Genomic DNA, 113,421 nt, shown 5'->3' with positions numbered 1-113,421 from the left:
GCACTTCGCGTATCTCTGGTTGCGGATGATTATTCATATACCAGAGGTGGTGACGATCGCCTGCGAGCAGATTAAACGGGGCATAATGAGACGTATCGAGCGCTTGCAGCCAGTCTTTGGGTGACCGTCCGGATCGCAGGTAATCCACTACCAGAGCGCCTCGTGAGCTTGGGTTGTCTGGTCCGGCTCCGGGGGCACGGATGTTGGTCAGTGCAGCCCAACGTTGATCTTTCGTCACCCCCAGCCAGGTGCCACCCTGCTCCAGGTCTTTCCCTGCGAACAGGCCGGCGTCATCCGGCCATTCGTGCATCGGTGCAGCCGGGCGTTGCATAAACTCATCGCGGTTGGCGCTCAGCAGCAGCCATTGAGACTGTTGCGGCTGCCAGTTAAAGACAATCAGGCACATAGGGGCAGTGTAACGGATTCTGTGCAAGGGCGAATCTCTTCATTCATAATGCCGGCCTCTGTGTGTAGGAATCCGTTATGAGTTTTCTTCTGTACCTGGCCGTCGGTGCCGCTGCCGGGATATTGGCTGGTCTGTTTGGCATCGGTGGCGGCATGGTCATCGTTCCGGTACTGATTTTCAGCCTGGCGGCGCAGGGCGTCCCTGCTGAGGTGCTGACCCACATGGCCGTTGCCACGTCCCTGACCACTATTGTGTTCACCTCCTTCAGCTCAGTGAAAGAACATCACGCCAATGGCGCGATTGACTGGATGCTGGTCCGCCAGATGGCCACCGGTATTGTTACCGGAACTGCACTGGGCGTTGCACTGATTACAGAGGTGCCGGGGGAGACGCTGCAGACGATCATCGGCGTTTTTGCCCTGTTGTTATCGGTCAAAATGTTTTCTGGTTGGGAACCACCCGGCCAGGGTGATAAGCCGGGTCAGGCAGGGTTACTGACCGCAGGGGGAATCATAGGATTCGGCTCGTCCTGGTTCGGCATCGGTGGAGGCACCTTCACTGTCCCATATCTGACATGGATGCGGTTTAGCATGCGTCAGGCTGTGGCGACTTCTGCGGCCTGCGGAATACCGATTGCGGCCACCGGGGCCGTCGCCAATGTCGTCGCGGGCTGGCAGCATGATGGGCTTCCGTTGTGGAGTACCGGATTCGTCTACTGGCCTGCGGTGGCAGGGATCGCACTGACGAGCGTGCCTTTTGCCCGGGTCGGTGCGCGACTGGCCCATAAACTCAATGCCGGCTTGCTGAAAAAGCTCTTCGCTGTGTTACTCTGCGTCGTCGGAATACGTTTTATTTTCTTCTAGGGATACAGAATGCTGACCTACCCGAATATCGACCCAGTCGCTTTTTCACTGGGCCCACTGGATGTGCACTGGTACGGCCTGATGTATCTTGCAGCCTTCGGTTCTGCTTATTTTCTGGCGACCTGGCGGGCGAGACAGGCCGACAATGACTGGACTCCCCAGCAGGTCTCTGACCTGATTTTTTACGGCGCTATGGGGGTTATCCTCGGTGGTCGCTGCGGTTACGTCCTCTTCTATAACTTCCCGCAGTTTCTTGAAGATCCGTTATGGCTGCTGCGTGTCTGGGAAGGGGGTATGTCCTTCCATGGCGGACTGCTCGGGGTACTGGTCGCCATTGCCATTTTCTGCAGAATTCATAACCGCAGCTTCTTTCAGGTGTCGGACTTCGGGGCGCCATTCGTGCCGCTCGGGCTGATGTTCGGCCGGATCGGGAATTTCATCGGTGGTGAACTCTGGGGTCGTATGGCCGATCCCGAATCTGTGCCCTGGGCGATGGTATTTCCGCGGGCCGGAGACATTGCGCGTCACCCGTCGCAGTTATATCAGGCTGCATTGGAAGGCTTTCTGCTGTTTGTTATCCTCTGGTTCTATTCCTCCCGTCCGCGTCCGCAGAAAGCGGTCAGTGCGATGTTTCTGATCGGCTATGGTGTGTTCCGCACGTTTGCAGAATTCTTCCGTGAGCCGGATGCGCATATCGGGTTTGATCTGTTTGGCTGGATGAGCCGGGGTCAGATGCTGAGTATTCCAATGATTGTCTTCGGAATTATTCTGCTGATCTGGGCGTATCGTGGCGGAGAAAAGAAAACATGAAGCAATACCTTGATCTGATGCGCCACGTGCGCGAGAACGGTGTGTTTAAAGAAGACCGTACTGGCACCGGCACCTATAGCTGTTTCGGTTATCAGATGCGTTTTGATCTCAGCGAGGGCTTCCCTCTGGTGACGACCAAGAAACTTCACCTGCGCTCTATCATTCATGAGCTGCTGTGGTTTCTGAGTGGCGACACTAACATCCGTTACCTGAAAGAGAATGGTGTCTCTATCTGGGATGAGTGGGCAGACGAAGACGGTAATCTGGGGCCTGTCTACGGTTCGCAATGGCGCAGCTGGCCCGCGGCCGATGGTCGTCACGTCGATCAGATCACTCAGCTGGTGGAGCAGATCAAAAACAATCCGGACTCCCGTCGCCTGATTGTCAGCGCCTGGAACGTCGGCGAAATTCAGAATATGGCGTTGCCACCGTGTCACGCTTTCTTCCAGTTCTACGTTGCCGACGGCAAGCTCTCCTGTCAGTTGTATCAGCGCAGTGCCGATATCTTCCTTGGGGTGCCATTCAATATCGCCAGTTATGCGCTGCTGGTACATATGATGGCGCAGCAGTGTGATCTGGAAGTGGGCGACTTCGTCTGGACCGGTGGCGATGTGCACCTGTATGCCAACCACCTTGAGCAGACCGACCTGCAGCTGAGCCGCGAACCTAAGCCGTTGGCCCGGCTGGTGATTAAGCGTAAGCCTGACAGTATTTTTGATTACCGTTTTGAGGATTTTGAGATCGAAGGATACGAATCTCATCCTCACATCAAAGCTCCTGTCGCAGTTTGATGCGCAGGGTGAGATTGTTCAGGCAAACAGACTGACTTTCTCACCCACGGGCCGGTAAAACGCCTCTGGCCTTCTACACTGACGGAATCGAAAAGGAGAACTCCGATGTCCGTCAGTCTTGCGACTTCCCCAGAAACCCCAGCGATACTCTTCTGCTCACTGAGCGGAACAGACATACGGGTGCCTGACTACGGTTACTCTCAGACCTTTACCAATATCGAAAGCGTGATCGATGCCTGGCGTGCTTATCAGGGCGTCGTATGTCTTCATTCTGTCCGTCAGACCCGCGAACTGGATATGCGGGTGGCGAAACTTGCCCGCACCATTCCTGATGCCGTGATCGTTGTGATGCTTGATCTGCTTCCCGAATCCCCTTCAGCACTGATTGAACTGGGGGCACAGGAAGTAGTGACTGCTGGCAGTGACCTCTTTACGGTTATCGAGGTCGCTCGGGCGCGTAAAAACCGTGAATTTGAGCTACAGCACTACCTGTATTTTGATGGTCTGACCCAGCTCGCAAACCGTCAGCTGTTTCAGGATCGCATGGAGCACAGCCTGGCACAACACAAGCGCTCGCGGGCCGATCTGGCGCTGATGATTCTCGACCTGAACCGTTTCAAGCGCGTCAACGATGAGCATGGTCATCTGCATGGTGATGCATTGCTGCAGGCAGTGGCCGACCGCCTGCGTGGCTGCACCCGCAGTTCGGATACGCTCGCTCGTATTGGTAGCAATACCTTTGCCGTGATTGCCGGCAATCTGGGCGGGCGGAGTGTTGCCAGTGTCGCTGAAAAACTGATGGATCAGTTCCGTCAGCCCTTTACGCTCGATTGCGGCGATGTGTTCGTGACCGCCAGTATGGGTATTGAGCTTGGCAGTGCGGTGACCTACGACGCGGTACAGATTATCCGCCGCGCGGAGTTGGCGTTGCATGAAGCGAAGCGGCGCGGTGGGAATCACTATTGTATCAACGATCAGCCACGTCCGGCCGATCGCATCCGTCTCAGTCTCGAAGGGAGTCTCTATCAGGCGTTAGAGCGAGGCGAGATCTATCTGGAATATCAGCCACAGGTCAGTATTGATGGCCGTCAGTTTCTGGGCGTCGAAGCCTTGATGCGCTGGACTCACCCTGAACTGGGAGGTGTGTCCCCGGCGATTTTTATCCCCGTACTTGAAGAAACCGGATTGATCGAAGATTACGGTATCTGGTGCCTGGAGCAGGCGTGCAGCCAGTTCAGGCAATGGCTTGAAGCCGGGCAGGTTACGGCCAGCTCACGGGTTTCGGTCAACCTGTCTGCCCGCCAGTTCCGGCAGGAGAATCTGGCAGGATGCATTCTTGATGTGTTGGATGCCACCGGTCTTTCGCCCACGAATCTGACGCTCGAAATCACCGAGAGTATGCTGATGCAGAATCACGGTCAGGCAGTGACCGTCCTGAGTGAGTTGCGTGAGGCTGGGGTGGCCATCGCGGTGGATGATTTTGGTACCGGTTTTTCTTCTCTGGTGTATCTGAAAACTCTGCCGATTGATTACCTGAAGATCGACAAAGCATTTATCCGCGATATTTCCTCCAGCCGTGACGATGAAGCCATCGCCAGCCTGATCATCGACCTCGCTCATAATCTGAACCTGAATGTGGTTGCAGAAGGCGTTGAGAGTCAGGAAGCCCTGACCATGCTTGGTCAACTCGGGTGTGATCAGTATCAGGGATTTTTCTTTGCCCGTCCGGTGGCGCCCGATCAGATCCCCGCACTGGTAGCACGCTGCCACTGACAAGCCAGCCGTGAGTCAGTATCATCACGGCAGAATTCAGCCTTAACGGAAGTCTGCCGTGAAACTCTCAATGATTGTCGCCGTTGCGCAGAACCGCGTGATCGGTCGCAACAACGCTCTGCCCTGGTATCTCCCTAACGATCTCAAGTACTTTAAACAGACAACGTTAGGTAAGCCTGTGATCATGGGCCGCAAAACCTATGAAAGTATCGGGAAGCCGCTGCCCGGACGGACCAATATTGTGATTACCCGTCAGGCGGATTATCAGCCAGAAGGTGTTAAGGTCGTCAGCAGCGTCGAAGACGCCCGTGCTCTGGCAGAGAGCGTCTGCCTGATTGATGGCCAGGAAGAAGCCATGATCATGGGTGGTGCAGAGATTTACGCTCTGTGTCTGCCGGTGTGTGACCGACTCTATCTGACCGAGGTTCACGCCGAGGTCGAGGGTGATGCCTGGTTCCCAGAATACGATAAGAGCGAATGGCATGAAGTTGCCCGTGAAGACTTCGCAGCAGAAGGCCCAAACCCCTACGACTACAGCTTTGTAGTCTATGAGCGTCGCTGATCCCGGCTTTCGCTTTGCCTGACCGCGGCTTTACGGCATCCTGTTAACAGACTTTTATCACGGATGGCCTTATGCCGCGCTTCAGCGATAAACTACTGAACACCCTTGAGCAGACGGGCAACCGTCTGCCACACCCCACTCTTCTTTTTGTCTGGCTGTGTGCCCTGGTGCTACTGGCGTCGGCTCTGGCGTCGTTTTCTGGGTTGCAGGCCACGCACCCAGTGAGTGGAGAGTCAGTGTCTGCCGTCAATCTGATGTCTGCGTCGGGTGTTCAGCAGATGCTGACGTCGACAGTTTCGAACTTTACTCAATTTGCCCCGGTTGGCACTGTGCTGGTCGCCATGCTCGGTCTTGGTGTCGCTGAACGCAGTGGACTGATTGGTGTTCTGCTCGCGGGATTGGTTCGCCGCGCGGAAGGGAAGATTCTGACGTTTCTGGTGGTGTTCAGTGGCGTGATGTCGAGTCTGGCTGCGGATGCCGGCTATGTTGTCCTGATTCCATTGGCAGCCATGATTTTTCAGAGTGCCGGTCGCCATCCTCTGGCGGGGATCGCCGCGGCGTTTGCCGGTGTGTCGGGGGGCTACAGCGCTAACCTGCTCTTAGGCCCGTTTGATGCGCTCCTGTCTGGCATCAGCACCGAAGCCGCTCAGATAGTTGAACCTGGCTATACCGTCAGCATCGCCGCGAATTACTGGTTTATGATGGCGTCTGTGTTACTGGTCAGTGTGCTCGGTACCTGGGTTACGCATCGTTGGACAGAGCCACGACTGGCCGGGCTGACTACCGGGGTGCCAGATCATGCGGAGGCGCCTGTCGACCGACCGGAACAGAGTCGCGGGCTCTGGGCGGTGGGCGTTTTCAGTCTGCTCTTTATTGTTGTTCTGCTCAGTGGCTTGCTCACGCCTGATGCCTGGTTGCGTTCTGGCCAGTCCATCACCACATCGCCGTTTATGAAAGGCATTGTGGTGGTTATCTCCCTTTATGCTCTGATCTGTGGCGTTATCTATGGCTTTGCGTCCGGGCGCTGGCGCTATGGAAGCGATGTCGTTCATGCGATGGAGCAGACCCTGGCTGGGATGGCAGGGTATCTGGTGCTGATGTTTTTCGCGGCTCAGTTCGTTGCCTGGTTTTCGTGGAGCCAGCTGGGTCTGATCACTGCCGTCAGTGGTGCAGACCTGCTGACACAGATCGACGCTCCCCCTGCAGTTCTCTTACTGGTGTTTATTTTTATCGCGGCCTTTATCAACTTATTTGTAGGCAGCGGCAGTGCGAAGTGGGCATTACTCGCCCCAGTGTTTGTGCCTATGTTGATGCTGGTGGGTATAGCGCCAGAGGTCACTCAGGTTGCCTTCCGTATTGGTGATAGCAGCACCAATATCATTACCCCGCTGATGCCGTATTTCGGTGTGGTGCTGGCGTTTGCACAGACGTACCGCAGAGACCTCGGTATGGGCACTGTGATGGCTATGATGCTGCCCTACAGCCTGGCGTTTCTGTTCGGTTGGTCGGCCCTGTTACTCGTCTGGATGACGTCGGGGTGGGCGCTGGGAGTATAGAACGGACTTTTACTGACTCTGTATTGACTAAATAGTCATTATGACGATATTGTCACAGTTGTTCTCCGGAGGATCAACTATGACAAACAACATCAGTCGTCGTGAACTTATGACAACAGGGGCGAAAGTGGCTGCCGGTGCGGGTCTGATAGCGCAGGGGCTCGGACAGACGGCGCAGGCAGGATTGTTGGGGCATAAGAAAATCGATGTTCATCATCATGCAGTGCCAGCACCTTACATTGAAGCTCTGGCCAGTATCGGTATCACCGAATCTGGCGGGGTGGCCTTCCCTGAGTGGACTCCTGAAGATTCCCTCAAAGTGATGAACCTGACAGGAATAGATACGGCGGTTCTGTCTTTATCGTCACCGGGAACCTACTTCGGGGATGCAACATTTGCGTCCGGGTTAGCGCATACCGTTAATGAGTTCCTTCACGATACGGTGCAGGCGCATCCCTTCCGGTTCGGATTTTTCGCCACGCTTCCTATGCCTCTGGTCGATGAGTCCTGTGCGGTCCTCCGACATGCATTTGATTCGCTGGATGCCGATGGCGTTTGTCTTCTGGCGAATACCAATGGGGTGTTTCTGGGAGATCCGGCACTCGACCCTATCATGGAAGAGCTGAATGCCCGGGGAGCTACGGTACTGATTCATCCTAACTCGCATCCGTTGCAGGGACAGCTAGGGCTGGAAGCACCGGTCTTCGCCGTCGAGTTTGTTCTGGATACGACCCGGGCGGTGACCAATATGCTCTGGAATGGAACGTTTGAAAAATATCCCGACATTAAGTGGATTCTGTCACATGCAGGTGGCACGGTTCCGTACATTGCCTGGCGTGTCAGCCTGCTGAGCTTCCAGTATCCCGAATTCCGTGAGAAAGCGCCGAGGGGAGTACCGCATTATCTGCGAAGGTTATATTTTGATACGGCTCTTTCACCTTCCGCTTCAACGCTGTTTCCCTTGATTGAACAGTTTGGCGCTGATCAGGTCGTGCTGGGCACAGATTATCCTTTCGCACCGGAGGCGCTTGTTCCGGTAGAGATGGCAACCCTCGCGGCTAATGTTGCGAATCAGGGGTTCCCTGACTTTACGCCTTCTGTTCTGAAGAAGATTCACGGTAATGGCTACCGGTTGTTCCCACGCCTGGATGCTCTGCATAACTGACAGCAAGCACCAGATATGCGCAGTCTGTCGGTGGCATAACCCGCTTTCTGTCCCATACTCTGTTTACAAGGGTTAGCAGAGTTCAAAGGGTCAGTACTTGGAAAGCAGACTATACGCTGAATTTACCTGGTTCCTGCAATCAGGCGGCTCGCCCGAGCCTCAGGTTCAGCAGGAACTGATCGGTTCGATCAATCACTCAGTGTCGCTGGCGGCACTGACGTCGGTATTTATACTGGCCCTGGGGCTGGTTGCGGCGCTGACGCTGAGAGAGTGGTGGGGATTTGCCTGGGTGCTGACTGAGCTGTGCTTTATGTCGTTGCGGGTATCACTGCAGTACCGTTTTAAACGGCATGGCGATCCCGGCGTCCTGTTACGGATCTGTCGCGTCTCGTCGCTGTGGTCCATGACCACCGGTCTGGCGTTGTTGCTGTGCATTATGTCCGGTGACGTCATGCTGATGATTCTTGCGAGTAATCTGATTTTCGCCATGATTGGGGGGATGTCGTCAGTGCTGATGGGCGTTCCCCGCTTGTATCAGCTGCTGATTCTTGCGGTGGCTGGTCCGACGATTATTTTCGGGCTCACGCAGGAGTCGGAAGAATGGATGCCTGTTCTGTCCGTCGCTATTGCTTTGTACCTGATGGCGATGATTCTGATTGCGCGGAAGCAGCATCGTTTATTACGCGGCAAAATAGAAGCTGAGTATCATAACCGCCTGCTCCTTAATATTGACCCCCTGACCAATCTCGCCAACAGACGTCGTCTGCGCTCTGTTCTGGCTGGACTGCAGATGGTGACAGGGCGGCGGGCAACGGTCTTTTATCTGGACCTGGATGGTTTTAAATCGGTGAATGATACTCAGGGGCATGATGCGGGCGATACGGTGCTGAAGGAAGTCGCGCGACGTCTGCTGCGCCTGAACCGGGATTGCGATCTGGTCTGCCGTCTCGGCGGGGATGAGTTTCTGGTACTGGTTGAAGGCCTGAGCCTGAATCAGGCAGAAGCGAAAGCCCAGACGATGGTGGCGGCCCTGCGCGAGCCATACGAAACGGGCGAGGGTGAGCAGGCTGTCATTGGGGTCAGTATCGGAGTGGCCAGCGTACCGGACAACAGCCGTACTGCAGAGCCGTTAATTACACTCGCTGATGAAGCGTTGTACGCTGCAAAAAATTCAGGGAAAAATACGTACCGCTTCAGCCAGGCCTGCCCTGACTGAAGCAGAGTTATCTCAGGCGGCGCTGCCTGCCGCGTCTTCAACGCTATTGTTCAGGTTGCGCTCTTCAAATTGTGCCTGGGTGATCAGCGTCTGAGCGTCCTCGTCCCAGATAATGTACTGCATGGAGCGAGGCACATCTTTCAGAGTCAGACGAGGAACATTTCTGAACAGATCTTTGTAGGCATGGTGACAGTCACGCAGCAGGTAATTCGGAATACGCGCGGACAGGTGATGAATATGATGATAGCCAATGTCTGCGGTAAACCAGTGCAGAACGCGCGGCAGTTTCAGGTAACTGGTGCCTTCAAGTGCGGCGGTGTGGTAGTCCCAACCTTCGTCACCGGACGCGTAAGACCCTTCAAAGTTGTGTTGAACGGTAAACAGGATGATGCCGGAGGCTCCTGCCAGTGACAGGGCGGTTACATACACCAGAAGGAACGCCGGGCCAAAGGCCAGGGTAGCCAACGTCCAGCACGTCAGAAGTACCAGATTATTACCAGTGATATGCCGGAATTCCTTCCAGTTATCCCAGTACGGGGTTTCAAAGCCTTCTGCCGCTGCACTGAGTGAGCGGGCGTCACCCTGTTGTATGCGTTTCACCATATGACGGATCAGCGCGACGGATCCTTTCATCCAGGTGAAGCGGGGGTTAAATACGAAATAGAGGAATCCGGCGAGAGGTCCCATCCAGATGCGACGCTGACGTGCATAGCCACGTTTCTGTTTATCGTTCAGCTGAGCGTATTCAGAGGCCGAAAGCACGGCCAGCGGGCCACGATACTTATTCCAGTTACCATTGGTGGAATGGTGATAGTCATGGTGTCTGGACCAGACGTACTGCGGCATACCGCAGAACACACCGAAAACAAAGCCCACTGCAGAATTCAGTTTCGGGTTTGCAAACATGGCATTGTGGCCACAGTCGTGTAACAGAACAAATGAGCGCAGCAGAAAGAGTGTCAGCAGGACAATGATACCCGCCGTCAGCCAGTAGGAAATGGACGTACTGGCGACGCCAGCCGCTGTGAGCAGCAGCACTGGAACCAGAGTGTTCAGCGTCTGTAATGTTGCCTTGAGGTTGCTGCGGCCGACGAAGTTGCTGACCAGTTCATTTTTCTTATTCTTCAGTGCCTGAGTGTCGCGTTCGCGGCTGTTCATGGGCCTTCCTTCGCTGGGCGAGTATGACAAACGCATTGCAGTCTAGCAGAACATAGTGTTTCGTACAGGAAATAATCAAATGTAATCCCCGTCATATCAGGCCAGAGGGCTACAGCGCCTGTTGATATTCCCCTGGGCTGGTGCCGAACCATTGGCGGAATGCACGATAGAAAACGCCCCGATCCCGGAACCCGAGCAGAAAGGTAATCTCTTCGTGGCTGAGCTTACCCTCCTGCAGATATTGCTCTGTCATATCCATCCGCAGTTGGTTGAGCAGTGCTCTGAAGGTTGTGCCTTCGTCACTGAGGCGTCGCTGTAACGTTCTGGGGGTAACGGTGAGAATATCCGCAAGCGTCTGCTTCTGTGGTTCCCCGCAATACATCAGCAGGCGTAGCAGGAAACGACAGCGGCCAGACCAGCTCTCGTCGGGAAATGCCTTGTGATTCAGAGCTTCAAACTGTTGCAGGCTGCGGATATGGGAATCCGGATCGCTGAACGCACGCCGGAAGGATCGGGGGCGGCTGAATATCAGTTGCGTATCGCTCTGGCGGAAGAAGGGTTCGCAGCCGAATACCGCACGATAGTGCTCATACTCTTCATCGCACTGAAGTGCCCGTTGATGGCGGAAGCTGACTTTGTCCGGCCGCAGTGAGAAGCAGCGATACACCGCATCCGCTACCGAGGCGGCAAAACCTTCGTGCTGGTGCACGCTGATCGGAATATCGTCGTCAGGTGTAAAGGTCAGTATCAGGTGGTCAGGTGTTTCGTCCAGAGACAGTGTCATCACCTGAGTACATATACGGATGTAGCGCTCAAGGATGAGCAGATAGTCCGGCAGCGGAAACCCCGAGGTATGAAAGAAAAAGCTCAGATGGGGGTGGTGGCGGCTGGAATAAGGAGCCAGGCGCAGGCCGAGAAAAGGTTCGTTCAGCCACTGAGCCACCAGATCCAGGTTGCGTGCAACATCGGACACAGGCACCCGGGTCATTGCCGGGCGTGCCTGAATCTGCTGCTCGATAAGGCGCTCGATACTGGTCAGTTCCGCCAGACGTTCACTGGCGCTCAGGAATGCCTTCAGGGCCGTCAGGTGGGCTTTGATGGTGGTCAGGGCCACGGTCGGTGAATTGCGCTGCACGTCCTTGTCCGTCTCAGATTTACTTAGAATTGTGCCTGTCCGTTATCACGGCTGAAATCCAATGTTACAAAAATATAATCGTGGTTCGCCAATGACTCCTGTGTCTGTCTCAAATGGTAATAACTTCGCAGAACGCTCTCACCTAGCCTGTTGATCAGCACGGCGTTGTCGTGCATCCCAAATAAAAAGGATAACAATATGGAAAGGTTACTGAGTCTGAGGAGTCTGCAGAGACCCCTCTCTGGAATAGCGATGGGTTGCCTGCTTCTGCTGGTATTGCCTGTTACGGTCAAAGCCTCGTCGCTGGCGACGAGTGCAGCAATGGGATACGTCTATGGATTTCCCATCGTATTAATGGGTGAAACCCTCGACGGCATGACCGGGCCGGAACGCTCGTGCAGTCTGGGAGCGGATATAAATACCTTCAAGCACGTGTATGAAATACCGGACGAACGCTTTAAAGCCGTTGTCCGCCCGAATGTCGATACCCTGTATTCCTCGGCAATGCTCGATCTCTCCAGCGGGCCGGTGCTGCTCGATATGCCCGCTGTTTCTGACCGGTATATTCTTATGGCATTAGTGGATGCCTGGTCGAATAACTTTGCAGGGGTGGGTACTCAGAGTCATGGAGCAGAAGAAGGGCACTACTTTATTACCGGCCCGGGCTGGCGGGGGCGTGTTCCCCGTGGCTACCAGCGGATTGATTCACCGACCGATCTGGTGTGGATTATCGGACGTACCGAAATACTCGAGGGTGAAGACCTGTCGGCAGTTCATGCGATTCAGGATCAGTTTACTCTGAGTACACGGCGGGCTTCACCGCCACCGTTTGCTGAGATCAATTGTAAGGGTGACAACGAGCGCACACCTCCGATTGAGGTTGTGAAAGACCTTTCAGGGGATGAGTTTTTCCAGCGTCTGTCCCAGCTGATGCAGGATAATCCGCCCCCGGCTGAAGATCGCTGGATGGTCAGTCAGTTACAGGCTGCCGGCTTGATTGCTGATGCTCGCGGTCAGGAGCCAAGGCGTAACAGACTCGAGAATACACAGCTCGATATCGGGACGGCCATGGCCCAGGCGAGCCTAGATGGCGCCATCAGTATGCTTGGCCTGAAGGGCTGGGGTCCTGATCCCGACGCGGTCCCTCTGGGGGATTATGGTCGTCGGTACTTTATTCGTGCTGTGGTCGCGCAGGTTGGCTTCGGAGCGAATAAAAATGAATACGCCACCTATCAGAACACGATGCGTGATGCGAACCGCATGCGCCTCAATGGTCAGAACACCTACACCTTCACAATGAATGCGGATGATCTGCCACCGGTGGACGCGTTCTGGTCCATGACGGTCTATCAGGACAATGGCTTTCTGGCGGTCAATGAGATGGCTGCAGGCCTGGGGATAGAGCGTTATGCGGTCGGAACGAATACGGGTCTTGTCGAAGACGATGGCAAGGTTACCGTTATCCTGTCGCATCTTCCGCCTCAGGGGATACCGCTGAGCAACTGGTTGCCCGTGCCCGCGGGGGATTTTCAGCTGACGCTGAGATTCTACGATCCGAGGGATGAGATTCTGAAAAATGAATGGGAAATACCGGAACTTATCCGGGAATAACGAAGTAAAGTGGTGAGCAGATGCTCACCACTTTCTTATGTCAGATATCGCGTTTTGCCTGTGTCATCGCCGCCCAGTGGTCGATCACTGTATAGGCGGTGGCATCCTGATAATCGATACCAACGGTGTCACAGATTTCCGCACAGAAAGCACGCTTGCCTTTGCGGATGCCTGCCATCTTCACCAGAGCGTGGCCGCAGAGTTTTCCCTTCACCATGATGCGGTGCTCAAAATACACATATTTTTCATCCCAGCTCATGATGCGGGTATGCACTTCGTATTTTGAAAAAAGATTCAGCTCGCGGATAAAGGTGATTTCCAGTGATGCGACCACCAGGTTCAGGCGCTTATTGAAGAAATGACGGAACCAGCCATTCTCCCGGAACAGTACCCAGCGGGAACGCTCAAGTATGTTCAGGTACTTAGCATTGTTCATGTGCAGGTTGTAGTCTATCTGGTGTGGCAGTACCCGACCTGAGACAACACTGGTGCCGAGTGGAGCAATGGTTGCCGGTTCGTTACGTTTGATGATGGACGTGATGATCTGGGACAGCATAAACAACAAAGCTTCCGGTTAGTGGGTTCACATTCAGGGGCGCGATGGTACCCGAATGTGCTCCGTACGCATTGGCAGCAGTGACGAGGCTCTGTTGCAGGGCTGCAACAGAGCGGATTGTCTGTTCAGGCGGTAAGTGGACGCTTACGTACCCAGAGAGTGAACAGCGTAGCGGTAACAAACATCAACAGGCTGTAGATGCTCGGGGCGACAGCCATTTCTGGGCTCTGGAGAATCGTGGTGATAATCATCAGTGCCAGAGTACCGTTCTGCAGACCGACCTCAATACTGATCGTACGCGCCTGATCTTCATGATGCAGCAGCGCATTACCGGCCACGTAGCCCAACGCCATGGTAATCAGGTTCAGTAGCAGAGCTGCCGGACCTGAGAGCAGGGCAAATTCGATCAATCGGGCACCCAGGCTGACGCATATTGAAGCAATCACCAGAGCCAGCACGATAACGGAAAAACGTGACACCCAGGGCTCGGCCTTCTGAGCGAATCCTGTCGCATAGTGGCGGATGATCATGCCAATAATCACCGGAAGGACCGTCACGATAATCAGGGTTTTCCAGGTATCAAATAACGGTAATTCGAACGTCTGCCCGGCCACACCATAGTGCTGTAGCGCCCAGGCGCCGAGGATTGGAATGGTGAAAGGGGTAATAAATCCAATGACTGCCGTCAGAGACACGGATAGGCCGACATCGCCCCGCGCCAGCAGGGTGTACATGTTGGAAGTGGCGCCACCCGGGCAGAGAGCCAGAATAAACAGGCCAATCGCTACCGGGCCGGTAAGCCCTGTGAGGGCAATAATTCCAACCGCAATAAGAGGAAGCAGCAACATCTGACAGACAGCACCGACGAAAAAGGCTTTCGGTTGCTGAATTACCCGCCGGAAGTCTGCGGTCGTCAGGCCCATGCCGACGCCGGTCATGATCAGAATCAGGGCGATGGGGAGTGCGGTACGCACCAGAGTTTCAAACATGAGATATATCCTGAACTTTTTATCATTATCGCTGGCGAACGCTACCCGAGGTCGGTGTCACAGGCAAGCGATGGTGTACTTGACCTGATCATGGATACACGACATCTTGTGGTCTGTCTCACTCGTTTCTGGTTGCAGTATGAAAAAAATAATTACCAGTCTATCGCTCGGAGTTTTCCTGGCAGCACCTTATCAGGCATTGGCAGATACCTCGCAATATATCGGAGGGGGTATCCAATACGGTGTCTTGTCGACCGATGGTCGCTCCGAAGACCGCACCACCCTGATGTATCAGGGGCGTCTCGGACTGAACCTGACCCGTAACTGGGTACTGGAACTTGAAGCAGGTGTGTCGCCTGATTCTGAAGAAACGGTGAAAGCCGTGTGTATTGAGGGCAGAGTGACGTTTCTCAATCCGGAAGGTAACGATCTGGTCTGTAGCTACAGTGACAGCTTCAGCCGACAGAGTGTCCGGGTAAATGCGATGTATCGCCTGCCGCTGAGCAGTGCCATTGATATTTTTGCCGCCGTCGGTCTCGGTGTTATCCGGACGGACTTTGATTTCACTTTTACATCTGCGCAATTCGGAGACAGGACATTAACGCCGAGCCAGATAAATAATAATCTGGCTTATTATAATATTCTTGTATCAGGGACAGACAATGATCTGGCTCTGAACAATGTCGGCGATGAAACGGGTGCTTCCGTTGATTTTGCCTATTCACTGGAAGTCGGTACTGTGATTGCCGACCAGCATCGTATTGGTGTGTCGTACGTGCCTGAGTACGGCAATGACAGTATCGGCAACTTTTCTTACGTCGGTATTTCTTACGCCTGGCTTTACCGCTTCGATCCTTTCTGAATCAATGGCGGAAGAAACCTCTGGCAGCCTGCCAGAGGTTAAAGCCCAGAGAGGCACTGAGTCGCTTAGCTTGCTGCCTGATCTCTTTTTTATCCATCGTGATCTGAGATTTATTCGCCCAGACAATCCAGTTGCCGTCCATCGTTGTGGCATGCAGAACGGTTGCAAAGTGATGGCGCAGCAGCGGCAACATGCGGCCATCTTCGCGATGTTCTTTCCACAGATTCAATACCAGCCAACCGTCGTCCGCGAGAGCACTTGCGCAGAGCTGCAGATAATCATTGCATAGCTGGCTCTTATCCAGCCCTTCCGCGAGGTACAGATCACTGAACAGCACATTGAGTGAACCCGGAGATGCCTGTTTAAGATAATCCGTGGCGGGCAGGTGGACAGCCTGAATGCGGAGGTCCCGCGGTAAGCCGAAATGTTGCTGGGCAATCAGAATGACTGCGCGGCGAAGGTCGACGGCATCTATATGCAGAGTATGAAAATAACTGAATAATGCGCGGATCAGTACGCCGCCACCGACCCCGAGCACTGCGGCCCGCTGTGGTTCATTGAGCAGTGTAATAATGGCGAACATCGCGCGGGTATATTCGTGCTGAGGCTGATCCGGCCGTGAGCGGAGCTGGCAGCTCTGCTCATCGGCCGTCCCGAAACTCAGATAGCGTTTATTGCCATCGTCAAATACCTGAATAATACCCAGCTCATCGTAGCGACGATGCACTTCCTTGCCGAGGTGGCTCAGATCCATCATGGTCAGTTACAGGGTTTTAAAAAATACCTTGGAATTACGCTGGTAGTTATACAGCTTCTGTTTTTCCTGCGGCAGCTCACTCACCTGGCCCGCTTTAAAACCGTGCTCTACAAACCAGTGCGCGGTCCGCGTCGTCAGCACAAACAGTTGTTTCAGATTGCGACGGCGGGCTTCCTGTTCTATCTGCTCAAGCAGGCGTTGTCCGCGGTTGCTGCCCCGATAGTCACCATGAACAGCCACGCAGGCCAGTTCTGCCTGATCTTCAGAATAGGGATACACCGCTGCGCAGGCGGTAATCAGGCCATCGCGCTCAATCACGAAAAAGCGATGAATTTCATTTTCCAGTAGTTCGCGCGAACGTCGTACCAGCACGCCCTGCTCTTCCAGCGGGCGCAGCAGATCAAGAATGCCCGCAACATCGTCGATATTGGCGGCCCGTAACTGATCATAGGCATCCTGGCTGACCAGCGTACCTTTACCTTCACGGGTGAAGAGTTCCTGTAGCAGTGCCCCGTCGGTTTCGTAGCTGATGAGATGGACGCGGGGGACACCCTGACGCACACATCGCATTGCCATATCGGCCTGCCAGCGCTGACTACCTTTTAATTCTGGCAGATGCAGCTCCAGCTGACGGCAGGTCAGCTCTTTGATCGGCTCACCACTGTCATCCAGCAGTCCTTCGCCGGCATTGAAAGCAATCAGCTTGTCGGCGCGCAGGCTGGTGGCCGCGTGGTAAGCGACATCCTCAACGCCCAGGTTGAACATTTCTCCGGACGGTGAGTACCCAGAGCAGGATAAGAGAACAACGTTCTGCTGGTCGAGCAGACTGTTGACCGCCTGATGTTCGACTCTGCGGACTTCCCCCGTGTGCTGGAAATCAACGCCATCGATGACCCCGAGAGGTTTGGCGGTCACGAAATTGCCACTCACGACACGAATCCGTGAGCCATGCATAGGAGAGCCCGGGATACCGAGTGACAGACGCGATTCGATATCTGCTTTGACCATACCCACCGCCGCTTTTACTGCGCGCAGTGCTTCGCTGTCCGTGATGCGCAGATCGTTGTGGAAGTTACTGGATATATCCAGGCGTTCCAGTACGGCATCGATCTGTGGACGGGCGCCATGCACCAACACGAGCCGGACTCCGAGACTGTTCAGCAGCGCAATATCCTGAATCACAGTGTCAAAATTCGGATGCATCAGTGCATCACCATCAAACATGATGACGAATGTCTTTCCCCGGTGTGCGTTGATATAGGGTGAAGACTGGCGGAACCATTGCACGTAGGCGGTGGTGTCGTTCAAAGCGGGAGTCCTTTGTGTTAACTATGCCGATTTAATCATGAGGTTCCGCCAGACAGAAGGGAAAATACATGGAATAGTCCGGAGGCTGAGTCTGAGGGCGTGTCTGTGAGCGACTTGCGCCATACTGGGGCTTCTGACGAGCCTCTGCACTGAGATGTCACAAACTGAAAAAAAGAAAGGTGGTGAGGCAGGTATATATGCCGTTCAGAGCTGCCCTATAATTAAGTGGCATAGAAAATGCCACTTAAATGCGCCAACCATGATAATGAGGGAGACAACAATGGAACAGCAAACGATTGCAACCGTTCAGGACAGTTTTAAAAAGGTAGAGCCGATTGCTCCACTGGCGGCGGAGTTATTTTATAAAAAACTGTTCGAGCTCGACCCGGCCCTGAAAAGCCTGTTCAAAGGGGATATGGAAGCGCAGGGGGCGAAGCTGATGAAAATGATCGGAATCGCCGTGAATGGCCTGAACAACCTGGATGCAATTGTACCTGCCGTGCAGGAACTGGGCGTGCGCCACGTAGACTACGGCGTTAAGGACAAAGATTACGAAACGGTCGGCAAGGCGCTGCTCTGGACCCTGGAGCAGGGCCTCGGCGATCACTTTACTCCGGATGTGCGCAATGCCTGGGCAGAAGTGTATGGTCTGCTGGCAGGCACCATGCAGGCGGCAGCCAACGCGGCACACCCTGCCTGATATAATTTTAGCTGATATAAATAATACCGATTACTGATTAGATTAATATCATGACGTAGCTCATCCTCCTCATACACGCTTATGAGGAGGCATTATGCATTCAATTATCTGGCCAGCAGGCTACCTTCCCGGCACGACCGATAACTTCGTATCCAATGAAGTGATCTCAGCCAACGCGAATCTTGATGAGGTATGGCGCCACTTGTCGACGCCTTCGCTCTGGCCGTCTTACTACCACAATGCCTCGCAGCCTTTCATATACGATGCGCCTGAACAGGCGGGTGTTGCCCTGACGGCGGGTGCCCGTTTCCGTTTCGTAACCTTTGGCTTCGATGTCGAGGGGGAAGTAACCGAGCTCACGCCTCCGGGCGATGGCCAGCCCGGACGTATTGCCTGGCACGGTTGGGTTGAGGGAGATGAGGAGCAGCGTCTGGATGTTCACCATGCATGGATCGTCGAGGCGCTTCCCCATGGCAGGGTGAGGGTACTGACTCAGGAGACCCAGAACGGCGTGCCTGCACAGCAGCTTGCGGCGGAGCAGCCGAATCCGATGCTGAATGCGCATCAGGCATGGCTGGATGGACTTGTTGCAGCAGCCGGGAGGGAAGCGCTATGACAAATACTCTGTTTTCAGAATTCCGCTTAAAAGACGTGCAGTTGCGTAATCGTATCGCGGTGCCGCCGATGTGCCAGTACATGGCGACCGACGGGTTTGTGAATGACTGGCATCTGTCGCATTACGCGGGCCTGGCTCGCGGCGGTGCGGGGCTGGTGATTGTCGAAGCAACCGGCGTATTGCCCGAGGGGCGGATTACGCCCGCCTGTCTGGGGCTGTGGAGTGACGACCATATCGAAGGGCTGGCTGGCGTCGCCCGTCAGATCAGAAATGCAGGAGCTGTGCCCGGTATTCAGATCGCTCACGCGGGGCGCAAAGCCAGTGCTCACCGTCCCTGGGAGGGCGACGATCATATTGATCCGGCCGACCCCTCAGCGTGGACGCCGCGTGGGCCGTCAGCGGTTGCGTTTGGTGGTGGACTGCCACGCGTCCCTGAGGCTCTGAGCATCGAAGATATTGCGGATGTGCGGACGGCGTTTGCCAATGCTGCCCGGCGAGCCGCTAAGGCGGGTTTCGAGTGGCTGGAATTACATTTTGCCCACGGTTACCTGGCTCAGAGCTTCTTTTCTCCGCATGCAAATCAACGCACAGATGCCTACGGCGGTGACGAGGCTGGACGCGGACGTTTTCTGCTGGAAACTCTGGATGATGTCAGAGAAGCATGGCCGGAGAATCTGCCTCTCACCATTCGTTTTGGCGTTGCCGAATATGATGGCAATGATGATGTCACGACCCTTGAGTCTGTCCGGTTGATCAGGCAGTTCAGAGAGCACGGCGCAGACTTCATCAGCGTCACCCTCGGATTCAATACTCCGATGGCGGAGATTCCCTGGGGAGCCGGCTTTATGTTGCCTCTTGCAGAGCGCGTGCGTCAGGAAACAGGCATGCCTGTCGCGACTGCCTGGGGGCTGGGCGCTCCCCGACTTGCCGACAAGGGCATCCGTGATGAGCAGATTGATCTGGCCATGATTGGCCGGGCTCATCTGGCGAACCCTTTCTGGCCTCTGCAGGCAGCGCGGACTCTGGGGGTTGAGCGCCCTGAGTGGGTCTTGCCGGCTCCGTATGCGCACTGGCTGGAGCGGTACCACGAGGTGCCGGATCTGTCAGCCGAAGAGGTTGGCTAACCGTTCCCGTATCCAGACATGCGCCGGATCGTGCGCAGTGCGAGGGTGCCAGACCATGGTCTTGGTGAAGCCGGGAATCTCCAGCGGTGGCGCAGAGACTGTGATGCCGCTGGAGTTACGGAAAATACGGGAGGGCGCCACAGCGATGAGATCACTGTGGTGCAGTACCTCACAGAGCACCAGAAAGTTGGGCACGGATACGGCGACATGGCGGGATCTGCCGAGTTTTTTAAGCGCGTTGTCGGTATCCCCGGACAGCGCGCCGTCAACGTAAGACATCAGCGCCTGTGGCGCCGCGCAAAAGGCATCCAGCGACAGAGGAAGGGCCTGCTCCAGTGGGTGCCCTTTCCGCATCGCACAGAGATAGTGCTCAGCAAACAGCGCCCGGGCATGGCAACTGGCAGGCGCAGTGACTTCTGTCATCAGAGCGATATCAATATCCCCACGTTCGAGCTGTGTCTCTATCAGTGTGTCGTCGATAGGCAGCATCCTGAGCTGAATGCCCGGAGCTTCCTGTCGCAGGACACTGAGAAGCGGCACCAGAATATTACGCATTGAATAATCGGTGCCGGCGACGGTCAGAATCATTTCTGCGGTAGCCGGGTCAAACTCCCCGGGGCTGAGCATCGCCTCGGCATCCGCCAGCAGTCGCTTGACGGACCCCGCCAGCGCTTCCGCCCTGGGGGTTGGCACTATGCCCCGGCGGGCGCGGATAAAAAGGGGGTCGTTAAAGTTTTCGCGCAGGCGGTTCATCATGCCGCTGACCGCAGGCTGACTGACGGCCAGGCGGTCGGCTGCGCGGGTGACGCTGCGTTCGTCCATCAGCACATCGAACGCTTTCAGAAGGTTAAGATCCAGATGCCGGAGGGAAGACATGCCTCAACTCTGTGCTGGTGTCTGGCAGAAATGACGGATCATGTCGCGGATCAGATCAACGCAGGGAGTGATCTGATCCAAGGCCAGATACTCGTCCAGTTGATGAGCCTGATCGATATTGCCGGGGCCGAGGATAATGGTCTCCATCCCCAGCTTCTGCAGGAAAGGCGCCTCGGTCGCGTAGTTCACCGCATCGCTGGTATGGCCTGTCAGTTTTTCTGCCATCTGCACCAGTTCACTGGTGCGGGCTTCTTCAAATGGGTCTATCCCGGGAAACAGTGATTCGTAGGTCAGTTCAACGCGGTTCTGCTCGGCAATGGGCGTCAGTCTGCGGCGGATTTCGTTACGCAGATCATCGTTGTTCATGCCGGGCAGAGCGCGCAGGTCAAAGGCCAGTTCACAGGTCGCGCAGATGCGGTTGGGGTTATCCCCCCCGTGGACGCAGCCCAGGTTCAGCGTAGGTGTTGTCACTGCAAAGTGAGCATTTTCATACCGTTGCGCCAGATCCAGCCGCAGGTTTTTGAGTTCACCCATGACATCGTGCAGTGCGTCCATGGCACTGATGCCCAGCGCCGGGTTGGATGAATGTCCGGCCTTTCCGGTCAGGCGGATGCTCTCCATCATAATGCCTTTATGCATCCGGATCGGTTTCAGACTGGTAGGCTCACCGACAATGGCGTAGCGGCCATGTGGGCCGGTATCACGGGTCAGAGCGCGGGCTCCGCACATGGAGCTTTCCTCATCGGCGGTGGCGAGAATAATCAACGGCTGATGAAACTCGTGTTGCAGACATTCTTCTACCGCGTCGAGGACTAAAGCGAAGAAGCCCTTCATGTCACAAGTGCCAAGGCCGTAGAAACGACCATCACGTTCGGTCAGGGTAAAGGGGTCAGACTGCCAGCGCTCCGGGTTGCAGGGAACAGTATCTGTGTGGCCACTGAGTACCAGTCCGCCGGACCCCGTGCCCAGAGTCGCAAGCAGATTGAACTTACCCGGATTGCCTTCGACCGGCATAATAACCACTTCAAACCCAAGATCCCGGCACCAGTTGGCCAGCAGATGAATAACGGCTTCGTTGCTCTGATCGTATTCCGGCAGCACAGAACTGATGCTGTTGCGGCTGATCAGAGCAGATAATTTTTCGATGGTACCGGGGAGACGCATGATGACCTCAAAGACGGGATGTGTGCCGGTGACGGCATGGCAATGACAATAGCGCGATGGCAAAAGAAATTGAACTGAAACTGCGGCTCACACCGGAAAATACTGTCCCCCTGGCGCACTGGCTGGACCAGCACCTGACTGCCTCTGGTGAAAAGCGCCTGATGAATGATTACTACGACACTCCTGACCTGCTGTTGCAACGCAACCGCGCAGCGATGAGGGTCCGTGCAACGGGGGGCGGTTATGAGCAGACACTGAAAACCCGGGGACGTTCGGTGGCCGGAATGCATGTCCGTGGTGAATGGAACTGGCCCCTGGCAACCGGCGAGCTGGATATCTCTTTGTTGCAGGATCCGGAAGTCGCAGAGTGTCTGCCATCGGACAGTGATCTGAGCACACTGGAAAAAGTCTTTGGTACCCATTTCCGTCGCCGGCGCTGGTTAGCCGGAGAGGGCACAAGCCGGATTGAAGTCGTGATCGATGAAGGTGAGGTCGTTGCGGGGGGCACGACTCAGCCTTTGTGTGAAACAGAGCTTGAGCTGCTGAGCGGTGACCCCGCAGATCTCTGGCAGCTGGTGTCTCAGATGCAGCAACAGGCGCCACTCTGGCTCAGTGATATTTCCAAGGCAGAGCGCGGCTACCGTCAGGCGGGTAAAGCCGGGCAATGGTTACCTCCTCAGGTGGATGACAGCGACTGGTCAGCGTTTCTGTCTTCCAGTCTGACGGTGCTGCAGCGCGCGGTCGAAAGCCGCCTGTTTGATCCGGCAGGAGGCGCCGCTGATGCTCTCTGGCGGGCGGGTTACCCCCTCTGGTGCGTATTGAACGGGCGTCCGGCAGAGTGTCTGGCCCGGCTGTTACCGGAGCTGACTGACGGAGTGCCAGATGAGACGCTGAGCGCGGCACAGTCGCTGACTGAACTGTCCCGCTTACTCTATGAAATGTGTCAGAGTTCGCAGGATTCTCCGGCAGACTGGCAGTCTCTGGTCCGGGAGGCTCGCAGCACTCTGGCGGATATGATTGAATGCGGGAACGGCTTCACTACATTGATCAGGGAATAAGCGCATGCAGGCTACCGCCGAACGAACGTTAACGCTCACTACACTGGTAGAAGAGCTTCGCCGTGACGGCCTGCTGAACGATGACGATCACCACCTGGCTCAGACCATCCGCCGTAAGGCCGACGAGACTGGCCTGCATGCTCTGACCGTTCTCGCCCGCCAGGGGTATCGCGATTCACGCGCGACCGGCAGTAAGGTGCTGACAGAGCACGCGCTGGTGGATTGGCTTGCCGAACGCGAGGGCATGCAGAGCTATGCGATTGATCCGCTGGAAATCAATGTGTCGGCGGTCACCGATGTTATGTCCTACGCCTTCTCAGAGCGCCATCAGATACTGGTCGTAAAGGTCGGTGTCGATGAGGTCACGGTTGCCTGCTCCGAGCCACACGTCACTGCCTGGGTGTCCGATCTGGAACATGTCACCCGTCGTCGTGTGACCCGGGTGCTCAGTAGCCCGGAAGATATCCGCCGCTATCGCGTTGAGTTCTATCAGCTCGCCAACTCGGTGTCCCGCGCCCGTAAAGATCACTCAGGTATCAGCTCGGTTCAGAATCTGGAATCCATGCTGGAGCTGGGCAAAGCCAAAGCCCCCGACGCCAATGACGAACATATCGTCAATATTGTTGACTGGCTGCTGCAATACGCGTTCGATCAGCGCGCCAGTGATATTCACCTTGAACCCCGCCGCGAAATTACCCACGTGCGCTTCCGCATTGATGGGGTACTGCACAATGTCTATGAATTGCCTGCTGAAGTCGGTATGGCCGTAATTGCGCGGGTAAAGTCACTTGGCCGGATGAACATCGCAGAAAAGCGTAAGCCTCAGGACAGCCGCCTGAAAACGAAAACGCCCGAAGGCGATGAAGTTGAACTGCGACTATCGACCTTGCCCACTGCGTTTGGCGAGAAAATGGTGATGCGGGTCTTTGACCCTCAGGTGCTGATGCGCAGTTTCTCTGAAATGGGATTTGCCAAAGAAGACCGTCGCCGCTGGGCAGAAATGACCAGTAACAACCACGGCATTATTTTCGTGACGGGCCCGACAGGGTCAGGTAAAACCACCACGCTATATTCGACCCTGCGCCAGCTGGCGACACCGGAAGTGAATGTTTCTACCATCGAAGATCCGATTGAAATGGTCGAGCCTGCGTTTAACCAGATGCAGGTAAATCCGGCGATTGATCTGTCGTTTGCGACGGGTGTCCGGGCCCTGCTGCGTCAGGATCCGGATATCATTATGGTGGGTGAGGTGCGTGATCTGGAGACTGCAGAGATTGCGGTGCAGGCTGCACTGACGGGGCACCTGGTATTGTCTACACTGCATACCAATGATGCGCCGTCGGCGTTTACCCGTTTACTGGAGCTGGGCTTGCCTGCGTACCTGATTCGCTCCAGTGTGATCGGCGTCATGGCGCAGCGTCTGGTGCGTACGCTCTGTCCTCACTGCAAGACACAGCAACCGGTGGATGAAAAAGCCTGGAAGCAGCTGACGGCGCCCTGGCTGGTAAAAACGCCTGCACATATCTACGGCCCCAAGGGTTGCCTCGAGTGTCGGGGCACTGGCTATCTTGGACGTATGGGCATTTATGAAGTAATGCCCATGTCAGAAACCGTTGATGTACTGATTACAGAAAACACAGATCATCAGAAGCTCAGGCAGGCGGCGATGAAAGAAGGGATGCACAGTCTGCGTCTCAGCGGTGCGCATAAAGTCGCTGCTGGAATGACAACCATTGCAGAAGTTATGCGCGTCGCTCCGGCAACAAAATTGAATAATCATTCCTGACTTGCCAGAATGGCGGGCCTTGACCCCGCTGGTCAGTCAGTCTGCGGTCAGACTTCACAAGAGTCGCCGCCTTTAAAAAGAGAAGTTGTACCTGTGAGTAGAGTAGTTCCGGCCATTATCGACGTAGAAGCCTCGGGGTTTGGCCGCGGCAGCTATCCGATTGAAATAGGATTCGCGCTTGAAGACCGTGAGGTTAAGAGCTGTCTGATCCTGCCCGCCGATAGCTGGACTCACTGGAGTGATGAGGCTGAAGCCATCCACGGCATTTCCCGTGATCAGTTGCGTGAAGAGGGTCTGAGCGTGCGCGACGTTGCCTTGTTTCTCAACGAGGAGTTACGTGGCAAAACTCTCTATTCCGACGCCTGGAGCTTTGACAGTTCCTGGATCGGTCGCCTGTTTGAAGAAGCGGAGCTGGTTCAGCGCTTTCGTATTGAGACCATCAATAAACTGCTGACCCCAGACCAGATGGAAAACTGGCAAGGCACGAAAAAAGATCTGTGGCAGGAGTTCAGCCTCAGTCGCCACCGTGCGGCCAATGACGTACGGGTCTTACAGGAGACTTTCCTGCGTGTTATTACCGCCTGAATTGTCGTGCCAGGAAAATTTTCTGGCATTTTCCCACCTTGTGGCAATTCGGGACATTCCTTCTTTTTAATCTGATTAAAATCAATTAATTCCGCCATTTTTGGCGACTTTTTCGCTCTGTGTCGCAGTGTGCCCCATTCTTCTGTTAGTCCAGGATCTGTGAAAATTTACCGTGTGTCGTATTTGGTCTATACCAATTGGCAGGATCGGGCCGGGTTTGTCACTCCTTTCCCGAAATGACATCTTTTTTGTAATAGACATATGTTTCACTCCTTAGCGGTCTGGAAAGACTTAAAACAACAAAAATGAAGGAGACACTATGAGTATCTGGGTAACCTGGCCCGGCCTGGTGAAATTCGGAACACTGGGAATCACCGCCGGTCTGCTGACGCTTGCTGTTGAACGTAACGAACTGTTTAAAAACAACCTGTTTGATTTTGAACGTTGGGACGAATACAACGCAGATATCGAATGTGACGAACGCAGTCTGACAGCCCGTCTTGAAGACGGTACCTGTAACATTCTGGAAAACCCTGCGGAAGGTTCTGTAAACCGCCGCTTTGGCCGTAACGTAGCACTCGATGCTGCACACGGTGAAACTGACACCTTACTTTCCCCGAATCCACGCGATATCAGTAACTCACTGATGGCACGTGACGAGTTCAAGCCTGCAACCACTCTGAACTTCGCCGCTGCTGCATGGATTCAGTTTATGACCCACGACTGGTTCAGCCATGGCGATGGTTCAACTGATGACTACATCGAAGTTGAGCTGCCAGAAGGCGATGCCCGTGGTACCGGGACTATCTCAATCCGTCGTACCCTGCCTGATCCGACCCGTATTGCTGCGGAAGATGAAGCAGGTCTGCCGGACGCATATCTGAACGAAAACACTCACTGGTGGGATGGTTCCCAGATTTACGGCAGCAACATTGAAACCACGAACTCACTGCGTGAGTTCCAGGGCGGTCGCCTGACGGTAAACTCCGATGGCTCACTGCCACGCGAGTTTTTCTCTGGTCTGCCACAGACTGGTTTTAACGACAACTGGTGGCTCGGTCTGAGCATGCTGCATCAGCTGTTTGTGAACGAACACAACACCATCGCGAACATGCTGGCGGCTAACTACCCAGACAAAGACGATCAGTGGCTGTTCGATAAAGCACGTCTGATCAACGCGGCCCTGATGGCGAAAATCCACACTGTGGAGTGGACGCCAGCCATTATCGCTAACCCAGTGACTGAGCGTGCGATGTACGCGAACTGGTGGGGTCTGGCAGGTAATCAGGAAGCGCGTGACAAGTACGCTGGCGAATTCGATAAGCTGGCAGAAGATCTTGCGAAATCTGATTCCTGGGTACGTACCATCCTGGGCTTTGATCCTAAAATGGAAGAAGCTCTGGACAGCGGCGCTGCGCTTGAGTGGGCTCTGACTGGTCTGGCAGGTGCGCGTAACTCAGATAACGCGGGTGTTCCTTTCACTCTGACTGAAGAGTTTGTGGCGGTATACCGTATGCACCCACTGCTGCGTGACACGGTTGACGTGTATGACGTGGGCTCGAACGTGGTGGCTGAGTCTATTCCTCTGACCGATACCCGTGATGCGAATGCTGAAGACATTCTGGATGATCAGGGCGCTGATCGCCTGTGGTACTCCTTCGGTGTGACTAACCCGGGTGCTCTGACTCTGCGCAACTACCCAGAGTTTATGCGTAACCTGTGGGTACCGGGCCGTGGTCTGCTGGATATGGCAACCATCGATGTTGTACGTGACCGTGAGCGTGGTGTGCCGCGTTATAACGAGTTCCGTCGCCAGATTGGTCTGAACCCGATCAATGACTTCACTGATCTGACTGATGATGCTGAGCTGGTTGCAGAAATGCGTCGTCTGTACGACAACGATGTTGAGAAGATTGATGCTCTGGTTGGTCAGCTGGCTGAAACCGTTCGTCCGGAAGGCTTCGGCTTTGGTGAGACTGCATTCCAGATCTTCATCATGAACGCATCACGTCGCATCATTACTGACCGTTTCTTCACTGAATACTACACGCCGGAAGTGTACACGCCAGAAGGTTACGACTGGGTTGAAAACACCACTATGGTCGACATCCTCAAGCGTCACTTCCCAAGCCTTGAGCTGTCTCTGGCGGGTGTGGATAACGCCTTCAAACCATGGGGTCTGAACATCCCGGCTGACTACGATAACTGGGCAGCCTGTGACAAGCAGTCTCTGCTGTGGACCAACGGTGTTAAGCGTACTGAATACGAAGCCGGTGAGCTTCCAGCGATTCCTGAAGTCGATATCGGTGGTCTGATCAGCAGCGTAATTTCTGACAAAGTGAAGTACGTTGGTGACGTAGCCCCTGCGGGTCACTCCAAGCCGATTCACCCTCACGGTGCAATGGCCAAAGTCAGCTTTAACTCTACCGGCAGCCACCCATACACAGGTGTCTTCGAAGGTAATGAGTGTGGTCTGCTGCGTCTGTCTGTGACTGGTGATCCTGCTGACCGGGGTTTCGCGCCTGGTTTCGCCTGGAAAACTCTGATCGACGGTAAGCCTTCAGAAAACATTTCTGCGCTTTACACACTGTCTGGCCAGGAAGATAACTACGACATCTTTGCGAACGAGCTGTCTAACTATGTCAGCCTCGAAAGCAACGATACTCTGGGTTCCAGCCTGCTGTTCTCATTCGTTACCAGCAAGCCAACCCTCGTAGTTGCCAACGCGATGTCCGAAACTCAGTCTGACGGTACTACAGAAGCTAACCCTGTGTCTCCGACTCAGGTGTACTTCGTACCAAGTGCTGAAGTCTCAGGTATGTTTGCCGAAGGCGAACATGACTTCCGTGACGACCTGCTGAGCCTGCCTGCAGGCACTAAACTGTATGACGTGTACGCGACCGATATGGAGATCAAGTCTTCTATCTGGGCGTCTAAGCAGCAGCGTCTGCAGAACGAGCGTCGCGCTGACGCCGTTAAGATCGGTGAGCTGGTAATGAACTCTGAGTTCACTACCTCGGTATTCGGTGATTCCGGTGTGTTCTTCAAACACCAGCGTTACGAAGACCGTTAATATTCAGAACTGAAATTTCTGAATAGTAAAAGCCGGGGCATGTCCCCGGCTTTTTTATGTCTTTTTGCTGCCGATGTGTTTTATTGGATAATCACGGAAATCAGGGAGAATATTCGTGGATATAACCGTTTTAAACGGAACAGAAATTCTGTCGGTGCTGGATGATCTGGCTGACCTCAGGATCAGAGTATTCCGTGATTTTCCGTATCTTTATGATGGATCTGCGGACTACGAAAAGAACTACCTTCAGACCTATCTCGATTGTGCTGACAGTATCGCCGTGCTGGCCTGGGATAAGGAACGTCTGGTGGGAGCGTCGACGGGCCTTCCTCTGGCTGCCGAGGTTGAGGCCTTCCGGCAGCCATTTGAGCAACAGCAGAAGGACGTCGGACAATACTTCTATTGCGCGGAGTCCGTTCTGTTGCCTGCCTATCGTGGTCGTGGCGTCTATCGCGAATTTTTCAAACAACGGGAAGGTCACGCTCTGAAGACGGGCGCATCGTACTCGGTGTTCTGTGCGGTAGTTCGTCCCGATGATCATCCGATGCGCCCTGAGGGGTACACCCCGCTCGACGGTGTCTGGCAGAACTTTGGCTATGCCCCGATGGTTGAGTGTCAGGCCGGGTTTGCGTGGCTTGATATCGGTGAGTCGGCAGAAAGCACAAAGAAGATGCAGTTCTACCTGAAGGCACTGTGACTGTGCGTAATGGTGCTTCCATGCTTGTAACTGGTGCGGTGCTTCACGCGATGGTATCCCTTGTTACATCTTTCTCTTTGTAAAAATTTCATCATTAACAATGGCTTACCGGTAATTCAGCCATCCTGTTCAGAACTGGCATACCTGTCGCTTACTAACTTGTATACAAGGTTGAATTCATTGGCGACGGGTTATGACAGCAGACACAGACACGATTGGATGGAACATCAGAGACTGGTCGCGCGCCTATCGAAACGGGGCTAGCCCTGAGCAATTGCTCGAACAGCTGCGCCGGCAGATAGAGCTTGATGAATTCAGCGACGGCGTACTCCGCCATGGCAGTGCCTGGATTTCACTTGTCAGTGACGTTGCTCTGCGTGATCAGCTTACACGGCTGTCTGAGCTGAAGCAGGAGGGCACGGAGCTGCCTCTGTACGGTGTTCCCTTTGCGGTAAAAGACAATATTGATGTGCGGGGGATGGCGACCACCGCTGCCTGCCCTGAATACAGTTATCAGCCCGATAGTGATGCCACTGCCGTACGCCTTCTGCGAGAGGCCGGCGCCATCGTACTGGGGAAAACAAATCTCGATCAGTTTGCGACAGGCCTGGTAGGAACCCGTTCCCCGTATGGTGCTGTCGCTAATGCGTTTAATGCTGACTACATTTCCGGGGGCTCCAGCTCTGGGTCAGCCACGGCAGTGGCTATGGGGCAGGTGGCTTTTTCTCTGGGGACCGACACCGCCGGATCAGGCCGGGTGCCGGCCGGTTTCAATCATATCGTCGGTATGAAGGCATCGGTGGGCGCGATCAGCACCACTGGCGTTGTGCCAGCCTGTCGCAGTCTGGATTGCGTTTCTGTTTTTGCACTGAATGCTGCAGACGCTGATGTGGTTCTGCAGGTGTGTGCACAGCCTGATCCTGCGGATGCATATTCCCGCAGTCGTACTATGGTTCCGAATAAAAGAATCCGCACTCTCGGCATTCCTGCTGCGCCTTCCTGGTTCGGTGATGAGGTGCAGGAATCTGCGTTTCAGAAAGCGTGTGAGCGCGCAGAGGATGCGGGGTTTCAGGTAAAGCAGATCGACTTCTCACCGATGACCGAACTGGCCGAACTTCTGTATCAGGGCCCCTGGGTTTCAGAGCGCTACGCCGCTGTCGGTGAATTTCTCCAGCAGGATCACCCGGGCATTAACCCTGTGGTGAAAGCGATTATTCATTCAGGCGCTGAGCCCACGGCGGTGTCGGCGTTTAAGGCTGAGTACCGACGCAAGGCTCTGCAGTCAGAAATTCATGCCATGTTCAGCACGGTGGACGCGTTTCTGGTGCCGACGACACCGCGTTTTCCATTAACAGCCGAGGTCGACGCTGCGCCGGTAGAGGTCAACAGCCAGCTTGGGACCTACACCAATTTTGTGAATCTCGCAGATCTCGCAGCGATTGCGTTGCCTGCAGACATGCGCACTGATGGTCTGCCGTTCGGCATTACCGTGATCGCACCGGCCTGGAGCGATCTGTCGTTGTCACAGTTTGCTGCGCACTGGCAGGCTCATCTGGCATTGCCAGAGGCACCGGTCATGCTCGGCAGGAAAAGCGACACCTCGGTGGTGGTTGCAGTCGTGGGCGCGCATCTGACCGGTATGCCCCTGAACCATCAGCTGACCAGTCGTCACGCGGTACTGCTGGAGCAGACACTGACGGCCAGAAAATACCAACTGTATGCACTGGCGAATACGGTTCCCCCTAAGCCTGGTCTGGTCAGACTCAGCGACGACGCTCTTTCTGAAACGGTGGGACACTCGCTGATTGTCGAGCTGTGGCGGATGGACGTGTCAGCCTTCGGTGCATTTGTTGAGGAAATACCACAGCCTTTGGGTATTGGTACGCTTGAGCTGGTGGATGGTCGCAAGGTGAAAGGGTTTATCTGCGAGCCGGAGGCGGTATCAAGCGCAACAGATATCAGCCACTTTGGCGGCTGGCGCGCTTATATTCAGCATCTTAAGGCGCAGGGCTGAGCTGATATGACGTCCGCAGCGCGTACGACCAATATTGCCGAGCGGATATATCAGCAACTTAAACTCGATATTTTTGATTTTCAGCTGTTGCCGGGTGACAGGTTCAGCGAAAGTGAAATTGCGCGACGCATGTCCGCTTCCCGGACTCCCGTGCGCGAAGCCCTGTATCGCCTGGAGCGTGATGGATATGTGCAGGTGCACTTTCGCAGTGGCTGGCAGGTGAGGCCATTCGATTTTCAATATTTTGAAGATCTGTACGACGTACGGATTTTACTGGAAGCCGAAGCCGTCAGGCGTTTGTGTGAAGACAAAGACAGAGAGGGTCGGTTGGCCGGATTAATGACAATCTGGTGCTGCCGGCCAGAGCAGCGCAGCCATGACAGCAGCGAGGTTGCTTTCCTGGATGAAGAATTTCATTTTGGCCTGCTGGAGTGCGGGCAAAATCAGGAAATGGCAGCGATCCATCGCAGCGTCTGTGAGCGCCTCAGGATTATTCGTCGTCTGGACTTTACTCAGAAAGGTCGGATCGAAGCGACGTACAAGGAACACAGTGAAATACTGGACGATATCTGCCATGGAAGGCGGGACAAAGTCGTTAATCATCTGAAGAAACATATCGAAATCAGTAAAAACACAGTCAGGGAAATCACACTGCACAGAATTCAGGAAGCAAGAAAGCGTTATGCGGAAGATAAAAATATGGATATGCCCCCAAAAGTGACGTAATTAAATCCATCTGAACCATTGTGGTGCACACCTTTTTCTATCTCTTCAAAAATGCAGGGATTGGCTTTCTTATGGCCGGAAAAGCGGGTTTTTGGTCTGAAAATAGCGCTTAAAACTGGTATGCCAATTGCTCACTTATCTGCGAGTTCGATACCTGGCCAGAGAGCCAATATAAATCCGGAACTTCATAAAAGAAGATAAAAGGAAATAATGATGAAAAAGACAGACCTCAACGCACTTGGGAAAGTAACTAAATTTATCGGTATGACTGCACTGGCAGCAGGTGTAAGCCTGGCACATGCCGCTGATGACACCATCAAGGTTGGTGTTCTGCACTCCCTTTCCGGCACGATGGCGATTTCTGAGACCACTCTGAAAGATACCGTGCTGATGATGGTAGAAGAGCAGAACAAGAAAGGCGGCCTGCTGGGTAAGAAACTGGAAGCGGTTGTTGTTGATCCTGCGTCAAACTGGCCTCTGTTCGCCGAAAAAACCCGTGAGCTTCTGGAAAAAGAAGACGTTGATGTGATTTTCGGCTGCTGGACATCTGTTTCCCGTAAGTCTGTACTCCCGGTGGTTGAAGAGCTGAACGGCCTGCTGTTCTACCCGGTACAGTACGAAGGCGAAGAGTCTTCTTACAATGTGTTCTACACAGGTGCAGCGCCTAACCAGCAGGCCATTCCTGCGGTGGATTACCTGATCAACGATCTCGGTGTAGAGCGCTTTGTTCTGGCTGGTACTGACTACGTGTATCCACGTACTACCAACAAAATTCTGGAAAGCTACCTCAAGTCTAAAGGTGTTGATGCCAAAGACATCATGATCAATTACACGCCTTTCGGTCACAGCGACTGGCAGACGATCGTATCTGATGTGAAAAAATTCGGCAGCGCGGGTAAGAAAACTGCGGTTGTTTCTACCATTAACGGTGATGCGAACGTTCCTTTCTACAAAGAACTCGCAAACCAGGGGGTGAAGTCTGAAGACATCCCTGTGGTTGCCTTCTCTGTAGGTGAAGAAGAACTGTCTGGTTTTGATACTGCGCCTCTCGTTGGTCACCTGGCGGCGTGGAACTACTTCCAGAGCGCTGAAAGCGATCAGAATGAAGAGTTTATCGAGCAATGGCACAAGTACATTGGCAGTGAGAAGCGTGTGACCAATGACCCGATGGAAGCGACTTATATTGGCTTCAATATGTGGGCAAAAGCGGTTGAAAAAGCAGGCTCTGAAGAGGTCGATAAAGTACGTACCGCTATGTACGGCATCGAAGTACCTAACCTGACAGGTGGTACTGCGGTCATGAACGTAAACCATCACCTGTCTAAGCCAGTGCTGATTGGTGAAATTCAGGAAGACGGTCAGTTTGAAATCGTCTGGGCGACCGATGAGGAAGTTCCGGGTGATGCATGGACCGACTATCTGCCAGAAAGCAAGAACCTGATCTCTGACTGGACGGCTCCGGTTAACTGCGGCAACTACAACACAGTGACTAAGTCCTGTGGCGGTGCAGTAGCGACTGGCGAGTAATCACGTCCTGAGGCGGAAGGCTTCTCCTTCCGCCTTTTTCGTGCCCTGATACTTTTCTATTCCGGATGTCATAATGCTTTCAGTATTCCGACAGGTAATGCTGTATCTGGCCGTTCTGTGTTGTGCAGTTAACGCCCATGCCGCAGCAGATTCCATGAAACCCGATACAGAGCTGCACGCCCTTGCGCAACAGCTGATCGATGCCGGCTTTCGTGAAAAAAAAGCGCTGACAGAAGCGCTGGTCGAAATTAACGACCCTAAAACCCTCGAATTTTCGCAGGTCATGGTGAATGGTGACCTGTACTACCGCAAAGACGATCGTGTTGTCGTCATCAAAGGCGAAGATAAGATAACGTCGTTTTTTAATGGCGAAGTGATTGAGATTGCGAGTAGCCGCGATATTAAAAAAATCAGCGTAAATAATTCATTACGTACGATTCTTCGTTCCGGTATCGCCAGGCTTCAGATTTTTTCTCCGGTCGCGTCAGTACGCAAGCAGGCGGCCGTTAATCTGTTGAAATCTGCAGACGACATTGACAGCGTTACCCTCAGCCGGGCGATGGCTGAAGAAAAAAATTCAGAAGTAAAAGATATCCTGTCGCTGGTGCAAGGCATTAAATCCCTGGAATCTGGTGACAGCGCTACCCGTCTTGCCGGGATTGATGCACTGGCGGGGTCTCTGTATCCCGACGTGCGGGGAGCATTGGCTAACTTTGTGCGTGCGGCAGAGTCTGACGGACGAGCATCTGAAGTAAAAGCCGCGACCGACGCACTGGAAAAAATTGAAGACCTGTTGCGCGTTAACGCCGTCATCGAAAACCTCTATTTCGGTCTGGCTCTCGGCGCGGTACTGTTACTGGCGGCGATTGGTCTGGCCATTACCTTCGGGGTGATGGGTGTGATCAATATGGCTCACGGCGAAATGATTATGCTGGGTGCTTACACCACTTATGTGGTTCAGCAGCTGATGCCTGATCATATCGGCCTGTCTCTGGCCGTCGCTATTCCCGCAGCATTTCTGGTCAGTGGACTGGTGGGGGTTGCGATTGAACGCGGTGTGATCCGTCACCTCTACGGACGCCCGTTAGAGACTCTGCTGGCCACGTTTGGTATCAGTCTGGTGCTGCAGCAGGCAGTACGTTCTATTTTCAGCCCGCTTAACCGTGAAGTGGCAACGCCCGACTGGATGGCAGGCACCTTTATGATTAACCCTGCTCTCGAGCTTACGTACAACCGCCTTTACATCATTATCTTCAGTCTGGTCGTACTTGCTTTGCTGGCTCTGGTTCTGAAGCGCACGCTTTTTGGTCTGCAGATGCGGGCCGTCACCATGAACCGTCCGATGGCCAGCTCGATGGGTATCAGAACGGGTTGGGTCGATGCGCTGACCTTTGGTCTCGGGTCGGGCATTGCGGGCATCGCAGGTGTTGCCCTGTCTCAGCTCACTAATGTGGGGCCAAACATGGGGCAGGCCTACATCATTGACTCCTTTATGGTGGTCGTCTTCGGTGGTGTCGGCAATCTGTGGGGGACGCTCGTGGGTGCCATGTCACTCGGGGTTGTGAATAAGCTGCTGGAACCCTGGGCGGGCGCGGTCGTCGCTAAGATCCTGGTTCTGGTATTTATCATTCTGTTTATTCAGAAGCGCCCGCGTGGATTGTTCGCGCTCAAGGGGCGTGCGGCGGATATGGGTTAAGGAGCTGTTATGTCACAGGAAATTAAAGGTGGCCCACTGACCCGCCTGATCATGAATGACAAAGCTGGCCGGAAACTGCTTCTGGTGCTGTTACTGGTATCTGTGTTGGTGCCTCTCAGTAACCTGCTGGTCCCTGAAGGGTCGCTTTTTCACGTCTCGACCTTCACTATGACTCTGTTGGGTAAATATCTTTGCTATGCCCTGCTGGCAGTCGCGGTGGATCTGATCTGGGGTTACTGCGGTATTCTCAGTCTGGGTCACGGCGCCTTCTTTGCGCTGGGTGGCTATGCCATGGGTATGTATCTGATGCGCCAGATTGGCGACCGGGGTGTGTATGCTAACCCTGAGCTGCCTGACTTTATGGTGTTCCTGAACTGGACCGAGCTGCCGTGGTACTGGCAGGGATTCGATCAGTTCTGGTTCGCCATGATTATGGTTCTGGCTGCCCCCGGATTGCTGGCATTTGTTTTCGGGGTTCTGGCATTCCGTTCACGCGTCACCGGGGTATATCTCTCGATCATTACCCAGGCACTGACGTACGCCTTGTTGCTGGCTTTCTTCCGCAATGACATGGGCTTTGGTGGCAACAACGGCCTGACCGACTTTAAAGACATTCTGGGCTTTGACCTCCAGGCCGATACCACCCGTGCGGCGTTATTCTTTGCCTCGGGCATCGCACTGATCGGCGGCTACCTCATCAGTCGTTTTATCGTCACATCGAAACTGGGGCGGGTACTTGTCGCTATCCGCGACAGTGAATCCCGTGCACGTTTTCTGGGCTATCGCGTTGAGTGGTACAAACTCTTCGTCTTCGTTGTGTCTTCCATGCTTGCCGGTGTGGCAGGTGCTTTGTATGTGCCGCAGGTCGGGATTATTAATCCGGGAGAGTTCGCGCCGATTAATTCCATCGAGATAATTATCTGGGTTGCCGTTGGTGGTCGCGGAACACTCTATGGTGCCGTGATCGGAGCGGTGCTGGTGAACTATGCGAAAACCTATTTTACAGGCGCCTTTGCCGAGCTGTGGTTGTTTATGCTGGGCGGCCTGTTTGTTCTGACAACGCTGTATCTGCCGAAAGGTGTGGTTGGGCTCTGGGCCCAGATACAGGAGAAACGGCGTAGCTCCTCTGGGGGCCCTGGCGGCGGGCAGAGTGCGACTGCGGAGGGCAAAGTATGAGTATCGCAACACCAAAACATATTGATCATCCGACCGTACTTTATATGAACGGTGTCAGTGTCAGCTTCGATGGCTTTAAAGCGCTGAACTCGCTGTCACTGTTTATCGAGCCGGGAGAAATGCGGGCCATTATCGGCCCTAACGGTGCGGGCAAAACCACCATGATGGATGTTATTACCGGGAAAACCCGACCAGACTCCGGCACGATTCTGTTCAACGATAAAGAAGATCTCACCCGGTATGACGAAGCTCAGGTTGCCAATATGGGGGTGGGTCGGAAATTTCAAAAACCGAGTGTGATCGAAAGCCTGACTGTCTTCGAAAATATCGAAATGTCTCTGAAGGGCGGACGTTCTGTCTGGCAGGCTCTGGTGCATAAACTGACGCCGGCACGCCAGGAGAAAATCGACGAGATTCTCGACCTGATCGATCTGAAAGATCGTCAGCATGAAGAGGCCGGAAGTCTGTCGCATGGTCAGAAGCAATGGTTGGAGATCGGTATGTTACTGGGGCAGGAGCCCGAGTTACTCCTGATTGATGAGCCTGCTGCTGGCATGACTGACGAAGAAACCATGAAGACCGCCGAGCTTTTTAAACGCTTGGCGAAAAAGCATTCACTGATGGTCGTCGAGCATGACATGGACTTTATCGAAGCTCTCGATTGTAAAGTGACCGTGCTGCATGAAGGTCGGGTGCTGGCCGAAGGGAGCCTTGAAACTGTTAAGGCAAATCAGGAAGTTATCGAAGTGTATCTGGGGCGCTGATATGTTGACCGTAAATAATCTGAACGTCGCATACGGTGCCAGTCAGGCACTCTATAACGTGGCAATGACCGCTGAGCCTGGCAAGGTGACCTGTGTGCTTGGGCGTAATGGTGTGGGTAAGACAACTCTGATGAAGTCGCTGTCAGGGCACCTTACCCCCGTGTCCGGTGATATTCTCTGGGAAGGAAAAAGCCTGCTCGCCATGGCGCCATATGATCGGGCCAAAGCCGGGATCGCGTATGTTCCGCAGGGGCGCGATATATTTCCGCAGCTGACGGTTGAAGAAAACCTTCAGACGGCTTTCTCGGCCCTGCCTCGTGCGCAGCGCTTTATCGACCCCGAAGTCTACGCCTTGTTTCCTGTGCTGCAGAAGATGCTGAAGCGACGTGGTGGCGACCTGTCTGGCGGCCAGCAGCAACAGCTCGCGATTGCTCGGGCCTTGTTACTACGTCCAAAGATGCTGATTCTGGATGAACCTACAGAAGGTATTCAGCCGTCCATCATTAAAGACATTGGTCGGGTGATTAAGCTGCTCCGAGATCGCGGCGAAATGGCCATTGTTCTGGTGGAACAGTATCTGGACTTTGCCAAAGAGCTGGCGGATGAATTTATTATCCTGGAGCGGGGTCGGGTTGTGAGTCAGGGGACGGGTGAAGAGCTTGAACACTCGGAGGAAGCGAAGGAGCTGCTGGCTATTTAACAGTAATCACAAAGCAGTCGCAAAAAAAAGCGGCCAACAGGCCGCTTCTTATATATGAATCAGCAGATCACTCCGCCTCAAGCTTCGCCAGACGTTCTTCTAACTCCGCCAGACGCGCATTGGTACGGCGCAGAACCTCGCTCTGTACCTCAAACTCTTCCCGGGTAACCAGGTTGGCGTTGGTAATCAGACTCTGCAGTTGAGACTGCAGCGCCAGCTTGATATCGGAAGACAGACCTGCAAAAGGAGTCTGTTGCAGCATCTGTTCGACTTTAGAGCGGATTGCCTCGGGTTTCATCATTCTGAATCGCCTTCATCAAAGTTTCCCGCAATGGTAACAGAAACGCGCTGAACTCTGTTGGATCAGTTTTTAACCACTAAGCCACTCTTTGGTGCACGATTTCAGCCTCTATCACCTGTTAGTTGGCTGGTTTACGCCAACTAGTCCGATGGGAATGCAACTTGGTGTGCATTATTGCACCAATATTGAACACACCCTGCTTTTGCTGTGTTAAAAAATGGTGCCCCGCTAGGCTCTGTGCCCTGTTTTGGTGGCTCGAAAAGCTCACTTTTCACTAAAAAAATCCGTAAGTCATTGATTTTAATGGTGAATAGTAAAGTTGGCACGCCACCTGCTATAGCTTTGACACAGAAATAAAACGGTGCGTTAAAGCATCGGAATACCAACAGCTACTATATAAAACCTGATAAAGGAAAAAGAACGATGAAAAAACTGACTAAAGCAATCGCTCTGGCTGGTGTAATGACTGCAGGTGTAACTGGTTCCCAGTTCGCTCAGGCTGAAGTCGAAGTGTCAGCTTCTGCTTCTGTTGCGAGCATGTACCTGTGGCGTGGTATGGACCTGGGTAATGGTTCTCCAGCGGTATCCGGCGACATCACTGTTTCTACCGGCGGTGCATACGCAACAATGTGGACGTCAAGTGGTGACTCTGCTGCTGGGAATGAGTATGACCTGGCTCTGGGATACGGCGGCGAACTGGAAGGTTTCTCTTACGATGTTTCCATCTGGACTTATGTCTATCCAAGCGCTGGCAACTTCGCTTACTACGATCCGACTGATGAAGACGACAATGACATCCCGGATATTCTGGAATCAGACACAAGCGGCAACACTTTCTCTCTGTCTGAAATGATTGTCTCGCTGGGTTATGAAGGTGCTTCCTTCTCTTATTATTACCCAGTGTCCAGCAATCCTAACGATTACAGCTACATGACTCTGGGCTACGGCGCTGGTGCTTTCAGCGGTATGGTTGGTATCACGATGGTTGAAGATGATGATGGTGAAGATGCTGGTTACACTCACCTGGATCTGAGCTACGCATTCAACGATAGCCTCTCATTCACTGCGAGCAAAGTAGTTGCTGAAGACGAAGAAGACTCTTACGACGACGATCTGAAATTCGTTGTGTCTTACAGCCTGCCTATCGAGTAATAACACGCTACAATAGCCCGTGCCCCCGCACGGGCTATCTGATACCTCATTAATAACGGAAGGGGTTTTCTATGAAACTCATTACTGCTGTGGTTAAGCCGTTCAAACTGGACGATGTGCGTGAAGCACTGTCTGAGATCGGCGTACAGGGCATCACAGTGACTGAAGTGAAAGGCTTTGGTCGCCAGAAAGGTCACACTGAACTGTACCGTGGTGCTGAATACGTGGTGGATTTTCTGCCAAAAGTAAAAATTGAAGTAGCGGTTGCTGAAGACCTGACTGAAAAGGTTATCGAAGCAATCACTAAAGCTGCGAATACCGGCAAAATCGGCGATGGCAAAATCTTTGTCACCAGCCTTGAGCAGGTTATCCGTATCCGTACCGGTGAAACTGGCGCTGACGCGCTGTAATTCGCCACACCATTGATAACAGAGCCTGATGCGGGGGGCTTAATAAATGGAAAATCAAATTTACGATCTTCAATACGCCATGGACACCTTTTACTTTCTGGTGTGTGGCGCATTAGTAATGTGGATGGCGGCAGGTTTCGCCATGCTCGAAGCGGGTCTGGTCCGCTCTAAAAATACCACTGAAATTCTGACTAAGAACGTCGCCCTGTTCGCGATCGCATGTACTATGTACCTGATCTGCGGCTACGAAATCATGTACGGCGGCGGTTACTTCCTGAGCGGCACTGACAGTGTTGCTTCTATGACTGATGAAGCAGTTGCAGGCGTTCTGGCTGCACAGGCTGACTTCCGTAACGGTGTTGAAGACGCTGGCCTGCCATACTCTGGCGCTTCTGACTTCTTCTTCCAGGTAGTGTTCGTTGCGACTGCAATGTCTATCGTTTCTGGTGCAGTTGCTGAGCGTATGAAGCTGTGGGCTTTCCTGGCATTTGCTGTTGTGATGACTGGTTTCATCTACCCAATGGAAGGTGCTTGGACCTGGGGCGGTGCTTCTGTATTCGGTATGTACGAACTGAACTACTCTGACTACGCAGGTTCCGGTATCGTTCACATGGCGGGTGCTGCTGCTGCTCTGGCTGGTGTACTGCTGCTGGGCGCACGTAAAGGCAAATACGGCCCTAACGGTGAAGTCCGCGCGATTCCTGGTGCAAACCTGCCGCTGGCAACTCTGGGTACCTTCATCCTGTGGATGGGTTGGTTCGGCTTCAACGGTGGTTCTACTCTGCAGCTGTCTGGCGTTGGCGTAGCTAACGAAGTGGCTTCAGTATTCCTGAACACCAACGCTGCTGCATCTGGCGGTCTGATTGCTGCACTGATCACTGCATACGTGCTGTTCCGTAAAGCTGACCTGACTATGGCCCTGAACGGTGCACTGGCTGGTCTGGTTGCAATCACTGCAGAGCCTGCTGATCCATCTCCGTTCCTGGCGACCCTGATCGGTGCTGCGGGTGGTGTTCTGGTTGTTCTGTCTATCCTGACTCTGGATAAACTGAAAATTGACGATCCAGTAGGTGCTATCTCTGTACACGGTGTTGTTGGTCTGTGGGGTATCTTCGCGGTACTGCTGTCTGACTCTGACGCGACCTTCATGGGTCAGCTGGTAGGCGCACTGACCATCTTCGTCTGGGTATTCGTAGCTTCTGCCATCGTATGGATGCTGCTGAAAGCCATCATGGGTCTGCGCGTTAGCGAAGAGCATGAGTACGAAGGCGTTGATATTGCTGAGTGTGGTATGGAAGCTTACCCAGAGTTCACCAGCAAGTAAGCTGAACTCTGACAGCAAGGACGCTGTGAAAAAGAAAGCCGGTCATCTGACCGGCTTTTTTTTTGCGTGTTGTTCACGTATCAGATTACATAAAGTCGCTGCGGAACATCCGGTTATGATGCTTAAATCAGTTGGCCGAAGGTATTAACTGGAGGAAGTATGGGGGCGGGTTTCAAAGGAGAGAGCCGGTATGATCTCTAAGATTCAAATGGCGTATCTGTGGCTTGTTACTGAAGTCATCGTTATAGCCGGTACCTACGTTCTGTTTGGAAGCCTCATAATTCCAGCAGTTGGGCTTTTTATCTTTTATATTTCAGGCATGTATTTTCTGTCACGGGATTATGCCTGTGAGCTCTGCCAAAAAAACATCTGGGCCAATTTTCCGGAAAAGGGGAATCCATTTACTTATGTACTTTTCAGAGGGAAATGCCCGAATTGTGAGGGGCATGGGTGATACCGTGTTCGAGTGGCATCAGACAGTTTTTCAGGGGTGACGTGTCCGAGGGATTACGACAACCCTATCAGAAAATAAAAAAACGGGGCGAAAGCCCCGTTTTTTTATTCGAAATAATAAGCTTCGAGATCCTTTTCCAGACGCTTGCGCTCAAGATGAGCTTCGATTGCGCGTCGCGCGATCAGCTTCTTCGACATATTGCATTCTTTATTCACAACAACATTGCCGTCGTGGTCAAAAGAAACGCTTTCTTCAAGTTCGATAGCTTTTGCGGTTTCCATAGTTTCTTGTTCCCGTCTGATCACTGATCCAGTGTGATTCTGCTTATTATTGTTTGCAGAAAGATGACAAATTACGGCTCGGGAGGCTACTGCCTTATGCGGCCATTGGGCAGCTTCGTCCTGCTTGGGAGAGTTATCGGCCGGGTGTTAGAAAACTTCAGTGACAGTAGAATTTCAGTGGCGCAAATCGTCTCGGAAGGACGTTAGCTTTCAATCCGCAGTGATTTGATGCTGCGTTTGATAGCGTTGAGGTGTGCTGAAAAATCCGGGCCACGTCGTTGCGTCACTGCGACAGCCAGCATGTCGATGATCATCAGGTGAGCAATACGCGACGTCATTGGGATGAATTTATCGGTGTCTTCTTCGATGTTGATAAACACTGGGATGTCGGCGGCTTCGCTGAGCGGCGTATTCTGTGGTGCGAAGCTGATTACTGTTGCGCCGTGTTGTTGGGCGAGTTCAACTGAGTGCATCAGGTCGCGGGTGCGACCGCTCTGAGATATGGCCACGACGACGTCTTCATCACCCAGGGTGACGGCTGACATTGCCTGCATGTGTGGGTCGCTGTAGGCGGCGGTGGCCACCTGAAGACGGAAGAATTTGTGCTGGGCGTCGGTAGCGACGGCACCGGAGGCTCCAAAACCATAAAATTCAAGCCGCCGGGCGGTACTGATGGCCTGGGCTGCTGCGCTGATCTGCGCGGGTCTCAGTTGGTTCTTGATCTGGTTGAGTCGCTGAATAGTGGTATCGGCGATCTTCGAGCAGATATCTTCGATGCTGTCGTCTTCGGCAATGGCGAACTGGCCGATGTTCCGGGCGACGGCCATTTCCTGTGCGATATGAACCTTGAACTCCTGAAAACCATTGCACCCGATGGCACGACAGAAGCGCACTATGGTCGGCTCACTGACCTGAGCTTCCTGCGCGAGGTCGACAATGCGCATGTGCATCACCTGTTCAGGCTGTTGTAGCACGAAATCCGCTACCTTTACCTCTGACTTGCGCAGGGTCGGGCGGGCGGCTTCGATTTCGGCGAGCACGGGGTGGTTTTTCACGGTTTGTATCTCACGGCTGGTTGTCCCGATTATACGAAGCATTTTCCAGAAGGACACTCCATTCTGGTAGACTGGCGCTCATGGATATCTCTCTACTTCTTGATGAACTGAACGAGGGTCAGCGCAATGCGGTGGCGGCCTCGTCGAAACACCAGCTTGTACTTGCCGGCGCTGGTTCCGGCAAGACCCGAGTGCTGGTGCACCGTATTGCCTGGCTTCTGAAGGTCGAGAATGTATCGCCTTTTTCTGTGATGGCAGTGACCTTTACAAACAAAGCGGCGAAGGAGATGCGCACCCGTCTTGAGCAGGTGCTGGAATCGCCATCGAACGGCCTCTGGGTGGGGACCTTTCATGGACTGGCGCACCGTCTGCTGAAACAGCACTGGCGTGAAGCTAAGCTGCCTCAGTATTTCCAGGTGCTCGACAGTGATGATCAGTTACGGGTGATCAAGCGCCTGATGAAAGATCACGGGGTTGATGACAGCCGTTTTCCGCCAAAGCAGATTCAGTGGTTTATCAACGGTCAGAAAGACGAAGGCCGTCGTGCGGCTCATGTCATTCCGTCGGCTGATCCGTTCAGCCGGCAGATGCACGAGATTTATCATATCTACGAAGAGCACTGTCAGAAAAACGGCCTGGTCGACTTTGGTGAGATTCTGCTGCGGGCGCATGAGCTGTGGCTGTATAACCCCGAGTTGCTGGCGCATTATCAGAGTCGCTTCCGCAATATTCTGGTCGACGAGTTTCAGGATACCAACAATATTCAGTACGCCTGGATCCGTGTTCTCGCTGGTGATCGTATTTCGGTCATGGTCGTGGGAGATGACGATCAGTCGATCTATGGCTGGCGTGGCGCAAATATCGGCAACATCCGCAGTTTCCAGGAAGATTTTGCCGGCGCCGAGCTGATTAAACTCGAGCAGAATTATCGCTCAACGGCCACCATTCTGGCGGCCGCGAATGCTGTGATCGCGAATAATCAGGGCCGCCTCGGTAAAGAACTTCGTACCGAAGGGGAAGAAGGCGAGCCGATTCAGCTCTACAGCGCCTTTAATGAGCAGGATGAAGCCCGTTATATCGCAGATCTGGTTGATACCTGGGCGCGCAATGGCCGTGCGCGCAGCGAAATGGCCATCCTCTATCGCTCTAATGCGCAGTCGCGGACTCTGGAAGAAGCCTTGTTGCGGGCAGCTATTCCGTACCGGATTTATGGTGGCCAGCGCTTCTATGAGCGTCTCGAAATCAAAAATGCACTGGCGTATCTGCGCCTGATCCTGAATCGCGATGATGATGGCGCGGTCGAGCGGGTGATCAATGTGCCTGCCCGTGCGATTGGTGAAAAAACGGTCGAGTCTCTGCGTGCGATTGCCCGCGACGAAGGCTGTTCGTTGTGGCAGGCAGGGCAGAAGGCCATTGCACACAGCAGTCTGCCTAAGCGCGCGTCTGGGGCAATTCAGGGCTTTATGGATCTGGTGGACGAGCTGTCAGTCGGAGCGACGGATCTGCCTCTGCATGAACTGGTCGATCAGATGTTGCAGACCACCGGGTTGATTGAATTTCATCAGAAAGAAAAAGGCGAAAAAGGTCAGGCGCGGGTAGAGAACCTTGAAGAGCTGGTGAACGCTGCGCGTCAGTTTGAGCCCGACTTTGCCGATGATGTGGATGAAGACATGCCGCCACTGGCGGTCTTCCTCGACAGTGCTGCGCTGGATGCCGGTGAAGGTCAGGCAGATGAATACGAAGACGCGGTGCAGTTAATGACACTGCACTCGGCGAAAGGCCTGGAGTTTCCACAGGTGGTACTCGCGGGGCTTGAAGAAGGCTTATTCCCGCACAAAATGTCGCTGGACGAAGCCGACGGCCTTGAGGAGGAGCGTCGCCTTGCTTATGTGGGTATTACCCGGGCGATGGAAAAACTGGTGATTACCTATGCCGAAAGCCGTCGTTTATATGGCAACGAGAATTTCAGCACTCCCTCGCGCTTTATCCGCGAAATACCGTCGCAGCTGGTCAGTGAAGTTCGTCTGAAGAACAGCATCAGCCGTCCGGTATCGGCGCGCTCTTCTGCCCCTGTGCGCCAACCGGATTTTGTGCAGGAGCAATACCCCTATGCGCTTGGGCAACGGGTCTTCCATGAAATGTTCGGAGAGGGTACGGTACTGCAGTTTGAGGGCCAGGGGCCGGGGTTGCGGGTTCAGGTCAACTTTGACGATGCCGGCAGCAAATGGCTGGTGGCCAGTTTTGCTAAATTAGATGCTCTCTGAGCACAGATAATAAGAGGAAAGGCAATGAAACGACTGATAGTGACTGCGCTGGCAGCGCTCGCGCTGGCAGGATGTAATAAGGAATGTGACACAGCGGCAGGCGGTCAGTCGGCAGCCGTACAGGAAACCTTCAAATGGAAACTGGTGACCTCGTGGCCGAAGAATTTCCCGGGGCTGGGGACCGCGCCGGAGCGATTTGCAGAGAAAGTAAACGAACTGTCCGCTGGGCGCCTCAAGATTCATGTGTACGGTGCGGGTGAGATGGTACCGGCCCTTCAGGTGTTTGATGCGGTCTCTCAGGGCACGGCAGAAATGGGCCACAGTGGCGCTTACTACTGGAAAGGAAAATCGGCTGCGGCACAGTTTTTTACTTCGGTCCCCTTTGGCCTGACGGCGCAGGAAATGAACGGCTGGATTCAGTACGGCGGTGGCCAGGAGCTGTGGGAAGAAGTTTACGCGCCGTTTAATCTGCTGCCGTTACCGGGTGGGAATACCGGCGTACAGATGGGTGGCTGGTTCAATAAAGAAATTAACAGTGTTGAGGATCTTAAGGGTCTGAAAATGCGGATTCCGGGTCTGGGCGGTGAAGTACTGGCTCGCGCCGGCGGAACGCCAGTGACACTGCCCGGTGGTGAGATTTTCACATCGCTGCAGACCGGAACCATTGATGCGACTGAGTGGGTTGGCCCGTATAACGATCTGGCCTTTGGTCTGTATAAAGCGGCCAGCATTTATTACTACCCGGGCTGGCATGAGCCGGGCTCTATGATGGAATTCATTATTAATAAAGATGCTTTTGCTAAGCTACCTGCCGATTTGCAGGCCATCGTGAAAGTCGCTGCCCAGGCAACTAACGAAGATATGCTGGCGGAATACACCACCCGTAACCAGAATGCCCTCGTTGAGCTGAAAACCAAGCACAATGTTGATGTGCGGGCCTTTCCTGCTGATGTGCTGAATACGCTGAAAACACTGTCTGATGACGTAGTAGCAGAGGTCGCTGCCGGTGACCCATTGTCTGGGAAAGTGTATGAGTCGTACAAGACCTACCGCGACCAGGTGAAGGCGTATCACGCAGTCAGTGAGCAGGCGTATATCAACGCAAGGAATTGATCGCGGATTTCCCTCTCAAATAAAAAAGCCCGGACATGACCCGGGCTTTTTTATGCCCGTCAGCGCATGAATTACTTCGGCACCTGCCTGATACGCCCCTGACCATCAATGGCGACATATACGAAGATGGCGTCGACGACCTTGCGGCGGATTTCTTCGCGGGGGTTACGTGTCCATACTTCGATTGCCATACGGATCGACGAGGTGCCAATTTCCAGGAGGTTGGTATAGATGCAGACTTCTGCGCCGATGCGTATTGGCGACATAAACACCACAGACTCAAGAGCAACGTTGGCGATGCGCCCCTGTGCCAGACGACTGGCGACAGACTCGGCCGCGTGATCCATTTGTGAGACTACCCAGCCGCCGCTGATGTCACCATGAATATTGCAGTCTGCGCGGGTGGGTATCAGCTTAAGGGTAAGCTCGCCCTCCGGGCATGGCTGGTTGTCTTCCTTCTTTTCCACGTTGCTCTGGCCCTGATCTTTTTTATTGTGCGCGAATTGTACCGCAATATGTGCCAGTGACCAGTCTTACCCGTAGATCTTGTCCGGTAACCAGGTGGCCAGCTCCGGGAACATGGCGAGCAGACCGAGCACGATAACCTGAATCACGATAAAGGGAATGGCACCCTTGTAGAGCATCGACGTCGACAGTTCAGGCGGTGCCACACCTCTCAGATAGAACAGGGAGAAGCCGAACGGAGGTGTCAGGAATGACGTCTGCAGATTGATGGCAATCATGATGCCAAGCCAGACGGGGTCTACGCCCATTGCCAGAAGTACGGGGGCCACAATCGGCACTACCACGAAGGTGATTTCGATAAAATCGAGAATAAAGCCGAGCAGGAAAATCACCAGCATGACGACTAGCATAGCCGCAAAGACGCCACCGGGCATGTTGCTGAACGCATCGTGAACCAGCTCTTCGCCACCGAAACCCCGGAATACCAAAGAGAACAATGCGGCCCCGATAAAGATCAGAAAAATCATACTGGTGACCTGGAGGGTGCTGTCCATGACTTCCCGCAGACGCTTCAGGTCGAACTGGCCATAAAGAATGGCCAGTACCAGTGCCCCCATGGCGCCGATGCCAGCCGCTTCGGTTGGGGTGGCTTTTCCGGTAAGAATCGAGCCGAGCACCGCAATAATCAACAACAGAGGTGGGAGCAGCCCTTTCAGTAACTCCAGCAGGAACCCCGGAGTCATGGGCTGTCTGTCGGCGACCGCAGGTGCTGCCGCCGGGCGGAATACAGCGACGCCGGCGGTATACAGAAGGTAGCCCACGACCAGCATCAGGCCTGGAATCAGTGCGCCTACAAACAGGTCGGCCACAGAGACGGTGTCTGGTGTGAAAATTCCCATTTTCAGCTGTGCCTGCTGATATGAGCTGGAGAGAACATCGCCAAGAATAATCAGCGCAGTAGAGGGCGGAATAATCTGCCCCAGTGTGCCTGTCGCGCAGATGGTGCCGCTCGCCAGTGATGGACTGTAACCATTGCGGAGCATGGTCGGCAGAGAGATCAGTCCCATAGTGACGACGGTTGCGCCGACGATTCCGGTGCTGGCCGCCAGTAACATGCCGACCAGAATAACGGAGAACCCAAGTCCGCCGCGCACCGGCCCGAACAGCAGGCCAAGGTTGCGCAACAGCTTTTCGGCGATGCGCGACTTCTCGAGCATCACGCCCATAAATACAAAGAGGGGAACAGCAATCAGAATCTGATTGCTGAGAATACCGAATATGCGGTTGGGCAGGGCACTGAGAAAGGCCCCGTCAAATGTCCCCGTCAGCAGGCCAATGCCCGCGAACAGCAGTGATGTGCCAGCGAGGGTGAAGGCGACAGGAAAGCCGCACATAAGTACCAGGCACACGACGATGAAGAGCAGCAGCGGCATGAATTCAGTCATGGGTATTCTCCGCCAGTGCGGTGTCCGCAGACACAAAGGTACGCAGCAGTTCGGCCAGTCCTTGCAGCAGAATGGTGACAGGCAGGGCCACGATCAGGGTTTTCAGCAGATAGACCAGAGGCAGACCAGAGGCTTCCTGAGAGCGCTCACGAATGGCCCAGGCGTTACCCACATAATCCCAACTGGCCCAGATCAGGAACAGACAGGTGGGTAAGACAAGCAGTAGAATGCCTGCGCGCTCAACCAGATGACGCCGCGCCGGCGTCCAGGTGCGGTAGAATACGTCGACCCGCACATGCCCCCCTTGTTGCCAGGTGTAGGCGGCCCCCAGCATAAACAGGGACGCATGGAGGTACATCACGGTTTCCTGGAGGGCGATGGACGGCATATCAAACAGATATCGCAGTGCGACAACCGCACAGGTCGAAAGTACCATCAGCAGAGCAAACCAGCGGACACACTGGCCGGTCAGGCGGGTAAAGCTGTCTATGAGTCGGATCAGGCGGGTCATGTCGGCATTCCGTGATTTGCGCGGCATTATAGCGGGGAGAGCTGCATGGGTCATCTGCCCGCCGTCTGAGGATCGGACAGTCACTAAACTGTCATCTTAAAGTAACAAATTCCAAGTTTGTCATATTTCTGTAATATAGCGCCCCAATAATGGCGACCATCCGAACAGAGTGATGTGGCTGATGCCCGGCCACCACAGAATAAGGACTGATAACCATGAAAAAAGCTCTTCTGACTGGTGCCGCTGTACTGGCATCACTGACTGGTATGAACGCTCACGCTGAACGCGACTACATCAGCATTGTGGGTTCTTCCACTGTTTACCCGTTCTCTACCGTTGTTGCAGAGCGTTTCGGTAAGTCGACTAACTTCCCGACTCCTAAAGTGGAATCGACTGGTTCCGGCGGTGGTATGAAGCTGTTCTGTCAGGGTGTTGGTGAAGCCACTCCTGATATCACCAACGCGTCACGCGCTATCAAGTCTTCTGAAATCGAACTGTGCGCTAAAAACGGCGTGACTGACATCGTTGAAGTGATGGTGGGTTATGACGGTATCGTTATGGCTGGCTCTAACGAAGCGCCTAAGTATGAACTGACCCGTAAAGATATCTTCCTGGCGCTGGCTAAGATGGTTCCTGCGAAAGACGGTTCTGCCACTCTGATCGAGAACCCATACAAAACCTGGAAAGACGTAAACCCAACACTGCCAGCGAAGAAAATTGAAGTTCTGGGTCCACCACCAACGTCTGGTACCCGTGACGCGTTCGTTGAACTGGCAATGGAAGGCGGTTGTAAGAAATTCCCGTTCATCGCTGAAATGAAAAACACTGACAAGAGCAAGTATAAAGCTCTGTGCCACGGCATCCGTGAAGATGGCGCTTACGTTGAAGCGGGCGAAAACGACAACCTGATCGTTCAGAAGCTGGTGGCTAACCCTGATGCCCTGGGTATCTTCGGTTACAGCTTCCTGGAGCAGAACGAAGATAAAGTTCACGGTTCGGTTGTTGAAGGTGAAGAGCCAACATTTGATGCGATTTCTGATGGTTCTTACCCAGTAAGCCGCTCACTGTTCTTCTACGTGAAGAAGGCTCACATCGGCGTGATTCCTGGGATCAAAGAGTACCTGGCTGAGTTCACTTCAGAGAAAGCGATGGGCGAAGATGGCTACCTCGCAGACAAGGGTATGATCCCGATGACTGAAGCTGAATATGAGAAAGTGGTTGATACTGTCACAAATCTGAAGACAATCGCAGCCAAGAAATAAAAAGAGCCTGTTTGGGTTCTCTTAAAAGGCCGGGGTGAATACCCCGGCCTTTGCCTGTTTTCAAACTACAGAAACTGACGACGACATGAACTACAGCACACTGTTGATCGCGATTCTTATAGCTCTTGGGGGTGCATACATCCTCGGGCGCAACAGAGCGCGTACGTTAGCCAGTCAGGGATCACGGATGCATTCCCTGCCCACTCACTACGGCACACTGATGGCACTCTGGACCACGTTGCCGCCGCTGCTGACGCTACTGCTCTGGGCCCTGATTGAGCCCCGGGTCATTGATGCGCTGATTGTCGCTCAGTTACCGGACGCGATCCGCGAAGCCGGTAGTGCTGAAATTAACCTCGCAGTGTCGAAGGTGCATAACCTGGCCCGGGACGGAGCTCTGATGGCTCAGGGCGAGTTGAGTGCTGCGGCTGCTCATCTGACCGCACTGGAGTCCCGCATCTCGCTGCTGAAGGGCGGTGTCATTCTGGCGCTGATCCTGCTGGGTGTGGCTCTTACCTGGCGTCGTATCGAAGCGGAAATGCGCGCCCGGACAGAAGTTGAGAAGATTGTCCGCGGCCTGCTGTTCACCAGCTCGGCCATTGCGGTTCTGACCACGCTGGGGATTCTCGCCAGTGTTCTGTTTGAAGCCATTCTGTTTTTCCAGAAAGTGTCTGTCTTTGAGTTTCTGTTTGGTACCAGCTGGTCGCCACAGGTGGCTCTGCGTGCGGATCAGTCGGGCTCATCCGGCAGTTTTGGTGCCGTTCCGCTGTTTGCCGGTACGCTGCTGATTTCTGCGATCGCCATGTTTATCGCTGTGCCTGTGGGGCTGATGGCTGCGATTTATCTTTCTGAGTATGCTTCGCCGCAGGTACGCAGCCTGGCGAAGCCCGCGCTGGAGATTCTGGCGGGTATCCCGACCGTTGTTTATGGCTTCTTTGCTGCTCTGACCGTAGCACCATTTATCCGTGGCGTTGGTGAGAGCATGGGGCTGGATGTGTCTTCTGAAAGTGCTCTGGCTGCCGGTCTGGTTATGGGCATCATGATCATTCCTTTCGTTTCTTCACTGTCTGATGACGTGATTAATGCCGTGCCGCAGTCTCTGCGCGACGGCAGCTATGGGCTCGGTGCTACCCGCAGCGAAACCGTACGCCAGGTGGTTATTCCGGCGGCTCTGCCCGGGATTGTCGGTGCGGTTATGCTGGCCGTCTCCCGTGCCATCGGCGAAACCATGATTGTGGCGATGGCAGCCGGTCTGGCCGCGAACCTGACGGCGAACCCTCTTGATAGCGTCACCACCGTCACCGTACAGATCGTGACCCTGCTGGTGGGTGACCAGGAATTCGATTCACCGAAGACACTGGCGGCATTCGCGCTGGGTCTGGTTCTGTTTGTTGTGACGCTGGCGCTGAACTTCGTCGCCCTTAAGATCGTACAGAAGTACCGGGAGCAATATGACTGATTCAACGATGACTACGCGCCAGAAAGTCGAAGCGAGCATGAAGCGCCGCCGTTCGGCGGAAACCCGTTTCCGCGTTTACGGTATGGCTTCGGTATTGTTCGGGGTGCTTTGTCTGGTGGTACTGTTTGGCAATATTTTTGGCAAAGGTACGTCGGCATTTACCCAGACGGTACTCACTACAGAACTGACGATTGATGCTGCTGAGCTGGGCGTCACCAGTGCGTCAACTGAGCAGGAATTACGTAACGCGGATTACGAAGGCCTGATCAAGGACCACTTTAAAGCCGCTTACGAGCCTAAGGGGCGCAAAGAGCGCCGTGATCTGTATAAACTGATCTCGGTGGGGGCGGCCTGGCAGTTGCAGGAGATGGTCATTGAGAACCCATCTCTGGTTGGCCAGACTCTGCAGGTGAACCTGATTATGGACGACGATGTTGACCAGTGGTTCAAGCATGAATATGGCAATGACAGCGGCAGTATCCGCCTGAGTGAAAAGCAGCTTGAATGGCTGAACAGCTGGGCGGAGTCGGGTGATCTGCATACCCGTTTCAACACGACCTTCTTTATGAATGGTGACTCGCGCGAGCCTGAGCTTGCCGGTATCCGTGGTGCGATCACCGGCACCTTCCTGACGCTGCTGGTGACCTTCCTGCTGTCGTTTCCGATTGGGGTCGCGGCCGCGATTTATCTTGAAGAGTTTGCTCCGAAGAATCGCCTGACCGAAATTGTAGAAATTAATATTAATAACCTGGCGGCAGTCCCTTCGATTACTTTCGGTCTGCTGGGCCTGGCGATCTTCATCAATATGTTTGGTGTTGCCCGCTCAACGCCGCTGGTCGGTGGTCTGGTGCTGACACTGATGACCCTGCCGACCATTATTATTTCCGGCCGGGCTGCTATTAAGGCGGTGCCGCCTTCCATCCGCGAAGCGGCGCTGGGTCTGGGTGCGTCTAAAATGCAGACGGTTTTCCATCACGTCCTTCCTCTTGCACTGCCAGGGATGCTGACAGGTACGATTATCGGGATGGCTCAGGCACTGGGGGAAACAGCCCCACTGCTGATGATCGGTATGATCGCGTTTGTTGTTGACGTACCTGGCTTTATTAATGACCCCTCAACTGTGCTGCCTGTTCAGATTTTCCTCTGGTCCGACAGCCCTGAGCGTGCATTCACGGAACGTACATCTGGCGCCATTATGGTACTGCTTGGCTTCCTGATTATTATGAACACCGCCGCCGTTATGCTGCGTCGCCGTCTTGAGCGTCGTTGGTAAGTGGCCGTAACGAACTGATTTATTGGATAGAACTATGGCAATCATTGAGAATCATAAAACGGTCGGCAACCCGCTCTGTGACAGCGCAAAACTCAGTGCGCGTGATGTCTGCGTGTATTATGGTGAGAAAAAAGCAATCCACGACGTCAGTCTGGATATTGGTAAAAATGAAGTTATTGCTCTGATTGGTCCTTCAGGCTGTGGTAAGTCGACGTTTCTGCGCTGTCTTAACCGCATGAACGACACGATTGATATCTGTAGCGTGACGGGCCAGATCCTGCTGGACGGCGATAACATTTACGATTCAAAAGTCGATGTTGTGCCTCTGCGTGCGACCGTGGGCATGGTATTCCAGAAGCCGAATCCATTTCCTAAGTCTATTTATGACAACATCGCTTACGGTCCACGTATTCATGGCCTGGCGTCATCCCGCGTAGATCTTGATGAAATTGTAGAAAAGAGTCTGCAGCGCGCCGGCCTGTGGAGCGAAGTAAAAGATCGTCTGCATTCTCCGGGTACGGGTCTGTCAGGTGGTCAGCAGCAACGTCTCTGTATTGCCCGTACGATTGCGGTCGATCCGGAAGTGATCCTGATGGATGAACCATGTTCTGCATTGGATCCGATTGCAACTGCTAAAATTGAAGAGCTGATCGACGAACTGCGTGATAATTACACCATCGCGATCGTTACTCACTCCATGCAGCAGGCCGCTCGTGTGTCACAACGCACAGCGTATTTCCACCTTGGCCAGCTGATCGAAGTGAATAGCACAGATAAAGTGTTTACTACGCCACAACACCAGCTGACTGAAGCCTACATCACCGGCCGCTTCGGATAAGGAGGCAACCATGGAAATGAATTTTAACCAGCATATCTCAGGTCAGTTTAACGCTGACCTCGAGGGCATCCGCAATCATATGATGAGCATGGGTGGACTGGTCGAGCGTCAGGTAGCTAATGCTATCGAGGCGATCTGCAACGGCGATACACGTCTTGCCGATGAAGTTATCCGTCGCGAAGATGATGTGGACAAAGCAGAAGTCACCATCGACAACGAATGTACTCAGATTCTGGTGCGTCGCCAGCCAGCAGCATCTGACCTGCGTATGGTTCTGGCCGTTTCCCGCGTCGTGCGTGACCTTGAGCGTATCGGTGACGAAGCGAGCAAAATTGCGATTCACACGCTGGAAGTGACTGACAGCAAAGCGCCGCAATATTGCCAGCAGGCGATCCGTTACATGGGTGAAGAGGTTGTAAAAATGATCTCGGGCGCCCTGGATGCTTTCGCCCGTCACGATGTGGATGGTGCGGTTGAGGTTGTTCGCACCGATAAATCGGTCGATAAGCAATACGCGTCGGCCTTGCGTGAACTGATCACCTATATGATGGAAGACCCGCGCTCTATCGGCCAGGCGATCAGCATCCTCTGGATTCTGCGTGCGATCGAACGTATTGGTGACCACGCACGTAATATTTCTGAGCAGGTAATTTATCTGGTGAGCGGTACTGACGTCCGTCATAGCTCACTGACTGAGATCGAAGAAACTACTCAGAAGTAATCCCCGACAGGAAGCGCCCTGATAGCAATCAGCGGCGCTTTCTGACGCTGTCTTTCCCCGTTTTCCTCACTTTCTGTGCTGATTATTTCGTACAGGTCACATTTCCCGACTAGGCTTATCGGCGACAAAGTTCGTGTGCGCACTCATGTGACACTTATATTTCATAAATGTGACGCGCTGTCATATTTCTGAAATATTACGGCAACATAATCGTCGCCATCCTGTAATAAACAACAGGCAAGAACTTAACCGGGTGGGTGGACCACCACGAATAATCACCTCAGATGGATGATAACAATGAAAAAGACTGCTCTCGCAATCGCACTGACTTCAGCAACCGCATTCGCTAACGCTCAGACCGTTGAAGTTAAACTGCCTACTTTCTACGGCAAAATGAACGTGACTCAGGAATTCGTTCAGCAGGAAAACGATGGCAGCTACAGCCGTCTGCAGTCCAACGCTTCCCGTCTGGGTCTGAAAGGCGATTTCGCACTGAACGACGAACTGACTGCGTTCTACCAGGCTGAGTACCAGATCGACGTTGATGGCGATTCTGATGACGCTTTCTCTATGCGTAACACTTTCCTGGGTGCTAAGGGCAGCTTCGGTAAAGTACAGGCTGGCTTCTTCGATACCGCACTGAAAGCGGCACAGGGCAAAGTGGATCAGTTCAATGATCTGCCAGGCGACATCAAAAATATCGTAACAAACAGCGAAAACCGCGAAGCAAACGCTGTTCGCTACAGCACCCCAAGCCTGTCAGGCCTGGTGTTGACGGTTGATCACATCAACGCTGAAGAAGAAGGCGCTCACAACGGTCTTTCTCTGTCTGCTGTCTATAGCCGTGATGCTATCTATGCTGCCGTTGCACACGACAGCGAAGTAGAAGGCGAAGGCGTTTCTGTGACCCGCGTTGTTGGTCAGGTGTCTCTCGCGGATCTGACTCTGGGCGCACTGTGGGAAACTCAGGATGATAACGGTGAGTCTGCCGACGGATTCATGGTGTCTGCAGCACTGAAAGCAACCAGCAAGGTTGCACTGAAGGCTCAGCTGGCCTCTTCTGATATCAAGGCAGAAGGTAGTGAGCAGATGTCACTCGGCGCTGATTACAAGCTGGCTAAGAACGCCAAGACGTTTGTATTCGCCACGATGGGTGAAAACGATGCAGACGATTCAGGCGTTCAGGTATACGGCGCTGGTGTTGAGTACAAGTTCTGATCACAGATCAGGCTGAAGAGAAAAGCGCCCGATGGGCGCTTTTTTTATACCTGGCGAACGCGGAAAGACGGAATCACGAATGAGAAAGTACTGCCTTCGCCTTCGGTAGAATCAATCTGTAGTGTGGCGTCATGATGCTCAAGGGCGTGTTTTACAATCGACAAGCCCAGACCTGAGCCTCCGATTTCGGATTCGCGACTTTCGTCGACGCGATAAAAGCGTTCAGTCAGACGGTTGATATGCTCTGGTGGGATGCCCGGGCCATGGTCTCTGACCGATATTTTCAGCCCCTTGAGTGAGTGCTCCAGCGAAATCATGACATCGCCATCGTCACCGTATTTAAGCGCATTGGTAATCAGGTTGGTCAGAACCGAGCGCATTTCCTGCGGGAAACCTTCAATTTCTGCTTTTACTTTTCCGTTGATACGCAGATGGCTGTCTTCGCGATAGCTCTGCAGCTGGTCGACAATTTCATGGCAGAGGGTATTTATGCTGAACCATTCGCCACTGCGTTCTGAACTCGCGCTTTCGAGTTTAGAAAGCTCAATCAGATCGTTAACAATCCCTGTCATCCGACGGCTCTGGCTTTCCATCTGTTCGAGTGCGCGAGCCATCGGAGCCGGTGTATCCATTCCCGTGAACATTTCCAGGTAGCCGTTAATCACGGTGAGTGGCGTACGGAGTTCGTGAGAGACGTCGGCAATAAAGTTCTGCCGCATGGTTTCGACGCGCTTCTTCTCAGTGACATCCCGGATCAGCATGACCTTCTGTTCAAGTCCGAACTCCGTGATCTGCAACTGCAGGCTGAGCATCCGGATATCAAACTGCAGTGGTTCTGAATAATCGGCTTTATCGAAATAGCGCACAAACTGCGGCGCGCGGATCAGGTTCTTAATGTGCTGGCCGGCATCGTCTTTACGCAGCCTGAGCATTCTGACGGCGGCTCCGTTAAAGGTGGTGATATGACCGTTCTGATCAAGGATGATGACGCCGTCCTGCAGCGATTCGATCCCCTGGCTGTAGCGTTGCAGTTGAGTCGCCTGTTTCAACAGGCGATTTTTAAGATTCTTTTCGCGCAGCACCAGGCGGTCAGCACTGTAACCGACCAGGCCGTTGTCCTGGGGAGCTTCACCCTGGCGGTGTGCCCAGCGATACAGTGTCGTGGCAATACGGACACTGATGATCTGAGAGACGATAAGCCCTCCCAGTAAGCCAAAGAGGGGCTCTCCGACCGACAGACCGGCGGCTAACCCCAGTGCACAGATAACAATGATGCGGAAAACTTCCCGCTGAAAAGCACCCTGACGCAACGACTACACCTCTGATTTAAAGTCGGGTGAAAAACGATAACCGGCTCCGCGCACGGTTTGTATCATACGTTCGTGGTCATCGACGGAAATGGCTTTACGAAGGCGACGGATATGCACGTCTACCGTCCGGTCGTCGATGTACACGTTCCCGCCCCAGACTCTGTCCAGCAACTGACTGCGGGAATACACGCGATTTGGATGACGGAGGAAGAACTCAAGTAAGCGGAACTCTGTCGGGCCCATAGTCACTGGCTGATCATTAATGCGGCAGACCAGATTTGTTGGGTCAAACTGCAATCCTGAGGCCTCAAGTGGCTTCTCTGTATCGCTGCCGCCACTGCGGCGGAGCACCGCCTTTACGCGGGCGGTCAGCTCACGGGGGGAGAACGGCTTGACGACATAGTCGTCTGCACCGGCATCCAGGCCCCGGATTTTGTCATCTTCTTCCGCTTTCGCCGTCAGCAGAATCACTGGGATATCCGACGTCCGCTCGTCTCTTTTCAGACGAGTGGTCACTTCGAGTCCTGACAGCATGGGCATCATCCAGTCCAGAATGACGAGATCGGGACGATCGTTGATCGTCATCTGTAAGGCAATCTGGCCGTTGGCAGCACGTCGGGTCTGAAATCCGGACATTTCCAGGCTGGTACAGATCAGCTCACTGATGGCTGGCTCATCGTCTGCGACCAGAATGAATCCACCGCTCATCGCAGGGTCCTCAGTTTAATGGCTTCGTGAAGGCGGTATTGTGACATTTTTATGAAAGCGGGTATCCCCCTGATTTATAGGAGAATATTCGAAAAAGTAGTTGACGACACCGAGGGGCATCAGTACTATCTGTGCCCACTTAGCCGGTATAGCTCAGTCGGTAGAGCAACTGACTTGTAATCAGTAGGTCCCGAGTTCGACTCTTGGTGCCGGCACCATACAAAAAAGCCCGCATTTATGCGGGCTTTTTCTTTTTCCGGGTCAGAAAAACAGCCTGACCTCCACCTGATATCCTTCATTGTCATGGGTCTGCAGACGACTGACTGCATATCGCCACTCGCCTTTTTCTGGCGCGCCCATATAAACATCCAGTGCTGTGCTGATCAGACGTGTCGCCTGAGGGGATTCACCGTTGTGGCTTTGCCAGTCGTTGTAGAGGTCCCACTGACTGGAATAAGCCTGATACTGTTCTTCGTTGGGTGTCTGTTCGGGGTCGTAGGCGTAGGTGAAACTGAAAGGTGACATCAGAGCGAAGCATGCTGCGCATGGGCGCAGCCATTTCTGACGACGCAGTACCCGCTTGAGTATGGATTCATCGATGGCTCCCAGAGCCACCAGTGCTTCACCCAGGCGACAGTGATGCTCCTGCTGGTAGCGCAGCGCCGCCTGCAGTTGCGACGGAGTGATGGACTCGTTGTTCAGTAACAGCTGGCCGAGGCGGTGTTGGACTGGCGGATTCATGATGGAACTCTCTGTACCTTTCTCTGAACAATAGAATGGCACGCTGGTTACAAAGAACCACAGGAGTCTGGTTACCTATTGCAACCTGATTGTAACTGTCTGGGGGAATGAGGAGTGATTTGCAGGGCCCCAAAATAAATCGGGCGGTCAGGACATCCTGTCCTGACCGCCACAGCACCCTATGCCTTCCTGGCAAACTTCATCCGTGAGCGAGATCCTCTCTGGTCTTCCGTGTGGCCTCCTGGCCGACTTGTCCTGACTATCCGTGATCTTCCTTTGGCATCCAGCCCGGCTTCCAGCCGATCCTACATCCTGTCACCGACTCCGTCGGTGTCTGTGCTCCTTGCGCTAGTAAAGATAGCAAAACTGGCCTGCTCTCACAGAACCCGGTGAGAAAAACTGGCGCATCCGATCTCATGGGTCGCAAAAAATCTTATTTAAAATCAATGAGATAGGGGTTTTCTGTAGCCCGCTTGGATAATAACCCGTACTTCAATTACTCATATATCGCACTCCTTTGTGAGATATATCTCACAAAGGAGTGGGTTAATTACTCACAGCTTGGAAACGGAAGGTAAACAGGGCGTTACACGAATGGAACAGTAGCCCCTTTAACCGGCGGTAATTTCATTATAGAGGCGTGAAAACCCCTGAGGATCGACAAGCTCGCCGTCTTCCCGCAGTGCCGGATAGGCAAGGTTGTGTTGACGGCATAACTTGCTGATCTGCGGCTGGCACCACTCAAACAGCAGACGCTCGTACCACTCGGCAGGGAGTCGCGCAGACTGGTACATTCCGGCTTTCTCCCGCTGATAGCAGGCTTCGTTGAGGATAATGGCTGCAGCAACCGATACATTGAACGACTGCACCATGCCGTACATCGGGATGATCAGATGTTCATCCGCTAACTCAGAAGCTTCGTCGCTGACGCCTTCTTTCTCTGTGCCCATTAGCAGGGCAGTGGGCTGAGTGAAGTCATAACTGCGATAATCAATCGCCCGGTCAGTGAGGTGTGCTGCCACCACTTTCATCCCCTGGGACTGAAGCTCACGGATGCCTCCGGTGATTTCACTGTGCGTCTGAACTTCGATCCATTCTGCGGAGCCAGCGGTAGAAGCCGTGCGGAGGCGGTACTTATCTTTCGGCCAGATGCAGTGAATTTTGGGGATGCCTACGGCATCGCAGGTACGCGCGATGGCGGAAAGATTATGAGGCTTGTACACCTCGTCCGTGATCACGGTAAGATCTGGCTGTCGTTTATCCAGTGTTTCCCGGATTCGGTCGTAACGCTCTGGCGTCATGCGGCAGACACCTCCTGGGTGAATATCAAGGGGGCGGGATTGTATAAAAAATATGCGGAGGAATCATGCGCGGTAATCCACTCATCGGAATGCAATATGTCTGGCGGGGGTTTCAGAACCTCAGAACACCGGGGCTGAGGAAGTATGTTGCCCTGCCATTGCTGTTGAATATTCTGATCATGGGCTCAGCGACGGTATTGGGTGTTCGTCAGATCGACGAATGGATGGGGGCACTGTCAGATCTGCTGCCTTCGTGGCTCAGTTTTCTTTACTGGATTCTGATGCCGCTGGCGGTGGTCGCACTGGTTCTGGCACTGGTGTATTTCTTCAGTGCGGTACTGATGATTATTGCGGGTCCATTAAACGGGCTTCTGGCGGAGAAGGTCGAGACGATGCAGGGCGGCACTCTGCCGGATGAGTCACTTGCCAGTATGGCTGTCAGGACGCTGGGCCGTGAAATGGTGAAGGTCGCCTACTACCTGCCCCGCTATCTGGGCATTTTTATTCTCGGGTTTATCCCGTTGTTGCAACTGGCGGCGGCCCCGTTGTGGATCTGGTTTGGTGGCTGGATGATGGCAGTGCAGTACGCGGATTATTCGTTTGATAACCACACCCGCCCGTTTGCTGACGTCCGCTCTGCGATGAGTGCAGACCTGTTCACTGTGATGGGGTTTGGCCTTCTGGTGGCTCTGTTACTGACGATCCCGGTGGTTAATCTGTTTGTGATGCCCGCGGCTGTGATCGGTGCCACACTCATGCGTATTGAACGTATGCCTTTTGAGGGTGAAGAGGGGAAACTTGTCTATGCTGAATCAGAAGAGACGATTCACAGGCTTTCCCACGATGAAACTCAGGATTCTGGTCGTTGATGATGCGGCTTTCGTACGCGACCTGGTAAAAAAAGCGGTCCGGGATACCTATCCCGGCTGCGAACTTCACGAAGCGATTGATGGCCGCAAGGCGATCACTCTGCTCAATCAGCGCGAAATCAACCTTGTGCTCTGTGACTGGGAGATGCCGGAAGTCTCGGGCATTGAGGTTCTGCAGTGGATGCGTGCAGATGAGCGCTATAAGAAAACCCCGTTTATGATGATCACCAGCCGGGGCGATCGGGATCACGTGATGAAGGCCGTCGAGGCGGGGGTGTCTGATTATATTGGTAAGCCCTTCACCCGTGAGAACTTCGTGGCGAAAATGGCGAAAGTGGTGGCGAAGCATCACGGTGTAAAGCCCGGTCAGGGCGCTCCCGGGCCGTCTGCACATGCCAATCAGTCTGCTGATGTACTGACCGCCCGGCCGGCGTCACCTCCTCAGGCCGATCTGGGGGGAGCTTCTGTACTCGTCGCGGGCCAGGCTGCAGGCAACGAGACACCAGAAAAAAGTACCCCAGAACCAGCCCGCGGCAAAGCAAAGCCGAAAGCAAAAGGCGTCGCCAGTATCCGCTTCGGTTCAGGTGGCACGGCGAAAGTAGTGCTCAAGGATATTAATCTTCAGGAACTCATCGGCGTATTCCGTCGCGAAGGGGCACTGCCTGCGTTACTTGAGCCGGTTGTTCTGGATATTGTTGATCAGGACTCAGGCGATGTCGCCCGTATCAACGGCTATGTGCGCATGATGCAGGCTCAGGAACCACATCCCGATGCGGAAACAATCCAGATTCTGATCCGCTATGTGGATGATGATCAGGACAAGCTGGATGTGCTTTCGCGCTTTATTGCGAAAGTCCGCTGAGAGGCAGGATCGGGTGAGAAGCTCGCGATAAAGCAGCTGCCCTGGCCGGGGGTGCTGGTAATGTCCAGCTGACCATTGTGGCGCAGCAGTACGTGTTTCACGATGGCCAGCCCGAGACCGGTGCCGCCGGTTGCTTTGCTGCGGCTGGGGTCCGCGCGATAAAAGCGTTCTGTCAGACGCGGGATATGATGCTCATCGATGCCGATTCCCTGATCGCTGACACTCATGTGTATCCCCTGATCGTCTTCATACCAGCGGATGTCAATCCGGCCACCATCGGGTGAGTATTTCACCGCGTTTACGATCAGATTAGTGAAGGCGCTGCGTAGCTCTGTTTCGAATCCTGTTAGGTCGTGGTCGCATTCAATACTGAGCCGGATCTGGTGTCGTCCCTCGGACAGGGCCAGGGCCTCTTCGGTGATCTGTTCAAGCAGAGTCACTACATCGACCGTCGATGCTTTGTCGGCAGTTCGTGTTTCCAGCCGTGACAGTGCCAGAAGGTCGCGCACCAGCGCATCCATACGCGCTGCCTGTTCTTCCATCTGACGCAGAATCCTCAGATTCCGCTCGGGCAGTTCGCCGCAGAGCTGATCGAAGGTTTCAAGGTAGCCTCTGATCACGGTCAGCGGTGTACGGAGTTCGTGACTGACATTGGCAATAAAGTCTTTCCGCATCTGCTCCAGCCGGTGCAGCCGGCTGATGTCGTGGATGACCAGAAGACGGTCATTGCGTCCGAACAGGGTGATATTAAATTCCAGATGCAGGTCGTGCCGTACTGGTGACGACATGGTAAACGGGGTTTCGTAATCACAGGCCTCAAAATAGCGCGCAAACTCAGGGGCACGGATCAGGTTGGTGATCGGCTGATTGACGTCCACAGGTGAGCGCAGCCCGAGAAACTTTTCTGCGGCCAGGTTCCACCATTCAAGGCTGCCATGCCTGTCGACCATGATCACGGCATCCTGAAGAACGGAGGTGGAATCCTGAATCCGGTCTGTGATGGCCATCAAGCGGCGCTGATAACTCTGACGTCGACGACGCTGACGCAGAACCAGGCGGTTGATACTGTCCCAGAGATTGTAGCGGGAGTCGTGTCCTTCAGGATCTTCGCGGCAGAGGTCGCGGTGTAGTCTGCGAGCCAGCCAGAGCTGGCGGGTGAGTAGTCCCAGTGCAATGACTGCCATAGGCAGGAACGGCCACGGGCTCCACCACAGGCCGCTGACACCCGCCGCCAGAAGCAGCAGGAACAGTGTGCGTTCCCGTTGCCAGGGACGGATCATCTCACGATGCTTTCGTCGAGAAACGGTAGCCTGTGCCGCGCACCGTCTGAATCAGATGCTCGTGAGTGGTACCCAGCGCTTTTCGCAGACGGCGTATATGGACGTCAACTGTACGTTCTTCGACATACACGTTGCCTCCCCATACCTGGTCCAGCAGCTGCGAGCGTGAGTACGCCCGCTCCTGGTGGGTCATGAAGAACTGCAGCAGGCGATATTCAGTCGGGCCGACATCAATCGGGCTGTCGTGTGACATCACTCGGTGGCAGATGGGGTCGAGAATCAACCCGTTAACTTCGATCGCTTCTTCGACACCGGGTGGTGTTGCGCGCCGGAGGACGGCCTTCAGGCGTGCGACCAGCTCGCGGGGAGAAAATGGCTTAGTGATGTAATCGTCGGCACCACTTTCGAGGCCCTGCACTTTGTTCTCTTCCTCACCTTTCGCAGTGAGCATGATGATCGGCAGTTCGGCGGTGGTTTCTTCACGCTTAAGACGTCGGGCGAACTCTACGCCACTGACGCCGGGCAGCATCCAGTCGAGCAGAATCATATCCGGGCGCTGATCCACAACGATCGAGTGCGCTTCCTGTACGTTTGCAGCTTCCATGCACTGGTAGCCAGCCATTTCCAGAGCAACGGCGATCATTTCACGGATCGGTGCTTCGTCGTCGACGATCAGCACTTTTTTACCAGCTGTTGTCATAGTCCTGTCACGGTCTGATTAGTTATTACAGACCTATTACACAGAATCAATGTTACAGGGATGTGACAGTATCAGAGGAATGACAGCACAATTCCGGCCCAGACGATGACGCCGAACCAGTGGCTCTGACGGAATACCCGGAAACAGGATTCCCGATCCCGGTCACGCGCCTGCCAGAGCTGCCAGGCCAGGAACAATGCACCGGCGAGCAGGCTCAGATAGTACACGCCGCCCAACTCAAAGCGGGCACCGGCGAGAGCGAGGCAGGCCAGCGCCATGACCTGCAGCAGGCCGATCATATGAAGGTCGAGATCGCCGAACAGGATGGCGGTGGATTTCACGCCTATTTTCAGATCGTCGTCACGGTCGACCATGGCATAGTAAGTGTCGTACGCGATGGTCCAGCACAGGTTGGCGGCGTACAGTAGCCAGAGTGCTGCAGGCAATCCGGAGCTTTCAGCAGCGAACGCCATAGGGATTGCCCACGAAAAGGCAGCGCCGAGAAACAGTTGTGGCAGGTGGGTGTGGCGTTTCATAAAGGGGTAGATGAACGCCAGAGCGACCCCACCGAATGACAGCAGAATGGTCATTCTGTTGGTGAGCAGGACCAGCAGGAAGGCCACCAGACACAGCAGGGCAAACCCGGTCAGCGCCGCGCGGGAACTCAGGGCGCCGGTTGCCAGAGGGCGGTCACTGGTCCGCTTTACGTGGCCGTCCACCTTACGGTCAGCGAAGTCGTTGATCACACAGCCCGCCGAGCGCATCAGAAAGACACCCAGAGTAAAGATGATCAGGTTCGCCAGAGAGGGCGTACCTGCGGCTGCAATCCATAGGGCCCAGAACGTTGGCCAGAGCAGCAGATAGGAGCCGACGGGCTTATCCAGACGGGTGATCTGTATCCAGGGACGCCATTGCGGCCACAGGTTATCCAGGCGGGTTGTCAGTGTTTTCATACGGCTCAGATAAAGTCTTTCAGGTCCGGACTGAACGCTTCAGTCACCATTAACGGCTGCTGGTGTATGTAGAAAACCGAGCGCCGGCACCATGTTAACCCGTCAGCCTCCGGACTGCAGCGGGAGGCTTTCAGTGGTGTGCGTCTGAGACTGGGCTGACTGAAGAGAAAGCCGCCCAGGGAGCGGTTGCCCAGGTGTTGCAGGCGCTTCACCGGGCCACGCAGGGATCGCAATGGCACGGCAGTACGGGCATGAACCAGTTCATGCTCGCCCAGCATCAGCACGACTTCACGATACCAGACGCGGTCGCTGCCAGTGAGTGACAGCTCTGCCTGCTCGAGTGCGGTCGGGAATCCATAGCCTTCACGTTGACAGCGGACACGGAACTGTCCCGGCCGCAATGCGCTGAGTCGCGCAGTCAGAGAGCCCGGGTCAAACAGCCAGCTGCGCCAGAATGTCGGGATCAGCGCAGGTATCAGGCGTGCCCGGCACGACCATTTCGGGCTGAGCGGATGCAGAACAGGAGAGACAGAGGGCGCGTGCTTCATGGCGCGGAGCATGCGCTAATTCTGCCTGTCAGGCAAGCCAGACGGGAAAACTGCCCGGAATTGACCGTTGATTTTACAGGGCTGCATGAGTAGTTTTAGCGCCTCATAAAAAAGTTAACGTTTATAGGTTACTGGTATGAAGAAGTGGCAATGCGTGGTTTGCGGCTGGATTTATGATGAGGCTGCTGGCGCTCCTGAAGAAGGCATCGCGCCGGGCACACGTTGGGAAGATGTGCCTGATGATTTTATCTGCCCTGACTGTGGTGTAGGTAAAGAAGATTTCGAGATGGTTGAAATCTGATGTCTCCGGCCACCGCGCCCGGTGGCCGTACTTCCCTGCTTAATTCTCCCCCTCTCTCCTGATCATCGCGGATACAAATATGACGAATTCTACAGCCCCTGTGGTAGTGATCGGCTCCGGACTGGCCGGATATAACCTTGTAAAAGAATTGCGTAAGCTGGCACCAGAGCAGGACATCCTGGTCATTACGGCAGACGATGGCCGTAACTACTCCAAGCCAATGCTGTCGACTGGCTATGGCAAGAACAAAAGTGCCGATGAGCTGGCTATGTCCAGCGCAGCCGACATGGCTGCTCAGTTTAATATCACTGTCCGCAACAACACCCGCGTGACTCATATTGATACCGATGCGCATCGCGTTTTTCTCGGTGAAGAGCCGGTTGAATACAGCAAGCTGGTTCTGGCCTGGGGTGCTGAAGCGGTATCTCCCCGTATTGAGGGTGATGCTGAAGACCGTATTTTCTCCATCAACGATCTGGAAGACTATGCGGCATTCCGCGCGGCAGCAGATGGTAAGAAGCGCGTGCTCATCATGGGTGCTGGTCTGATTGGTTGTGAATTCGCGAACGATATGACCGTCGGCGGTTTTGAGTGCGAAGTCGTGGCTCCATGTGATCATGTGTTCCCGACTCTGCTGCCTCAGGATGCAGCCAACGCGGTTCAGCGTGGGCTGGAAGGCATCGGTGTTAAATTCCACCTTGGTCCACTGGTTACGCGCGTCAGCCGTGATGGTGACGGCGTATCTGCTGCCCTCAGCAATGGTGTTGAAGTAAAAGCTGATGTGGTCGTGTCTGCAATTGGCCTGCGTCCACGTCTCGACCTGGCCGTAAAAGCAGGTATTCAGGTGAATCAGGGAATCGTCGCTGACCGTCTGTTGCAGACCAGCGCTAAGGATGTATACACCCTGGGCGATTGTGCGGAAGTGGAAGGGCGTGTCCTCCTGTACGTTCTGCCTCTGATGTCTGCGGCGCGTGCGCTGGCCAAGACTCTGGCAGGCACTCCGACCGAGGTCAGCTACGGCGTGATGCCGGTGACGGTGAAGACGCCTGCCTGCCCGGTGGTCGTGAATCCACCTGCTGCTGACGCTGCCGGTCGCTGGATTGTTGAGCAGGAAGGCAACGATGTTCAGGCCGAATATCGCAATGAAGCCGGTGATCTGCTGGGTTACGCTTTGACCGGAGCCAAAGTAGCTAATAAAGTAGCGCTTAACAAAGAATTGCCGGCTATCATGCCCTGATTCTCTGTCACCCTGTTCACACGAACAGATTGTTAACCGGAAAAAAGGATCAACTCATGCGTAAACCAGAACTGGCCGCAGCTATCGCCGAACAGGCAGACCTGAGCAAAGAAAAAGCAGCGGAAGTGATTACCGCTTTCACTGACCAGGTTGCCAAGGCGCTGAGCGCAGGTGACTCTGTGACTCTGATCGGCTTCGGTACCTTTGAAGTACGCAACCGTGCAGAGCGTCAGGGCAAAAACCCACAGACCGGCGCGCCAATCACCATCGCTGCGGCGAAGGTTCCTGCATTCAAGCCAGGTAAGGCTCTGAAGGAGTCCGTGCAATAAGTTCGTGCACAGACAAACGCAGGGCGGAAGACCTCACTGTTGAGTGGGTCCGACGCCTTGTGATCGGCGAGGGGCTTTGCCCCTTTGCCAGTCCTGTGTTCAGCAGGATGCATACCGAGGTTTACTCAGGCAACGACGCCAACGAGGCAACCTCAGCCTTCATGGACCTTCTGCAGAAGGTCGCGGAGGCCGATCCGGACGAGCTTCCTACAGCTCTGTTTGTCACTCCCCGCCTGTTCAGCGATTTCGATGCCTACTGGAACTGGTTTCTGGTGTGCGACAATCTGCTCGTCCAGCTGGGTTATGAAGGCAGGCTGCAACTGGCGACTTTCCATCCTCACTATGTATTTGAGGGTGAGGAAGAGGATGACCTCAGTCATTACACCAACCGCTCACCGTACCCTATGCTGCATATCATCAGAGAAGACGATATCGAAGAAGCACTGGCGTCTGTCCGTTATCCTGAACGGATTCCGGAGCGCAACCGTCAGCATATGCGTCGCCTGGGCCGGGCAGGGCTACTGGCTAAAATGCCGGAACTCGCGGATACTCCCGTTTTTGAATCAGAGGAACCAGAGAAGTGATCAAATTCCGTCTGTTACTGTGGCTGATGGCCCGGATGATGAAAAAAGCTGCAAAAACCAACGCCGAATTCCGTGCGCAGCTGGAAGGCCAGGATTTTGTTTTCCAGATCCAGACCGAAGACAAGCAGACCGTTCGGCACTTTGTGGTGAAGGATGGTAAGGTAAAGAGCAAAGGGAAGGCGCACGCCGATCCGGCGTTTACGATCAGTTTTGTGAGCGCCCACAAAGGCCTGAAAATCATGACCGCGAAGGATCGTAATGCCTTTATGCGTGGGATTCAGGAAAAAGACATACTGCTCAGCGGTGATCTGACCAAGCTGATGTGGTTCCAGGGTATTTCTAAGTATCTGAAACCCTGAATGACCTGAAGGAGGAACACCCCGTGAGTCTGACCGCGCGTATTCTGTTGTCCATGGTGGCAGCGGTAGTACTGGGAAAAATAACCCACGAGGTGCTTGCCCTTCCTGATCTGAACGAGACCATCCGGTTTATTCTGGATGATGTTCTCAGTGCTGGTCTGTTCACGCTGATCGGCAAAATCTTTATCGCCAGCCTGAAAGTGCTGGTCGTCCCTCTGGTGTTTGTGTCGCTGGTCTGTGGTGTCTGTCATCTGAGCGATCAGAGCAGCCTGGGCTGGATGAGCCTGCGAACCATCGGGCTCTATCTGGTGACGACCAGTATTGCGATTTCACTCGCGCTGGCAGCAGCGACCCTGGTCGGCCCGGGCGTCGGTGCGAATATGGAGTCGGAGGCTGTGTATTCCGCGCCTGAAGCGGTTCCGTTTCTTGATGTTCTTGCCAATATTTTCCCCAGTAATCCTTTCCAGGCCATGGTTGAAGGCAACATGCTGCAGGTGATTGTGTTTGCCATGCTGGTGGGCCTGGCGATCGGTCGTGCAGGCGTTGAAGGTGAAAGGGTGGGTAAGCATTTTTCAGACTGGAATGAAGTCATCATGAAAATGGTGGGGATGCTGATGCAACTCGCACCGTACGGCGTCTTCAGCCTTCTGTTTACCCTGCTGGCTTCTAAAGGTCTGGGGCCAGTCGAAGAGCTGATCGCCTACATGCTCACCCTGATTGGTGTATTGCTGGTGCACGGCCTGGTCGTGTATCCGCTGATTCTGAAACTTCTTACCCGTCTGCCGGTAAAGATCTTCTTCCGCAAAATGTGGTCCGTACAGCTGTTTGCTTTCAGTACAGCGTCCAGCAGCGCGACTCTGCCAGTCACGATTCATAACGCCGAAGAGCGCCTTGGCGTCGGCACTAAGGTGGCCTCCTTTGCTCTGCCTCTGGGAGCAACGATTAACATGGACGGTACCGCCATCATGCAAGGGGTGGCAACGGCGTTTATCGCACAGGCGTTCGGTATTGATCTGACCCTGGGAGACTATCTGTTGGTGATTGCGACAGCGACGATTGCATCCATCGGGACTGCCGGGGTGCCAGGCGTCGGACTTATTACACTGGCGATGGTGCTGCAGCAGGTTGGGCTTCCGGTCGAGGGTATCGCGTTAATCATCGGTGTGGACCGTCTGCTCGATATGATCCGTACGGCGGTGAACGTGACCGGGGATGCCATGGTGTCGGTGGTGGTGGCTGACGCTGAAGGCGCGCTCGACCGGAACCGGTATCTGAGTGACAAGGTGCAGGAGAAGCACGGCTGAACATTGTACGTACACTGCTTCTGAGCCTAGCTCTGCTGGCCCTGCCGGTTTCGGCTGATACTGCGGATGAGATTATCCGGCTGAGCGGAGTCAGCGGGGTGTCGCAACAGGTACATCAGCAGATTCAGCAGCTGCCGCAGGAAGCTGCGCGCGAGCGCGCGATGATTGCGCTCTCTGCCTGGGCTCCCAGGGTACTGGAGTATCGTTTCCGCACTATTCTGGAGTCTTACTCCGGAAGCTCCGCAGAAGAACTTCGCGCTCTGTTGGTTTCAGAGGAAATGGTGGCCGCCCGACAGGCGGAGGCCGTTGCGTTAAAAGCACAGGAATCTGCAACGTATCAGGCATACCAGCAGCGGCTGCAGACGTCCCCGCCCGTGGCCTCCCGGGTGACTGCGATTGAAGAGTTGGACCGCGCGATGCAGTTCAGTCGCTGGCTGGTTCTGGCTGATGCCGCTGTCAGTCATGTGACGGGCAGGGCGCCCGATCCTGCACACACAAAAAAGGAAGCGCTGGGCTTCCTTATGTATGCGTATCGTTTTATCAGTCCTGCTCAACTGACACAGCTTACCGCTCAATGGCAGGCGCCGGCTCTGCAGCAATGGCTGGCCGAAGCCAGCGCCGCTTTACCTGTTATCCGTTCTGATTCAGCAGAGCAACAAGATCCCCAAGGTCGTCCAGCCGCTCCAGTAGCGCCTGAGTAACTTCTTCGGCGTCTTCTTTTTTCAGTCCGAGCCCCTCAAACATAGTGTCTGGGATTGCTTCAAACGGCCCGTCACCAAAGCCGTGCTGGCGCAGCAGGCGTGAGGCAATAAACAGCAGGTTGGCGTAGACCGCATGCTCATCATTGCAGGCGGGGTTGTGTTGGTGACGTACTGCGCTGACAAGCTCAGCGGGCATCTGCCACTGAAACATCAGGCTGGCGGCACACTGCTCACGGGTCATCCCCAACAGGTAGTGCTCGATGTACAGGCGGTTAATGTGTGGGTTCGCCTCAATATGCCGGTTTACCAGTGAAAACTGCGGCGGAAATATCTGCCCGAGAATCAGAAAACCGAAGTTGTGCAGCAGTCCACAGAGGTAGGATAAGCCCTGACTTGGGCGCATATCGAATGGGATTTTACGCACCAGCTCGGCACAGAGTGTCGCGGTAACCACGGCCTGCTGCCAGAACGGAGCGTAACCGTGCGGACCTTCTTTGGGCACTGACAGGGTGCGACCCAGTGCCAGCCCCAGCGCCAGATTGATCACCAGATCAAATCCGAGTACGCGGATCACCGCCTCTTCAACGGTTTTTACCTCACCTCGGGTGCCGTAGTAGGGCGAGCGGGCCCAGCTGAGTACCTGTGCGGACATGCCGGGATCGAGCTCGACGGTATTCGCCAGTGCTTTGGTATCGGCGTTCGGATCGACGCGCAGTTCAATAATCTTGCGGGCAGTTTCCGGCAGCGGTGGCAGATCAAGCGTCTCTTCCAGGCGCTGGCGTATCCGCAGGGGAGTAAACTGGCGAATGGCCGAGTGCACATCTTCCAGGTCGAGATCGGCCCCCTGTTGCGGAGAATCAGGACGAAGCGGTGCGGTATAGTTGCCAATGTGAGAACTGGTGGTAAGGGTTCTGAACTGTTCCATCGGAATGCGGAGCCACTCGTGTCCGGCACCCGATACTATGTAGAGTTCAGTCTCTTCCAGCAGAGCAGCATCGACCATGCTCTCCATGCCGGTAATCTGTGGCAGAGCGGGAAATTCGCTCAGCTGATAACGGGTTTTCAGAGCACTGAGTTCTTCTTCCGCAAGCGCGGTGAACTGGCGCCCGAACGAGTGCGACAGGCGTGTGAGGTCGAGCATGCGGTTGCCGGGAATAACAACCTGAATCTGCCCCATGTCGTCCTTAAGAAAAACGACGTTTGCTACTTTGGCTGAATAAGACGCCGGGGTATTGCTCTGCATAATCTCAAACAGCTCCTGATCATCGGCGGCTGTGTATGGGATACGCCAGTCGTCGAGGATTTTCATTACTACTGCAGGGATGGCGGACATGTGCCAGTCCTCGTTTATCAATCGTATCCATCCAATATAGTCGACAATTCAGGAGTTGCTGGCTGCTCAGGCCAGTATTTCGATGTCCGCGAACAATGTGGCCGATATCAATTCAGACGTTGGCAAAACGGCCGGCATTGCCCAGCCAGCGCTGTACCAGAGGGCCGACGGTTGCAGGGTGCTTCAGCCAGAGGTCCTGAGCCATGGCCTGTACCTGTGGGAGCATATCCGCATCACGCTGAAGGTCTGCGACACGCAGCATCTGCAGCCCTGTCTGGCGGGTACCCAGGAGTTCACCCGGGCCGCGTATCTGCAGATCCTGTTCGGCAATGTAAAAGCCGTCCTGGCTGTCGCGCATGACCTGCAGTCGCTGTTTGCTGGTGAGAGAAAGTGGCGCCTTATAAAGAAGCACGCAATGACTCTTTGCGCTTCCCCGGCCAACCCTGCCGCGTAACTGGTGCAGCTGCGCAAGCCCGAGGCGCTCCGGGTTTTCGATAATCATCAGGCTGGCATTGGGGACATCCACTCCGACTTCAATAACGGTAGTGGCCACCAGGAGGTCGAGTTCGTGGGCTTTGAATGCGTCCATGATGGCGGCTTTTTCTGCGGCCTTCATTCGTCCATGGACGAGGCCGATGCGCAGCTGAGGGAGCGCCGCGCGCAATTCTTCGGCGGTGTTTTCTGCCGCCTGACACTGCAGGGTTTCGCTTTCTTCAATCAGGGTACAGACCCAGTAAGCCTGTGCTCCTTCGCTGCAGGCTTCCTGTACGCGTTGAATAATCTCAGGTCGCCGCTGTTCGCTGATGGCGACTGTTGTAATCGGGCTGCGACCGGGGGGAAGTTCATCAATGACGGAGGTATCCAGGTCGGCATAGGCGCTCATCGCCAGTGTGCGAGGAATCGGTGTTGCGGTCATCACCAGCTGGTGCGGGGCCATGCCCGAGTGTTCGCCCTTCTCTTTCAGAGACAGTCGCTGGTGCACACCGAACCTGTGTTGCTCATCAATGATCACCAGCCCTAAGCGGGCAAAATGCACATCGTCCTGAAACAGCGCATGAGTACCGATCACCAGCTGAGCATGGCCGCTGGCAATTTCCTCCAACGCTTTTTCCCGGGCTTTGCCTTTCACTTTGCCCGCCAGCCAACCGGTGCGGATCCCGAGAGGGGCAAACCAGCCGTCGAGGTTTTTCAGGTGTTGCTCTGCCAGAATTTCTGTCGGTGCCATCAGGGCGACCTGATAGCCAGCCTGCAGCAGATCACAGGCCGCGAGTGCGGCGACCAGCGTTTTCCCCGACCCCACATCGCCCTGCACCAGCCTCAGCATCGGGTAGGGCTGTTGCAGGTCGGCGGTGATTTCGTCAGTGACCCGCTGTTGAGCGCCCGTGGGGGAAAACGGCAGTTGTGCGAGCAGTGATTTCCTGAGGGCATGGTCACCGAGAATGGCGGGTGCGGAATCGCGCTGCACCTGCGCACGAAGCTGCAGGAGAGACAGTTGGTGTGCGAGCAATTCTTCCAGAATCAGGCGTTTCTGTGCCGGGTGTTGTCCGCTCTCCAGCTCGGCGAGATTGACGTGCGTTGGTGGCTGGTGCAGAAACAGCAGGGCCTCACTCAGCCCGGGCAAACGCCACTGCTCCCGCCATTGCTCAGGCAGCAGGTCGGGCAGCAGGTCGGGCAGCAGGTCGGGCAGGTCTACGGCGTGGTTGCGCAGCAGCTCCTGGGTCTGTTCGTGCAGCAGGCGCAGGCGTTGTTGCGTGATGCCTTCAGTGGCCGGATAGACCGGGGTCAGGCGCGGCTCTGATTCATCATCGAGGCCGTCTTCCATCACGCGGTACTCCGGGTGGTACATTTCCAGACCGCTGGCTCCGCGGCGTGGCTCCCCGTAGCAACGCAGCTGGGTACCGACCGACATCTGGTTTTTCTGTGCCGCGTTGAAGTGATAGAAACGAAGGTTGATCAGGCCCGAGTGATCCTGCAGCTTGACCAGCAGACTACGACGCTTACCGAAAACGACGCTGGCACCCCGTACTTCCCCCTGAATGACCGCGGGTCGCATCGGGTGTAGTCCACCGATGGGGATGACCCGACTACGGTCTTCATAGCGGAAGGGCAGATGGAAGCACAGGTCGGTGAGGGAGAAGATATTCAGCTTCTCCAGCTGCTGCGCCAGCTTTGGGCCGACGCCTTTGAGATCGGTGAGCTTCTGCAGGTGAGCCATGGGCGTCAGCCGTGCAATTTACACTGACGGGCGTTAGATAGAAGCAGATCAATCGCCTGCCCGCGTGGGAAACTGGCGCGCCACGCCATGGCTACTGTGCGGTAAGGCGCGGGCTCTTTGAACGGGCGGATGCAGAGCAGGCTCTCATCCATGTTGCCAATCGCAGATTCGGGAAGGACGGTAATTCCCAGACCGGTGGCGACCATGTGCTTAAGGGTTTCCAGTGAGCTGCCTTCGAGCACGCTGCCCAGGCGGCTATGATGTTTACGGTGCAGTGCAGGACAATGTTCGAAGACCTGATCGCGGAAGCAATGACCTTCGCCAAGCATCAGCAGGTCTTCATCGACCAGTTGCTCCGCCGCCACAGACTCCTGTTTGCTCCACTTGTGATCGCGCGGCAGGACGACGACAAAATTCTCTTCGTACAGCGGGTGAGTGACAACGTCCGGCTCTGTAAATGGCAGGGCAACGATGATGGCGTCCAGCTCGCCATCGCGCAGTTGTTTGCGCAGAACGCCGGTGTAGTTTTCTTCCAGATACAGCGGCATTGTCGGTGCCTGCTTGTGCAGTAACGGCACAAGGTGTGGAAAGAGATACGGCCCGATAGTGAAAATCGCCCCCAGCTTGAGGGGAGACGATAACTGATCCTGCCCTGCGGTAGCGATGTCACGGATGGTGCGGGATTCTTCCAGAACGCGCTGAGCCTGGGTAACGATTTTTTCGCCCAGTGGCGTTACCGTCACAGAGCTTTTGCTGCGTTCAAAAATTGCCACGCCCAGCTCGCTTTCCAGCTTTTTTATCGCTACGCTGAGCGTCGGTTGACTGACAAAGCATTTTTCAGCGGCCCGGCCGAAGTGGCGCTCCTGCGCGACAGTGACGATGTATTTGAGTTCTGTCAGCGTCATAATTGCTACCTTGAATGAGAGTGGCAGATTTGATTTATTTTACCTATAAATGGGCGAAGCGGAAGGCCGTACTACAATAAAAGAAACGGTGTTGTGAGAAGCAGCACTTTAATGCCTGAAATGTGGAGGTAAGGCATGGCTCGAATCCTGGTTGTGGGAACCGGAGACATTGGTGGACACCTGGCGGGGCAAATGGCTGCAGAAGGGCACGAGGTATTCGGTGTTCGTCGTTCTGATAAGCCGGTTGCCGAAGGAGTAACAGTGATATCTGCGGACGTCGCAGACCCCGAGACTCTGACAGGGCTGCCCGATAATGTAGACATTCTGGTGTACAGCGTGGCAGCACCTGTATTCTCGAAAGAGGGCTATCACAACTATTACGTAAAAGGGCTGAAGAACGTTCTTAAGTCGTTAAAAGGCCAGAACGTAAAGCATGCATTTTTTGTCTCCAGCTCCTCGGTGTATCACCAGATGGACGCGGAGTGGGTCGACGAAACGTCTGAAACCCAGCCTTCCAGCTTTGCTGGTAAAGAAATGCTGGCTGCTGAAGACGCTCTGCTGAAGTCTGATATTGCCGGTACCGTGGTTCGTTTCACCGGCATTTATGGGCCGGGTCGTACGCGCATGATCGAGCAGGCGCGTCATGGCGGCTACTGTGATCCTGAGCCTGCGGTCTGGACCAATCGTATTCATCGGGACGATTGCGTCGGTGTGCTGCATTTCCTCATTACTAAGGCGTTGTCTGGCGATAAGTTGGATAACATCTATCTGGCCACCGATGACGAGCCTGCGACACTGTTCGACGTTCTCGAGTGGATGAAAGACCGCATCGGTGATGTCGATCCCGATAAAGACGTCGGCGAAGTATCCCGTCGTGCTAACCGCCGCTGTTCGAATAAGCGCCTGCGCGCACTGGGTTACGATTTCCGTTACACCAACTATCGTGATGGTTATGACGTGATGCTGACTGAGATGGGACTGATCTGAGCGGCACCTCCTGTTCGCGGCAGAGTCTTCTGCCGCGTATCACTACCTGATTTCTTCTGTCCTTTTGCCTTTGGGGCCACCGCCAGCTATACCTTTATAACTGGTATGCAATCTGTTGCTTCCGGTCTGAACGAAGGAGCACGGCATGGCGGGCAGCACCCAGGAAAAAATGATACTGATGGCGCAGATGGCGTCAGAAGGCGACACGCCCGGTAAACTGCTTTTCATTCAGAAATATTTCCCGTTAGCGTTCTTCTTTCTCACGGCCAGTGTTATTTCGTGGCTGACGGTCGTGTATACGCAGGAGTGGGAAGCTCAGCTCGAAGAAGAAGTTGCGGTGAGCCTTTCCAGCGCCTACAGCGCCGATCTTAAGGCATCATTTGATCAGCTTATTCACGATGCTCAGATTGTGAAGGGACTGGTCGATGCATCAGAGTTTGTCAGTGACGAAGAGTTTGATGTCTTCACACAGGCACTGTTAAGCGACAACGTCGCTACAGAAGTCAGCGCCATGCTGAATTACCGGGGGCTGAACTACATCACCAGCCTGGGGCGTGCAGACAGTACTGCCCTACTGTCTTTGCTCAGAGTGCCAGAAAACGGTCAACAGGTGACTCAGATCGTCCGTCGCCAGGCCGGACTGCTGGATGACTATGTTATTCGTTATTTTCCTCTGAATGACGCTCAGAGTTATGTCGCCACAGCAGTCTCTGCGAGTCGCCTCGAACAACTCTTCGACAGCAGCCGTGCTGACGCTGTGATCTTTATGACATCGTCGGAAGGTCATCAGGGTTTTACACTCGGAAATCAACATCTGATTCCGGATCACTTCTTTATGGTTGACGATTTCGAAGTCGGGCTTGGCGTCAAACAGAAAGTCATCGAACGGAACTGGTTTCAGAATTTCCGCTGGTTCGTCGTCCTGGCCAGTATCGGTGTCTCTATTATATTTCTGGTGCAGTTTATTCAGGCACGAATTTCGGTACGCCGGTTTATTGATCTGACGATGCAGCGTACCCAGGAACTTACCTCGATTAACGGCGACCTCGTTGACGAGATTATGCAACGGGCTAAGCTGCAGGGAGAGCTGTTGAGTAAAAACAGCGAACTTTCTTCGATGAACAGCGAGCTGGAGAAAGCCAGAGACCAGTTACTTCAGAAAGAAAAGCTGGCGTCCCTCGGGCAGATGTCCGCAGGTATTGCGCATGAAATTAATAATCCGGTCGGTTTTATTAAATCCAACCTGAATATGCTTGGAAAATACTGTGATCGTGCACTTTCACTGGCAGATGAACTGGACAGGGTAAAGTCCGGCGTGCCTGAAGGTGAGATGGTTGAACATATCAATCAACTTCAGAAAACCTGTAAATATACGAACCTGAGAAAAAATGTCGATGACGTTATTTCGGAATCTATGGATGGTATTGAACGCGTACAACGGATCGTAAGTGATCTGAAAATGTTTTCCCGACCGCAGGAGGACAGATTTCAGGTGGCTGATATCAATCGTTGTATTCTGAGTTCGGTCAATATTGCCAAGTCTCAGATACCCGAGGGTGTTCAGGTTCATTATGAGCTGGGAGAGTTGCCAGAGCTGGAAATGGTCGAGAGCCAGATCAGTCAGGTTATCGTCAATCTGGTAGTGAATTCCGCACAGGCAATCTCATCCGATGGAAATATTTATCTTCGCTCTTTTATCGACCGTAATGACATTATTATCGAGGTAGAAGACGATGGCTGCGGTATCGAGGACGCAGTTAAAGAGAGAATCTTTGATCCCTTTTTTACGACCAAAGATGTTGGAGAAGGAACCGGACTTGGTCTGTCTCTTTCTTATGGGATCATCGAACAGCATCAGGGACGAATCCGGGTGGATTCCGAAGTAGGTAAAGGTACCTGCTTCCGGATTGCTTTGCCTTTCAAAGACTCTGAACAGGATAAAGACGATGACTACTCATGCCTGTGAGGTACAGGAAACTGTGGACAATATCCGTTGCCGTATACTGCTGGTGGATGACGAACCTCATATTCTTTCGAGTCTTAAACGTTTGCTGGAAGATGAAGATGGCATTCAGGTGAGCACCGCAGAAAGCGCAGAAGATGGCCTTAAGGTTCTTGAGGCCGGGCCCATCGATCTGGTGATGTCTGATATGCGGATGCCGGGTATGGATGGTGCTGAATTTCTGACTCAGGTAGCGAATCGTTGGTCGCATACGGATCGTATACTGTTGACCGGATACTCAGATGTGACGTCCGCAATGACGGCGATTAATTCGGGGCGTATTTCTCAGTATCTGACCAAGCCCTGGGATGATGAGGACCTGATCCGTCGCATCAACGATATTATTTCTGTGCGCTGTCTTAAAGAGCAGAATCGCCGACTCATACAGATACAGGAAGATCAGAACAGGCAGCTGAGAGAGCTGAGTGAGCAGCAGGAGAAAACGATTCAGCTGCGGACTCAGGAGCTGCAGCAGACAGCGGACCAGCTTGATCTTGCATATCAGGATCTGAAAGAGAGTTACATGCAGTGTGTTCCTCTTTTGTCCGCGCTTGCAGATCTGAACGAGAAAACTAAAAAAGGGCATGCCAAGCGGGTCGCCGCGATTGCCGATCTTATCAGTGCTCAGATGGGACTGCCGGTTACCGAACAACGCCTGATTCATATTTCTGCACTGGTACATGATATCGGTAAAATCGGTATCGATCAGGCGACGTTACGGAAAAGCCCCGGAGAGATGAGCCGTGGTGAGCTGGCCATATATAAGCAGCATTCGATGTTAGGGGAAAGTGCTCTGATGGCGTTTGAGCCCATTCAGGAGGCGGCTTACATCGTTCGTTGTCATCACGAACGTTTTGATGGGGCGGGCTTTCCCGGAAAGCTCGTCGGTGAGGCTATTCCCCTGGGAGCCAGAATCGTGGCCGTCGCTAATGATTACGATAATCTGTTGTTGCCCCATAACTTTATGGGCAAAGCCCTGCAGGACAGGGAAGCGTACAACGTTATTGTTAAAGAAAGTGGCAAGCGTTATGACCCTGAGGTCGTCACTGCATTTGATTATGTCTACGATCAGATTCTGGAAATACACGCGAAAAATATGCAGGTCACCCTGCCTGTCTCGAAACTGAAACCAGGGATGGTGCTGAGCAATGATCTTGTCAATCATCACGGTATTGTGATGCTGGTGACCGGCAGAAAACTGACTGAAGGGCTCATCGAAAAATTAGCGCAGTTTGAAGAGGCGTTCGCTACCAAGCTGCAGGTGCCTGTGCGGCATCACGATAAGGAAGAACAGTAGCGGGTGGACGGCACCCGCTGACGGAGCTGTTAAACCAGCTCCAGAACACCGTCCATCTCAACACCGACACCTTTAGGCAGCTCTTTGACGCCCAGCGCAGCACGTGCAGGGTATGGCTGTTCGAAATACTGAGCCATGATGCTGTTTACGGTGGCAAAGTTGCTCAGGTCTGTCAGGAAAATATTCAGCTTGGCAATCTGTTGCAGTGAGCCACCTGCTGCTTCACAGACGGCAGTCAGGTTTTTAAATACCTGATGAATTTCTGCTTCGATGCCGCCTTCAATCACTTCCATTGTTTCCGGTACCAGAGCAATCTGACCTGACAGGTAAACTGTGTGGCCTATTTTTACAGCCTGGGAATAAGTGCCGATTGCCTGGGGTGCTTTATCGGTAGCGATGATCTCGCGGCTCATGATTTTTCCTTTGGATTTCTGGTTCGTACAATTTTGCTGACTCCGCGGATGGTGCGCAGCCGGCGTATAGTCCGTGCCAGGTGTTTGCGTCCCTGAACACTTAATTTCATATGTGTCACACTGAGGCGGGCATCGCGCTCTTCGACACTGATCTTTTCAATGTTGGCATCTGCCTGGTTAACGGCGGAGGCGACTTCAACAATAATACCGCGGCGGTTTTCCATGTAGACCTTAAGGTCGACAGTAAACTCACTGCTGATGTCTTTGTCCCAACTCAGGTGGACACATTTTTCCGGGTTGTCGCGATACTCTTCGACATTCCGACAGGTCTCTGTGTGAACAACCAGACCACGCCCTGAGCTGACATGCCCGACAATAGGATCACCCGGAATCGGGCTACAACATTTTGCAAAGCTGACCACCAGACCTTCGGTGCCTTTAATCGCCATTGGCGACGCTTCGAAGGCGTGCAGATCGATGTCAGTATCTTTGTTGGCAACCAGTAAACGCCGGGCAATCAGAGGTGCCATCCGGTTGCCGGCACCGATGTCTTCGAGCAGATCTTCAATGGTCACCAGATCGGTTTCTTTCAGTACCAGATCAATGTGCGCCTGATCGATGTCTTCCATCGTTTTGCCGAGGGCGCTCAGTGCTTTATTCAGAAGGCGTTCACCCAGAGACACGGATTCAGAGCGGCGCTGGGTTTTCAGATAGTTGCGGATATTTGAGCGTGCTTTACCGGTCACCACGAAATTAAGCCAGGCTGGATTTGGCTGCGCATTCGGGGCAGTCACAATCTGGATGGTCTGGCCGTTCTGTAAACGCGCGCTCAATGGTGCCAGCTGCTTGTCGATACGGCAGGCGATACAGTGATTACCAACGTCCGTATGTACGGCGTAGGCAAAGTCGACGGCGGTCGAACCGGAAGGCAGCTCCAGAATTTTCCCTTTCGGTGTGAAGACATAAATTTCGTCCGGGAACAGATCGACTTTTACGTGTTCAACGAATTCGATCGGCGAGCCGGCATTTTTCTGGAGTTCGAGTAGGTTCTGAACCCACTGACGCGCGCGCTGTGTGCCGCTGACCTGATCGCTTTCGCTCTTGTACAGCCAGTGTGCGGCAATCCCGTGGTTGGCCATCGCTTCCATATCTTCGGTACGGATCTGGATTTCAATCGGCGTACCACTGAGACCAATCAGCGTGGTGTGCAGCGATTGATAGCCGTTCGTCTTCGGGATGGCGATGTAGTCTTTGAAGCGCCCGGGCACAGGTTTAAACAGACTGTGCATCGCACCTAGAATGCGGTAGCAATCATCGACTGAGTCGGTGACGATACGGAAACCGAAGACATCCATAATATCGCCCAGCGACTTACGCTGGTCGCGCATTTTGCTGTAAATGCTGTAGAGATGTTTCTCACGTCCGAACACCCGCGCAGAGATTGCGTTTTCATTCAGGCGGTTGCGGATGGCAGCGGCGATGCTGTCGACCATTTCGGTTCGGTGGCCACGGGCCGATTTTACGGCCTTGCGGATCATTTCCGAGCGCATCGGATACATAGCTTCGAAGCAGAGGTCTTCCATCTCCATCCGGACACTGTTCAGGCCCAGACGGTTAGCAATCGGCGAGTAGATATCCAGCGTTTCACGTGCGATACGGCGACGCTTTTCGGGCTTCAGTGAACCGAGCGTACGGAGGTTGTGCAGGCGATCGGCCAGCTTTACCAGAATGACGCGGATGTCTTTCGCCATCGCCATCGCCATTTTCTGGAAGTTTTCGGCCTGTTGTTCTTCTTTGCTTTCGAAGTGAATATTCGTCAGCTTGGAGACACCGTCCACCAGATCGGTCACTACGTCGCCAAATTGAGTCGCGAGGGCGGATTTGGGAATTCCGGTGTCTTCAATCACATCATGCAGCATGGCGGCCATCAGACTCTGATGGTCGAGGTGCATTTCAGTGAGAATATTGGCAACCGCCAGCGGATGAACTATGTAAGGTTCACCGCTGCGGCGGCGTTGCCCTTCGTGTGCCTGTTCCGCGTAATAATAGGCGCGACAGACCTGTTTGATCTGGCTGTGGCTCAGATACTGGGTCAGTCGCTCGGATAAGGCATCAATGGTGGGCACTCAGATGAACCCTCAGAGTTCCTGAGGTTCGATGTCCATTTCCATGACAGTCTGGCGGCGGGCCGCTTCTTCCTGAGCTGCCATAGTGGCTGGAGTGACCAGGTCATCTGCAATTTCACGCAGAGCAATAACGGTCGGCTTGTCGTTTTCTTCAGCGACCATAGGTTCTGCACCGTTTACAGCGATCTGACGGGCGCGCTTGGCGGCCAGCATGACCAGCTCAAAGCGGTTATCAACGTGATTCAGGCAGTCTTCAACAGTTACGCGAGCCATGGGTTGTCCTGTATACCAAATAAATTCGATGGGACCCGATATTGTATGCGAAATCGACAATAAAGAAAGCCCCTGAAGGCCAGGAAAGGCCTCAGGAGAGAAGATTTCTCAGCGTTTCTTCGTGGCGCACCTGCTGCGCGGCGATACGGTGACGGCGGGCGATGATGATAGAACGCAGTTCTTCCAGTGTGTTGTTGAAGTCATCGTTGATGATGAGGTAATCGTATTCACCGTAATGACTCATCTCACTGCGTGCATCGCGCATGCGGCGTTGGATAATTTCTTCACTGTCCTGTCCACGGTTGCGCAGGCGTTGTTCCAGAGCTTCAATCGATGGCGGCGCGATAAAGACACTGACGGCTTCGGGCATGAGCCTGCGTACCTGCTGCGCGCCCTGCCAGTCGATTTCCAGAATGACATCGCGACCGGCTTCCAGCTCGGACTCGACCCAGCGCTGTGATGTGCCGTAAAAATTATCGAAGACCTGAGCATGTTCCAGAAAAGCGTCTTCAGAAACGAGCTGCTGAAACTCTTCTTTGCTGACGAAGTGATAGTCTTTGCCGTCGGCTTCCCCCGGGCGGGGCGCACGGGTCGTGTGGGATACAGAGACACCGATGTAACCGGTCGTGTCCAGTAAGGCCTTAACCAGGCTGGTCTTACCCGCACCGGAAGGTGCAGAAAAAATAAACAAAGTGCCGGTAAATGTCTTCGCCATGAATGTCGTCGTCAGTCAGAGTGTCAGCCATCAGTATACCGCAATCCGGCCACTCTGGCAGACGCCTGCCAGCCATACATGCCAGATGCCCGGCCGAGAATTCTGCCATGTAACTGATGGTTCGCTGGTCCGGCAGCGAGCCCATAGCAGACATGAAGTGGCAGCAGGTGTTCCTCGCGTGGGTGGCAGAATCTGGCTCCGGGTGCCTGAACCCAGTTAAACAGGCGCGTATGACGCTCTTCGTCGGTCAGCTGCTGCGTGGTCAGTGTGTCTTCCAGCCAGCGCTCAAAGGCGAGGTTCAGTTCGTCGGTGTCTTTGCTGTCGGGAGCGAAAAAAGCACGCATATTGTGGAAGGAAAACCCGGAACCAATCACGAGTAACCCCGGATAATCCAGCTGCTGTAATGCTGCGCCCAGTGCCAGATGCTGTCCGGTATCCAGCCCCTGAATCAGCGACAGTTGAACGCAGGGGATGTCAGCTTCGGGGTACATGATTTTCAGGGGTACGAAGACGCCGTGATCCAGCCCTCTGTCCGGCGCGCCTCTGGCGCTGATGCCGGCTTCGTTGATCACCTCAATTACCTGAGCAGCCAGAGCCGGTTCTCCGGGAGCCGGGTATTGAATCTGGTAGGACTCAGGCGGGAAGCCCGAGTAGTCGTAAATCAGGTCCGGCGCAGCGGCTGTGGTGACGGTGGCATGAGGGGCTTCCCAGTGGGCGCTGATGATCAGCACGGCACTGGGGCGCGGGAACTCACGAGCAAGAGTCTGCAACTGCTCCACCATTTCTGCGTGTCCCGGGTCTCCCAGCAGCGGCAGCGGGCCGCCACCGTGGGAGATAAAGAGAATATCGGGGTGCATTGACGCCTCCTTCTGGTAAGTGCTGTCAGGCGAGGGCCGCGGTCAGAGCAGAGCTGTTACCGAGCTTTTTGCTGATGATGTGATCGACCGAAAAACTTCCGGCACCCTGCACGGCCAGAGCGATACTGACAACAAACAGAGTCAGTGCGTATTCGTAACCGTTATTGGCCATAAATAAGCCGTTATCAATATGCACGCTGGAGATCGCAATAAGCATGGTGAATGCAGTCAGCAATGCAGCAGGGCGCGTCAGCAGGCCTGCCGCCAATGCCAGCCCGCCGAAGAATTCTGCACTGCCCGCTAACAGTGCCATCAGAAACCCGGGCTCCAGTCCGATACTGGCCATCCACTGGCCGGTCCCTTCAAGGCCGTAACCACCAAACCAGCCAAACAGTTTCTGTGAGCCGTGTGCTGCGAGAATCAGTCCCACGGGCACCCGGAGAAACAGTGCAGAAATGCCGGCCTGAGTCGAAAATACTGATTGAATGTTCATAGTAACTTGCTCCTGTGATTGATCTGTTTACTTTAACTGTCATTAATTTGTTGATTAAGATGTCTTTCATTGCTTAATTATCAACAAATCATTGAGAGTTGAGTGATGGACAGAATTGAAGCAATGCGCGCGCTGGTAACGGTTGTGGCTGAGGGCAGTTTTACCGCAGCGGCTTCCCGTCTCGAGATGTCGCCACAGCTGGTCAGTAAGTATGTCGGACAGCTGGAAACCCATCTGGGTGTCCGTTTGCTTAACCGGACAACCCGTCAGGTGCATCTCACCGAGGTGGGCACGCGATACGTGCAGCAGGCCCGTCAGATTCTCACGGATATTGAGGATATGGAAAATCAGGCGGGCGATGATCAGTCCCGGGCGCGTGGGTTGTTACGCATCGCGGCGCCGGTGTCTTTTGCCAGTCTGCACCTGGCGGCACCGCTGGTGGCATTTCAACAGGCCCATCCTGAGGTGGGTATCGACCTGCAGCTCAATGACCGTAAAGTCGATATCGTGAACGAAGGTTTTGATGTGGCCCTACGGATCGGACACCTGAAGGATTCTTCGCTGGTGGCGAAGCGGCTCGCAACGATCCGGCTCGCGTACTGTGCTTCACCAGAATACCTCAGACTCTTCGGAACGCCGGAGTCTGAGACGGCGCTCGCTGATCATCGCTTTCTGCAATACAGCTACACCGAAGATGACCGTCATCGTGCTTTGGCGGCAGGATTTACCTGTAATAACGGTGAAGTACTCAACAATGCTGCGATTGCGGGCGCCGGGATTGTGCTGCAGCCGACTTTTATATCAGGGGCAGCCCTGGCTGATGGCCGTCTGGTAGAAATCCTGCAGAAGGAAGTACCTGAACCCATTGCCTTATATGCGGTGTACGCGCACCGCACACTGGTATCAAGTAAGATCCGTCTGTTTATCGACTTTATGGGCGATTACTTCGGTGAGCGGCCCTACTGGGATCGGTAATCGCCGTTATTCGATATTCTGCACCTGCTCGCGCATCTGCTCGATCAGTACCTTCAGATCAACCGCAATACGGGTCAGGTCGGTGCGGATCGCTTTCGATGACAGGGTGTTTGCCTCCCGGTTCAGCTCCTGCATCATAAAATCCAGCCGGCGGCCAATGGGTTCGTCACGACTGAGAATGGCCTGAACCTCGTCAATGTGCGTTCGCAAGCGATCGGTTTCTTCAGCGATATCGGCTTTCTGTGCTAGCAGCACGATTTCCTGCTCCAGTCGTTCGGTGTCTGGATTGTCCAGCAGTTCATCCAGCTTTTTCTGCAGGTGCTCCCGTTGTGCGGCAATGGCCTCCGGCATAAGGCTATCGGCCCGGATTGAGAGGGCCTGACACTCTTCACAGCGCTGCTGAATCAGTGCGGCCAGGGATTCGCCCTCGCGCTCACGAGCAGTAATCAGCTCACTGAGCGCTGCTCCGAAGGCGGTAAGTGCACTTGTCTGAATGGCTTTGGTATCAATGGCGGCGCCTTCCAGAACGCCGGGCCACTCCAGAATTCTGAGGGCATCCAGAGCGTTGCCTGGCCCGATGATCGCATGGACCTGATCAGCGGCCTGGTTCAGTGCTTCAACCAGAGCTGCGTTGACGCTCAGACCCTGTGCTGCGTTGGCGGCATGAAAGCGCAGAAACACCTCGACCTTGCCGCGGTTCAGGCGCTTTTTCAGTGTGTCGCGCAGGATGGGTTCGAGGTCGCGGAAGTCATCCGGCAGGCGGAAGTGCAGTTCCAGGTAGCGGCTGTTAACTGAGCGGATTTCCCAGGTAAAGCGCCCCTGCTCTGTGTCTGCGTTCTGGCGTGCGAAGGCTGTCATACTGCGGACCATGCCTGTCTCCTTGCGATGCTGTGCGAATTTCTTTTCGGTCATTGTAAAGTCTGGCCCGCTTTGCCGCTATAATGCGCGCGGATAACTGACAACAGAGGACATATTATGAGACCAAGTGGCCGCGCACTCGATCAGCTGCGTGACGTACGCATCACCCGTAACTTTACCAAACACGCTGAAGGCTCAGTACTGGTGGAGTTCGGCGATACCAAAGTGATCTGTACAGCCAGTGTGGACACCTCTGTACCTCCTTTCCTGCGTGGGAAAGGGCAGGGTTGGGTGACTGCTGAATACGGTATGCTGCCGCGCTCTACTGGCTCGCGCATGATTCGTGAGGCTGCAAAAGGCAAACAGCAGGGACGTACGGTTGAGATTTCACGCCTGATCGGCCGTAGCCTGCGTGCAGCGGTTGACCTCGAAGCCCTGGGTGAAAACACCATCACCATCGACTGCGATGTTATTCAGGCGGACGGTGGCACCCGCACAGCGTCGATCACGGGTGCCTGTGTGGCCCTGGTGGATGCCATCAACTGGCTGAAAGCCAATGGTAAAGTAAAAGGCGAGCCGCTGAAGCAGATGATTGCTGCAGTGTCGGTCGGCATCTACAAAGGCGAAGCCGTGCTGGATCTCGATTATGCCGAAGACTCAACGGCAGAGACTGATCTGAACGTCATCATGACTGAGAAAGGCGGCTATGTAGAAATTCAGGGCACGGCCGAAGGTGAAGCATTTTCGGCAGATGAGCTGAATGCCATGCTGGCTCACGCTCAGAAAGCCATTACTGAATTGTCTGAATTGCAGAAGGCAGCGCTGGCCTGATCGTTTCGTGGCAATAAAAAAGGCGCTCTGAGCGCCTTTTTTATTGCCGTTTATTCTTCGTCGAATTCGTATTCGATCATCACTGCAGCGTGTTGACCGAATTTCAGATTGTTCTCTATCCGGGCTTCCACGACGTATTGCCGGATCTCCGGAGTACAGATCTGCATATCCTTGCGCCAGCCGTTGAGATTGCGACGGGCACTTTCTGCGTCGGGCCACCAGGTAAACTGGTTCTCGCCGAAGTTGGCTTCGCGGAACGCGTCGATATAGCCAACGGGTCCGAAGACCTGATCCAGAAACGCCCGTTCCTGTGGCAGGAAGCCAGGTTCGTTCTGGGCGGCTTCCCAGTCCTGGATGTCGACCGTCTTATGGGCCGCCTCGAAGTTACCGCAGAAAATAAACTCGCGACGCTTACGGCGCGTCTTCTGCAGGTGTTCAAGGAAGACCTTCTGAAAGCCGAGTTTGTCTTCCAGTGTGTTGTGTTCGTCCACCGCTGGGAACAGCACCGAAGCGACGCTGACATGGTCGAAATCTGCCTGAATAAAGCGCCCCTGCAGATCCCACTCAGGATGGCCGATGCCGGTCATAATGGCTTTCGGCACGTCTTTGGTGAGTATCGCGACACCACTGTAGCCGTCGGCCTCTGCATCAAAGAAGTAGGCGTTGAAGCCCTCAGGGTAAACAACGTCATCCGACAGCTGATACTCCTTTGCCTTCAGGTTCTGGATGGCAACGACGTCCGCATCTGCGCCTGCGAGCCAGGTGTATAGCCCGTTTTTCACAGCCTGTTCAAGGCCGTCGACGTGCAGAGTGATAATCCTCATACATGGTTCCCAACTAACGATGGGTGTATCATACCGCATCCTTGAGTTTGCGGGTAAATCCGGATGAGATCCGGATACTTTTTATTCGTATCTTCCCGCCCCGTTTCCGACAAAGCAGGTCCAGTTATGCAGAATTATCAGAGAGAGTTTATTGAATTCGCCATCGAGCAGGGGGTACTGCGCTTTGGAGAGTTCACCCTCAAATCCGGTCGCGTCAGCCCATACTTTTTCAATGCTGGCCTGTTTAACTCAGGCGGTGCACTGGCGAAGCTGGGGCGTTTTTACGCGGCGGCTCTGGAAGATTCCGGCATCGCCTACGATGTCGTGTTTGGCCCTGCCTATAAAGGTATTCCGCTGTCCGCTTCTCTGACGATAGCACTCGCTGATCAGTATCAGAAAGATATGCCATACGTCTTCAACCGCAAAGAGGCCAAAACTCATGGTGAGGGTGGCAATCTTGTCGGTGCGCCGCTGGAAGGCCGTGTTCTGATTGTAGACGATGTTATTACTGCGGGTACGGCAATCCGTGAGGTAATGGCTATGATTGAAGCTGCACCCGGTGCAACACCTGCCGCAGCGCTGATCGCGCTGGACCGTCAGGAGCGGGGTCAGGGCGAGCTTTCTGCAATACAGGAAGTGGAACGTGACTTCGGAATGAAGGTTGTCAGTATCGTTGGACTGAACCAGGTGTTAGATTATGTCGCAGGTAAGCCTGAGCTGGCGCAGTACGCCGATGCTATCAGCGCTTATCGCGATGAGTACGGAGTCGAATAATTACAACAGGACCAGGCATGCTCAGACTGCTTTTCTGTCTCACCCTAATTTCGTCGCTGCTGCCGTTACCGGCCAGCGCTGCCAAGCAGCTGTACCGCTTCAATGTGGACGGGCGCGTCATTGTGATTGATAACGTGCCTGCCGATCTGGCGCCGCTGGGTTACGAAGTTCTGAACAGTCAGGGCATGGTTCTGAAAGTGGTTCCACGGGAGCTGACGGACGCCGAGATCGCTGAGCGTGATCGTCGTGTGGCTGAACAGAAAGCCCGTGAACAACGGATTGCTAAACAACGGGAGGCGGACAATGCATTGCTCCGCCTGTATGCCACCCCGGAAGATGCTGATCGCGCACTGAAGCGCAAAACAGACGATGTGCAGGCTCATATTGAGCTTCAGCAGCGTCGTAAGGCGGACATGCAGGAAAAGCTGCAGCGCGCGCAGCAGCAAGCCGCCAATGTTGAGCGTCAGGGGCGCGAGGTTGGCCCGGAGCTGCGCGCAGACATCGCACTGATTACCAACGGTCTGGAGGATGCTAAGCAGAAAATTGCTCAGCGTCAGGAAGAGAAAGCCCGGCTGCAGCAGGAGTTTGCAACCTTACGTCAGCGTATTGAGATTTTACAGGAGCATCCTCCCGGTACATTGCCAGAAGAGATTGCAGCTGAATAAAAAAGCGCCGTAAGGCGCTTTTTTTATGGCATCGCGAGGGATTTTTCTTTCAGAAGGCCCGCCTGCAGGGTCTGCCACTGCTGATCCCAGTACTCTGTTGGCTTGAGACTGAACTCAGAGCGGACATATTGGCGGATGCGCCCTTCAACCACTGCCGTCAGCAGGTTAGCGAGAGCCGCCGGAGACTGCTGAGTCAGCTTGCCTTCCCGCAGTTCTGCCTCCCGGAGAATCTGTTTCAGCTGAGTTTCGATACGTTCGAACACCTGCTGAATGCGCTGACGCAGACGCTCGGTCTCGCCTGACAGGGCATCTCCCGAGAGCAGACGGCACATGCCGGGATTACGCTCTGCGAAGCCGAGAATCAGACTCAGGGTTTTTTCGCACCGCGGTTCTGCCTCGGGAATATCCTGCAGGATTCTGCTGATCCGGCTGAAGAGGGTCTCTTCGATAAAGGCGATCAGGCCCTCAAACATCTTTGCCTTGGAAGGGAAGTGGCGATACAGCGCTGCTTCTGACACACCCACTTCTTTTGCCAGGCTGGCGGTGGTGATCCGCGCGCCTGGGTTGGTCTCAAGCATATGCGCCAGAGCCTGAAGTATCTGATCTCGTCGGGAGAGTTTTTCGCTGTTGTCCGTCATTCCTGCTCCTTGGTTCAACGGCGGCGGTTGGTGATGAGGGTACCGACACCTTCATCGGTGAACAGCTCCAGCAGTGTGGAGTGTGCAACCCGACCATCAATAATATGCGAGCTGTTAACGCCGGCATGAACGGCATCCAGGGCGCACTGAATCTTAGGCAGCATACCGCCATAGATGGTGCCGTCTTCGATCAGCGCATCGACCTGCTGTGTGGTCAGACCGGTAAGGATCTTTCCTTCTTTGTCCATCAGGCCGGCAATGTTGGTCAGCAGGATCAGTTTCTCAGCCTTGAGTACCTCGGCCACTTTGCCTGCTACGAGGTCGGCGTTGATGTTGTAGGACGCACCGTCTTCCCCCACACCGATTGGGGCGATCACAGGAATGAAGTCGCTGTTGGTCAGCATATCCAGCAGTGAGGTGTTGATTTTGGAGACTTCACCCACGTGGCCGATGTCGATGATTTCCGGCTTTTCCAGTTCTGGTGACTTCTGGGTGACGTGCAGCTTGCGCGCGTGCAGAAGCTGGCCGTCTTTGCCCGTAAGGCCGATCGCTTTACCACCGTTCTGGTTGATCAGGTTGACGATCTGCTTGTTGACCAGACCGCCCAGTACCATTTCGACAACGTCCATGGTTTCGCTGGTGGTGACCCGCATGCCGTTAACAAAGCGACTTTCGATATTCAGCTTTTCCAGCAGGTCGCCAATCTGAGGGCCGCCGCCATGCACTACGATCGGGTTGATGCCTACCAGCTTCAGCATCACCATGTCGCGGGCAAAGCTGTTCTGCAGGTCTACATCAATCATGGCGTTGCCACCGTACTTCACGACAATCGTCTTGCCGACAAAGCGCTGCAGGTAAGGCAGGGCTTCGCTCAGTACTTTGGCGGTGTTCATAGCGCTGTCACGCGTCAGTGGCATTTTCGGGCTCCTTGATCTGGCCGCACCGGATCATCCGGGATATTTCACAAAGGCCCGCATTATAGCCTGAGGATTCCGCCTGCTTCTATGCCGAATCAGAACGGGATCTGAATATCCGGGGCGTATCGGGTAAGTGCCTGCTTCATGGTGCCCTGTATCCGCTCAATGGTTTCGGGGCGATCACCGGCAAATCTGAGCGTCAGGCGGGGAGTGGTATTTGAGGCGCGGATAAGACCCCAGCCGTCGGGGTACTCAATACGCAGGCCGTCCGTCTCGTGCACGACAGCCCCCAATCTGAGGTCGCTGTCTTCGGCCAGCTGAGTGATCAGGCTGAATTTACGGTCCTCTGTGGTGTTGATCGTGATTTCGGCCGTGCTGACGTCTTCAGGGAGCGCAGCAAACACTTCGGCGGCGCTGGCGTTGCGGCTGCTCAGTATCTCGACAATGCGCGCCCCAGCGTAAAGGCCGCAATCAAAGCCGTACCAGCGCTCGCCTATGTAGAAATGGCCGCTGAACTCGCCTCCGACTGACGCTTTCAGCTCTTTCAGCTTGCGTTTCATCAGTGAATGGCCGGTTTTCCACATGGTCGGGCGTCCGCCCAACCGGTTGATAAGTGGCGCCAGGTGGCGGGAGGATTTCACATCGAAAATTACGTCGCTGCCCGGTTTGCGCGGCAGGATATCCTCAATCAGCAGCATCAGCAGACGGTCAGGCCAGATAACATTGCCCTCGTTATCCAGTACCGCAACCCGGTCGCCATCGCCGTCAAACGCCAGTCCGAGATCGGCCCCATTACTGAGTACCGATTTGCGCAGATACTCGAGGTTTTCCTCTTCTCCCGGGTCCGGGTGATGATTCGGGAAGTGGCCATCGACGTCACAGAATAACTCGATGACATCGGCACCGAGTTCTCTGAACAGGTCAACCGCCATCGGGCCGGCCACCCCGTTACCAGCGTCCAGAACGATCGTGAGGTCGCGGTTAATCTGAATGTCGTCTTCAATCCGCTCGATGTAATCACTGTAAATATCGTCGTTTCTGGCTCCCGCGTAGCCGGTGGAAAACTCTTCACGCTGGATGCGATACCAGAGTGACAGCAGCTCATCCTCCGCCATCGGGAGGCCATCCATTACGATCTTCAGGCCGTTGTACTCAATCGGGTTATGGCTACCTGTGATCATCACGCCATGACGGGTGTCGAGTTCTTCAGTGGCCCAATAGAGCGCACCGGTTGGTAGCATTCCCAGTCGGTTCACGCTGCAACCGGAGTTGAGCAGCCCTTCCTGGAGATGGTTGGCAAGGCGCTGACTGGAAAGTCGCCCATCCCAGGCGAGGTTTATCCGTTCACCGCCGCGTGCCCGGACTTCGCTGCCAATGGCCCGGCCCAGCAGCACCAGCGTGTCATTAGTGAGTTCAGTGTCGACCAGACCACGGATGTCGTAGGCGCGGAATATATGCTGCGGCACTGGACAGTCCTGGACGCTGACCTGCCGCTCAGGTGGCGGTGCGGCTTCAAGTTCTTCCGGTGGTTCCTCTACGTCGGGCAGGTCGACCTGATGGCCAACGGTTTCGTCTGCGTAGGGGAGCTCATGATGACTCTTTGGGTTGGCCTGGGTTGCGACCGGTGTCGCCCTGACCGGGCGTAACGTGGGCGCTTCGGCAATGGGCAGGCGCAGTTGACGGATAAGGACGGCGAGAGTGACCAGCACAGCGATGGCTACGAGAATCATCATGCCCCCCCAGGGCATCAGCAGGGTTATTGCATCCGGCCCGGGGCGGTCAGCGGCCCCCTGATAGCTGATATGCCAGACACTGTGAACCCGGCGGGAGGCCAGAGGTGCCTCCGGGTCAGGGCTGCCAATACTGAAGAGTGTGATGCCTTCGCGGGTGTTGCCAGTCAGTGTCTGAACCAGACGTATGCCCCCGGTGGTGCCTCTGACGCTGTCAGCCAGTCTGGTGATCCAGTCTTCACCGTAGCGCACGAGAAGTACGCCTTCAGGGGTTGGGGTCGCCCAGAATATCTCGGTTGAATCACCCCGGCGGACCGCTTCCGGAACGACCGCTTCACCTTGTGATACCTGATTGACCATGTCCTGAACGACGAAGTTATAGCGTTCCTGCAGGTCTTCAGCGTCTTCGGGCCGGATGATTTCGGTCGATAGGGCAAGAGGAATGGCGGCGTTCAGTGACACTCCGGCGTCATTCAGCTCGACAGAAGACTGCGCCTGCATGGCCTGGGCAATTTCGCTTTGGATTGTTTCTGCTAGTTGCGCGACCGCCTGCTGGGCACTGTCGCGGTCATAGGCTTCCCTGACCTTGGATAACTGGCCGTTCAGGTATAGCGCGAAGGCGGCACAGATCAGCAGTGCCAGCAGTGCTCTGGAGATCAGGGCGGCACTGGTGAGGGTGCGCTGCCCTGTGGTTGCATGCGTCATTTGTCTGTCCCTGAGCTGCCCCCGTGCAGCCTGTCGTTATTATTGTAGTAACGGGGGAGTCATTCTGCCGGGTCAGCTACGTCCAGAGTGGCCGAAACCACCAGTGCCGCGCTCGGTTTCCTGAAATTCTTCTACCACTTCGAAAGCCGCCTGGATGACTGGCACCAGTACAAACTGTGCGAGTCGTTCGCCGACTTCGATCGTGAAACTGTCCTTGCCCCGGTTCCAGCAGCTTACCATCAGTTGCCCCTGATAATCCGAATCGATCAGTCCGATCAGATTCCCCAGAACGATACCGTGCTTATGGCCAAGGCCAGAACGGGGAAGAATAAAGCCCGCCAGCGACGGATCTTCGATGTAGACCGACAAGCCGGTGGGAATCAATACGGTATCGCCAGGGGCCAGGGTTACGGCCTCTTCCAGGCAGGCACGCAGGTCCAGACCGGCAGATCCTGAGGTGGCGTATTCGGGCATAGGGATGCTGTCGCCAATACGGGAATCGAGAACTTTTACCTGGAGCTTGTGCATCTTTGCTTCCTTATGCCTTGTATTGCCCGGCGATCAGCTCGATCAGCGCCCGGGCGAGAGTGTGTTTGTTCATGGTGTCAAAGCGCTGCTGCCCCTCTGGCCAGAAAACCGAGACGGCGTTGTCATCACTGTTGAAACCGATATCTGTTCTGGATACATCATTCGCAACGATAAGATCGAGGTTCTTGCGCGCCAGTTTATCCCGGGCGTAGTGCTCAACATCCTGAGTCTCGGCGGCAAACCCGACGGTAAACGGATGAGGTTCGTGCGCGGCAACCGTGGCGACGATGTCGGGGTTCTTGATCAGCTGAATACTCAGCTCATCGGTTGATTTTTTAACCTTCTGGTCAGCGACGCTGGCAGGACGATAATCGGCGACCGCCGCCGACGCGATAAATATCTGGCAATGTTCCAGTTCACTCTGCGCCGCCTGCAGCATATCCAGCGCACTGGTGACATGAACCACCTGTACCCGGTCTGGCGCAGGGATAGTCACCGGGCCACTGATGAGCGTGACGCGTGCGCCGGCATCGCGTGCAGCCGCAGCCAGCGCGTACCCCATTTTTCCGGAGCTGTGGTTGGAAATATAGCGGACGGGATCAATCGCCTCACGTGTCGGACCGGCGGTGATCACGACGCTGACACCATCGAGCAGTCCGGTGTCGAAGCGGTCTGCTACAGCGGTGGCGATGGCTTCGGGCTCCATCATGCGCCCCGGACCGACATCGCCACAGGCCTGTTCGCCGGCATCTGGTCCGATGACGGTGAGGTTGTCACCATGAGCCGCTTGCAGTCGCTCCATATTGGCCTGTGTCATCGGGTCACGCCACATGGCCTGATTCATTGCCGGTGCCAGACATATCGGGGCATCTGTGGCCAGGCAGACGGTCGTCAGCAGATCATTCCCCATGCCCTGAGCCAGACGTGAGATCAGGTTGGCACTGGCGGGTGCGATTAACAGCAGGTCGGCCCACTTTGCCAGTTCGATATGTCCCATGCCGGCCTCAGCCTCAGGATCGAGCAAGGCATGATGCACCGGGTTTCCGGAGAGGGCCTGCATGGTCAGAGGTGTGATGAATTCCATGGCACCGCTGGTCATGATGACACGCACCTCTGCACCCGCTTTACTGAGCAGGCGTACCAGTTCAGCACATTTGTAAGCGGCAATGCCGCCACTGATGCCGAGCAGAATACGGCGGTTGGTGAGTCGTTGCATGGTCTGGAAATCACTGTTATTGATAATTGCGAGTATATCTTACTGACCTACATGGAGGTAGGGATGGCGATCTGTGACTGGCCGGCGGCAGAAAGACCGCGGGAAAAACTTCTGGAGGCAGGCCCGGCAAGCCTCTCGGATGCTGAGCTTCTGGCGATATTCCTGCGTACGGGCGTTAAGGGGAAAAGCGCGGTCGATCTGTCGCGTGAACTTCTCAGCGACTTCGGAGGACTGAGGCAACTTCTGACAGCATCGCAGCAGGACTTCTGTCGTCCAATGGGCCTGGGGACCGCCAAGTTCGCATTGCTGCAGGCTGTGCTTGAAATGGCGCGCCGGCATCTGGCGCAGGAGTTACGTAAAGGAGATGCTCTGGCATCGCCCACTCAGACTCAGCAGTACCTTCAGGCTCAGTTGCGTGACCGCGACCATGAAGTCTTCGCCTGTCTCTTTCTGGATAACCAGAACCGGGTGATCCGCTACGAAGAATTGTTCCGGGGAACAATTGATGCTGCCGCGGTGTATCCTCGCGAAGTTGTGAAGCAGGCACTGTCAGTCGGAGCCGCTGCGGTGATCTTCGCCCATAACCATCCTTCCGGCATCGCCGAGCCCAGCCAGGCGGACCGCGCAATCACCGAACGCCTGCAGAAAGCGTTGAGTCTGATGGACATCCGGGTGCTGGATCACCTCGTGGTTGGCGATGGTCATTGCGTGTCTTTTGCAGCCCGGGGCTGGTTGTAAGCAGTAAACCCGTACCGGACAAAACTGCATGAAAAATGAACTCTTGCTTGCGGGCGCTCCGTCGTTTTGGTATAAAGCGCAACTCTTTTCAGCCAGGGCCGTTCACGGTCATCATTAAATGATGATGTACGCCCACGGTTGGTAACGAATTCAGAATTGTTCGATACACATAAAATCGGGGCGAAGAACCATGTCTAAGGTTTGCCAAGTTACAGGAAAAGGTCCTGTTACAGGGAACAACGTTTCCCACTCACAGATCAAAACTAAGCGTCGTTTTCTGCCGAACCTGCAGAGCCACCGCTTCTGGGTAGAAAGCGAAAACCGTTTCGTACGTCTGCGTATCTCTACTAAAGGTATGCGCATCATCGATAAGAAAGGTATCGATGTAGTACTGGCAGAGCTGCGTGCACGCGGCGAGAAAGTCTAAGGAGACCTGTTATGCCACGCGATAAGATCCGTCTTGTATCAAGTGCCGGTACCGGTCACTTCTACACTACAGACAAAAACAAGCGCACCATGCCTGAGAAATTCGAGATCAAGAAATTTGATCCTGTTGTTCGCAAGCACGTTGTGTACAAGGAAGCTAAGATCAAGTAATTGATCGTTTTCCTGAAGAAACCCGGCTCTGGCCGGGTTTTTTTTTGCCGCAAGTCTGGCTCAGGTGCCAGGCAGGTTAGAATGCAGACTGAACCATCACTGATCTTCCGAGTTCACTAATGCCAGAGCTACCCGAAGTAGAAACGACCCTGCGCGGTATCAGCCCGTATCTGATGCACCAGACCATCACCCGTATCGACGTCCGTCAGCCGACGTTGCGTTGGCCCGTGGAGGATGACGTTCAGAAGCTGGTGGGGCAGCAGGTCACGGGGCTGACCCGCCGATCGAAATATATTCTGGTGGAAGCTGCGACAGGGACCGCCATCTGGCACCTTGGCATGTCAGGATCATTACGGCTGGTTGAGCCATCCGAACCGCCCAGGAAACACGACCACATCGACTGGCATCTGAGTAACGGCAAAATTCTGCGTTACCACGACCCAAGACGGTTTGGGGCGCTTCTCTGGGTGGCGCCGGGCGAGGACAGTCCACATCTGGACCACCTGGGGCCAGAACCCTTATCTGACGAATTCAGCGACCAGCACCTGTATGACCGCAGTCGGGGGAAATCTCAGGCGGTCAAAACGTACATTATGGACGGTCGGGTGGTCGTGGGTGTTGGCAACATCTATGCTAATGAAAGTCTCTTTCTCGCAGGGATCCGGCCGCAGACGCCAGCAGGCAGGATCAGCAAGGCCCGCTACCAGCGACTGACGGAAACCATCAGGCAGGTACTTGGTGCTGCGATTGAGCAGGGGGGAACGACTCTGCGGGATTTTGTTGGTGGTGATGGCAAGCCCGGCTATTTTGCACAGCAGTTGTATGTTTATGGCCGGGGTGGTGAAGCCTGCAAGATCTGCCAGACGGCACTGAAGGAGATACGTCAGGGGCAGAGGGCGACGGTCTACTGCCCGACATGTCAGCGTTAATTAAGCTGTGATACGGGGCTGTGGCCCCTCAGATCAATAACAACAAGTATAACGGGGTAATTAAAGGTGCCGCACCACCATCGTCCTATCATTATTGATGTCGAAGCGTCCGGTTTCGGGCCACAGAGTTACCCTATTGAGGTCGGGCTGGCCTTCGAGGATGGGAAGCGCTTCTGTACCCTGATTCAGCCCACCGGTGACTGGGATCACTGGGACGAAAGTGCTCAGGGCGTACACAATATTACCCGCGCCATGCTGCATGAGCATGGCCGCACCGTGCAGGAGGTTGCAGCGACTCTGAATAACCTGCTGGCCGGTAAGACGGTATACAGTGATGGCTGGGTCGTCGATAAACCCTGGTTGATCACCCTGTTTCATGCGGCGGGCATGAACATGAATTTTCAGGTCAGCCCGCTGGAGCTGATCCTCTCTGAACATCAGATGACGCTCTGGTCAGAGACGAAAGAGAACCTGACCCGGCAGGCTGAGCTGGTGCGTCACCGGGCGAGTAACGATGCCTGGCTGATTCAGCAGACGTACCGGGCCACTCAGACGCTGGTGGTCTGAAGCTCAGATAATCCCCTTCAGCCATTGCCACGCCCGCCCGAGGCTTTCGTAAATAGCCCGCTCGGTTTTGTAGGTTGCGCGTGAGTCGATGCGACGATCCTCTCCGTATCCGCCAGTATGGGTTGCCGGAGCCGGAATGGGCTCAAGCCCCTGCCGGCGGAAGAACTCCATCGCCCGCCCCATATGAGACGCTTCAGTCACCAGTGCAAACGGGATGCCCTCAAGCAGAGGCGCGATCAGCTCAGCTTCGTGTTCAGTATCAACCGCTGAAGGAAAGGCCAGTATGCGCAGTGGGTCTGTTCCCAGTTCAACGGCAGCCTGTTTCAGGATCTCGGCATGGGGCGTTCCGCCGCCAATGCCGGCATAACCACTGACAATCAGTGTTGCCTCGGGGTTTGCCCGGAGAATTCTCAGTCCTTCTTCAAGTCTGAACACCGCCGAACTGCCAAGGTTCATAATGGCAGGGCTGCCTTCCGGCGCGATGTGACTGGCGCTGCCGAGCACGACGACCGCTTTCACCGGCTGCTGAATGTCGAAGAGGCTGTAGCTGTCTTCAAGAGGCCTGATGAGGCGGTCAGCCACCGGATGCCAGCTGCTCAGCCCCAGAATCAGCATTGCCAGTACCAGACACAGGCGTGACCTGACAGGCGCCCGCTTCAGCCACCAGAACGCGAACAGCATCAGGACCAGAGTGACAGGGATCGGCATCAATGCCGTACCGATCAGTTTTTTCAGCAGAAAGCCAACACTGAAGGATTCCATCGCAGGCCTCAGTGTGTCACGACGCTTGCTGCGCCTATTCCCCGCGGATCTGCCGCGGCGGTGACTTCTCCACTGGTTTTGTCGATCAGGATGGCCTGCATATTACCGTACTGACGACCGACGTCTTTGAAGGTGTGCCCCCTGGCTTCCAGCGCGTCCATGACCCTTGAGGGAATTACCCCTGGCTCATGTTGTATGGCGTCAGGCAGGTACTGATGGTGAATCCGCGCGCGGGTGACCCAGTCTTCCACAGGTTTGCCCTGCAGATATTCCAGCGCACCGAGGAATACCATGCTGATGATACGACTGCCGCCAGGCGTACCTAAAATTGCAATGCTGTCTGGTGACTCGAGCATGGATGGGCTCATTGATGACAGTGGGCGCTTACCTGCAGCGATGGCGTTTGCCTCATTGCCAACCAGACCATAGGCGTTGGGCTCACCCGGCTTAGCCGAAAAATCGTCCATTTCGTTATTCAGGAGTACGCCCGTGCCCGGGATAGTAAACGCTGAACCAAACGGCAGGTTGATGCTGAGCGTTGCAGAAACACGGTTACCGTCCGCATCGACTACAGATAAGTGCGTGGTATGGAAGCCTTCCTGAATATTCTTGGGGCCTTTGAGGTCGATACTTGGGGTCGCCCTTGCCATATCAATATCGGATGCCCAGTCCTGATTTCTCTGGTCGCTGATCAGCGACGCGACCGGAACATCCACGAAATCCGGGTCGCCCAGAAACTCGGCCCGATCACGATATGCGCGGCGCATGACTTCGGTCAGCAGGTGCAGCTGGTCCGTCTGATTCATCGTCTGCCAGTCGAAATGCTCCAGCATTTTCAGCATCTGCGCGATTGCAATGCCGCCGGATGACGGCGGAGGCGCACTGATGAGTTCGGTATCACCTATCCGGATACGTACCGGTTCACGCTCTTTTACTTCGTAGCCGGCAAGATCTTCGAGCGTCCAGTCCCCGCCTGCTTTATTCACTTCATCGACCATACGGCTCGCCAGAGGGCCACGGTAGAACCCATCAAAGCCGTCATTGGCCAGTGTCGCCAGAGTGTCCGCCAGATCTGGCTGCTTCAGGAGAAAGCCGCGTCCGGGGACCTGCATATCGTCGAGAAAGATCTCCGCTGATTCCGCATAGCGTTTTATTGCGTTAAAACGGAATCCCATCAGCATCTGATAATGTTCGTCGATCTCGAAACCATTTCTGGCCTGATGAATGGCGTCTTTCAGAGACTCTGTCAGAGGCAGGCGGCCGTAATGCTCTGCCAGATACGCAAAAGCAGCTGGCTGCCCGGGGATGCCTCCTGCTGTCGGGCCATTCACCGCTTTGTCGCGGTTTACACTGCCGTCTTCATTCAGATAGTAGTCGCGATGAAATGATCCCGGCGCAGTCTCGCGGGCATCAACGAAGTGATAGCGTTTCTGTTCTGCGTCATACAGCAGCCAGAAACCACCCCCACCAATGCCTGCACTGTATGGCTCGACCACGCCCAGACTGGCAGCGACGGCAATGGCCGCGTCAAAAGCGTTACCGCCTTGTTCGAGTATCCGCATTCCGGCTTCGGTTGCGAGAGGGTGTGCACTGGCAATAGCGGCGGTGCCTTTAAACCCGGCGGGTTTTGGCTCCTGCGTGGTGCAGGCCGTCAACAGGAAGAGAAATACGGCAGAAACTGCCAGAACGCGACGCATAAAAAAGACCTCCGGGTAAGGGAGGCCTTAGTGTCGTCTGCCGGGCTGCCTGACGCAACCCGCAGAGAAGAATCAGGCGATCTTCTTGCCAGTCAGACGCTCGTATTTTGCTTCGAGCTCTTCCTGGGTTTCCATGTTGTTGTCATCCTGTGGGATGCAATCAACCGGACAGACCAGCTGGCACTGAGGTTCGTCGTAGTGACCAACACATTCAGTACATTTGGAAGGTTCGATTTCGTAAATTTCTTCACCAGCTGAGATTGCTTCGTTAGGGCACTCAGGCTCGCATACATCACAGTTGATGCATTCATCGGTAATAATCAAAGCCATGACATAACCTCCGTCAGGGGCAGATGCAGAAAACTCAGTGCCTATTATGCCTGAGTCTGGAATTTTTTCAGAGCCGCAGCGACTTTTGGGTGGACCAGAGTCGTGATATCACCTCCCAGAGATGACACCTCACGCACAATCGTCGAAGAAACGAAGGAATACTGCTCAGCCGGAGTCAGAAACAGGCTTTCGACGTTGGGTGCAAGTACGCGGTTCATATTGGCGAGCTGGAACTCATATTCAAAGTCAGAAACCGCCCGCAGGCCGCGCAGAATGATATTCGCCCGCTTTTCTTTGACGAAGTCCGCCAGCAGATTACTGAAACCAACGACTTCGACGTTATGCAGGTGTCCGAGAACTTCCTGGGCCAGGTCGACGCGGGTTTCGAGATCCATCAGGGGCTTCTTCTTCGGGCTTTCTGCCACCGCCAGAATGATGTGGTCAAACATGCGTGCAGCTCGTTCTACCAGATCAGTGTGGCCGTTAGTGATCGGGTCGAACGTGCCCGGGTATACAACAGTGTTCATATGCTCAGCCTTAAACAGGGGGTCGCTGCGGCGAATAGTAATAGATGGCTATGCTATGAACAACTCAGGGTGATTAATTACTGACCTGAATCTTCCTACCGCGACTGGCGTCAGGTGGTTAAGCTGGGGCCCTGTTAATCAAGGATGATCCCATCATGAACCGGTCGTATACCGTTTTTATATTCCTGCCTGCTTTTCTTATGTCTGCGTGCGGGGGGATCGACGAAGCTGAGCCAGCCTCTCTCGCGGAATGTGTTGAAGGTGAATGGCACCATGATATCAGTCTGGTAAACACCAATGACGGTACGACGGATTACTTTTATTCCATGTACCGCTTCAACAGCGATGGCACCATTGATCAGACTGCACGGGTGGATGCCAATAACTGGGATGATCTCTTTACTGACAACAACATTCCGATACTGGAAGACATCGGATGGATCGGCGATGCCTACGAGTTGTATTTCGAGTTGTTGGGTGGAGGGGATGGTTACAGTTACCGGGCGGGTCTCTGGTCGGTAAATGAGGACGAAGGGACATTAACCATGACCCTGTCTACCCGGCCAGAGGAGAGTCCTCTGGGATACGGTACGGCAGAGTGGTATTACAACCTGAGGGCGCGCTACGATCCGGCGCCGATGCCGACGAAAACCACAACTCAACCCGTACACTGCAAGAGCAATAAACTGGTCTTCGCCGCGCTTGAGTCTGAGCATGACGATACGATTGACGGTTTCTGGCAGAGTCATCTCGCCGATGTGAATGTGTCACTCGGGCAGAACAGCGTGCAGGCGCGTAACCGTGTTGAAGGTGGCGCTCAGGGCTATGCGCTCCGGCATACGAATGCCGGCTATGAAATGGCAGCCTGCTTTGGCGGTCGCTCTGAGTTTCCTGAGCGCTTTTATAAACAAGCGCTGGTCCGGCTGGACCTGAATGGCAGTACTCCTGAGTTTCTGGATACCGGTATCAGTGATGTCCGTGCCGCCAGTGAGCGCTCCGGGACCCTCTATTTTACGGATGGCGATGGTAGTGCCGGGCGTTACCAGTTGACTGACGGCACCGTAGAAAATATTTCGTTACCCGCCCGCCTGCAGTCGGCAGATGTCCTGAATTATTCGTCGGGTATCGGGTTTTACCTGGAGAATGAGTCGCAGACAGAGCTGACGGATCTGTACCTGATACGTGATAGTGGTGAAAAGCTGCGGATACCACGCGTTATTACCGGGGCACCAGCGTTTCAAGATCAGATCCTGAGCTATGCAGACGACGGTGCTGTGATGATGCATGATCTGGGTTCCCGGACGTCTACGCCTTTTTTAAATTCGGATGACGGACAGGTGCGCTCGCTGCAGTCGTGGGTATCCAGCGGTGACGATGATCTTTTTTTCCTCGCCAGAAATATGGTCACTGGCGCCAGAGAGATATGGCAGAAAAGCAGTAGCCCTGCCGCTGTTTATCTGGGAAATTTGGGGGTTTATCTTAACGATACAGTCGCTGAAGAAGATCTTTTTCTGATAGGTGATTCCCGACTCCTTTATGTCTCTGAAGGCGCTCAGGAAATCTGGATATACGACAGAGACTCAGGGAATTCGCAGGAATATGTGGTCGATTTTCCCGTACAGGTAACTTCGCCCACATTCGTACATCGCGGGCCTGATGACGGCAGCTTCTATATCCGTTTCGGTTCACACGAGGGCTTATGGTTGGTGGGCAGGGATCAGGCTGTGACTTTAGTTCAAGCGCAGTCCTATCCGGTAAATGGTGCTGGTGGTATGTCCTATCTGGCGGCGGGCGGACGCCTGTATATGTTAAATCAGAACGGGGAGATGGTACCCCTGAATCAATACGATGAATATCAGCCACAAAAAGCGTACTTTCTGAATAATAATCTCTATTTTCTGACCGGCGATGGCCATGTTGCAACGACCTTACCGGACCAGAGTATCTATTTATTAGATGAAAGAATCACTCATCCTGTGAGTTCAGTCTGGAATGGCGCTCCTTTTATTCCCTTCTGGGATGCCAGAACCACAGGAAATAAAAGCCTGGTACTTTATTGGCCAGAAACACAGGAAACTCTGCAGGCTGATCCTCTGAATATCATCGGCCTTACTCAGAGAATGTCTCTGTTTGATCTTCAGGATCAGGTCATTTTAATGGCCGCTTACAGTCGTGAAAATGCGTGTGACGGGCCGTACGATCCACTCTTTTTTGAAGATGGCAAGTTATGGTATGAATCCGACTATCGTCCGATTTATGGGCAGGCCACCTATGTTAAATAAGATGCATTTAAATACACTATTACGCCCGGGATTTTTCGCTGTTCTGCTTGGCCTGATGCTGACGGGGTGTTCTGAGCCTGCAGAGCGCACCGCTTATCCATTACCGGAACAGACTCAGGATTATCGGTGGACTGATATCCGGGAAAGAGCGTCATCTGTATTACTGACAGTATTTGATACCGGAGAAGTAAAAGTGCCGGTGTCAGGTGTGCTGGACAATCTGGAGACTTACCCGGGAAGCGAAGATAAAAGCCGTTGGGTGAAGGTATTCGCGTTTCACTTTAATCATCCTCAATACGGTGATGTGTTGATCGACACGGGGCTCGACCGTCGTTTTCAGTCGGGAGGTCAGGGAAGTTACCGGGGAGTTCTGGCGCCATTTATTGTGGAAGATTCCCGACAGCAGCGCGGACAGAATATCGGTGCACAACTTAAACGGGCTGGCATCAGCCCGAATTTGATTTTTCTTTCTCATATTCACGGGGACCACACTTCCGGACTGCCCGAGATGCCTCAGGGCGCCCGGGTCATTGCGACAGCAGGCGAGTCATTTCATGACTACCCACTGATTATGTATAACGACCATTTTGATGGCGTTGTGCAGATAGAAGAGCTGGATATGGCAGCGGGCCGGGCGATGGGACCATTTGAGCGGGTCGTTGATGTCTTTGGTGATCAGACGTTTTTTGCTATCGCTACGCCTGGACACACGGCTGGTAACCTGTCATTTCTGATAAACAGTTCGGAAGGCTGGGTGCTGCTGACCGGTGACGCGAGTCATACCCGCTACGGCTTTGACAATAATATTATCCCGGGCTGGGCAGAAGACCGGAATGAGGCCATGCGCAGTCTGGAGGCTCTGCGGACTTTTGCTGAGAAAAATCCACAGATAACCGTCATCGCAGGACATGAGTGGTAACAGAGCAGACGTTTCGTTCTGGCCTCAACAATTAGCGCTGCACTCAGACGTATCGGCTTGGGTGGCGACCGACTCGGCGGAATTTGTTACCGGTGTATTTACCGGATTGGCTTCCGTCAACTCGGGCTGTACCTTGGCTTCTTCCTGAACCTCTTCGGCTTCTTTTACGACTCCGAGGTGATAGGCCGCGAAACCAGTCTGCACAACCTGATTGACGGCCATCCCGATCACCCGACCGGTGAAGGGGGCAACGATATTACTTCCGGTGTTGGAGACCGGATCGACGACCCGGCCCAGTACAGCGCCTTTTTTGACACTGTCCCCCAGTTCAATTTCTGACATCAGAATGCCGCCCTGATCGGAGCGGACCCACTCAGAGTGATAAAACACAGGCTGAGGTGAACCCCAGAAACGCAATGTTGGCTGAATACCCAGGTTCTGGAGCAGTGTTTCAAGGGCTTTGACCCCGCCGTCTACTGCGCTCTCTTCCAGCGCATTCGGCCCACCCGCTTCCAGGGTCATTGCTGGAATTCCCGCATCGACGGCCGCGCGACGTAGCGTCCCCCGTGTGCCACTGCCATGAAGTACGGTAATGCCGCCGAAGTGACGACTGAAGGCGAAAACAGCTTCATTGCGCAGGTCCCCCCGGATCTGAGGCAGGTTAGTGCGCTTCAGTGAGCCGGTATGAAGGTCAACCAGATACTCGCAGCGATCGCGGATCACCTCATTGAATAAAGAGAATGCGATACGCCCCGCCGCACTGCCGTCCGGAGAGCCAGGAAAGTGCCGGTTCAGATCACGACGGTCGGCGAGGTAGCGGCTGCCGCGGCGAAACCCATCCAGATTAACAATCGGAATACCGATCACACTGCCGCTCATGCGACTGGCGTCCAGCTGGAACATCAGGCGCCTGACCATCTCAATGCCGTTAAGCTCATCGCCGTGTATCGCCGCAGTAAGACAGACCACAGGGCCAGGCTTTGTACCGCGCGCGACGAGCACCGGCACTGGTGTATCAATGCTGGGAAACGACTGACCCGGGCTCCATGACAGAGTTCTGAATTCGCCGGGTAATACTTCTGAGCCAAGCAGTGCCATTGGTCGCAGAGCCGGAGTTGAGGGAGCTTCGGCCGGGGTGACATCGACCATAGGTTCGGCAATGTCATCATCATTCCCCAGCTCAGTGGCAGAGGTAAACGACAAAGGAAATAACAGACCAGCGAGAACGAGCAGGCGGGAGGCCTGAAGAGAAAACATGGAAACCACTCGATAGATGAAACCTGCTGAGTATAGACAAAGTGGCGTGACCGGAGTTCAGCCTCTGTTGAGAATGTCGGACCTGTCGGAGACTGCCACTGTCATCCCGGAAGTCGCCGGAGTAGCGTGGGAGAAATGCAAGCCAGAAGGAGGGCACCGTATGTTTCCCGTTATGAATCCATGGATGTTTGTTAACCCCGATCTTACCCGGTGGATGCCACTGGGAGCGCCATTTCAGCTGCCTTTGAGCGGTGATGTCATTCAGGATATTAACCCGGTGACCAGCTGGCTTTCACCTAATCTGGAGATCAACTTTGCCGGGAAACCTGACGTCGAGAAGGACATCGTGGCTAACATCGCCAGCTATGGGCGTCAGCTGGGCGTGGTGATACCTGCTCTGTTACAGGCTTTGGGGGATGTCGACAGCCCTGAGGTGGAAAAACTGCGCACGTTGGCTGGCGATATTGAAGCAGCCAAACATAAACATAAAATCCGTCAGGCAGAAACACTGAAGCAGGGATTGCTCAGCCTGAAAGAGACAGATCCCGAGGCGTTCAGATCACTGTTGGAGTCGGTTGCTGATCAGAAGGATTGAGGGGGAGGGCGCTGGCTCCCTGCTTTCGCGGGGATGACAGGGATGTATGCGGGGATGACAGCCTTTGTCACTCCCGCGAAGGCGGGAGTCCACAAGGTTACAAACAGTACTTACGCCGTCCCTTTTATCTTCGCCGCCAGCTGGTTAGCAAACTTACAGGCAAAGCCGTAAACCGACAGCTGCGGGTTGGCACCAATACTGGTCGGGAAGACCGAGCCGTCGATGACGTAGAGATTGTCGAGGTAGTGGTATTTACCGTTACTGTCGACCATGCATTTCTCCAGGTCTTCACCCATGCTCAGGCCGCCCATGACGTGTGCGCTGCCTACGGTAAAGGAGTTTGAGCGGTTATCCAGGCTGCGGATACCTTCGCGGGCTTCTTCAACGTTGGTGTACCAGGGCGCATCGAGGTGCGAAGGACGAACCTTTTTCGCACCAGCGGCGAACTGGATTTCGGCCATAGAAATCATGGCGCGCTGGAAGCCTTCCCACAGATAGTCGTTGACCGGGTAATCGACAATGGGCGAGCCATCTGAGGCCAGCTCAATGCTTGCGCCAGGGCTTTCTTCATGGAAACCATCGCGGATCAGAGCCAGCAGCAGGTTGGTGTTCGGCAGGTTGCCCATGTCTTCGTAGTGACGTCCGCCATGCCCGAGGAAAAGTACGGCCGCGAGACCCGGATGCAGGGGTGTTGCTTCGAGTTTGTAGCCTGCAGGGCCAGAGACATTATCCCACTGGTAGTGATCACTGTAGATTGACTGAGGCGCACCGTAGTACGGATCAATCAGTTCCTCAAACTGAGAGAAACAGAAGGCCACCGGGTGGAAGAAGGTGCGTTTACCGACCCGCTTTTTCGGGTCCGGGGCGTCAGAGCGCAGCAGCAGTGCCGGACCGTTGATGCCGCCACATGACATAACTACATGGGGCGCCTTCACAGAAAAGGTATTGCCGTTGGGTTTGTAGTCACCGTTAAGTGCGGTGACTTCTACGCCCAGTACTTTCTTACCTTCGATAATCAGGCGCTCGGCACGGGCATTGTAAATCAGGCCGGAGTTTTTATTCAGGGCGCCCGGAATCGTAGTCACCAGCATGGACTGCTTCGCGTTGGTCGGGCAGCCGGTGCCGCAGTAGCCAAGGTTCCAGCAACCAGCGACGTTACGGGGGATGACATGCCAGTCGACCCCCAGCGCTTCGGCACCACGACTAAGGACGGCGTTGTTCGGGTTCGGTGGTACTGGCCATGGCGAGATGCTCAGGCGCTCTTCCATGCGTTTGAACCAGGGTTCCATCTCTTCTTTGCTGGCGCCTTCGAGTTTGAATTCATCCGCCCAGTAATTCAGCGTCTGTTCAGGGGTATGGAAGCTGGAGGTCCAGTTAATGACTGTCGTGCCACCAACACAGCGCCCCTGCAGAATCGACATGGAGCCGTCTTTGCTCATACGGCCTGCGCTTTCCTGATAGAGGTCGTGATATGCCTCGCGCTCATCCATTCTGAAGTCGTTGGTGCTTTTCAGGGGGCCTTCTTCAAGCATCAATACTTTCAGGCCTGCTTCGGCCAGAATTTCTGCTGTGGTGCCGCCGCCGGCTCCGGTGCCGATAATCACGACGTCGGCTTCAATGACGCTGGCGTCGGCCACGTCTGCGGCATCCGTTACATTCCAGCCGCTGGCAATACCTTCCAGAATTGGATCAGGAATCCCCGCAACCATTGGGATATGTGGTGTACGTGTCATGGTGTTCTCTCGTCTGATGCTGCCGTTTTATTCACTTGCTGCCGGGTATGGAAACGGAATTTTTTTAGGAGGTCCGGGATAACCACTGACCGGGAAGTTCTCTGGCTGGGAATACCAGGAAATGGTCACCAGCTTGCACAGCCCTGCGTAACCCATGCGCTTGATCGGCAGCATGGACTCTCGCCAGCTGACGAGGAAGCTTTCTGCTTCTTCGATGGTCGCTTCCTGCCAGGGATGCAATGGGGCACCAACCGCCAGACGGGTGACCGGCGATCCCATCAGATCAAAGGCCATCTGTAGCTGCTGCAGGGCGTGTCCCTGCAGTGTGGTCATGGTGTTATCCAGTGCTTCTAAGAGACGCTGGCGGGCATCTTTACCCAGAGCACCCGGATACGACTTCGTCGTCAGGATGGCCGGTGCCAGTGCGCCAAGGAAATAAACATCAATATCGCGCAGGGTTCTGAAGCCTTCTGCGGGTGTTTGTTGCTTGGCGCAGCCGGTGAGCATTGCGGCGCCAGAACCGAGTGTCAGTGCAGCGGTACCCATGGCACCCAACTGCAGAAAACCACGGCGGGACGTTTTCATTGTCTTCCCCTCAGCGGATAAATAGTTTGTATACGAGACCGTGCCGTTTTTTGTTATAGGGCGGATAAATGGCACGCCCGCTGTTAATTCTGCCCTTACGGTGCACGGCTTTGGCTTTCGAGAGAGTAATAAACCCTTCTTTACCGTGATAGTGCCCCATACCGGAAGGGCCTATGCCTCCGAACGGCATGTCATCCTGCGCGATATGCATCAGTGTGTCATTGACGCTGACGCCGCCGGCATGGGTGCGCTCGAGCACTTTTTCTTCCAGCTGGCGATTATAACTGAACAGATACAGGGCAAGAGGTCGATCTCTGTCAGCGATATAGTCCAGAGCTTCGTCAAAACTGCGGTAAGTAACAACCGGCAGAATGGGGCCAAACAGCTCTTCCTGCAGAATGGTCATCTCGTCGGTGGCGTTTTCAACGATATGCGGTGGCAGTTTGCGGGTTCCGGCAAAGTTTTCATCAGCGGGGTTAAGCTGCGATATGGTCGCCCCTCTGGCTTCCGCATCCTGCAACCAGGACACCAGTCTCTGGTACTGGCGGTCGTTAATAATCGCGGTGTAGTCCGGGTTGTCGCGCAGTGTCGGATACATGCGCGAGAAGGCGCGGTAATAGCGGGCAATAAATTCTTTTTCCCGGCCCTCTGGAATCAGTACATAATCTGGTGCAATACAGGTCTGCCCGGCATTCAGGGATTTACCAAAACAGATGCGCTCCGCTGCGTGGTCAAGGTTGGCATCTGGCGCAATAAGAGCAGGTGACTTACCGCCAAGTTCCAGTGTGACCGGCGTAAGATTTTTTGCCGCAGCCGCCATCACATGCTTCCCGACCGCGGTTGAGCCGGTGAATATCAGGTGATCCCAGGGCGTTTCTGAGAATGCCGACGAGACTTCGATCTCGCCTTCAATCACCGCCACTTCGTCTTCGCTGAATACTTCGGCCAGAAGCGTCCGGATTGCCTCATTGGTGGCGGGCGTGAATTCGGACATTTTGATCATGGCACGATTGCCCGAGCAGATGGCCGTGGCCAGTGGGACCAGTGCCAGCTGAATCGGATAATTCCATGGCACCATGATGCCAACGACACCTAAGGGTTGATACACCACCTGGTTTGCCGCCGGCGCAAACAACATATTCACATGGCGCCCGGATGGTCGCATCCAGCGGCGGACGTGCTTCAGCATGTAGTTGATCGACTGCACCGTGGTCATGATCTCGGCGATCATGGTTTCATCCCGTGAGCGACAACTGAAATCGTCACCAACAGCCTTGGCAAGCGCTTCCTGATGACGCATGACGGCAGTCTTGAGGGCTCTGAGCTTGCGGATACGATCGGCTGCCGCAGGCATAGGGGCACTGCGGAAAGCGGCTTTCTGCTGCTGGAAGATGCTCGCCAGGCGCTCGCCTTCCCCGTCATACAGGCCCTGCTCAGTCATGGGTGCCTGCGATTGAGGCTGTGCCTGTGCAATTCCGTTTAAAAGCTCTGTTCTCATAACTCCGCCTTTTCTGTCGGTGGGTGATCAATCAGTGATCGTTTTAGAGTAATGACTCTAAAGTGACAAATTAGAGTTCATACTCTAATTTGTCAACAGGATGCATGGTATTCTGTCAGTAAAGAATGTTGCGATATTCCATCCAATGAATAAGCCACGATGAACAAGCCGGAGATGAGAATGAGTACCCGTGATCGTATTCTCGATGCCAGCCTGCAGCTGTTTAATCAGTCGGGTGAGCGTAACGTCACGACCAATCATATTGCTGCTCACCTGGGGATGTCGCCCGGTAATCTCTACTATCACTTCAAAAACAAGCAGGCGATCATTTACCAGTTGTTTGATCGCTATGAACATCGTGTGATGAATGTACTCACCTTACCTGAAGGTCGGGCGATTGAGACAGCGGATAAAATCCGTTACCTGACGCAGGTGTTTGAGGGCTTGTGGGAGTACCGTTTCATGCATCGGGATATGGAGCATCTGCTTAAAGCTGATCCTCAGTTGCATGAGCGCTACCGGGGCTTCTTCCGTTTCTGTCTGCGCCGTATCGAAGAAATTTTCCTGGCAGTGAATGCCGCGGGAATCATTGCCGCAAGCGAGCAGGATTGCCGCGACCTGGCACTGAATACCTGGATTATCGTGACGTCGTGGTTTTCATTTCTGCACTCGAACCTGCTCCCTGCCAGCGATGCTGAAATTTCAGAGGACATGCTGCGAGGGGGGATCTATCAGGTGTTCAGTCTGGAGCGCCCTTACCTGACCGAAGCGCACCGTGACTCAGTTCAGGAACTTCAGCGACAGTTTATTCCGCGCCCGAGCTGGTTGGGTATCTGAGCTGTGCTGGGTGTCCGGCTGGTTGTGATCGTACTGGCCCTGGTAACTCTGCCTGCGTGCAGCAGGGGACCGGAAGATGCACTGGATGATTATCTGGCGCGCCTGACACGTGCGCTGGATGTGGCGGCCGTGGACGACCTTGCCTCAGTGCCGCTTTCTCCCGGGCCAACACGGCGGAAACTGGCGCTTGCGGAGCCTGAGCTCAACATTAACCTTCTTGAATACCTGTCGTTGTCTGGCTGCGAGCTTGGCCGGGTTCTGGGGCAGCGCAACAGTGCGTTAGGCCGGGTGGCGCCGGCCAGCCAGCGGCTGCACAGCGAGCGGGATATTCTTCAGAGCCTGCCTGATTGTATTCATCAGCTGACGGATACCGAGCCTGAGCTGGCGGCCAGCCTTCAGGCAGTGCTGGCGACGAAAATTCAGGCCCGCATGAAGTACTGGTGGAATGGTTGGATGACCAGTCAGGAGTGGCAGGCATTCAGTAGCCCTGCCGCACCACTTCTTCCCTACGATGAAGCTGCGGCGGATGAACTGCTGAGCGCTGCGCGTCAGGCGACCGGGTTTGCTCTCAGACAGGGGCAGGCCTGGCAGGCGAAGAGCTTCGGGTACGACAGCACAGCAATGGAAGCGCACCAGCAGCAGTGGCTGGCCACAGAAGCACTGGGAAGCTGGCGACGGAGTCAGGCAGCGCTGACGGAGATCAGCCGACAGGCGGCGTTGCAGATAGACAAGCGCATTGGTGAGCGCCCACTTTGCCCTGCCGGACGGAAAACCCCTCAGGCGGAGATTGTTCAGACGGTTTTTTCGCGTTTCTATGCAGCGGGCTTACAGCCATATCTGAGTCGCGTTGATCGCTATGGTGATGCGGTGCTGGCTGATCTTCGTGGGCTTGGGGAACTGGCAGAGGTGACGCCGGAGTGGGACGCCTGGCTTGCCAGCCTCGCGGCCGAAAAAGCCGCATTACGCGACGCTCATTTGTTACATGTCCGGAAATGGCAGGTACTTCTGCGGCAATGTGGGATGATGCCGGGCCAGGACACTTCACATCCCGCGCCAGTACACACAGAATGAGCCAAAAGAATAAAGGAGGCCTGCTGTGTACCCCCTGACAGTGCGCTCTGTTTTTGCTTTGCCGGTTTTACTGCTGGCATCACTGACCGCCGACGCCTTTGGATACCGGACACATGCACAGGTCTGTGACGCGGCATACGACAGTCTTCCGGCCGCGGTGCAGCAACACATTGACGGACTGGTCGGCCTGTCCGGCAAACGTACTTTTGGCGAACTCTGCGGTTGGCCGGACGACGTCCGCAAAGAGGATGATTTCCGCCACACGGGTCGCTGGCACTACATCAACGTGCCACGGGATAGCACGAGAGTCTCCACTGCACACTGCCACCGTGATGGGTGTGTGCTCTCGGCGCTTGATTCGATGTCAGCGCGCCTGACAGCATCCCCCGACAAAGACTGGCAGGCACTGGCTTTTTTCGGGCATCTGGTGGCCGATATCCATCAGCCGTTGCACGTCAGTTACGAGGATGACCGGGGAGGAAACGACACCCGGGTCCGTTATGACGGCGATCGCACCAATCTTCACGCTCTGTGGGACAACCAGATTCCACCACGCAGACCTCTTGCGGTTCATTCAGCCGCGGAATATGCCGGGGCGACCCAGCCTTTGGAGTGGGCTCAGGAGTCACTGGACAAAACCCGGCAGATTTACGCGCATTACCGCCGTGGGCAGAGTTTTACACAGGCGGACATACAGGAAGAACAGCAGTGGATGCAGCAGCGGCTGCAACTGGCGGCGACAAGGTTAGCGCTGGCACTGACTGCGATATTCGAAGACTGACCAGGGAAGGAAGACTATGTACCGGATCTCATGTGCTTTGCTCTGTGGCTTAGCTGCGACGACCGCGCAGGCCGCCGATGAGAGGACTGTCTGCGTGAGTGGCGACGTCCGCCATATCGTACAGGTGAAGCGTCCTTACGGCTGGGAGTTGCCCTGTGAAGTGCACTTCACAACCCCCGAAGAAAGCCGGGTTGTCTGGCGCGCAGAAAAAGCCGTGGGCTTCTGCGACAGGAAGGCCGCTGAGCTGGTGGCTCGCCGGCGTGCCAGTCAATGGCTGTGCCACACCGAAGAGGTGATCGACAGTCCGGCGTTGACCGACAGCAGCCTGTTTTCTGACTTACCCCCACCGCGCTGACCTCTGATTGACAGGTCTGGCGGCCTGACTCTCTGTTCAGGGTGCTGACCTGAGCTGTGTCATGGTTCTGTTGCCTGCTCCGAGGTAGCGTAACGCTATCGTTGATGGAGTTCTGATTATGCTTTCCACCCTGATGCAGACCATGCGTCTGCCTTTTCTTCTTCTCCCTCCTGTCTGTGTCCTGATGGGGGTTGCTGCGTCAGGGCAGGCATCGGCGCTCTGGTCAGTGGACTTCGTGCTTCTGCTGGTCGGCGCGCTGATGGCTCACATCAGCGTCAATATGCTGAACGAGTATCAGGATTTCCGCAGCGGTCTGGATCTGGCGACGGAGCGTACGCCGTTCAGTGGGGGAAGTGGTGGACTTCCTTCCGAGCCTGCCGCCGCCCCCGCCACACTGGCCGGAGCTGTTGTTGCTCTGGCGCTGGCCGGACTGGCTGGTGTACCTCTCGCGCAGGCGCATCCTGCGCTCTGGGGTGTCGGTTTGCTGGGCGCAATATTAATTGTGACCTATACCCGCCAGATCAACCGGATGCCCTGGCTGTGCCTGATCGCTCCGGGCATGGGTTTTGGGCTACTTATGGTAACGGGGGCCGCCATTGTTGCAGGGGCTTCGTCAGTGATGGAGGTATTAGCCTGCGCGCTGGTGGTGTTCTTTCTGGTGAATAACCTGCTGTTGGCGAACCAGTTTCCGGACATCCGCGCAGACCGCGATCATGGCCGTGAGCACCTGTTGATCCGTTACGGTGAGAGGGCTGGCGTACAGGCGTATGCTCTGATGACGTTTGCGACGGCGGCGGTGCTGTTGGTCGCAGTGGCAACCGGTATCTGGCCGCGCTGGGCATTACTCGCACTGCTTCCCTGGGGGCTGACGCTTGTTACGCTGGTCAGTCTGTGGCAACTGGGAGGGGATATTGCACAGCGCCCTCAGGCGCTGGCAATGAATGTGATGGCGACTCTGCTGACGCCGCTGGTGCTGGCGCTGATATTACTGCTGAGCTGACTCTTCTGCAGAGTCGTCGCTTCTGGCCGGGATCAGTCTCGAGGCCAGTACACCCGCTTCAAACAGGAGGTACATCGGCACTGCCAGAACGGATTGTGAGATAACATCCGGTGGTGTCACCAGCATACCGACAACAAAACACCCGAGAAAAATATAAGGTCGCTTGGTGCTCAGGGATTCAACGGTGGTGATGCCGCTGAGAACCATCAGAAAGGTGGCGACCGGAATTTCAAAGGCGATGCCGAAGGCAAAAAATATCTTCAGAATAAAATCGAGAATATTGCTGATGTCAGGCATAAAAGAGATGCCTTCAGGTCCCACTCCGGTGAAAAAACCAAACACCAGTGGCAGTACCACAAAGTAGGCAAATGCTATCCCGGCGTAGAACAGGACAATGCTTGAAAGCAGGAGCGGGATCGCAAATTTCTTTTCGTGTTGATACAGACCGGGTGAAATAAATGCCCATATCTGATGCAGAATAAATGGTACGGACAGAAGCACTGCCAGTACAAAAGTCATTTTGAAGGGGACGAGAAAAGGAGCAGCAACCCCTGTCGCTATCATCTGCCCTTCGGTTGGCATGAGCACAGACAGCGGCTCGACCAGGATCAGATACAGGTCGTTTGCGAAGTAAAAAAACCCGAGGAAAAA

General features: G+C 54.6%; 114 protein-coding genes and 1 tRNA gene (1 of these 115 only partly in view). 67 read left to right on the top strand and 48 right to left on the bottom strand.

All coding sequences use genetic code 11. The features are described from left to right. Positions 1-433 carry the 5' portion of an NRDE family protein gene (locus tag Q1L85_RS04040; protein ID WP_300426864.1) on the bottom strand. 338 nt of this gene lie to the left of the window's left edge, so 433 of the gene's 771 nt are visible here — the first part of the coding sequence; it begins with the start codon at positions 431-433; the stop codon falls past the left edge of the window. A 50-nt stretch (positions 434-483) separates the two neighbouring features. On the opposite strand from Q1L85_RS04040, the gene Q1L85_RS04035 reads away from it, so the two are divergent. From Q1L85_RS04035 to Q1L85_RS04000, 8 genes are all read left to right on the top strand, one after another. Then, positions 484-1,269: a sulfite exporter TauE/SafE family protein gene (locus tag Q1L85_RS04035; RefSeq protein ID WP_300426865.1), complete on the top strand. Its 786-nt coding sequence runs from the start codon at positions 484-486 to the stop codon at positions 1,267-1,269. Between the two features lie 9 nt (positions 1,270-1,278). Further along, a complete protein-coding gene (gene lgt, locus Q1L85_RS04030; protein ID WP_300426866.1) occupies positions 1,279-2,079 on the top strand; it encodes a prolipoprotein diacylglyceryl transferase in 801 nt (266 codons plus the stop codon). Next, positions 2,076-2,870 (top strand): thymidylate synthase, encoded by a 795-nt coding sequence (gene thyA / locus Q1L85_RS04025; RefSeq protein ID WP_300426867.1) that lies wholly within the window; start codon positions 2,076-2,078, stop codon positions 2,868-2,870. Before lgt ends, thyA begins: the two co-directional genes overlap by 4 nt. A 105-nt stretch (positions 2,871-2,975) precedes the next feature. After that, a complete protein-coding gene (locus Q1L85_RS04020) occupies positions 2,976-4,643 on the top strand; it encodes a bifunctional diguanylate cyclase/phosphodiesterase (protein ID WP_300426869.1) in 1,668 nt (555 codons plus the stop codon). A gap of 58 nt (positions 4,644-4,701) precedes the next feature. Then, positions 4,702-5,205 (top strand): type 3 dihydrofolate reductase, encoded by a 504-nt coding sequence (gene folA, locus Q1L85_RS04015; protein WP_370315860.1) that lies wholly within the window; start codon positions 4,702-4,704, stop codon positions 5,203-5,205. 71 nt (positions 5,206-5,276) lie between these two features. Then, positions 5,277-6,761 (top strand): AbgT family transporter, encoded by a 1,485-nt coding sequence (locus Q1L85_RS04010; protein ID WP_300426871.1) that lies wholly within the window; start codon positions 5,277-5,279, stop codon positions 6,759-6,761. 79 nt (positions 6,762-6,840) lie between these two features. Further along, positions 6,841-7,926, top strand: a complete 1,086-nt coding sequence (locus tag Q1L85_RS04005; RefSeq protein ID WP_300426872.1) for an amidohydrolase family protein — start codon at positions 6,841-6,843, stop codon at positions 7,924-7,926. A 97-nt stretch (positions 7,927-8,023) separates the two neighbouring features. Further along, positions 8,024-9,142 (top strand): GGDEF domain-containing protein, encoded by a 1,119-nt coding sequence (locus tag Q1L85_RS04000; protein WP_300426873.1) that lies wholly within the window; start codon positions 8,024-8,026, stop codon positions 9,140-9,142. A 12-nt stretch (positions 9,143-9,154) separates the two neighbouring features. On the opposite strand, the gene Q1L85_RS03995 is transcribed toward Q1L85_RS04000, so the two are convergent. Further along, entirely contained in the window at positions 9,155-10,300 is a 1,146-nt protein-coding gene (locus Q1L85_RS03995; RefSeq protein WP_300426874.1) for a fatty acid desaturase, read from the bottom strand. 109 nt (positions 10,301-10,409) lie between these two features. Then, positions 10,410-11,435 carry an AraC family transcriptional regulator gene (locus Q1L85_RS03990; RefSeq protein ID WP_300426875.1) on the bottom strand — a complete coding sequence of 342 codons (1,026 nt, stop codon included), beginning with the start codon at positions 11,433-11,435 and terminating at the stop codon, positions 10,410-10,412. Positions 11,436-11,633: 198 nt separating this feature from the next. On the opposite strand from Q1L85_RS03990, the gene Q1L85_RS03985 reads away from it, so the two are divergent. After that, entirely contained in the window at positions 11,634-13,046 is a 1,413-nt protein-coding gene (locus tag Q1L85_RS03985) for a DUF1254 domain-containing protein (protein ID WP_300426876.1), read from the top strand. Between the two features lie 40 nt (positions 13,047-13,086). On the opposite strand, the gene Q1L85_RS03980 is transcribed toward Q1L85_RS03985, so the two are convergent. Next, entirely contained in the window at positions 13,087-13,602 is a 516-nt protein-coding gene (locus Q1L85_RS03980; RefSeq protein ID WP_300432326.1) for a thioesterase family protein, read from the bottom strand. Positions 13,603-13,727: 125 nt separating this feature from the next. Next, a complete protein-coding gene (locus Q1L85_RS03975; RefSeq protein WP_300428242.1) occupies positions 13,728-14,591 on the bottom strand; it encodes a bile acid:sodium symporter family protein in 864 nt (287 codons plus the stop codon). 139 nt (positions 14,592-14,730) lie between these two features. Here Q1L85_RS03975 and Q1L85_RS03970 point away from each other — a divergent pair, with 139 nt between their 5' ends. Further along, complete coding sequence (locus Q1L85_RS03970) at positions 14,731-15,453, top strand: outer membrane beta-barrel protein (protein ID WP_300428243.1); 723 nt, start codon at positions 14,731-14,733, stop codon at positions 15,451-15,453. A gap of 1 nt (position 15,454) precedes the next feature. Here Q1L85_RS03970 and Q1L85_RS03965 read toward each other — a convergent pair whose 3' ends face one another. Together Q1L85_RS03965 and argA are read right to left on the bottom strand one after the other, a co-directional pair. After that, on the bottom strand, positions 15,455-16,210 hold the full coding sequence (locus tag Q1L85_RS03965; protein WP_300428244.1) for a spermidine synthase: 756 nt from the start codon (positions 16,208-16,210) through the stop codon (positions 15,455-15,457). A gap of 6 nt (positions 16,211-16,216) precedes the next feature. Continuing rightward, positions 16,217-17,518: an amino-acid N-acetyltransferase gene (argA, locus tag Q1L85_RS03960; RefSeq protein ID WP_300428245.1), complete on the bottom strand. Its 1,302-nt coding sequence runs from the start codon at positions 17,516-17,518 to the stop codon at positions 16,217-16,219. Between the two features lie 280 nt (positions 17,519-17,798). Here argA and Q1L85_RS03955 point away from each other — a divergent pair, with 280 nt between their 5' ends. The 3 genes from Q1L85_RS03955 to Q1L85_RS03945 all read left to right on the top strand — a co-directional run bounded on the left by Q1L85_RS03955 (position 17,799) and on the right by Q1L85_RS03945 (position 19,958). Next, positions 17,799-18,218 (top strand): globin family protein, encoded by a 420-nt coding sequence (locus tag Q1L85_RS03955; RefSeq protein WP_300428246.1) that lies wholly within the window; start codon positions 17,799-17,801, stop codon positions 18,216-18,218. A 94-nt stretch (positions 18,219-18,312) separates the two neighbouring features. Beyond that, complete coding sequence (locus Q1L85_RS03950; RefSeq protein WP_300428247.1) at positions 18,313-18,834, top strand: SRPBCC domain-containing protein; 522 nt, start codon at positions 18,313-18,315, stop codon at positions 18,832-18,834. Continuing rightward, on the top strand, positions 18,831-19,958 hold the full coding sequence (locus Q1L85_RS03945; protein WP_300428248.1) for an NADH:flavin oxidoreductase/NADH oxidase: 1,128 nt from the start codon (positions 18,831-18,833) through the stop codon (positions 19,956-19,958). The genes Q1L85_RS03950 and Q1L85_RS03945 overlap by 4 nt, the downstream gene beginning before the upstream one ends. Here Q1L85_RS03945 and Q1L85_RS03940 read toward each other — a convergent pair. Beyond that, positions 19,938-20,834: a LysR family transcriptional regulator gene (locus Q1L85_RS03940; RefSeq protein ID WP_300428249.1), complete on the bottom strand. Its 897-nt coding sequence runs from the start codon at positions 20,832-20,834 to the stop codon at positions 19,938-19,940. The two genes, Q1L85_RS03945 and Q1L85_RS03940, sit on opposite strands and share 21 nt — an antisense overlap. Before the next feature lie 3 nt (positions 20,835-20,837). Further along, on the bottom strand, positions 20,838-21,998 hold the full coding sequence (gene argE, locus Q1L85_RS03935) for an acetylornithine deacetylase (protein WP_300428250.1): 1,161 nt from the start codon (positions 21,996-21,998) through the stop codon (positions 20,838-20,840). Positions 21,999-22,054: 56 nt separating this feature from the next. Between argE and Q1L85_RS03930 the strand changes: the two genes are divergently transcribed. The 12 genes from Q1L85_RS03930 to urtE all read left to right on the top strand — a co-directional run bounded on the left by Q1L85_RS03930 (position 22,055) and on the right by urtE (position 37,800). Then, complete coding sequence (locus Q1L85_RS03930; protein WP_300432321.1) at positions 22,055-23,056, top strand: CYTH domain-containing protein; 1,002 nt, start codon at positions 22,055-22,057, stop codon at positions 23,054-23,056. A gap of 4 nt (positions 23,057-23,060) precedes the next feature. Continuing rightward, the gene (locus tag Q1L85_RS03925; RefSeq protein WP_300426707.1) at positions 23,061-24,842 is read left to right on the top strand and encodes a GspE/PulE family protein; all 1,782 of its coding nucleotides are present in this window, start codon (positions 23,061-23,063) and stop codon (positions 24,840-24,842) included. Between the two features lie 93 nt (positions 24,843-24,935). After that, positions 24,936-25,427, top strand: a complete 492-nt coding sequence (locus Q1L85_RS03920) for a hypothetical protein (protein ID WP_300426705.1) — start codon at positions 24,936-24,938, stop codon at positions 25,425-25,427. 319 nt (positions 25,428-25,746) lie between these two features. Continuing rightward, the gene (locus Q1L85_RS03915; protein ID WP_300426704.1) at positions 25,747-28,500 is read left to right on the top strand and encodes a peroxidase family protein; all 2,754 of its coding nucleotides are present in this window, start codon (positions 25,747-25,749) and stop codon (positions 28,498-28,500) included. A 115-nt stretch (positions 28,501-28,615) separates the two neighbouring features. Next, positions 28,616-29,197: a GNAT family N-acetyltransferase gene (locus Q1L85_RS03910; protein ID WP_300426703.1), complete on the top strand. Its 582-nt coding sequence runs from the start codon at positions 28,616-28,618 to the stop codon at positions 29,195-29,197. Positions 29,198-29,390: 193 nt separating this feature from the next. Next, positions 29,391-31,211, top strand: a complete 1,821-nt coding sequence (gene atzF / locus Q1L85_RS03905) for an allophanate hydrolase (protein WP_300426702.1) — start codon at positions 29,391-29,393, stop codon at positions 31,209-31,211. A 6-nt stretch (positions 31,212-31,217) separates the two neighbouring features. Further along, entirely contained in the window at positions 31,218-31,937 is a 720-nt protein-coding gene (locus tag Q1L85_RS03900) for a GntR family transcriptional regulator (RefSeq protein ID WP_300426701.1), read from the top strand. 264 nt (positions 31,938-32,201) lie between these two features. After that, positions 32,202-33,464 (top strand): urea ABC transporter substrate-binding protein, encoded by a 1,263-nt coding sequence (urtA, locus tag Q1L85_RS03895; RefSeq protein WP_300426709.1) that lies wholly within the window; start codon positions 32,202-32,204, stop codon positions 33,462-33,464. Between the two features lie 73 nt (positions 33,465-33,537). After that, positions 33,538-35,160, top strand: coding sequence for an urea ABC transporter permease subunit UrtB (urtB, locus tag Q1L85_RS03890; protein ID WP_300426699.1), 1,623 nt, complete (start codon positions 33,538-33,540; stop codon positions 35,158-35,160). 9 nt (positions 35,161-35,169) lie between these two features. Then, positions 35,170-36,336, top strand: a complete 1,167-nt coding sequence (urtC, locus tag Q1L85_RS03885; RefSeq protein WP_300426697.1) for an urea ABC transporter permease subunit UrtC — start codon at positions 35,170-35,172, stop codon at positions 36,334-36,336. After that, on the top strand, positions 36,333-37,100 hold the full coding sequence (gene urtD, locus Q1L85_RS03880) for an urea ABC transporter ATP-binding protein UrtD (RefSeq protein ID WP_300426696.1): 768 nt from the start codon (positions 36,333-36,335) through the stop codon (positions 37,098-37,100). The genes urtC and urtD overlap by 4 nt, the downstream gene beginning before the upstream one ends. Position 37,101: 1 nt before the next feature. After that, on the top strand, positions 37,102-37,800 hold the full coding sequence (urtE, locus tag Q1L85_RS03875) for an urea ABC transporter ATP-binding subunit UrtE (RefSeq protein ID WP_300426695.1): 699 nt from the start codon (positions 37,102-37,104) through the stop codon (positions 37,798-37,800). A 67-nt stretch (positions 37,801-37,867) separates the two neighbouring features. Here the strand turns inward: urtE and Q1L85_RS03870 are convergent, their stop codons facing one another. Beyond that, positions 37,868-38,101, bottom strand: a complete 234-nt coding sequence (locus tag Q1L85_RS03870) for an accessory factor UbiK family protein (protein WP_300426694.1) — start codon at positions 38,099-38,101, stop codon at positions 37,868-37,870. 423 nt (positions 38,102-38,524) lie between these two features. Between Q1L85_RS03870 and Q1L85_RS03865 the strand changes: the two genes are divergently transcribed. From Q1L85_RS03865 to Q1L85_RS03850, 4 genes are all read left to right on the top strand, one after another. Then, the gene (locus tag Q1L85_RS03865) at positions 38,525-39,253 is read left to right on the top strand and encodes a TorF family putative porin (protein WP_300426693.1); all 729 of its coding nucleotides are present in this window, start codon (positions 38,525-38,527) and stop codon (positions 39,251-39,253) included. A gap of 71 nt (positions 39,254-39,324) precedes the next feature. Next, positions 39,325-39,663, top strand: a complete 339-nt coding sequence (glnK, locus tag Q1L85_RS03860; protein ID WP_300426692.1) for a P-II family nitrogen regulator — start codon at positions 39,325-39,327, stop codon at positions 39,661-39,663. Between the two features lie 46 nt (positions 39,664-39,709). Then, positions 39,710-40,987, top strand: a complete 1,278-nt coding sequence (locus Q1L85_RS03855; protein ID WP_300426690.1) for an ammonium transporter — start codon at positions 39,710-39,712, stop codon at positions 40,985-40,987. Positions 40,988-41,177: 190 nt separating this feature from the next. After that, the gene (locus tag Q1L85_RS03850) at positions 41,178-41,441 is read left to right on the top strand and encodes a hypothetical protein (protein ID WP_300426689.1); all 264 of its coding nucleotides are present in this window, start codon (positions 41,178-41,180) and stop codon (positions 41,439-41,441) included. 104 nt (positions 41,442-41,545) lie between these two features. On the opposite strand, the gene Q1L85_RS03845 is transcribed toward Q1L85_RS03850, so the two are convergent. Then, positions 41,546-41,722: a PA3496 family putative envelope integrity protein gene (locus Q1L85_RS03845; protein ID WP_300426688.1), complete on the bottom strand. Its 177-nt coding sequence runs from the start codon at positions 41,720-41,722 to the stop codon at positions 41,546-41,548. A 203-nt stretch (positions 41,723-41,925) separates the two neighbouring features. Then, positions 41,926-42,819 carry an SIS domain-containing protein gene (locus tag Q1L85_RS03840; protein WP_300426687.1) on the bottom strand — a complete coding sequence of 298 codons (894 nt, stop codon included), beginning with the start codon at positions 42,817-42,819 and terminating at the stop codon, positions 41,926-41,928. A 38-nt stretch (positions 42,820-42,857) separates the two neighbouring features. On the opposite strand from Q1L85_RS03840, the gene uvrD reads away from it, so the two are divergent. Together uvrD and Q1L85_RS03830 are read left to right on the top strand one after the other, a co-directional pair. After that, on the top strand, positions 42,858-45,041 hold the full coding sequence (gene uvrD, locus Q1L85_RS03835) for a DNA helicase II (RefSeq protein WP_300432314.1): 2,184 nt from the start codon (positions 42,858-42,860) through the stop codon (positions 45,039-45,041). A 24-nt stretch (positions 45,042-45,065) separates the two neighbouring features. Continuing rightward, complete coding sequence (locus tag Q1L85_RS03830; protein ID WP_300432312.1) at positions 45,066-46,154, top strand: TRAP transporter substrate-binding protein; 1,089 nt, start codon at positions 45,066-45,068, stop codon at positions 46,152-46,154. A gap of 71 nt (positions 46,155-46,225) precedes the next feature. Here Q1L85_RS03830 and Q1L85_RS03825 read toward each other — a convergent pair whose 3' ends face one another. From Q1L85_RS03825 to Q1L85_RS03815, 3 genes are all read right to left on the bottom strand, one after another. Continuing rightward, positions 46,226-46,621 carry an acyl-CoA thioesterase gene (locus Q1L85_RS03825; RefSeq protein ID WP_300428644.1) on the bottom strand — a complete coding sequence of 132 codons (396 nt, stop codon included), beginning with the start codon at positions 46,619-46,621 and terminating at the stop codon, positions 46,226-46,228. Positions 46,622-46,687: 66 nt separating this feature from the next. Continuing rightward, positions 46,688-48,064 carry a TRAP transporter large permease subunit gene (locus Q1L85_RS03820; protein WP_300428642.1) on the bottom strand — a complete coding sequence of 459 codons (1,377 nt, stop codon included), beginning with the start codon at positions 48,062-48,064 and terminating at the stop codon, positions 46,688-46,690. Beyond that, complete coding sequence (locus Q1L85_RS03815) at positions 48,057-48,575, bottom strand: TRAP transporter small permease subunit (RefSeq protein ID WP_300428641.1); 519 nt, start codon at positions 48,573-48,575, stop codon at positions 48,057-48,059. The genes Q1L85_RS03820 and Q1L85_RS03815 overlap by 8 nt, the downstream gene beginning before the upstream one ends. A gap of 215 nt (positions 48,576-48,790) precedes the next feature. Here Q1L85_RS03815 and Q1L85_RS03810 point away from each other — a divergent pair, with 215 nt between their 5' ends. The 6 genes from Q1L85_RS03810 (at position 48,791) to Q1L85_RS03785 (ending at position 55,346) form a co-directional block, all read left to right on the top strand. Then, positions 48,791-49,837, top strand: coding sequence for a PstS family phosphate ABC transporter substrate-binding protein (locus tag Q1L85_RS03810; protein WP_300432309.1), 1,047 nt, complete (start codon positions 48,791-48,793; stop codon positions 49,835-49,837). A gap of 85 nt (positions 49,838-49,922) precedes the next feature. Then, positions 49,923-51,296, top strand: coding sequence for a phosphate ABC transporter permease subunit PstC (gene pstC / locus Q1L85_RS03805; protein WP_300427693.1), 1,374 nt, complete (start codon positions 49,923-49,925; stop codon positions 51,294-51,296). Further along, positions 51,289-52,569, top strand: coding sequence for a phosphate ABC transporter permease PstA (pstA, locus tag Q1L85_RS03800; RefSeq protein WP_300427692.1), 1,281 nt, complete (start codon positions 51,289-51,291; stop codon positions 52,567-52,569). The genes pstC and pstA overlap by 8 nt, the downstream gene beginning before the upstream one ends. 34 nt (positions 52,570-52,603) lie before the next feature. After that, complete coding sequence (gene pstB, locus Q1L85_RS03795) at positions 52,604-53,407, top strand: phosphate ABC transporter ATP-binding protein PstB (protein ID WP_300427691.1); 804 nt, start codon at positions 52,604-52,606, stop codon at positions 53,405-53,407. Positions 53,408-53,417: 10 nt separating this feature from the next. Further along, positions 53,418-54,128, top strand: a complete 711-nt coding sequence (gene phoU, locus Q1L85_RS03790; RefSeq protein ID WP_300427690.1) for a phosphate signaling complex protein PhoU — start codon at positions 53,418-53,420, stop codon at positions 54,126-54,128. Between the two features lie 297 nt (positions 54,129-54,425). Beyond that, positions 54,426-55,346, top strand: a complete 921-nt coding sequence (locus tag Q1L85_RS03785) for a porin (RefSeq protein WP_300427688.1) — start codon at positions 54,426-54,428, stop codon at positions 55,344-55,346. Positions 55,347-55,390: 44 nt separating this feature from the next. On the opposite strand, the gene phoR (Q1L85_RS03780) is transcribed toward Q1L85_RS03785, so the two are convergent. Then, on the bottom strand, positions 55,391-56,656 hold the full coding sequence (gene phoR / locus Q1L85_RS03780; RefSeq protein WP_300427687.1) for a phosphate regulon sensor histidine kinase PhoR: 1,266 nt from the start codon (positions 56,654-56,656) through the stop codon (positions 55,391-55,393). 3 nt (positions 56,657-56,659) lie between these two features. After that, on the bottom strand, positions 56,660-57,364 hold the full coding sequence (phoB, locus tag Q1L85_RS03775; protein ID WP_300427686.1) for a phosphate regulon transcriptional regulator PhoB: 705 nt from the start codon (positions 57,362-57,364) through the stop codon (positions 56,660-56,662). A gap of 142 nt (positions 57,365-57,506) precedes the next feature. Here phoB (Q1L85_RS03775) and Q1L85_RS03770 point away from each other — a divergent pair. Further along, a tRNA-Thr gene (locus Q1L85_RS03770) sits at positions 57,507-57,582 on the top strand. 43 nt (positions 57,583-57,625) lie between these two features. Here Q1L85_RS03770 and Q1L85_RS03765 read toward each other — a convergent pair. Then, entirely contained in the window at positions 57,626-58,105 is a 480-nt protein-coding gene (locus Q1L85_RS03765; protein ID WP_300427684.1) for a hypothetical protein, read from the bottom strand. 611 nt (positions 58,106-58,716) lie between these two features. Then, positions 58,717-59,406: a tRNA (guanosine(18)-2'-O)-methyltransferase TrmH gene (trmH, locus tag Q1L85_RS03760; protein ID WP_300427683.1), complete on the bottom strand. Its 690-nt coding sequence runs from the start codon at positions 59,404-59,406 to the stop codon at positions 58,717-58,719. A gap of 65 nt (positions 59,407-59,471) precedes the next feature. On the opposite strand from trmH, the gene cysZ reads away from it, so the two are divergent. After that, a complete protein-coding gene (gene cysZ, locus Q1L85_RS03755; RefSeq protein ID WP_300427682.1) occupies positions 59,472-60,275 on the top strand; it encodes a sulfate transporter CysZ in 804 nt (267 codons plus the stop codon). Beyond that, positions 60,250-61,137 (top strand): response regulator, encoded by an 888-nt coding sequence (locus Q1L85_RS03750; protein WP_300427680.1) that lies wholly within the window; start codon positions 60,250-60,252, stop codon positions 61,135-61,137. The genes cysZ and Q1L85_RS03750 overlap by 26 nt, the downstream gene beginning before the upstream one ends. Here Q1L85_RS03750 and phoR (Q1L85_RS03745) read toward each other — a convergent pair. From phoR (Q1L85_RS03745) to Q1L85_RS03730, 4 genes are all read right to left on the bottom strand, one after another. Continuing rightward, positions 61,089-62,417: a phosphate regulon sensor histidine kinase PhoR gene (gene phoR / locus Q1L85_RS03745; protein ID WP_300427678.1), complete on the bottom strand. Its 1,329-nt coding sequence runs from the start codon at positions 62,415-62,417 to the stop codon at positions 61,089-61,091. The genes Q1L85_RS03750 and phoR (Q1L85_RS03745) overlap by 49 nt on opposite strands. Before the next feature lies 1 nt (position 62,418). Further along, on the bottom strand, positions 62,419-63,117 hold the full coding sequence (phoB, locus tag Q1L85_RS03740) for a phosphate regulon transcriptional regulator PhoB (RefSeq protein WP_300427676.1): 699 nt from the start codon (positions 63,115-63,117) through the stop codon (positions 62,419-62,421). Positions 63,118-63,188: 71 nt separating this feature from the next. Continuing rightward, entirely contained in the window at positions 63,189-64,070 is an 882-nt protein-coding gene (ubiA, locus tag Q1L85_RS03735) for a 4-hydroxybenzoate octaprenyltransferase (protein ID WP_300427674.1), read from the bottom strand. A 5-nt stretch (positions 64,071-64,075) separates the two neighbouring features. After that, positions 64,076-64,630, bottom strand: coding sequence for a chorismate lyase (locus Q1L85_RS03730; RefSeq protein WP_300427672.1), 555 nt, complete (start codon positions 64,628-64,630; stop codon positions 64,076-64,078). A gap of 124 nt (positions 64,631-64,754) precedes the next feature. Between Q1L85_RS03730 and Q1L85_RS03725 the strand changes: the two genes are divergently transcribed. The 7 genes from Q1L85_RS03725 to Q1L85_RS03695 all read left to right on the top strand — a co-directional run bounded on the left by Q1L85_RS03725 (position 64,755) and on the right by Q1L85_RS03695 (position 69,433). Then, positions 64,755-64,919 (top strand): rubredoxin, encoded by a 165-nt coding sequence (locus tag Q1L85_RS03725; RefSeq protein ID WP_300432303.1) that lies wholly within the window; start codon positions 64,755-64,757, stop codon positions 64,917-64,919. A 79-nt stretch (positions 64,920-64,998) separates the two neighbouring features. Beyond that, complete coding sequence (locus tag Q1L85_RS03720) at positions 64,999-66,156, top strand: FAD-dependent oxidoreductase (protein WP_300428530.1); 1,158 nt, start codon at positions 64,999-65,001, stop codon at positions 66,154-66,156. Positions 66,157-66,212: 56 nt separating this feature from the next. Beyond that, positions 66,213-66,485, top strand: a complete 273-nt coding sequence (locus tag Q1L85_RS03715) for an HU family DNA-binding protein (RefSeq protein ID WP_300428527.1) — start codon at positions 66,213-66,215, stop codon at positions 66,483-66,485. Further along, the gene (locus Q1L85_RS03710) at positions 66,482-67,069 is read left to right on the top strand and encodes a DUF1415 domain-containing protein (RefSeq protein WP_300428528.1); all 588 of its coding nucleotides are present in this window, start codon (positions 66,482-66,484) and stop codon (positions 67,067-67,069) included. Before Q1L85_RS03715 ends, Q1L85_RS03710 begins: the two co-directional genes overlap by 4 nt. Then, entirely contained in the window at positions 67,066-67,428 is a 363-nt protein-coding gene (locus tag Q1L85_RS03705) for a helicase (protein WP_300428525.1), read from the top strand. Before Q1L85_RS03710 ends, Q1L85_RS03705 begins: the two co-directional genes overlap by 4 nt. Before the next feature lie 23 nt (positions 67,429-67,451). Next, a complete protein-coding gene (locus Q1L85_RS03700; RefSeq protein ID WP_300428523.1) occupies positions 67,452-68,732 on the top strand; it encodes a dicarboxylate/amino acid:cation symporter in 1,281 nt (426 codons plus the stop codon). Between the two features lie 98 nt (positions 68,733-68,830). Further along, on the top strand, positions 68,831-69,433 hold the full coding sequence (locus Q1L85_RS03695) for a hypothetical protein (RefSeq protein WP_300428521.1): 603 nt from the start codon (positions 68,831-68,833) through the stop codon (positions 69,431-69,433). Here the strand turns inward: Q1L85_RS03695 and Q1L85_RS03690 are convergent. From Q1L85_RS03690 to Q1L85_RS03680, 3 genes are all read right to left on the bottom strand, one after another. Continuing rightward, on the bottom strand, positions 69,363-70,766 hold the full coding sequence (locus Q1L85_RS03690; RefSeq protein ID WP_300432300.1) for an HDOD domain-containing protein: 1,404 nt from the start codon (positions 70,764-70,766) through the stop codon (positions 69,363-69,365). The genes Q1L85_RS03695 and Q1L85_RS03690 overlap by 71 nt on opposite strands. 112 nt (positions 70,767-70,878) lie before the next feature. Then, positions 70,879-72,981, bottom strand: a complete 2,103-nt coding sequence (gene recG, locus Q1L85_RS03685) for an ATP-dependent DNA helicase RecG (RefSeq protein ID WP_300426306.1) — start codon at positions 72,979-72,981, stop codon at positions 70,879-70,881. 5 nt (positions 72,982-72,986) lie between these two features. Further along, positions 72,987-73,886, bottom strand: a complete 900-nt coding sequence (locus tag Q1L85_RS03680; protein ID WP_300426307.1) for a hydrogen peroxide-inducible genes activator — start codon at positions 73,884-73,886, stop codon at positions 72,987-72,989. Between the two features lie 135 nt (positions 73,887-74,021). On the opposite strand from Q1L85_RS03680, the gene Q1L85_RS03675 reads away from it, so the two are divergent. The 3 genes from Q1L85_RS03675 to Q1L85_RS03665 all read left to right on the top strand — a co-directional run bounded on the left by Q1L85_RS03675 (position 74,022) and on the right by Q1L85_RS03665 (position 78,172). After that, positions 74,022-74,873 (top strand): SDR family oxidoreductase, encoded by an 852-nt coding sequence (locus Q1L85_RS03675; protein WP_300426308.1) that lies wholly within the window; start codon positions 74,022-74,024, stop codon positions 74,871-74,873. Positions 74,874-75,018: 145 nt separating this feature from the next. Next, on the top strand, positions 75,019-76,839 hold the full coding sequence (locus Q1L85_RS03670; protein ID WP_300426309.1) for a sensor histidine kinase: 1,821 nt from the start codon (positions 75,019-75,021) through the stop codon (positions 76,837-76,839). Continuing rightward, positions 76,820-78,172 (top strand): HD domain-containing phosphohydrolase, encoded by a 1,353-nt coding sequence (locus Q1L85_RS03665; RefSeq protein WP_300426310.1) that lies wholly within the window; start codon positions 76,820-76,822, stop codon positions 78,170-78,172. The genes Q1L85_RS03670 and Q1L85_RS03665 overlap by 20 nt, the downstream gene beginning before the upstream one ends. Positions 78,173-78,201: 29 nt before the next feature. Here Q1L85_RS03665 and Q1L85_RS03660 read toward each other — a convergent pair whose 3' ends face one another. The 6 genes from Q1L85_RS03660 to Q1L85_RS03635 form a co-directional block, all read right to left on the bottom strand. After that, positions 78,202-78,585, bottom strand: coding sequence for a RidA family protein (locus Q1L85_RS03660; RefSeq protein WP_300426311.1), 384 nt, complete (start codon positions 78,583-78,585; stop codon positions 78,202-78,204). Beyond that, on the bottom strand, positions 78,582-80,711 hold the full coding sequence (gene spoT / locus Q1L85_RS03655) for a bifunctional GTP diphosphokinase/guanosine-3',5'-bis pyrophosphate 3'-pyrophosphohydrolase (RefSeq protein WP_300426312.1): 2,130 nt from the start codon (positions 80,709-80,711) through the stop codon (positions 78,582-78,584). Before spoT ends, Q1L85_RS03660 begins: the two co-directional genes overlap by 4 nt. 12 nt (positions 80,712-80,723) lie before the next feature. Then, the gene (gene rpoZ, locus Q1L85_RS03650; RefSeq protein WP_300426313.1) at positions 80,724-80,984 is read right to left on the bottom strand and encodes a DNA-directed RNA polymerase subunit omega; all 261 of its coding nucleotides are present in this window, start codon (positions 80,982-80,984) and stop codon (positions 80,724-80,726) included. A gap of 91 nt (positions 80,985-81,075) precedes the next feature. Further along, positions 81,076-81,699 (bottom strand): guanylate kinase, encoded by a 624-nt coding sequence (gene gmk, locus Q1L85_RS03645; RefSeq protein WP_300426314.1) that lies wholly within the window; start codon positions 81,697-81,699, stop codon positions 81,076-81,078. A 23-nt stretch (positions 81,700-81,722) separates the two neighbouring features. Further along, a complete protein-coding gene (locus tag Q1L85_RS03640) occupies positions 81,723-82,556 on the bottom strand; it encodes a class III extradiol ring-cleavage dioxygenase (RefSeq protein ID WP_300426315.1) in 834 nt (277 codons plus the stop codon). A 25-nt stretch (positions 82,557-82,581) separates the two neighbouring features. Continuing rightward, positions 82,582-83,049, bottom strand: coding sequence for a DoxX family protein (locus tag Q1L85_RS03635; RefSeq protein ID WP_300426316.1), 468 nt, complete (start codon positions 83,047-83,049; stop codon positions 82,582-82,584). A gap of 105 nt (positions 83,050-83,154) precedes the next feature. Between Q1L85_RS03635 and Q1L85_RS03630 the strand changes: the two genes are divergently transcribed. Then, a complete protein-coding gene (locus tag Q1L85_RS03630; protein WP_300426338.1) occupies positions 83,155-84,024 on the top strand; it encodes a LysR family transcriptional regulator in 870 nt (289 codons plus the stop codon). A gap of 6 nt (positions 84,025-84,030) precedes the next feature. On the opposite strand, the gene Q1L85_RS03625 is transcribed toward Q1L85_RS03630, so the two are convergent. Further along, positions 84,031-84,894 (bottom strand): YicC/YloC family endoribonuclease, encoded by an 864-nt coding sequence (locus Q1L85_RS03625; RefSeq protein ID WP_300426317.1) that lies wholly within the window; start codon positions 84,892-84,894, stop codon positions 84,031-84,033. 105 nt (positions 84,895-84,999) lie between these two features. Here Q1L85_RS03625 and rph point away from each other — a divergent pair, with 105 nt between their 5' ends. After that, positions 85,000-85,713 carry a ribonuclease PH gene (gene rph / locus Q1L85_RS03620; protein WP_300426318.1) on the top strand — a complete coding sequence of 238 codons (714 nt, stop codon included), beginning with the start codon at positions 85,000-85,002 and terminating at the stop codon, positions 85,711-85,713. A 50-nt stretch (positions 85,714-85,763) separates the two neighbouring features. Here rph and Q1L85_RS03615 read toward each other — a convergent pair whose 3' ends face one another. Then, positions 85,764-86,537, bottom strand: coding sequence for an exodeoxyribonuclease III (locus Q1L85_RS03615; RefSeq protein WP_300426320.1), 774 nt, complete (start codon positions 86,535-86,537; stop codon positions 85,764-85,766). Positions 86,538-86,663: 126 nt separating this feature from the next. Here Q1L85_RS03615 and pyrE point away from each other — a divergent pair, with 126 nt between their 5' ends. Both pyrE and Q1L85_RS03605 read left to right on the top strand, forming a co-directional pair. Continuing rightward, the gene (gene pyrE / locus Q1L85_RS03610; RefSeq protein ID WP_300426321.1) at positions 86,664-87,311 is read left to right on the top strand and encodes an orotate phosphoribosyltransferase; all 648 of its coding nucleotides are present in this window, start codon (positions 86,664-86,666) and stop codon (positions 87,309-87,311) included. 17 nt (positions 87,312-87,328) lie between these two features. After that, entirely contained in the window at positions 87,329-87,976 is a 648-nt protein-coding gene (locus Q1L85_RS03605) for a hypothetical protein (RefSeq protein ID WP_300426322.1), read from the top strand. 23 nt (positions 87,977-87,999) lie between these two features. Here Q1L85_RS03605 and slmA read toward each other — a convergent pair whose 3' ends face one another. From slmA to coaBC, 5 genes are all read right to left on the bottom strand, one after another. Continuing rightward, the gene (slmA, locus tag Q1L85_RS03600) at positions 88,000-88,614 is read right to left on the bottom strand and encodes a nucleoid occlusion factor SlmA (protein ID WP_300426323.1); all 615 of its coding nucleotides are present in this window, start codon (positions 88,612-88,614) and stop codon (positions 88,000-88,002) included. Between the two features lie 14 nt (positions 88,615-88,628). Further along, positions 88,629-89,531: an acetylglutamate kinase gene (gene argB / locus Q1L85_RS03595; RefSeq protein ID WP_300426325.1), complete on the bottom strand. Its 903-nt coding sequence runs from the start codon at positions 89,529-89,531 to the stop codon at positions 88,629-88,631. Positions 89,532-89,626: 95 nt separating this feature from the next. Next, on the bottom strand, positions 89,627-91,966 hold the full coding sequence (locus Q1L85_RS03590; protein WP_300426326.1) for a phosphomannomutase/phosphoglucomutase: 2,340 nt from the start codon (positions 91,964-91,966) through the stop codon (positions 89,627-89,629). 72 nt (positions 91,967-92,038) lie between these two features. Continuing rightward, positions 92,039-92,494, bottom strand: coding sequence for a dUTP diphosphatase (gene dut / locus Q1L85_RS03585; protein ID WP_300426327.1), 456 nt, complete (start codon positions 92,492-92,494; stop codon positions 92,039-92,041). 10 nt (positions 92,495-92,504) lie between these two features. Continuing rightward, entirely contained in the window at positions 92,505-93,710 is a 1,206-nt protein-coding gene (gene coaBC / locus Q1L85_RS03580) for a bifunctional phosphopantothenoylcysteine decarboxylase/phosphopantothenate--cysteine ligase CoaBC (RefSeq protein ID WP_300426329.1), read from the bottom strand. Between the two features lie 63 nt (positions 93,711-93,773). Between coaBC and radC the strand changes: the two genes are divergently transcribed. The 5 genes from radC to Q1L85_RS03555 all read left to right on the top strand — a co-directional run bounded on the left by radC (position 93,774) and on the right by Q1L85_RS03555 (position 96,541). Then, positions 93,774-94,448, top strand: coding sequence for a DNA repair protein RadC (radC, locus tag Q1L85_RS03575; RefSeq protein WP_300426331.1), 675 nt, complete (start codon positions 93,774-93,776; stop codon positions 94,446-94,448). A 190-nt stretch (positions 94,449-94,638) separates the two neighbouring features. Next, positions 94,639-94,875, top strand: coding sequence for a 50S ribosomal protein L28 (rpmB, locus tag Q1L85_RS03570; RefSeq protein ID WP_300426333.1), 237 nt, complete (start codon positions 94,639-94,641; stop codon positions 94,873-94,875). 11 nt (positions 94,876-94,886) lie between these two features. After that, positions 94,887-95,045 carry a 50S ribosomal protein L33 gene (rpmG, locus tag Q1L85_RS03565; RefSeq protein ID WP_300426334.1) on the top strand — a complete coding sequence of 53 codons (159 nt, stop codon included), beginning with the start codon at positions 94,887-94,889 and terminating at the stop codon, positions 95,043-95,045. A 119-nt stretch (positions 95,046-95,164) separates the two neighbouring features. After that, positions 95,165-95,974: a bifunctional DNA-formamidopyrimidine glycosylase/DNA-(apurinic or apyrimidinic site) lyase gene (mutM, locus tag Q1L85_RS03560; RefSeq protein WP_300426335.1), complete on the top strand. Its 810-nt coding sequence runs from the start codon at positions 95,165-95,167 to the stop codon at positions 95,972-95,974. A gap of 66 nt (positions 95,975-96,040) precedes the next feature. Then, positions 96,041-96,541 (top strand): hypothetical protein, encoded by a 501-nt coding sequence (locus tag Q1L85_RS03555; RefSeq protein WP_300432290.1) that lies wholly within the window; start codon positions 96,041-96,043, stop codon positions 96,539-96,541. A 3-nt stretch (positions 96,542-96,544) separates the two neighbouring features. Here the strand turns inward: Q1L85_RS03555 and Q1L85_RS03550 are convergent, their stop codons facing one another. The 4 genes from Q1L85_RS03550 to coaD form a co-directional block, all read right to left on the bottom strand. Further along, on the bottom strand, positions 96,545-97,303 hold the full coding sequence (locus Q1L85_RS03550; RefSeq protein WP_300432288.1) for an ElyC/SanA/YdcF family protein: 759 nt from the start codon (positions 97,301-97,303) through the stop codon (positions 96,545-96,547). Between the two features lie 8 nt (positions 97,304-97,311). Continuing rightward, positions 97,312-99,000 carry a gamma-glutamyltransferase gene (gene ggt / locus Q1L85_RS03545; protein WP_300432286.1) on the bottom strand — a complete coding sequence of 563 codons (1,689 nt, stop codon included), beginning with the start codon at positions 98,998-99,000 and terminating at the stop codon, positions 97,312-97,314. A gap of 72 nt (positions 99,001-99,072) precedes the next feature. After that, positions 99,073-99,330 (bottom strand): YfhL family 4Fe-4S dicluster ferredoxin, encoded by a 258-nt coding sequence (locus Q1L85_RS03540; protein WP_300428467.1) that lies wholly within the window; start codon positions 99,328-99,330, stop codon positions 99,073-99,075. 44 nt (positions 99,331-99,374) lie between these two features. Then, a complete protein-coding gene (gene coaD / locus Q1L85_RS03535) occupies positions 99,375-99,857 on the bottom strand; it encodes a pantetheine-phosphate adenylyltransferase (protein WP_300428468.1) in 483 nt (160 codons plus the stop codon). Between the two features lie 155 nt (positions 99,858-100,012). On the opposite strand from coaD, the gene Q1L85_RS03530 reads away from it, so the two are divergent. Next, entirely contained in the window at positions 100,013-102,139 is a 2,127-nt protein-coding gene (locus Q1L85_RS03530; RefSeq protein ID WP_300428470.1) for a hypothetical protein, read from the top strand. After that, positions 102,129-103,058 carry an MBL fold metallo-hydrolase gene (locus tag Q1L85_RS03525; RefSeq protein ID WP_300428471.1) on the top strand — a complete coding sequence of 310 codons (930 nt, stop codon included), beginning with the start codon at positions 102,129-102,131 and terminating at the stop codon, positions 103,056-103,058. The genes Q1L85_RS03530 and Q1L85_RS03525 overlap by 11 nt, the downstream gene beginning before the upstream one ends. Before the next feature lie 24 nt (positions 103,059-103,082). On the opposite strand, the gene Q1L85_RS03520 is transcribed toward Q1L85_RS03525, so the two are convergent. Beyond that, on the bottom strand, positions 103,083-104,315 hold the full coding sequence (locus tag Q1L85_RS03520; protein WP_300432282.1) for a succinylglutamate desuccinylase/aspartoacylase family protein: 1,233 nt from the start codon (positions 104,313-104,315) through the stop codon (positions 103,083-103,085). Positions 104,316-104,475: 160 nt separating this feature from the next. Between Q1L85_RS03520 and Q1L85_RS03515 the strand changes: the two genes are divergently transcribed. Further along, entirely contained in the window at positions 104,476-104,910 is a 435-nt protein-coding gene (locus Q1L85_RS03515) for a hypothetical protein (protein WP_300426101.1), read from the top strand. Between the two features lie 110 nt (positions 104,911-105,020). Here the strand turns inward: Q1L85_RS03515 and Q1L85_RS03510 are convergent, their stop codons facing one another. The 3 genes from Q1L85_RS03510 to Q1L85_RS03500 are packed head-to-tail and all read right to left on the bottom strand — an operon-like array spanning position 105,021 to position 108,726. Further along, positions 105,021-106,643 carry a GMC family oxidoreductase gene (locus tag Q1L85_RS03510; protein ID WP_300426100.1) on the bottom strand — a complete coding sequence of 541 codons (1,623 nt, stop codon included), beginning with the start codon at positions 106,641-106,643 and terminating at the stop codon, positions 105,021-105,023. A gap of 27 nt (positions 106,644-106,670) precedes the next feature. After that, entirely contained in the window at positions 106,671-107,228 is a 558-nt protein-coding gene (locus Q1L85_RS03505; RefSeq protein ID WP_300426098.1) for a twin-arginine translocation signal domain-containing protein, read from the bottom strand. 10 nt (positions 107,229-107,238) lie between these two features. Then, the gene (locus tag Q1L85_RS03500; RefSeq protein WP_300426096.1) at positions 107,239-108,726 is read right to left on the bottom strand and encodes a coniferyl aldehyde dehydrogenase; all 1,488 of its coding nucleotides are present in this window, start codon (positions 108,724-108,726) and stop codon (positions 107,239-107,241) included. 180 nt (positions 108,727-108,906) lie between these two features. On the opposite strand from Q1L85_RS03500, the gene Q1L85_RS03495 reads away from it, so the two are divergent. The 5 genes from Q1L85_RS03495 (at position 108,907) to Q1L85_RS03475 (ending at position 112,770) form a co-directional block, all read left to right on the top strand. Further along, positions 108,907-109,563, top strand: a complete 657-nt coding sequence (locus Q1L85_RS03495) for a TetR/AcrR family transcriptional regulator (RefSeq protein ID WP_300426094.1) — start codon at positions 108,907-108,909, stop codon at positions 109,561-109,563. 3 nt (positions 109,564-109,566) lie between these two features. After that, positions 109,567-110,634 (top strand): DUF3080 family protein, encoded by a 1,068-nt coding sequence (locus tag Q1L85_RS03490; protein ID WP_300426092.1) that lies wholly within the window; start codon positions 109,567-109,569, stop codon positions 110,632-110,634. 25 nt (positions 110,635-110,659) lie between these two features. Beyond that, positions 110,660-111,415: a S1/P1 nuclease gene (locus Q1L85_RS03485; RefSeq protein ID WP_300426091.1), complete on the top strand. Its 756-nt coding sequence runs from the start codon at positions 110,660-110,662 to the stop codon at positions 111,413-111,415. A gap of 16 nt (positions 111,416-111,431) precedes the next feature. Continuing rightward, on the top strand, positions 111,432-111,770 hold the full coding sequence (locus Q1L85_RS03480) for a hypothetical protein (RefSeq protein WP_300426089.1): 339 nt from the start codon (positions 111,432-111,434) through the stop codon (positions 111,768-111,770). Between the two features lie 118 nt (positions 111,771-111,888). Continuing rightward, a complete protein-coding gene (locus tag Q1L85_RS03475) occupies positions 111,889-112,770 on the top strand; it encodes a prenyltransferase (protein ID WP_300426088.1) in 882 nt (293 codons plus the stop codon). On the opposite strand, the gene tatC is transcribed toward Q1L85_RS03475, so the two are convergent. Continuing rightward, positions 112,756-113,421, bottom strand: a 666-nt coding sequence (gene tatC / locus Q1L85_RS03470; protein WP_300432278.1) for a twin-arginine translocase subunit TatC, incomplete at its 5' end; no start/stop codon positions are given. The genes Q1L85_RS03475 and tatC overlap by 15 nt on opposite strands.

The sequence above is a fragment of the uncultured Thalassolituus sp. genome, assembly GCF_950066645.1.
GTDB lineage: Bacteria > Pseudomonadota > Gammaproteobacteria > Pseudomonadales > Oceanobacteraceae > Thalassolituus.
The sequence above is the reverse complement of the archived record's forward strand: the minus strand, read 5'-3'. Positions and strand labels throughout refer to the sequence as shown.

What these genes read in the sequence shown, in the direction of transcription:
- slmA (WP_300426323.1), bottom strand. Translation starts at nt 88,614, where the DNA reads ATGACGGACAACAGCGAAAAACTCTCCCGACGAGATCAGATACTTCAG.
- Q1L85_RS03970 (WP_300428243.1), top strand. Translation starts at nt 14,731, where the DNA reads ATGAAAAAAATAATTACCAGTCTATCGCTCGGAGTTTTCCTGGCAGCA.
- Q1L85_RS03810 (WP_300432309.1), top strand. Translation starts at nt 48,791, where the DNA reads ATGAAAAAAGCTCTTCTGACTGGTGCCGCTGTACTGGCATCACTGACT.
- trmH (WP_300427683.1), bottom strand. Translation starts at nt 59,406, where the DNA reads ATGACGCCAGAGCGTTACGACCGAATCCGGGAAACACTGGATAAACGA.
- urtC (WP_300426697.1), top strand. Translation starts at nt 35,170, where the DNA reads ATGTCACAGGAAATTAAAGGTGGCCCACTGACCCGCCTGATCATGAAT.
- thyA (WP_300426867.1), top strand. Translation starts at nt 2,076, where the DNA reads ATGAAGCAATACCTTGATCTGATGCGCCACGTGCGCGAGAACGGTGTG.
- Q1L85_RS03505 (WP_300426098.1), bottom strand. Translation starts at nt 107,228, where the DNA reads ATGAAAACGTCCCGCCGTGGTTTTCTGCAGTTGGGTGCCATGGGTACC.
- coaD (WP_300428468.1), bottom strand. Translation starts at nt 99,857, where the DNA reads ATGAACACTGTTGTATACCCGGGCACGTTCGACCCGATCACTAACGGC.
- Q1L85_RS03855 (WP_300426690.1), top strand. Translation starts at nt 39,710, where the DNA reads ATGGAAAATCAAATTTACGATCTTCAATACGCCATGGACACCTTTTAC.
- Q1L85_RS03530 (WP_300428470.1), top strand. Translation starts at nt 100,013, where the DNA reads ATGAACCGGTCGTATACCGTTTTTATATTCCTGCCTGCTTTTCTTATG.
- rpmG (WP_300426334.1), top strand. Translation starts at nt 94,887, where the DNA reads ATGCCACGCGATAAGATCCGTCTTGTATCAAGTGCCGGTACCGGTCAC.
- lgt (WP_300426866.1), top strand. Translation starts at nt 1,279, where the DNA reads ATGCTGACCTACCCGAATATCGACCCAGTCGCTTTTTCACTGGGCCCA.
- Q1L85_RS04020 (WP_300426869.1), top strand. Translation starts at nt 2,976, where the DNA reads ATGTCCGTCAGTCTTGCGACTTCCCCAGAAACCCCAGCGATACTCTTC.
- Q1L85_RS03955 (WP_300428246.1), top strand. Translation starts at nt 17,799, where the DNA reads ATGGAACAGCAAACGATTGCAACCGTTCAGGACAGTTTTAAAAAGGTA.
- Q1L85_RS03615 (WP_300426320.1), bottom strand. Translation starts at nt 86,537, where the DNA reads ATGAGGATTATCACTCTGCACGTCGACGGCCTTGAACAGGCTGTGAAA.
- urtB (WP_300426699.1), top strand. Translation starts at nt 33,538, where the DNA reads ATGCTTTCAGTATTCCGACAGGTAATGCTGTATCTGGCCGTTCTGTGT.
- Q1L85_RS03870 (WP_300426694.1), bottom strand. Translation starts at nt 38,101, where the DNA reads ATGATGAAACCCGAGGCAATCCGCTCTAAAGTCGAACAGATGCTGCAA.
- dut (WP_300426327.1), bottom strand. Translation starts at nt 92,494, where the DNA reads ATGCACAAGCTCCAGGTAAAAGTTCTCGATTCCCGTATTGGCGACAGC.
- rpoZ (WP_300426313.1), bottom strand. Translation starts at nt 80,984, where the DNA reads ATGGCTCGCGTAACTGTTGAAGACTGCCTGAATCACGTTGATAACCGC.
- Q1L85_RS03670 (WP_300426309.1), top strand. Translation starts at nt 75,019, where the DNA reads ATGGCGGGCAGCACCCAGGAAAAAATGATACTGATGGCGCAGATGGCG.
- phoR (WP_300427678.1), bottom strand. Translation starts at nt 62,417, where the DNA reads ATGATCCGTCCCTGGCAACGGGAACGCACACTGTTCCTGCTGCTTCTG.
- Q1L85_RS03995 (WP_300426874.1), bottom strand. Translation starts at nt 10,300, where the DNA reads ATGAACAGCCGCGAACGCGACACTCAGGCACTGAAGAATAAGAAAAAT.
- glnK (WP_300426692.1), top strand. Translation starts at nt 39,325, where the DNA reads ATGAAACTCATTACTGCTGTGGTTAAGCCGTTCAAACTGGACGATGTG.
- atzF (WP_300426702.1), top strand. Translation starts at nt 29,391, where the DNA reads ATGACAGCAGACACAGACACGATTGGATGGAACATCAGAGACTGGTCG.
- Q1L85_RS03985 (WP_300426876.1), top strand. Translation starts at nt 11,634, where the DNA reads ATGGAAAGGTTACTGAGTCTGAGGAGTCTGCAGAGACCCCTCTCTGGA.
- Q1L85_RS03495 (WP_300426094.1), top strand. Translation starts at nt 108,907, where the DNA reads ATGAGTACCCGTGATCGTATTCTCGATGCCAGCCTGCAGCTGTTTAAT.
- Q1L85_RS03940 (WP_300428249.1), bottom strand. Translation starts at nt 20,834, where the DNA reads ATGTCTTCCCTCCGGCATCTGGATCTTAACCTTCTGAAAGCGTTCGAT.
- pstC (WP_300427693.1), top strand. Translation starts at nt 49,923, where the DNA reads ATGAACTACAGCACACTGTTGATCGCGATTCTTATAGCTCTTGGGGGT.
- Q1L85_RS03475 (WP_300426088.1), top strand. Translation starts at nt 111,889, where the DNA reads ATGCTTTCCACCCTGATGCAGACCATGCGTCTGCCTTTTCTTCTTCTC.
- Q1L85_RS03945 (WP_300428248.1), top strand. Translation starts at nt 18,831, where the DNA reads ATGACAAATACTCTGTTTTCAGAATTCCGCTTAAAAGACGTGCAGTTG.
- Q1L85_RS03500 (WP_300426096.1), bottom strand. Translation starts at nt 108,726, where the DNA reads ATGAGAACAGAGCTTTTAAACGGAATTGCACAGGCACAGCCTCAATCG.
- coaBC (WP_300426329.1), bottom strand. Translation starts at nt 93,710, where the DNA reads ATGCAACGACTCACCAACCGCCGTATTCTGCTCGGCATCAGTGGCGGC.
- Q1L85_RS04035 (WP_300426865.1), top strand. Translation starts at nt 484, where the DNA reads ATGAGTTTTCTTCTGTACCTGGCCGTCGGTGCCGCTGCCGGGATATTG.
- uvrD (WP_300432314.1), top strand. Translation starts at nt 42,858, where the DNA reads ATGGATATCTCTCTACTTCTTGATGAACTGAACGAGGGTCAGCGCAAT.
- Q1L85_RS03850 (WP_300426689.1), top strand. Translation starts at nt 41,178, where the DNA reads ATGATCTCTAAGATTCAAATGGCGTATCTGTGGCTTGTTACTGAAGTC.
- Q1L85_RS03975 (WP_300428242.1), bottom strand. Translation starts at nt 14,591, where the DNA reads ATGTTTGAAACTCTGGTGCGTACCGCACTCCCCATCGCCCTGATTCTG.
- argB (WP_300426325.1), bottom strand. Translation starts at nt 89,531, where the DNA reads ATGCCACTGACGCGTGACAGCGCTATGAACACCGCCAAAGTACTGAGC.
- phoU (WP_300427690.1), top strand. Translation starts at nt 53,418, where the DNA reads ATGGAAATGAATTTTAACCAGCATATCTCAGGTCAGTTTAACGCTGAC.
- pstA (WP_300427692.1), top strand. Translation starts at nt 51,289, where the DNA reads ATGACTGATTCAACGATGACTACGCGCCAGAAAGTCGAAGCGAGCATG.
- Q1L85_RS03900 (WP_300426701.1), top strand. Translation starts at nt 31,218, where the DNA reads ATGACGTCCGCAGCGCGTACGACCAATATTGCCGAGCGGATATATCAG.
- Q1L85_RS03680 (WP_300426307.1), bottom strand. Translation starts at nt 73,886, where the DNA reads ATGACGCTGACAGAACTCAAATACATCGTCACTGTCGCGCAGGAGCGC.
- Q1L85_RS04010 (WP_300426871.1), top strand. Translation starts at nt 5,277, where the DNA reads ATGCCGCGCTTCAGCGATAAACTACTGAACACCCTTGAGCAGACGGGC.
- rpmB (WP_300426333.1), top strand. Translation starts at nt 94,639, where the DNA reads ATGTCTAAGGTTTGCCAAGTTACAGGAAAAGGTCCTGTTACAGGGAAC.
- Q1L85_RS03690 (WP_300432300.1), bottom strand. Translation starts at nt 70,766, where the DNA reads ATGTCCGCCATCCCTGCAGTAGTAATGAAAATCCTCGACGACTGGCGT.
- cysZ (WP_300427682.1), top strand. Translation starts at nt 59,472, where the DNA reads ATGCGCGGTAATCCACTCATCGGAATGCAATATGTCTGGCGGGGGTTT.
- Q1L85_RS03750 (WP_300427680.1), top strand. Translation starts at nt 60,250, where the DNA reads ATGAAACTCAGGATTCTGGTCGTTGATGATGCGGCTTTCGTACGCGAC.
- phoB (WP_300427676.1), bottom strand. Translation starts at nt 63,117, where the DNA reads ATGACAACAGCTGGTAAAAAAGTGCTGATCGTCGACGACGAAGCACCG.
- Q1L85_RS03540 (WP_300428467.1), bottom strand. Translation starts at nt 99,330, where the DNA reads ATGGCTTTGATTATTACCGATGAATGCATCAACTGTGATGTATGCGAG.
- rph (WP_300426318.1), top strand. Translation starts at nt 85,000, where the DNA reads ATGAGACCAAGTGGCCGCGCACTCGATCAGCTGCGTGACGTACGCATC.
- Q1L85_RS03980 (WP_300432326.1), bottom strand. Translation starts at nt 13,602, where the DNA reads ATGCTGTCCCAGATCATCACGTCCATCATCAAACGTAACGAACCGGCA.
- Q1L85_RS03765 (WP_300427684.1), bottom strand. Translation starts at nt 58,105, where the DNA reads ATGAATCCGCCAGTCCAACACCGCCTCGGCCAGCTGTTACTGAACAAC.
- Q1L85_RS03845 (WP_300426688.1), bottom strand. Translation starts at nt 41,722, where the DNA reads ATGGAAACCGCAAAAGCTATCGAACTTGAAGAAAGCGTTTCTTTTGAC.
- mutM (WP_300426335.1), top strand. Translation starts at nt 95,165, where the DNA reads ATGCCAGAGCTACCCGAAGTAGAAACGACCCTGCGCGGTATCAGCCCG.
- Q1L85_RS03820 (WP_300428642.1), bottom strand. Translation starts at nt 48,064, where the DNA reads ATGACTGAATTCATGCCGCTGCTGCTCTTCATCGTCGTGTGCCTGGTA.
- Q1L85_RS03515 (WP_300426101.1), top strand. Translation starts at nt 104,476, where the DNA reads ATGTTTCCCGTTATGAATCCATGGATGTTTGTTAACCCCGATCTTACC.
- pstB (WP_300427691.1), top strand. Translation starts at nt 52,604, where the DNA reads ATGGCAATCATTGAGAATCATAAAACGGTCGGCAACCCGCTCTGTGAC.
- Q1L85_RS03925 (WP_300426707.1), top strand. Translation starts at nt 23,061, where the DNA reads ATGCAGGCTACCGCCGAACGAACGTTAACGCTCACTACACTGGTAGAA.
- Q1L85_RS03525 (WP_300428471.1), top strand. Translation starts at nt 102,129, where the DNA reads ATGTTAAATAAGATGCATTTAAATACACTATTACGCCCGGGATTTTTC.
- Q1L85_RS03915 (WP_300426704.1), top strand. Translation starts at nt 25,747, where the DNA reads ATGAGTATCTGGGTAACCTGGCCCGGCCTGGTGAAATTCGGAACACTG.
- gmk (WP_300426314.1), bottom strand. Translation starts at nt 81,699, where the DNA reads ATGGCGAAGACATTTACCGGCACTTTGTTTATTTTTTCTGCACCTTCC.
- Q1L85_RS03715 (WP_300428527.1), top strand. Translation starts at nt 66,213, where the DNA reads ATGCGTAAACCAGAACTGGCCGCAGCTATCGCCGAACAGGCAGACCTG.
- Q1L85_RS03840 (WP_300426687.1), bottom strand. Translation starts at nt 42,819, where the DNA reads ATGCTTCGTATAATCGGGACAACCAGCCGTGAGATACAAACCGTGAAA.
- ggt (WP_300432286.1), bottom strand. Translation starts at nt 99,000, where the DNA reads ATGCGTCGCGTTCTGGCAGTTTCTGCCGTATTTCTCTTCCTGTTGACG.
- Q1L85_RS03950 (WP_300428247.1), top strand. Translation starts at nt 18,313, where the DNA reads ATGCATTCAATTATCTGGCCAGCAGGCTACCTTCCCGGCACGACCGAT.
- radC (WP_300426331.1), top strand. Translation starts at nt 93,774, where the DNA reads ATGGCGATCTGTGACTGGCCGGCGGCAGAAAGACCGCGGGAAAAACTT.
- Q1L85_RS03660 (WP_300426311.1), bottom strand. Translation starts at nt 78,585, where the DNA reads ATGAGCCGCGAGATCATCGCTACCGATAAAGCACCCCAGGCAATCGGC.
- urtA (WP_300426709.1), top strand. Translation starts at nt 32,202, where the DNA reads ATGACTGCACTGGCAGCAGGTGTAAGCCTGGCACATGCCGCTGATGAC.
- Q1L85_RS03520 (WP_300432282.1), bottom strand. Translation starts at nt 104,315, where the DNA reads ATGTTTTCTCTTCAGGCCTCCCGCCTGCTCGTTCTCGCTGGTCTGTTA.
- argE (WP_300428250.1), bottom strand. Translation starts at nt 21,998, where the DNA reads ATGCGTCTCCCCGGTACCATCGAAAAATTATCTGCTCTGATCAGCCGC.
- pyrE (WP_300426321.1), top strand. Translation starts at nt 86,664, where the DNA reads ATGCAGAATTATCAGAGAGAGTTTATTGAATTCGCCATCGAGCAGGGG.
- Q1L85_RS03640 (WP_300426315.1), bottom strand. Translation starts at nt 82,556, where the DNA reads ATGCACCCCGATATTCTCTTTATCTCCCACGGTGGCGGCCCGCTGCCG.
- Q1L85_RS03590 (WP_300426326.1), bottom strand. Translation starts at nt 91,966, where the DNA reads ATGACGCATGCAACCACAGGGCAGCGCACCCTCACCAGTGCCGCCCTG.
- Q1L85_RS03605 (WP_300426322.1), top strand. Translation starts at nt 87,329, where the DNA reads ATGCTCAGACTGCTTTTCTGTCTCACCCTAATTTCGTCGCTGCTGCCG.
- Q1L85_RS03720 (WP_300428530.1), top strand. Translation starts at nt 64,999, where the DNA reads ATGACGAATTCTACAGCCCCTGTGGTAGTGATCGGCTCCGGACTGGCC.
- Q1L85_RS03965 (WP_300428244.1), bottom strand. Translation starts at nt 16,210, where the DNA reads ATGATGGATCTGAGCCACCTCGGCAAGGAAGTGCATCGTCGCTACGAT.
- urtE (WP_300426695.1), top strand. Translation starts at nt 37,102, where the DNA reads ATGTTGACCGTAAATAATCTGAACGTCGCATACGGTGCCAGTCAGGCA.
- Q1L85_RS04005 (WP_300426872.1), top strand. Translation starts at nt 6,841, where the DNA reads ATGACAAACAACATCAGTCGTCGTGAACTTATGACAACAGGGGCGAAA.
- Q1L85_RS03725 (WP_300432303.1), top strand. Translation starts at nt 64,755, where the DNA reads ATGAAGAAGTGGCAATGCGTGGTTTGCGGCTGGATTTATGATGAGGCT.
- Q1L85_RS03665 (WP_300426310.1), top strand. Translation starts at nt 76,820, where the DNA reads ATGACTACTCATGCCTGTGAGGTACAGGAAACTGTGGACAATATCCGT.
- Q1L85_RS03830 (WP_300432312.1), top strand. Translation starts at nt 45,066, where the DNA reads ATGAAACGACTGATAGTGACTGCGCTGGCAGCGCTCGCGCTGGCAGGA.
- Q1L85_RS03635 (WP_300426316.1), bottom strand. Translation starts at nt 83,049, where the DNA reads ATGAACATTCAATCAGTATTTTCGACTCAGGCCGGCATTTCTGCACTG.
- Q1L85_RS03675 (WP_300426308.1), top strand. Translation starts at nt 74,022, where the DNA reads ATGGCTCGAATCCTGGTTGTGGGAACCGGAGACATTGGTGGACACCTG.
- Q1L85_RS03730 (WP_300427672.1), bottom strand. Translation starts at nt 64,630, where the DNA reads ATGCTCCGCGCCATGAAGCACGCGCCCTCTGTCTCTCCTGTTCTGCAT.
- phoB (WP_300427686.1), bottom strand. Translation starts at nt 57,364, where the DNA reads ATGAGCGGTGGATTCATTCTGGTCGCAGACGATGAGCCAGCCATCAGT.
- Q1L85_RS03625 (WP_300426317.1), bottom strand. Translation starts at nt 84,894, where the DNA reads ATGGTCCGCAGTATGACAGCCTTCGCACGCCAGAACGCAGACACAGAG.
- Q1L85_RS03550 (WP_300432288.1), bottom strand. Translation starts at nt 97,303, where the DNA reads ATGGAATCCTTCAGTGTTGGCTTTCTGCTGAAAAAACTGATCGGTACG.
- Q1L85_RS03815 (WP_300428641.1), bottom strand. Translation starts at nt 48,575, where the DNA reads ATGACCCGCCTGATCCGACTCATAGACAGCTTTACCCGCCTGACCGGC.
- Q1L85_RS03785 (WP_300427688.1), top strand. Translation starts at nt 54,426, where the DNA reads ATGAAAAAGACTGCTCTCGCAATCGCACTGACTTCAGCAACCGCATTC.
- recG (WP_300426306.1), bottom strand. Translation starts at nt 72,981, where the DNA reads ATGGCTCACCTGCAGAAGCTCACCGATCTCAAAGGCGTCGGCCCAAAG.
- Q1L85_RS03480 (WP_300426089.1), top strand. Translation starts at nt 111,432, where the DNA reads ATGTACCGGATCTCATGTGCTTTGCTCTGTGGCTTAGCTGCGACGACC.
- Q1L85_RS03865 (WP_300426693.1), top strand. Translation starts at nt 38,525, where the DNA reads ATGAAAAAACTGACTAAAGCAATCGCTCTGGCTGGTGTAATGACTGCA.
- Q1L85_RS03510 (WP_300426100.1), bottom strand. Translation starts at nt 106,643, where the DNA reads ATGACACGTACACCACATATCCCAATGGTTGCGGGGATTCCTGATCCA.
- Q1L85_RS03930 (WP_300432321.1), top strand. Translation starts at nt 22,055, where the DNA reads ATGGCAAAAGAAATTGAACTGAAACTGCGGCTCACACCGGAAAATACT.
- Q1L85_RS03630 (WP_300426338.1), top strand. Translation starts at nt 83,155, where the DNA reads ATGGACAGAATTGAAGCAATGCGCGCGCTGGTAACGGTTGTGGCTGAG.
- ubiA (WP_300427674.1), bottom strand. Translation starts at nt 64,070, where the DNA reads ATGAAAACACTGACAACCCGCCTGGATAACCTGTGGCCGCAATGGCGT.
- urtD (WP_300426696.1), top strand. Translation starts at nt 36,333, where the DNA reads ATGAGTATCGCAACACCAAAACATATTGATCATCCGACCGTACTTTAT.